Origin of the sequence: Saprospira sp. CCB-QB6, from assembly GCF_028464065.1 — a bacterium.
GTDB lineage: Bacteria > Bacteroidota > Bacteroidia > Chitinophagales > Saprospiraceae > Saprospira.
Genome location: NZ_CP116808.1, coordinates 922,743 through 1,038,085, shown reverse-complemented (window position 1 = coordinate 1,038,085; position 115,343 = coordinate 922,743). Strand labels below are relative to the sequence as shown.

89 protein-coding genes, 2 tRNA genes and 1 other RNA gene (2 of these 92 cut by a window edge) are annotated in these 115,343 nt (G+C 44.8%); 43 read left to right on the top strand and 49 right to left on the bottom strand.

The window, feature by feature from the left end; translation table 11 throughout:
- Positions 1-225, top strand: the end of a protein-coding gene (gene def / locus PPO43_RS03945) for a peptide deformylase (protein WP_272620506.1). 333 nt of this gene lie to the left of the window's left edge; 225 of the gene's 558 nt are visible here — the last part of the coding sequence; the start codon falls outside the window, past its left edge; it ends in the stop codon at positions 223-225.
- Positions 226-242: 17 nt separating this feature from the next.
- Complete coding sequence (locus PPO43_RS03940; RefSeq protein ID WP_272620505.1) at positions 243-959, top strand: DUF4159 domain-containing protein; 717 nt, start codon at positions 243-245, stop codon at positions 957-959.
- Positions 960-1,213: 254 nt separating this feature from the next.
- Here the strand turns inward: PPO43_RS03940 and PPO43_RS03935 are convergent, their stop codons facing one another.
- A complete protein-coding gene (locus PPO43_RS03935) occupies positions 1,214-2,599 on the bottom strand; it encodes a TolC family protein (protein WP_272620503.1) in 1,386 nt (461 codons plus the stop codon).
- A 2-nt stretch (positions 2,600-2,601) separates the two neighbouring features.
- Positions 2,602-3,975 carry an HlyD family secretion protein gene (locus tag PPO43_RS03930; protein ID WP_272620502.1) on the bottom strand — a complete coding sequence of 458 codons (1,374 nt, stop codon included), beginning with the start codon at positions 3,973-3,975 and terminating at the stop codon, positions 2,602-2,604.
- 207 nt (positions 3,976-4,182) lie between these two features.
- Between PPO43_RS03930 and PPO43_RS03925 the strand changes: the two genes are divergently transcribed.
- The 3 genes from PPO43_RS03925 to PPO43_RS03915 all read left to right on the top strand — a co-directional run bounded on the left by PPO43_RS03925 (position 4,183) and on the right by PPO43_RS03915 (position 6,216).
- Positions 4,183-4,812: a uridine kinase family protein gene (locus PPO43_RS03925; RefSeq protein ID WP_442985439.1), complete on the top strand. Its 630-nt coding sequence runs from the start codon at positions 4,183-4,185 to the stop codon at positions 4,810-4,812.
- A gap of 192 nt (positions 4,813-5,004) precedes the next feature.
- A complete protein-coding gene (locus PPO43_RS03920; RefSeq protein ID WP_272620500.1) occupies positions 5,005-5,682 on the top strand; it encodes a radical SAM protein in 678 nt (225 codons plus the stop codon).
- Positions 5,683-5,952: 270 nt separating this feature from the next.
- Complete coding sequence (locus PPO43_RS03915; protein ID WP_272620499.1) at positions 5,953-6,216, top strand: hypothetical protein; 264 nt, start codon at positions 5,953-5,955, stop codon at positions 6,214-6,216.
- Positions 6,217-6,411: 195 nt separating this feature from the next.
- Here PPO43_RS03915 and PPO43_RS03910 read toward each other — a convergent pair whose 3' ends face one another.
- Both PPO43_RS03910 and PPO43_RS03905 read right to left on the bottom strand, forming a co-directional pair.
- Complete coding sequence (locus tag PPO43_RS03910; RefSeq protein ID WP_272620498.1) at positions 6,412-8,073, bottom strand: hypothetical protein; 1,662 nt, start codon at positions 8,071-8,073, stop codon at positions 6,412-6,414.
- Between the two features lie 20 nt (positions 8,074-8,093).
- Positions 8,094-8,675 carry an RNA polymerase sigma factor gene (locus PPO43_RS03905; RefSeq protein WP_272620497.1) on the bottom strand — a complete coding sequence of 194 codons (582 nt, stop codon included), beginning with the start codon at positions 8,673-8,675 and terminating at the stop codon, positions 8,094-8,096.
- Positions 8,676-9,345: 670 nt separating this feature from the next.
- On the opposite strand from PPO43_RS03905, the gene PPO43_RS03900 reads away from it, so the two are divergent.
- The 4 genes from PPO43_RS03900 (at position 9,346) to PPO43_RS03885 (ending at position 14,645) form a co-directional block, all read left to right on the top strand.
- Positions 9,346-10,317, top strand: coding sequence for a DUF4249 domain-containing protein (locus PPO43_RS03900; RefSeq protein WP_272620496.1), 972 nt, complete (start codon positions 9,346-9,348; stop codon positions 10,315-10,317).
- Positions 10,318-10,405: 88 nt separating this feature from the next.
- A complete protein-coding gene (gene porG, locus PPO43_RS03895; protein ID WP_272620495.1) occupies positions 10,406-11,407 on the top strand; it encodes a type IX secretion system protein PorG in 1,002 nt (333 codons plus the stop codon).
- Positions 11,408-11,677: 270 nt separating this feature from the next.
- A complete protein-coding gene (locus PPO43_RS03890) occupies positions 11,678-12,934 on the top strand; it encodes a 3-phosphoshikimate 1-carboxyvinyltransferase (RefSeq protein ID WP_272620494.1) in 1,257 nt (418 codons plus the stop codon).
- Between the two features lie 61 nt (positions 12,935-12,995).
- Positions 12,996-14,645: an McrB family protein gene (locus PPO43_RS03885; protein WP_272620493.1), complete on the top strand. Its 1,650-nt coding sequence runs from the start codon at positions 12,996-12,998 to the stop codon at positions 14,643-14,645.
- Positions 14,646-15,147: 502 nt separating this feature from the next.
- Here PPO43_RS03885 and PPO43_RS03880 read toward each other — a convergent pair.
- Positions 15,148-16,938: an ABC transporter substrate-binding protein gene (locus PPO43_RS03880; RefSeq protein ID WP_272620492.1), complete on the bottom strand. Its 1,791-nt coding sequence runs from the start codon at positions 16,936-16,938 to the stop codon at positions 15,148-15,150.
- Positions 16,939-17,008: 70 nt separating this feature from the next.
- Here PPO43_RS03880 and PPO43_RS03875 point away from each other — a divergent pair, with 70 nt between their 5' ends.
- Entirely contained in the window at positions 17,009-17,932 is a 924-nt protein-coding gene (locus tag PPO43_RS03875) for a TIGR01777 family oxidoreductase (protein WP_272620491.1), read from the top strand.
- A 67-nt stretch (positions 17,933-17,999) separates the two neighbouring features.
- Here the strand turns inward: PPO43_RS03875 and PPO43_RS03870 are convergent, their stop codons facing one another.
- Complete coding sequence (locus PPO43_RS03870; protein WP_272620490.1) at positions 18,000-19,436, bottom strand: hypothetical protein; 1,437 nt, start codon at positions 19,434-19,436, stop codon at positions 18,000-18,002.
- 330 nt (positions 19,437-19,766) lie between these two features.
- Between PPO43_RS03870 and PPO43_RS03865 the strand changes: the two genes are divergently transcribed.
- Together PPO43_RS03865 and PPO43_RS03860 are read left to right on the top strand one after the other, a co-directional pair.
- Positions 19,767-20,534 (top strand): 7-carboxy-7-deazaguanine synthase QueE, encoded by a 768-nt coding sequence (locus PPO43_RS03865; protein WP_272620489.1) that lies wholly within the window; start codon positions 19,767-19,769, stop codon positions 20,532-20,534.
- A 1,265-nt stretch (positions 20,535-21,799) separates the two neighbouring features.
- Positions 21,800-22,933 carry a hypothetical protein gene (locus tag PPO43_RS03860; protein WP_272620488.1) on the top strand — a complete coding sequence of 378 codons (1,134 nt, stop codon included), beginning with the start codon at positions 21,800-21,802 and terminating at the stop codon, positions 22,931-22,933.
- Positions 22,934-22,972: 39 nt separating this feature from the next.
- Here PPO43_RS03860 and PPO43_RS03855 read toward each other — a convergent pair whose 3' ends face one another.
- From PPO43_RS03855 to PPO43_RS03835, 5 genes are all read right to left on the bottom strand, one after another.
- Positions 22,973-23,773, bottom strand: a complete 801-nt coding sequence (locus PPO43_RS03855; protein ID WP_272620487.1) for a TraB/GumN family protein — start codon at positions 23,771-23,773, stop codon at positions 22,973-22,975.
- A gap of 4 nt (positions 23,774-23,777) precedes the next feature.
- A complete protein-coding gene (locus PPO43_RS03850; protein ID WP_272620486.1) occupies positions 23,778-24,335 on the bottom strand; it encodes a thioredoxin family protein in 558 nt (185 codons plus the stop codon).
- A gap of 107 nt (positions 24,336-24,442) precedes the next feature.
- Entirely contained in the window at positions 24,443-24,925 is a 483-nt protein-coding gene (locus PPO43_RS03845; RefSeq protein ID WP_272620485.1) for a hypothetical protein, read from the bottom strand.
- Between the two features lie 5 nt (positions 24,926-24,930).
- Entirely contained in the window at positions 24,931-25,737 is an 807-nt protein-coding gene (locus PPO43_RS03840; protein ID WP_272620484.1) for a (Fe-S)-binding protein, read from the bottom strand.
- 140 nt (positions 25,738-25,877) lie between these two features.
- Positions 25,878-26,882 carry a DUF1572 family protein gene (locus PPO43_RS03835; protein WP_272620483.1) on the bottom strand — a complete coding sequence of 335 codons (1,005 nt, stop codon included), beginning with the start codon at positions 26,880-26,882 and terminating at the stop codon, positions 25,878-25,880.
- A gap of 256 nt (positions 26,883-27,138) precedes the next feature.
- On the opposite strand from PPO43_RS03835, the gene PPO43_RS03830 reads away from it, so the two are divergent.
- Positions 27,139-27,876, top strand: coding sequence for a phenylalanine 4-monooxygenase (locus PPO43_RS03830; protein ID WP_272620482.1), 738 nt, complete (start codon positions 27,139-27,141; stop codon positions 27,874-27,876).
- A 265-nt stretch (positions 27,877-28,141) separates the two neighbouring features.
- Here the strand turns inward: PPO43_RS03830 and PPO43_RS03825 are convergent.
- From PPO43_RS03825 to PPO43_RS03810, 4 genes are all read right to left on the bottom strand, one after another.
- Positions 28,142-28,215, bottom strand: a tRNA-His gene (locus tag PPO43_RS03825).
- Positions 28,216-28,319: 104 nt separating this feature from the next.
- Positions 28,320-28,393 (bottom strand) — tRNA-His (locus PPO43_RS03820).
- 62 nt (positions 28,394-28,455) lie between these two features.
- Positions 28,456-28,812: a 4Fe-4S binding protein gene (locus tag PPO43_RS03815; protein ID WP_272620481.1), complete on the bottom strand. Its 357-nt coding sequence runs from the start codon at positions 28,810-28,812 to the stop codon at positions 28,456-28,458.
- Positions 28,813-29,179: 367 nt separating this feature from the next.
- The gene (locus PPO43_RS03810) at positions 29,180-29,623 is read right to left on the bottom strand and encodes a DUF5606 family protein (RefSeq protein WP_272620480.1); all 444 of its coding nucleotides are present in this window, start codon (positions 29,621-29,623) and stop codon (positions 29,180-29,182) included.
- 263 nt (positions 29,624-29,886) lie between these two features.
- Here PPO43_RS03810 and PPO43_RS03805 point away from each other — a divergent pair, with 263 nt between their 5' ends.
- Positions 29,887-30,675 carry a hypothetical protein gene (locus tag PPO43_RS03805; RefSeq protein WP_272620479.1) on the top strand — a complete coding sequence of 263 codons (789 nt, stop codon included), beginning with the start codon at positions 29,887-29,889 and terminating at the stop codon, positions 30,673-30,675.
- A 55-nt stretch (positions 30,676-30,730) separates the two neighbouring features.
- On the opposite strand, the gene PPO43_RS03800 is transcribed toward PPO43_RS03805, so the two are convergent.
- Positions 30,731-32,236, bottom strand: coding sequence for a GH3 auxin-responsive promoter family protein (locus PPO43_RS03800; RefSeq protein ID WP_272620478.1), 1,506 nt, complete (start codon positions 32,234-32,236; stop codon positions 30,731-30,733).
- A gap of 417 nt (positions 32,237-32,653) precedes the next feature.
- On the opposite strand from PPO43_RS03800, the gene PPO43_RS03795 reads away from it, so the two are divergent.
- From PPO43_RS03795 to PPO43_RS03785, 3 genes are all read left to right on the top strand, one after another.
- Positions 32,654-34,348, top strand: coding sequence for an OmpA family protein (locus PPO43_RS03795; RefSeq protein ID WP_272620477.1), 1,695 nt, complete (start codon positions 32,654-32,656; stop codon positions 34,346-34,348).
- Between the two features lie 81 nt (positions 34,349-34,429).
- Positions 34,430-34,900, top strand: a complete 471-nt coding sequence (locus PPO43_RS03790; RefSeq protein ID WP_272620476.1) for a GNAT family N-acetyltransferase — start codon at positions 34,430-34,432, stop codon at positions 34,898-34,900.
- Positions 34,887-35,678, top strand: coding sequence for a DUF481 domain-containing protein (locus tag PPO43_RS03785; protein ID WP_272620475.1), 792 nt, complete (start codon positions 34,887-34,889; stop codon positions 35,676-35,678). Before PPO43_RS03790 ends, PPO43_RS03785 begins: the two co-directional genes overlap by 14 nt.
- 187 nt (positions 35,679-35,865) lie before the next feature.
- Here the strand turns inward: PPO43_RS03785 and PPO43_RS03780 are convergent, their stop codons facing one another.
- Positions 35,866-36,393 carry a hypothetical protein gene (locus PPO43_RS03780; protein WP_272620474.1) on the bottom strand — a complete coding sequence of 176 codons (528 nt, stop codon included), beginning with the start codon at positions 36,391-36,393 and terminating at the stop codon, positions 35,866-35,868.
- Positions 36,394-36,398: 5 nt separating this feature from the next.
- Positions 36,399-36,833 carry a DUF1801 domain-containing protein gene (locus PPO43_RS03775; RefSeq protein ID WP_272620473.1) on the bottom strand — a complete coding sequence of 145 codons (435 nt, stop codon included), beginning with the start codon at positions 36,831-36,833 and terminating at the stop codon, positions 36,399-36,401.
- 66 nt (positions 36,834-36,899) lie between these two features.
- Between PPO43_RS03775 and PPO43_RS03770 the strand changes: the two genes are divergently transcribed.
- Complete coding sequence (locus PPO43_RS03770; RefSeq protein WP_272620472.1) at positions 36,900-38,351, top strand: pyridoxal phosphate-dependent decarboxylase family protein; 1,452 nt, start codon at positions 36,900-36,902, stop codon at positions 38,349-38,351.
- Between the two features lie 263 nt (positions 38,352-38,614).
- On the opposite strand, the gene PPO43_RS03765 is transcribed toward PPO43_RS03770, so the two are convergent.
- The 7 genes from PPO43_RS03765 to PPO43_RS03735 all read right to left on the bottom strand — a co-directional run bounded on the left by PPO43_RS03765 (position 38,615) and on the right by PPO43_RS03735 (position 45,472).
- Positions 38,615-40,096: a T9SS type A sorting domain-containing protein gene (locus tag PPO43_RS03765; RefSeq protein ID WP_272620471.1), complete on the bottom strand. Its 1,482-nt coding sequence runs from the start codon at positions 40,094-40,096 to the stop codon at positions 38,615-38,617.
- Between the two features lie 173 nt (positions 40,097-40,269).
- Positions 40,270-41,004 carry a T9SS type A sorting domain-containing protein gene (locus PPO43_RS03760; RefSeq protein ID WP_272620470.1) on the bottom strand — a complete coding sequence of 245 codons (735 nt, stop codon included), beginning with the start codon at positions 41,002-41,004 and terminating at the stop codon, positions 40,270-40,272.
- A 229-nt stretch (positions 41,005-41,233) separates the two neighbouring features.
- Positions 41,234-41,620: a peptide-methionine (R)-S-oxide reductase MsrB gene (msrB, locus tag PPO43_RS03755; RefSeq protein ID WP_442985438.1), complete on the bottom strand. Its 387-nt coding sequence runs from the start codon at positions 41,618-41,620 to the stop codon at positions 41,234-41,236.
- 139 nt (positions 41,621-41,759) lie between these two features.
- Positions 41,760-42,224, bottom strand: coding sequence for a sterol desaturase family protein (locus tag PPO43_RS03750; RefSeq protein WP_272620468.1), 465 nt, complete (start codon positions 42,222-42,224; stop codon positions 41,760-41,762).
- A 191-nt stretch (positions 42,225-42,415) separates the two neighbouring features.
- Positions 42,416-43,084 carry a carotenoid biosynthesis protein gene (locus PPO43_RS03745; protein WP_272620467.1) on the bottom strand — a complete coding sequence of 223 codons (669 nt, stop codon included), beginning with the start codon at positions 43,082-43,084 and terminating at the stop codon, positions 42,416-42,418.
- On the bottom strand, positions 43,085-44,569 hold the full coding sequence (crtD, locus tag PPO43_RS03740) for a 1-hydroxycarotenoid 3,4-desaturase CrtD (protein ID WP_272620466.1): 1,485 nt from the start codon (positions 44,567-44,569) through the stop codon (positions 43,085-43,087).
- A complete protein-coding gene (locus PPO43_RS03735; RefSeq protein ID WP_272620465.1) occupies positions 44,570-45,472 on the bottom strand; it encodes a histone deacetylase family protein in 903 nt (300 codons plus the stop codon).
- A 591-nt stretch (positions 45,473-46,063) separates the two neighbouring features.
- Here PPO43_RS03735 and PPO43_RS03730 point away from each other — a divergent pair.
- Entirely contained in the window at positions 46,064-46,252 is a 189-nt protein-coding gene (locus PPO43_RS03730) for a hypothetical protein (RefSeq protein WP_272620464.1), read from the top strand.
- Positions 46,253-46,476: 224 nt separating this feature from the next.
- On the opposite strand, the gene PPO43_RS03725 is transcribed toward PPO43_RS03730, so the two are convergent.
- Positions 46,477-47,217, bottom strand: coding sequence for a S24 family peptidase (locus PPO43_RS03725; protein WP_272620463.1), 741 nt, complete (start codon positions 47,215-47,217; stop codon positions 46,477-46,479).
- Positions 47,218-47,617: 400 nt separating this feature from the next.
- Between PPO43_RS03725 and PPO43_RS03720 the strand changes: the two genes are divergently transcribed.
- Both PPO43_RS03720 and PPO43_RS03715 read left to right on the top strand, forming a co-directional pair.
- Positions 47,618-48,721: a glycosyltransferase family 4 protein gene (locus tag PPO43_RS03720; protein ID WP_272620462.1), complete on the top strand. Its 1,104-nt coding sequence runs from the start codon at positions 47,618-47,620 to the stop codon at positions 48,719-48,721.
- Between the two features lie 135 nt (positions 48,722-48,856).
- Positions 48,857-49,909 carry a peptidoglycan-binding domain-containing protein gene (locus PPO43_RS03715; RefSeq protein ID WP_272620461.1) on the top strand — a complete coding sequence of 351 codons (1,053 nt, stop codon included), beginning with the start codon at positions 48,857-48,859 and terminating at the stop codon, positions 49,907-49,909.
- Between the two features lie 76 nt (positions 49,910-49,985).
- Here PPO43_RS03715 and porW read toward each other — a convergent pair whose 3' ends face one another.
- Complete coding sequence (gene porW / locus PPO43_RS03710; protein WP_272620460.1) at positions 49,986-52,763, bottom strand: type IX secretion system periplasmic lipoprotein PorW/SprE; 2,778 nt, start codon at positions 52,761-52,763, stop codon at positions 49,986-49,988.
- Between the two features lie 588 nt (positions 52,764-53,351).
- Between porW and PPO43_RS03705 the strand changes: the two genes are divergently transcribed.
- The 4 genes from PPO43_RS03705 (at position 53,352) to PPO43_RS03690 (ending at position 56,564) form a co-directional block, all read left to right on the top strand.
- Complete coding sequence (locus tag PPO43_RS03705) at positions 53,352-54,269, top strand: M23 family metallopeptidase (protein WP_272620459.1); 918 nt, start codon at positions 53,352-53,354, stop codon at positions 54,267-54,269.
- An 83-nt stretch (positions 54,270-54,352) separates the two neighbouring features.
- On the top strand, positions 54,353-54,928 hold the full coding sequence (locus PPO43_RS03700) for a UbiX family flavin prenyltransferase (RefSeq protein ID WP_272620458.1): 576 nt from the start codon (positions 54,353-54,355) through the stop codon (positions 54,926-54,928).
- 93 nt (positions 54,929-55,021) lie between these two features.
- Positions 55,022-56,005 carry a class 1 fructose-bisphosphatase gene (fbp, locus tag PPO43_RS03695; RefSeq protein WP_272620457.1) on the top strand — a complete coding sequence of 328 codons (984 nt, stop codon included), beginning with the start codon at positions 55,022-55,024 and terminating at the stop codon, positions 56,003-56,005.
- Between the two features lie 4 nt (positions 56,006-56,009).
- On the top strand, positions 56,010-56,564 hold the full coding sequence (locus PPO43_RS03690; protein ID WP_272620456.1) for a hypothetical protein: 555 nt from the start codon (positions 56,010-56,012) through the stop codon (positions 56,562-56,564).
- A gap of 794 nt (positions 56,565-57,358) precedes the next feature.
- On the opposite strand, the gene PPO43_RS03685 is transcribed toward PPO43_RS03690, so the two are convergent.
- Positions 57,359-58,117: a DUF2490 domain-containing protein gene (locus PPO43_RS03685; RefSeq protein WP_272620455.1), complete on the bottom strand. Its 759-nt coding sequence runs from the start codon at positions 58,115-58,117 to the stop codon at positions 57,359-57,361.
- Between the two features lie 243 nt (positions 58,118-58,360).
- On the opposite strand from PPO43_RS03685, the gene PPO43_RS03680 reads away from it, so the two are divergent.
- Positions 58,361-61,300, top strand: a complete 2,940-nt coding sequence (locus PPO43_RS03680) for a CHAT domain-containing protein (protein WP_272620454.1) — start codon at positions 58,361-58,363, stop codon at positions 61,298-61,300.
- Positions 61,301-61,502: 202 nt separating this feature from the next.
- On the opposite strand, the gene PPO43_RS03675 is transcribed toward PPO43_RS03680, so the two are convergent.
- From PPO43_RS03675 to PPO43_RS03665, 3 genes are all read right to left on the bottom strand, one after another.
- Positions 61,503-63,074: a reverse transcriptase family protein gene (locus tag PPO43_RS03675; protein WP_272620453.1), complete on the bottom strand. Its 1,572-nt coding sequence runs from the start codon at positions 63,072-63,074 to the stop codon at positions 61,503-61,505.
- A gap of 632 nt (positions 63,075-63,706) precedes the next feature.
- On the bottom strand, positions 63,707-65,374 hold the full coding sequence (locus tag PPO43_RS03670) for an SWIM zinc finger family protein (protein ID WP_272620452.1): 1,668 nt from the start codon (positions 65,372-65,374) through the stop codon (positions 63,707-63,709).
- Positions 65,375-65,385: 11 nt separating this feature from the next.
- Positions 65,386-68,556 (bottom strand): WGR domain-containing protein, encoded by a 3,171-nt coding sequence (locus tag PPO43_RS03665; protein ID WP_272620451.1) that lies wholly within the window; start codon positions 68,554-68,556, stop codon positions 65,386-65,388.
- 497 nt (positions 68,557-69,053) lie between these two features.
- On the opposite strand from PPO43_RS03665, the gene PPO43_RS03660 reads away from it, so the two are divergent.
- Together PPO43_RS03660 and PPO43_RS03655 are read left to right on the top strand one after the other, a co-directional pair.
- Positions 69,054-70,286: a DNA/RNA non-specific endonuclease gene (locus PPO43_RS03660; RefSeq protein ID WP_272620450.1), complete on the top strand. Its 1,233-nt coding sequence runs from the start codon at positions 69,054-69,056 to the stop codon at positions 70,284-70,286.
- 170 nt (positions 70,287-70,456) lie between these two features.
- Positions 70,457-71,263: a class I SAM-dependent methyltransferase gene (locus PPO43_RS03655; RefSeq protein WP_272620449.1), complete on the top strand. Its 807-nt coding sequence runs from the start codon at positions 70,457-70,459 to the stop codon at positions 71,261-71,263.
- Positions 71,264-71,328: 65 nt separating this feature from the next.
- Here the strand turns inward: PPO43_RS03655 and PPO43_RS03650 are convergent, their stop codons facing one another.
- The 3 genes from PPO43_RS03650 to PPO43_RS03640 all read right to left on the bottom strand — a co-directional run bounded on the left by PPO43_RS03650 (position 71,329) and on the right by PPO43_RS03640 (position 74,864).
- Positions 71,329-72,630: a LysM peptidoglycan-binding domain-containing protein gene (locus PPO43_RS03650; RefSeq protein ID WP_272620448.1), complete on the bottom strand. Its 1,302-nt coding sequence runs from the start codon at positions 72,628-72,630 to the stop codon at positions 71,329-71,331.
- Positions 72,631-72,659: 29 nt separating this feature from the next.
- A complete protein-coding gene (locus PPO43_RS03645; protein ID WP_272620447.1) occupies positions 72,660-73,304 on the bottom strand; it encodes a LysE family translocator in 645 nt (214 codons plus the stop codon).
- A 309-nt stretch (positions 73,305-73,613) separates the two neighbouring features.
- Positions 73,614-74,864 (bottom strand): hypothetical protein, encoded by a 1,251-nt coding sequence (locus PPO43_RS03640; protein ID WP_272620446.1) that lies wholly within the window; start codon positions 74,862-74,864, stop codon positions 73,614-73,616.
- Positions 74,865-75,316: 452 nt separating this feature from the next.
- On the opposite strand from PPO43_RS03640, the gene PPO43_RS03635 reads away from it, so the two are divergent.
- Together PPO43_RS03635 and PPO43_RS03630 are read left to right on the top strand one after the other, a co-directional pair.
- Positions 75,317-75,877: an RNA polymerase sigma factor gene (locus PPO43_RS03635; RefSeq protein WP_272620445.1), complete on the top strand. Its 561-nt coding sequence runs from the start codon at positions 75,317-75,319 to the stop codon at positions 75,875-75,877.
- A gap of 58 nt (positions 75,878-75,935) precedes the next feature.
- Positions 75,936-77,276 (top strand): hypothetical protein, encoded by a 1,341-nt coding sequence (locus PPO43_RS03630; protein ID WP_272620444.1) that lies wholly within the window; start codon positions 75,936-75,938, stop codon positions 77,274-77,276.
- Positions 77,277-77,525: 249 nt separating this feature from the next.
- Here PPO43_RS03630 and PPO43_RS03625 read toward each other — a convergent pair whose 3' ends face one another.
- Genes PPO43_RS03625 through PPO43_RS03615 form a run of 3 tightly spaced genes read right to left on the bottom strand, consistent with a single transcriptional unit; the run spans position 77,526 to position 80,846 of the window.
- The gene (locus tag PPO43_RS03625) at positions 77,526-78,254 is read right to left on the bottom strand and encodes a phosphatidic acid phosphatase (protein ID WP_272620443.1); all 729 of its coding nucleotides are present in this window, start codon (positions 78,252-78,254) and stop codon (positions 77,526-77,528) included.
- Positions 78,255-78,271: 17 nt separating this feature from the next.
- Positions 78,272-79,552, bottom strand: a complete 1,281-nt coding sequence (locus PPO43_RS03620) for an acyltransferase (RefSeq protein ID WP_272620442.1) — start codon at positions 79,550-79,552, stop codon at positions 78,272-78,274.
- 19 nt (positions 79,553-79,571) lie between these two features.
- On the bottom strand, positions 79,572-80,846 hold the full coding sequence (locus PPO43_RS03615) for a hypothetical protein (RefSeq protein ID WP_272620441.1): 1,275 nt from the start codon (positions 80,844-80,846) through the stop codon (positions 79,572-79,574).
- Positions 80,847-81,410: 564 nt separating this feature from the next.
- Here PPO43_RS03615 and PPO43_RS03610 point away from each other — a divergent pair.
- Positions 81,411-82,859 carry an aminoacyl-histidine dipeptidase gene (locus PPO43_RS03610; protein ID WP_272620440.1) on the top strand — a complete coding sequence of 483 codons (1,449 nt, stop codon included), beginning with the start codon at positions 81,411-81,413 and terminating at the stop codon, positions 82,857-82,859.
- 387 nt (positions 82,860-83,246) lie between these two features.
- On the opposite strand, the gene hemW is transcribed toward PPO43_RS03610, so the two are convergent.
- Entirely contained in the window at positions 83,247-84,389 is a 1,143-nt protein-coding gene (gene hemW, locus PPO43_RS03605) for a radical SAM family heme chaperone HemW (protein ID WP_272620439.1), read from the bottom strand.
- Between the two features lie 487 nt (positions 84,390-84,876).
- On the opposite strand from hemW, the gene PPO43_RS03600 reads away from it, so the two are divergent.
- The 4 genes from PPO43_RS03600 to PPO43_RS03585 all read left to right on the top strand — a co-directional run bounded on the left by PPO43_RS03600 (position 84,877) and on the right by PPO43_RS03585 (position 88,248).
- Entirely contained in the window at positions 84,877-85,479 is a 603-nt protein-coding gene (locus PPO43_RS03600; RefSeq protein ID WP_272620438.1) for a 1-acyl-sn-glycerol-3-phosphate acyltransferase, read from the top strand.
- Positions 85,480-85,490: 11 nt separating this feature from the next.
- Entirely contained in the window at positions 85,491-86,414 is a 924-nt protein-coding gene (locus PPO43_RS03595) for a hypothetical protein (RefSeq protein WP_272620437.1), read from the top strand.
- 12 nt (positions 86,415-86,426) lie between these two features.
- A complete protein-coding gene (locus PPO43_RS03590) occupies positions 86,427-87,584 on the top strand; it encodes a hypothetical protein (protein WP_272620436.1) in 1,158 nt (385 codons plus the stop codon).
- A 205-nt stretch (positions 87,585-87,789) separates the two neighbouring features.
- Entirely contained in the window at positions 87,790-88,248 is a 459-nt protein-coding gene (locus PPO43_RS03585; RefSeq protein WP_272620435.1) for an acyl-CoA thioesterase, read from the top strand.
- A gap of 57 nt (positions 88,249-88,305) precedes the next feature.
- Here PPO43_RS03585 and pth read toward each other — a convergent pair whose 3' ends face one another.
- The 3 genes from pth to PPO43_RS03570 all read right to left on the bottom strand — a co-directional run bounded on the left by pth (position 88,306) and on the right by PPO43_RS03570 (position 90,413).
- Positions 88,306-88,926, bottom strand: coding sequence for an aminoacyl-tRNA hydrolase (gene pth, locus PPO43_RS03580; protein WP_442985437.1), 621 nt, complete (start codon positions 88,924-88,926; stop codon positions 88,306-88,308).
- 131 nt (positions 88,927-89,057) lie between these two features.
- On the bottom strand, positions 89,058-89,648 hold the full coding sequence (locus tag PPO43_RS03575) for a 50S ribosomal protein L25 (protein WP_272620433.1): 591 nt from the start codon (positions 89,646-89,648) through the stop codon (positions 89,058-89,060).
- 342 nt (positions 89,649-89,990) lie between these two features.
- Positions 89,991-90,413: a DUF2892 domain-containing protein gene (locus PPO43_RS03570; protein WP_272620432.1), complete on the bottom strand. Its 423-nt coding sequence runs from the start codon at positions 90,411-90,413 to the stop codon at positions 89,991-89,993.
- A 195-nt stretch (positions 90,414-90,608) separates the two neighbouring features.
- Here PPO43_RS03570 and PPO43_RS03565 point away from each other — a divergent pair, with 195 nt between their 5' ends.
- Complete coding sequence (locus PPO43_RS03565; RefSeq protein WP_272620431.1) at positions 90,609-91,673, top strand: M42 family metallopeptidase; 1,065 nt, start codon at positions 90,609-90,611, stop codon at positions 91,671-91,673.
- Here PPO43_RS03565 and PPO43_RS03560 read toward each other — a convergent pair.
- The 3 genes from PPO43_RS03560 to PPO43_RS03550 form a co-directional block, all read right to left on the bottom strand.
- Entirely contained in the window at positions 91,670-92,560 is an 891-nt protein-coding gene (locus PPO43_RS03560) for an RluA family pseudouridine synthase (RefSeq protein ID WP_272620430.1), read from the bottom strand. The two genes, PPO43_RS03565 and PPO43_RS03560, sit on opposite strands and share 4 nt — an antisense overlap.
- 284 nt (positions 92,561-92,844) lie before the next feature.
- Entirely contained in the window at positions 92,845-96,015 is a 3,171-nt protein-coding gene (locus PPO43_RS03555) for a bifunctional cytochrome P450/NADPH--P450 reductase (RefSeq protein ID WP_272620429.1), read from the bottom strand.
- A 275-nt stretch (positions 96,016-96,290) separates the two neighbouring features.
- Positions 96,291-96,488 carry a hypothetical protein gene (locus PPO43_RS03550; RefSeq protein ID WP_272620428.1) on the bottom strand — a complete coding sequence of 66 codons (198 nt, stop codon included), beginning with the start codon at positions 96,486-96,488 and terminating at the stop codon, positions 96,291-96,293.
- 329 nt (positions 96,489-96,817) lie between these two features.
- Here PPO43_RS03550 and PPO43_RS03545 point away from each other — a divergent pair, with 329 nt between their 5' ends.
- Complete coding sequence (locus PPO43_RS03545) at positions 96,818-99,409, top strand: OmpA family protein (protein ID WP_272620427.1); 2,592 nt, start codon at positions 96,818-96,820, stop codon at positions 99,407-99,409.
- A gap of 821 nt (positions 99,410-100,230) precedes the next feature.
- Here the strand turns inward: PPO43_RS03545 and PPO43_RS03540 are convergent.
- From PPO43_RS03540 to PPO43_RS03525, 4 genes are all read right to left on the bottom strand, one after another.
- A complete protein-coding gene (locus tag PPO43_RS03540; protein WP_272620426.1) occupies positions 100,231-101,628 on the bottom strand; it encodes an arginine decarboxylase in 1,398 nt (465 codons plus the stop codon).
- A 204-nt stretch (positions 101,629-101,832) separates the two neighbouring features.
- Positions 101,833-102,882, bottom strand: a complete 1,050-nt coding sequence (locus tag PPO43_RS03535) for a hypothetical protein (protein ID WP_272620425.1) — start codon at positions 102,880-102,882, stop codon at positions 101,833-101,835.
- Positions 102,883-102,892: 10 nt separating this feature from the next.
- Positions 102,893-104,467, bottom strand: a complete 1,575-nt coding sequence (locus tag PPO43_RS03530; RefSeq protein WP_272620424.1) for a hypothetical protein — start codon at positions 104,465-104,467, stop codon at positions 102,893-102,895.
- A gap of 247 nt (positions 104,468-104,714) precedes the next feature.
- On the bottom strand, positions 104,715-105,611 hold the full coding sequence (locus PPO43_RS03525; protein ID WP_272620423.1) for a hypothetical protein: 897 nt from the start codon (positions 105,609-105,611) through the stop codon (positions 104,715-104,717).
- A 333-nt stretch (positions 105,612-105,944) separates the two neighbouring features.
- On the opposite strand from PPO43_RS03525, the gene PPO43_RS03520 reads away from it, so the two are divergent.
- Genes PPO43_RS03520 through PPO43_RS03510 form a run of 3 tightly spaced genes read left to right on the top strand, consistent with a single transcriptional unit; the run spans position 105,945 to position 111,338 of the window.
- Positions 105,945-108,257 carry an N-6 DNA methylase gene (locus tag PPO43_RS03520; protein WP_272620422.1) on the top strand — a complete coding sequence of 771 codons (2,313 nt, stop codon included), beginning with the start codon at positions 105,945-105,947 and terminating at the stop codon, positions 108,255-108,257.
- A complete protein-coding gene (locus PPO43_RS03515; protein WP_272620421.1) occupies positions 108,247-109,626 on the top strand; it encodes a restriction endonuclease subunit S in 1,380 nt (459 codons plus the stop codon). Before PPO43_RS03520 ends, PPO43_RS03515 begins: the two co-directional genes overlap by 11 nt.
- Entirely contained in the window at positions 109,623-111,338 is a 1,716-nt protein-coding gene (locus tag PPO43_RS03510) for an ATP-dependent nuclease (RefSeq protein WP_272620420.1), read from the top strand. The genes PPO43_RS03515 and PPO43_RS03510 overlap by 4 nt, the downstream gene beginning before the upstream one ends.
- 346 nt (positions 111,339-111,684) lie before the next feature.
- On the opposite strand, the gene ssrA is transcribed toward PPO43_RS03510, so the two are convergent.
- Positions 111,685-112,074: a transfer-messenger RNA gene (gene ssrA, locus PPO43_RS03505) on the bottom strand.
- Between the two features lie 212 nt (positions 112,075-112,286).
- Here ssrA and PPO43_RS03500 point away from each other — a divergent pair.
- From PPO43_RS03500 to PPO43_RS03490, 3 genes are all read left to right on the top strand, one after another.
- The gene (locus tag PPO43_RS03500) at positions 112,287-113,498 is read left to right on the top strand and encodes an NAD(P)-dependent oxidoreductase (protein ID WP_272620419.1); all 1,212 of its coding nucleotides are present in this window, start codon (positions 112,287-112,289) and stop codon (positions 113,496-113,498) included.
- Positions 113,498-114,181, top strand: coding sequence for a methyltransferase domain-containing protein (locus PPO43_RS03495; protein ID WP_272620418.1), 684 nt, complete (start codon positions 113,498-113,500; stop codon positions 114,179-114,181). The genes PPO43_RS03500 and PPO43_RS03495 overlap by 1 nt, the downstream gene beginning before the upstream one ends.
- Positions 114,182-115,117: 936 nt before the next feature.
- Positions 115,118-115,343, top strand: the 5' portion of a protein-coding gene (locus PPO43_RS03490) for a gliding motility-associated C-terminal domain-containing protein (protein ID WP_272620417.1). It continues 10,157 nt past the right edge of the window; only the first 226 of its 10,383 coding nucleotides appear in the window; it begins with the start codon at positions 115,118-115,120; its stop codon lies off the right edge, out of view.

The following is a 115,343-nucleotide window of genomic DNA, read 5'->3' as shown; positions in this document are numbered from 1 at the left end:
GCCCAGGTTCGCATCGAATACTACGATCAGAACTTTGAGCTCAAGGAGAAGGTATTTGATGGGCTCAATGCCCGCGTTATTCAACACGAATATGACCATATTGAGGGCGTTTTGTTTACCGATTACCTCACGCCACTCAAAAAGAGAATGCTCAAAAAGCGGCTCGATAAAATTCAGACGGGCGATATTCCACGCCGCTACAAGATGGTTTTTGCCCGCCGCTAACCAAAAAATGCTCCCCAATGTTTGTACTTAGAATTGCTTGCTTTTTTTTCTTCCTAACGGGCTCACTAATGGCCCAAATGCCTACAATCAATATCTCTAGGCAGGCGCAAACTATGCAAGCCAAACCGCAAAATAGTCAGACAACACTACAAATGGGGCTACTCAAATACAAAGGCGGTGGAGACTGGTATGCCAACCCCACCGCCCTGCCTAATCTAGCTAGCTTCTGCAAGCAGAAACTCTATAGCAATTTTGAGCTAGATTATGCCACCGTAGATGTAGGTAGCGCCGAAATCTTTGATTATGCCTTTTTGCACATGACGGGCCACGGGAATGTCGTTTTCTCCGATGCTGAAGCCGAAAACCTCAGGACCTATCTGATCTCTGGCGGCTTCTTACATATTGACGACAACTATGGGATGGATCCTTTTATCCGCCCGGCTATGAAAAAGGTGTTCCCAGAATTAGATTTTGTGGAGCTGCCCTACGACCACCCCATTTATAACATGAATTATAAATTTAAGGGGGGAATTCCTAAGATCCATAAGCATGACGACAAGCCCGCACAGGGTTTTGCCTTGCTTTGGGAGGGCCGAGTGGTTTGCTTCTACAGTTACGAAACGGATTTGGGAGATGGTTGGGAGGATCAGGAGGTCCACAACGACCCTGAGGATAAACGCATACTCTCTTTGCAAATGGGGGCCAATTTGGTTCAATACGCTTTTGAGTATTAGCAAAATGCAACAGCTACTGGGCGAGTCTCCGTAGCTGTTTTTATTTGGGGCTGCCCCTCCCTGCGGTCGGGTCGCGCCAGTCCGCAGCTCGCAGGTCGCTCGGCCCTGCAGCCCTGCGGGCTTTGGTCTGCCGCCTGCGGCGGCCCTGCTCCCGCCGCTCAGCCGGGCGCTTCGCGCCCCCTAACTGCAAAAAACAAAGAAAGGGCGATCTAGAGTTATCTAGATCGCCCTTTTGTATAATTAATCTTGGCGGCTTACCAGTTGGTGGCCCATTGCCAAGCGATACGGCTTTTGATATAATTATAGCGCAGCTTCAATGCTTTGAGTTGAGCTTCTACATATTGTTGTTGGCGGGTATTGACCATAAAGATATCGGACTCGCCCAGTACAAACTTTTCTCTTTCGGCCACCACCAATTTCCGATAATTATCAACTAATTCATCGGCCAATTGGGCTTGCACTACGGCCTGCTGAAGGGCCATAAAATAGCTTTTGAGTTTGGTCTGTAAATCTCTTTGCTTAAAGCGAAATTTAAAATCCAGCTTCTGTTGCTTGAGCCGATTGAGGGCCAAATCGCCTCGGGCGCTACGCATCAAAATAGGATGCTCTAGTTGTACGCCTAGTTTATAGTATTCTAGGGGACTTCCTTGGCCAAATTGCAAGCTTTCGCCAGCGAGGAAGTTATACTTCAACTTAATTTTGGGCAGTAATTTATTGGCTTTTAGCCGTTCTTCTAGCTCCAAGCCCTGCTGCTGAAAAGCATAGCTTTGTAATTCGGGCTGTTGCTCCAAGCGGTCCAATAATGTCTCTAGATCCGCACTATCCAAGGGCGTCAGCGGAAGGGCCAAAATAGATTGGGCCAAGCTCCCTAGGGGTAAGCTCTTTTCTTCTAATTCTTCGCCCCAAAGATGTCGCTCTACCTTTAGCGCAGCTTGTTCACTCGCTAGGCGGGCCTCCAATTGCTTGAGGCCAGCATCCTGCCATTGGATAAAGCCTTTAAGGGTATCAATAGCAGCAATATCGCCTTGTAAAAAGCGATCTCGCAATTGCGACAACTGTGTCGCTTGAATTTCTCGGTTTTCCTCATAAACGGCTAGACAAGCCTGTTTATAGGACCAGCCCCAATAATCTGCCGAAATATCATAGAGCAATTGGTTAATTTGAGCCAATTGATCAGCCTGATTTTGCGATTGTAGTAACTTCGCCTGCCGAATAGCGTTGCGGCGTTCATTTTGAATCAAACCATTGAGGATCGGGACTTCTACCCCCAAAAAGGCTTGGCCCGCAGCAGGCAATTGGTCGGCAGGGTTGAGGTAATAGCCCTCGGCCAAACGGTAACCTGCCTGAACGTTAATTCCCCAAATGGTAGGCAATTGTAAATAGCTTTCAAAGATATCGTAATATTCTTTGCTCTTAAATTGCTTTTGGTCCCATTGGGCCATGAGTTTAGGATCTAAGCCTCCTCTAGCCTTGCGCAATTCGGCTTCTGCAGTCTGCTCCAAAAGCTGAATTTGTCGGCTCAAAGGATGATAAATCCGTGCATTCTCAATAAGGCTTTGATAGCTCAGGCTATCTTGGGCCGGAAGATTAGGCAGCAGGAGCAAAAAGGCTCCAACAAAAAGAAAGGGATTAAAAGACATGCTTATTTTTTGAGCTGATTGACAGGAGCTTTCATCTTGACTTTTTCATAATTGATATTGTAGTAATCTGGTGGGAAACCATTGAGCTGCCGCCAAATTTCATAACCCAAATATACATCTTTGAGCAAAATGCGAGCTTCTGCTGCAGCCCCTACCCGAAGGCCATTGGGCCAAGGTTTGGCCGCATAAGGATCAGGAACAACTAAGGCTCTAAACATAGAGTTGTCACTCACTGCATTATCTACCGCATAAACTTTCCCCCTAAAGGTTCCTACCGATTGATTGGGCCAACCCGCAAATACAAACGCTGGCCAGCCATCAAAGGTAAAGATGACGGTTTCTCCCTTTTGGAGCAAGGGATAATCCATCGGCCGCACATAGATTTCTACGGCAGGAGGTGGAGAAAGCGGCGCCACCGCAAGTAGCTGTTCCGTTTCTTTGAGCGTCTCGCCAATCCCTTTTTTGTAAATTTTAGAAATAAAACCATCTTGAGGAGCCAAGATATAATAGAACTGCTGGCGATTCTGATAATTGGCTTTGGTATTTTTGAGCTTGGCTACCTTCTCTTGGCTATCAAAACCTGCCGTTAAAGCCGAAAGGCGATCCGATTCGGCCTTAGCCAATTTATCCCCATAATCGGCCCGAATGCTATTCAAGGCAATTTTAGCATTAAGGTATTCATTCTTAGATAACTCTAATTTATTCTCTGCAGCATTGAGCTTGGCCGCCGTTTCTTGCATCTTATTGCGCTTGCCTTCCCATTCTGTCAAAGATTTCAACCCTTTTTGATAGAGGGTATCGGTACGCAAGAATTGCTTTTGTGCAATATTTTGGGCCATTTTAGCCGCCTCTAATTTTGCACTATCTGATGCAATTTTAAGCTGCGTTTGCTTGAGCTTATTCTGTGCTTGCTCCAACTTGAGCGCCTGCGCCTCTTGCAACAATCGAATGCGCTGCTCCAAGGCTTCCGCTTTTTGTTGGTAAGAAACAACGGAAGAAGATTTGGCCTCTAGCTGCTCTTGCGTCCGCTGCACCAGCTCTGGATCCATATAATCCACCTTGATTTCCGATAAACGGACCAGGGTATCTCCCGCCTGAACCGTATCGCCCTCTTGCACATACCATTGCTCAATTCGTCCCGGAATAATCGGATAAACAGATTGCGGACGATCTTCTGGCCGCAAAGAAGTTACTTTCCCCTTAGCACTAATGTTCTGCGTCCAAGGCAAAAAGATCATAGAAAATAATAACAGAAAAAGGACAATAAGGGTGTAGAGCAACCAACGCCTACTCTTGGGCGTCCCCACCTTCTCAAAGGCAGAGTATTTCTTGATCCGCTCAGCAGGTAGCGATCCTCCAGAAGAAATGTTTAGCATATAGGGTTATTCTTTTTTGTAGACGGTAATTGTTTGCAAACTAACTATAAATACAAAATAAGGTTGAATTTGAATCAGGATATTAGTTTTTTTTAACAGCCTATACTCACTATCAAGGCCCTAGCCTAAATTTGTGGCTTCCGCAAAAAGGCCCTATCTTTGGCAGCGATAATTTTGATCAAAAAATCGAGAACTGCGCATTCAGTTATGAAAAAACCTTATGTTATAGGGATTACCGGGGGAAGTGGCTCGGGCAAAACCACTTTTTTATCTGCTTTAGAGCAAGAATTTGGCAAAGATCAAATCTGCATCCTCTCTGCGGACCACTACTACCGCCCCAGAGAAGAACAAGAGGCCGATGATCAGGGTATCCTCAACTTTGATCTGCCCTCTTCTATCAATGCCGAAGAACTAGAGCGAGATGTCCGCCAGCTGATTGCAGGCCAAGATATAGAGCGCCAAGAATATACCTTCAACAATCCTTTGGTCGAGCCCCAAATGCTTAAATTTAAGGCGGCGCCCATCCTGATTCTCGAAGGCATTTTTGTCTTTCACTACCCACAGGTAGCCGATCTGATCGACCTTAAAGTTTTTCTCTACACTAGCGAATCTACGGCCCTTTCTCGCCGCATCAAACGCGATCGCATTGAGCGCAACTACCCGCTAGAAGATGTACTTTATCGCTATGAGCATCACGTTATGCCCACTTATCGACAATATATTGCGCCCATTAAGGAGCAAGCCGATTTGCTGATCAACAACAACCATAAATTTGATGCAGGCCTGAAGGTCTTCAAAGGATTTATCAATAATTATCTGCAAGAAGCAGAAGATTAAGTTTTTTAGGGGCCTGCGGGCCCCTTTTGCCTTGCTGCGCTGCGGCAAGGGCCCGCCGGGCTGCTGCGGGGCTCGCTATTCGCTCGGCCCTTCGCCAGCAAGCTGGCTCGGTCTGGCCTGCGGCCACCCCTCCACATCCCTAGGCCAATAAGCACTTTTTCAGTTTTGGCTTCACTCCCCAATCTTTAGCCCATGATTTCTCGCTTGTTTTCTGCTCCGCCCTCGGCCTTTTCTACGGTCAGTACCCTAATTGTCAAAGTAACTTACCGCTGCAATTTAGATTGTTTGTATTGCTACGAAAAAGTAAGCAAAACGGGCCAAGATATGTCCATTGAGCAGTTTAAGGAACTAGTAGAACTGAGTTTGGGCCAAACGTCTTCCGATCAACTTACTTTTCTCTTTCATGGTGGAGAACCCACTCTTTTGCCCATTGCTTGGTATGAGGAGGCCCTAGATTATGCCTTAGCCCTATCCAAAAGCCTAGGCAAAAGGGTCAGTTTTGCCATGCAAAGCAATTTGGTTCGCCTCAAAGAGGAGTATATTCAGCTATTTCAGCGCTATAAAATTCAGTTGGGCGTGAGTTTGGACCAGCCCGTTTTTCTATTGGATGATAGCCAAAGAGGGGGCGAAACCAAGGTCTTTAAAAACTTTAGGCGTCTACAAGCTGCCAAGGTCAAAGCAGGCGTTTTGGCCACTATTAACAGCAGCAATTACCCCAACTTTTACACCCTTTGCGAATGGCTTTGGAGCGAAGCCCAACAGCGTTCTTTTAAGGCTAATGTGGTCACGCCAGTGGGGCTGCCCATGGGCAGCCCCCACTGCAGGCCGAGCAAATTTTTATGGCCCAAAAAGCCATTATTGATTATATGATAGCTACTCAAGGACAAGCGCTAATAGAAAGCAATATTGCCTTGGAGTTGGGCCGTTATTTTGAGCCAGAGCAAGCCAAGCCCACCCTTTGTCATGAAAAAACCTGTGGGGCGGGCCGTTCGGCTTTGGGGATTACACCAGAGGGGCATTTGTTGCCTTGTGGGCGCTTTGCATGGAATGAGCCTGCTTATTATTTGGGCCATGTTTCTGAACATCAGCAAGCCAGCCGAAAAGAGAAAAAACAACTGGCCCAAAAAATTGCCGACTTTCATGCGCAAACCAGAAAACTGGTACGATTGCGAAAGTTGTCCAGCACAAAAAGTTTGTGGTTATGGTTGTCAAGCCTTCATTCTCCGCTCTGAAGAGCAAGCCAATTTAGATTGCCTGCCCACCAAAATGCGCTTTGCCTATTATCGGGAAAAAGAAAGCGATTTGAAGCTGGTTTATGAGGAAATCCAAAAGCGTCAAGCGGGCCCCAGCCGCCAATTTCGCATCAAAGATAAAAATGGGCAATGGAAAAGTTATAAGCTTTAGCGGCCGCAGAAAATAGTTTGGTCTAAAAAGAAGGGTGAGCGGCCCAGCGCTGCGAAGGGGGGCGGCATAGCCGCAGACCGAGGGCGAAACGCAGTGATGCCCGCAGGGCCGAGCAGCCTTGCGAGCCCCGCAGCATAGCGGCGGCCGCCTCGCCAAGGGCTAGCCGGCCGCGGGCCCCAAAAAATGAGTAAAAAATTAAGGTAAGCGATATTTTAGGCCGACTAACAACTGGACATGATTTTTGGCCATTTGGTCATTTTGGGCTAGTTGGCGGAGGTAATGCGCTTGTAGCGAGAGGCGATAATGGTCGCCCAGTTGGCGATCGAGTCCCAAGCCAAATTGCAAGGCAAACTGTTGATTATTGGCCCAAGCACCATCTTGTAAAATTGCAGCATTTTCGGGTTGATGGGGGAGGTAAGTTCGTTCTAGGATGTGCCCAGCAGCTTGTTGTCCCTCCAGTTCTTCTTGTCCAGCTTGTTGACGATACAAAGACAACTGATAGAGCCCTCCTGCCAAGGCTTGCAACTCCCATTTGTTATCGCTGTATAAGGTATAGCGAAGTTGTAGCGGCAATTGCAGCAGCTGCAGTCCTTCTTCCTTGTTGATTTGGCGATTATAGTTTTGGCCATCGGGTAAAAGTAAGCTAGACTGTTGAAAGAGGGCGTAATTTTGACGCTGCCAAAAAAGGCCAACCGACAAGCCCCAGTTTTTATTGAGCTCTTGTTCTAGTTGGAGGCCAAACTGTATGCCTGCTTGTCCACTACCGAGTTGATTGGTTTCGCCCAGCCCCAAATTAAAGCCCGTGTAAAGGCCCAAATGGCGGTGGCGGTTGTAGATTTTGGGTAAGCTATAGGGGCATTTGAGTTGGAAACTGAGGTCCTCCTTCAATTGCTCCAAATCGTTGCTGTCCTTTTTGGCCAAATAAGTGGCCAAGGGCAAGCCTTGCTCGCTTAGGTCAATATTGGCAAAAGGAGCAGCCTGGTTTTTGGGTTCTTCTTTGGCCGCAGCTTGTTGAGCTGTTTCTTTTTTGGGAAAAGTGCTATTGTTCTCTGTTTGTTCAGAAGTTTGCTCCTCTTTTTGGGCGGCAAGGGCATTGGCGCGAGCGCCAGCTGCAGCCTTAGCAAAATTTTGGCCTTGAACAAAGGGTGGCAATTGAGCGCCAGCCCCAAAACTTTGGGTAAAAGCCCCTGTGGGAGCTTGTCCCCGCAGCGCCTGGCCTGAAGCAATTTGTAATGGCTTTTTGCTAAGGCGCAATGCCTGTATTAGGGCTGTATTTTCTCCAGCAGATAAAGCGGGGGCTTTCTCTTTGGTTCCCAGAGTTTTAGATAGGGGGCTGTTTTGGGCCAATGGTTGTTCAGCATTCAGGCCTTGGGTTTTTGTTTTATGGCCATCGCCCTCCTCTGATTGCATGGGTTGCAGATAGTAGAGATTGATGAGAGTAAAGAGCGAGAGTAATAGCAGGCCAGCTTCCATGGTTTTGAACCAAAAAACAGCGGGACGATCTTCTTCATCCAGAGCGGCTTCTAGGCGGCTCCAATCCTCGGACATATTATATTCTGTTGCGGAATAGGCGGCAAGGGCTTGGCGAGCGAGGGCATCTAGTTCTTCGGCTTCTTCGGTATTGAGGTTCAAATCATGTTGTAATCGGTCCCAATCTTTAGCCATAAATTCCTTGCTGGCTTCAAACTGGCCCAAAGCAGTTAGGGCCAATTGGTCAAATTCTTCTTCTTCCTCAGAAGTTTGTTCCCAGGCGGTTTCAAATTTACTCCAATCCTCAGCCATATTATGGGTGTCTGCCTCAAACTCATCAAAGAGTTTTCGGTTCCACTCATCGAATTTGTCAAAATCTTCTTTCATAAGCGAAGTCTCTCTAGCGCTTAGTGATATAATTGTTTAATGTATTCTCTTAGTTTGGCTCTGGCCTTCACTAAGTTGGATCGGGAAGTACTTTCCGTTATATCAAGTTTTTCGGCCACTTCTCTATGGGAAAAACCTTCTATGGCATAGAGGTTAAAAACGGCCCGATAGGAGGGGGGCAGTTTTTGGATCACGGCCATAATTTCTTTGGCGGAATAGCGGCTTACCGCATCGGCATCCTCAGAGATTTTGTGCTGGGCCGTTTCTATATCTTCGCTACGGTGGCGAATGGCCTTGCGGTAAAAATCAATAGAGGTGTTAATCATAATCCGTCTAATCCAAGCATCTAGGGAGGTCCCTATTTTATAGCGATGCAGGTAGCGGAACACTTTAATATAGCCTTCATTTAGAATGTCGCGGGCATCTTCGCTATTATTGGAATAGCGGAGACAAACCCCCAGCATGCGCCCATAGAACCGTTCGTAAAGTTCTTTTTGGGCCCAACGCTTTTCCTCTAAGCAGGCTTGGATGAGCTGCGCCTCTTGCTCTTTGGCCGTCTGGTCGCGCTCTTTTTTGGAAGATATATTTAAGGCAAAATCCATAGCAGATAATTATCAGTGGAGGGAAATGGGGTGCATTCTCTCGATATGGGGCAAGTTTTCCCATTTGTTCTTAATACGTTGAAGATAGGGCCTTTGCTGCCTAAGCTGCATTTTTATCTGTGGAATTATGTGTTTTTCAGGAAGACAACGATCTAGATAAAAATGATTTTTGGGGGCGTTACTCCCTTTGGTCGTCGAACTGCGAACTAAAGTTCTTGTTGTCGCTTTGGGGCTCGCAAGGCTGCTCGGCCCTGCGGCGCTTGCAGCGCCTTGGTCTGGCCCTTCGGGCCACCCCGCCGCATCGCTAGGCCTGCGGCCCTTCGGGCCTGTAGGTTAAAACCCTCATAAAATTTGAGCTTTTAGCTTGACTTTCAAAAGCAGGATTCAGCCAATTATCGCCTAGGGACAAGCCCTAGACTAATCAAATGGAGTCAGCCCTAAAGGGCCTCAAAGGTGTATATACACGGCCTTTCTAAGTAGTTATTACAGAGAAGGCCCTTATCCAAAGGCCCTCTTTAGAGGGCTGTCTGAAAAGCTAGCCTAGGGGCTTGTCCCTAGGCGCAGGAAAGGGCAGACACAAAATTTTAAATAGTCCCCAAAAAAACAGAATAAAGCAGTGAAGGCATCAACCTTTGGGCCTTGCTCATCGTTAAAGCGGTAAAAGAAAAACATGCGAAATTATCTCCCTTTTTTGGCTTGCTTGCTACTTTTATTGGGCCTGATGGCCTGTGAGGAAGAGTACACTCCAGAGGATGTTTTTGATGGGCCTCAGTTGGTGGTGGAAGGTTATGTAGAGTATGGGCCGGGGGCTTTGCCTCCCTACGTTATTTTGACTCAAAGTTCGGCTTATATGGGCGATTTGAGTCCAGAACGCCTAGCTGAACTCTTTGTACATGATGCAGATGTTCGCGTATCGGATGGCGAGAATGAGGTGCAATTGACCGAGTTTTGTTTGGGCGATTTGGCGGCCTTAGATACAGCCATAGCGCAAAGCGTTGCTGAGTTTTTGGGTTTGGGGGGCATTTCTGTTACCGAATTGGAGTACTGTATTTACATAGATATTTTTGGCTTTCTAAATTTATCTCCTTTAGAGATTGCTCCTGGGCGGAGCTATAGCCTAGTCGTTCGAGCAGGAGATGATAGCGTTTCGGCGGTGACGACCTTAGTGCCTTTGGTGAGTTTTGATAGTCTGTATTATGTCAACCATCCCGATTATCCAGACAATGACTCTTTGGTCGAGTTGCGGGCCTCGGTTACAGACCCTGGGGGGCAGGAAAACTACTATCGCATTTTTACTAAGCGAAATGATGAGCCTTTTTATCCCCTTTTGGGGCAATCAGTTACAGACGATAAGATTTTTGATGGGCGTTCGGGTTTTGAGGTGCCTATACAACGGGGGCAGTCTTTTATTTCTGAGTTTGACTTTGAGACGGCGGGCTATTATTGGCGGGGAGATACCGCTGTAGTTCGGCTAGGGAATATTGATTATCCGCACTTTAGGTTTTGGCAAACCTTTGAGTATAGTTCGGGCAGTCAGGGTCCTTTTGGCAATTATGTCCGTATAGAATCCAATATTCAGGGGGGCTTAGGCGTTTGGGGAGGACTAAATTATGAGGATTATGAGTTGATTATTCCTCAATAAGTTGGAATTTGGCTAAGCCATTTTAAAATTGTATTTTTAAATACCTTCATCGCCGATCCCCCAACCCCGCCAATTCAAAACTGCTTTTATGAAAAAACTATCACTCTTCTTTTTAGCGCTTTCTTTTCCCTTTTTTGTTCAAGCCCAACACAGCTGGGCCCGGCCCTACTTTGAGGTGGGGGCCCAACTAGGGACCTCTAGCTATTCGGGCGAGCTAGTCAATTCTATGCTCGATACCAAGCACCTCCATTTGGCTGGGGGGATTTTTGCCCGCTACAACCTCAACCAATACCTTAATTTTAGGTTGCAAGCTAGCTACGGCAATATTTCGGGCAATGATCAAGACTCTAAAGAGTTGCGCAACCAAATTCGCAACCTACACTTCCGCTCTCATATCTTTGAGGGCGCATTGATGGCCGAAATCAACTTTATGGGCTACCATACTATGGGCCACAAGAAATTGTTTTCTCCCTATGCTTTTATCGGTTTGGGCGTGTTTAACTACAACCCCAAAGCCAAGCATTTTGACCCCAACCGAGATGACGAATGGGTAGAACTTCAACCTTTGGCTACAGAAGGACAAGGCAACCCCAATCTCCCTAACCGAACTGCTTATGAACTTACGCAGCTTTCTATTCCGATGGGCTTGGGCGTAAAGTTCGCCATTCATAGCCACCTCAATATTGGCTTCGAGATTGGCTTCCGCAAAACCTTTACAGATTATCTAGATGATGTCTCTTTGAGCTATCCCTATGATGTTACAACCAATCCAGCTACTTCTCTCTACGATCAAACTCCTTATGATGCAGGGCAATTTGGCAACCTCTCTGAGCAACAACTAATGTCGGATCGCACCTATGAGTATTTGGTCAATCAAAGTGGGGGCACCTTTGGCGCCGATTTCCCCACTCAAGATGCTTATGATGCCGCTGTAGCCGAAAGGGGCGGACAAACTACGCGTGGAGATAAGGCCCAAGATTGGTATCTCATCACTGGCGTAACTATTTCTTACAACTTTATTGATAATGGCTTGGTGGGCTCTCGCAAGCGTCGCCGCAAGCGCCAGGGCTGTAAATCAGCCCGCTTCTAGTCCATTAGACAGCAGAATTATCGCCTCCTTGCTCCACAAGGGGGCTTTTTTTTGCCTAAACTATTCTATTTTTAGCTTGTTCTAATGATCCTTTATTTTTGGGGCCTCCGCCTCGCTACGCTCGTCGGCGCTACCTTTCGCAGCTCGCAGGTCTGCTCGGCCCTGCGGCGCTTGCAGCGCCTGGGTCTGGCCTAACGGCCACTGCTGCAGATCGCTAGGCCAAAGCGTAGGGCCTAGCCCCTCCTAAATCAATTTGCTCAAAATTATATTATGCCCAAAGATCGACTCTTACAGGCGCCCAAAACCTTGGCCGCTGCTCAATATATACAGCTCAATAGCTCCAAAAGCATTAGTAACCGCCTCTTGATTATTCAGGCGATTATGGACCAATTGGCCCCCAACAAAAGCTTGTCTAAGGCTAAGGATAGTCAAACCTTGCTCCGCCTCCTCCAACAAGAAGATCAAGAAATTTTGGATGCTGGAGATGCGGGGACCAGCTTCCGCTTCCTTACGGCTTATCTTTGCTTGAACGATAAAAAGCAGGTTCTGACAGGCTCCGCCCGCATGCTTGAGCGCCCAATTGGTCCCTTGGTAGATGCTCTACGCAGCCTAGGCGCTCAAATTGATTATTTGGGCCAAGAGGGCTATCCGCCCTTACAAATTGGGCGCGCTCAATGGACGGAAAGCAGTGAAATGCCCAGCTTGAGTATAGATGGCGGTATCAGCAGCCAATATATTTCGGCCCTCTTGCTAATTGCGCCAGCTCTCCCCCAAGGGCTAAGGCTACAACTTACAGGCGAAATCATTTCTATGCCCTATATACAAATGACTTTGGGCCTGATGGAGCGCTTTGGCATTGACTACCTACAGGCGGGCAAAAGCTTTTTGATTGAGCCCCAAGACTACCAAGCTCCAGCAGAAGAATTTGTGATAGAAGGCGACTGGTCCGCTGCGGCCTATTATTATGCTTTAGTGGCTTTGGCCCCCCTTGGTTTTGAATTGCGATTGGGCCAACTGCAAAAAAACTCTTTACAAGGAGATGCTATTGTTGCTGAGCTTTTAGAAGAATTGGGCGTAAGTACAGAATTTTTAGCTAAGGGAGAAGTACGACTCAAGAAAATAGAAAACCCCCTACCTTCCTCTTTGAAATATGATTGTCGACATTATCCAGATTTGGCCCAAACCCTAATGGCCATAGCTGCGGGATTAAACATTCCCTGTCAGATTTTTGGACTTCAAAGTTTGCGCATCAAAGAAACGGATCGTTTGGCGGCTATGAAGGCCGAGTTAGAAAAGTTGGGGGCGGAGGTAGAAATTGGTCCAGATTGGATGAATATTAAGTCGGGCCTAAAGCTGCAGCCTAAAAAGCCCCTCATTCGCACTTACAAAGATCATCGGATGGCGATGGCCTTAGCGCCTTTGGCCCTTTTGCTTGGTCCCTTAAAGTTTGAGCAGCCAGAGGTGGTCGCTAAATCTTATCCTGCTTTTTGGACCGATTTGGCCCAGCTAGGCTTTAAACTCGGCTAAAAGCGTTGACTTTTGGCTTTAATCTTCTAGTTTTGGGGCCTTAACCAGAAGTTTGTCGAAGATGCCCATTTTTAGTCCTTATGCGGACTTACTCCGCAATTTACTCCCTCAATTACAGACTGAGCTTGCTGCCATAGCTGCGGCAGAAATGCCTATTTTTGCTAAGTTATTGGCCCATTGGGCCGATTTCAGAGCCTTGCCTTTATTGGAAGAGGAGGAAATGCAGCTTTTGCTTCAGCAATGGAAAAAAAGCAAGGACTGGAGTGATGAATTTGAGGACTTAGCGCCTCATTTGCAGGCAGCACATTTACATTTAGGGCTTTTATTGGCTCAGGTGCAGCCTCAATTTGCGCAAAAGCTTCAATTGCAGGGGAGTGGGCAAGGCTTATCGCTTTGGCCTATGCAGCTTTCTTTTTGGGCCGAGCAGCTTCTTCTCTATAAGCGAGATGGGAATGCTAAGGCCTTATCGGCTTCTGGGCAGTTACTAATTACCTATTTGGAGCAGCCGCTGCAACGCTTGCCCATTTTTCGACAAAAAGCTTTAGCAGATATTTTAGACACCTTTATTGGTTCAGAGGCTAAACAGACTGAACTTCTGCAGTTATTTGGAGAATTAGGGCTTTCTGCTCAGTCGCCTCAGAACTACCCTTTACTTTTGGCCCAATTGCTCTTTTTGCCTACAATCCGAGAACTCTGGGATAAGCAATATTATCAAATTAGAGCGGACAAGACAGAGGATTGGGAAGAAAGCCAATTGATTTACCATCAGGAGAAAGAGCGGCCGCTCAATCAGCTTTATTATGGTCCTTCTGCTTGTGGCAAAACTCGGGCAGCGCGTTTAGAGGCCTTGAGCATTTGTGAGGGCTTGCCTTTGGCCCAAATACAGCAGCTTTCGGCCAAAGATATAGAAGATCGTTTGGAAGAGCAGCGAGAGGCAGGTCATTTGGCTATATTGGCTTTTCATCCGAGTATGAGTTATGAGGACTTTATGGAGGGAATTAAGCCGAAAATGCAGGCTAATCAATTGACTTATGTGTTGGAAGAAGGGCTTTTTAAGCGGATAGCAAAGGCAGCTTTGGCCCAACCGCTCAAGCGTTTTGTTCTCTTTATTGATGAATTGAATCGAGCGGCAGTGGGGCAAGTATTTGGGGAGTTACTCTCTTTGTTGAGTCCAGAAAACCGTTTGGGAGGAACAGAACCTTTACATATTCAATTGCCCTACTCTAAAGAGACTTTTGCTTTGCCCAACAACCTCTACATTATAGCGACGATGAATGAGGGGGATCGCAGTTTGCACAGTTTAGATTGGGCTTTGAGAAGGCGTTTTCATGCGATTTCCTTGCGGCCACAGCCGCAGCTATTGGGCCAATGCCAAGGAATAGATTTAAATCAATTGTTGACTTCGCTTAACCAACGGATACGCTTGCATTTTTCGGCCGCGCAGGAATTGGGGCATGGCTACTTTTTGGGTATTCGACAACTGGAGGAATTGCAGCAATGTTTTGAGCAACAAATACTCCCTTTATTAGAGAGTTATGCCTATGGTCAAATAGAATTATTAGGCCCCGTTTTGGGGCAGGGCTTCATTGAACGCCGTAGATTGAGTTATCATTTACCTTTTTATGGAGAAAATAGAGAAGAAGAACGCTTTAGTTATCATTTTAAACCCTTTCCTCTTTCTATTAAAGCCTATGAAAATTTATATGAGTAGTTATTTATTGTTGTTACAAGAGTGCTAAGTAAAATACCTATAGCTAAACATTAGGTTTTATTCGCTTTGAAAACCAAAGGAGCTATCTTAAATTTGAACTGTGACCAAAGTAAATTTGGTTTTCATAGTGATAGTTTTTAGGGTTTAAGCTCTATAATAAGAGCTAAAGCATCAGGCTTGGGGGAGTTTGATGCTTTTTTTGTGTTTATAGAGCAAGCTTTACTGCTTAGGGGCCAGCCTTTGGCCTAGCGATGTGCAGCAGTGCGGCGCAGCCGCAGACCAAGGCCGTCAGGCCGCAGGGCCGAGCGAGTAGCGAGCTGCGCAACGTAGCGCCGACGAGCGCAGCGAGGCGGAGGCCCCAAAACAGCAGCGAGCTGCGCAACGACAACAAGAACTTTAGTTCGCAGTTCGACGACCGAAGGGAGTAACCGCCCACCGCAGGCCCCAAAAACAAAAAAGCCTCTTACTTAGGAAGCAGAGGCTTTGGTATGGTGTAAAATTGTTATTTCAGTTGGAAGTCGGTCACCCGATAGCCTGGGCGCAAGGGGGAAGTTTCGATATTTGAAAAGCGCTTGTGGATAGCAAAGCAGCTACTTGGCACACAGAGAAAGAGATAAGGTTGTTCTTCGTGGATAATAGCTTGGGCGCGAAAATAGAGTGCTTTACGTTTTTGGGGTTCTAGCGTTACGCGGATACTATCAATAATGCGGTCGCATTCTTCATTGCGGAAGCCTATATAATTACTTCCGTTGGTTTCGTAGGAGCTAGAGTGCCATCCTTGTTTGAGTTCATCGAGTTGGGGGCCTTGAGCCCAAGCAGAGCAGATGAGTTCAAATTCTCCATTTTTTGCTTTCATTTTAGCAACAGAGGATTTGGCGCTTTTAATTTTAATTTCGATTCCGAGGGTACGGGCTTCGCCTTGGAGTAAGAGGCCAATATTTTTACGAATTTCGTTGCCTTGATTATATAGGAACTCCAAGCTCAATTTTTCTAATTTGCCGTTAATGCGTTTATCTAGGAAGCCATCATTATTAGAATCGGTCCAGCCGGCTTCTGTTAATAATTCTTTAGCTCGGTCGAGGTCATAGCTAAAGGGTTTTAGTTGATCATTGTAGTGGTCTTTTTGGGGGTTAATTGGTCCAACGGTTTCCGTTGCTAAACCTTCAAATAGAACATCAATAATCTCTTGGCGGTTGATGATATGTGAGAGTGCTTGGCGCAGTTTTTTATCTTGTAATTTGGGGTTGCGCAAATTCATTGCGATATAATAGTAGCCAAAAACGTGGGGAGAGGAGAGCTCAAAAAGCTCTTGAAACTCCTTATCTTCCTTTAGTGCTTTAAATTTTACGGGTTTGATATTGTGCAAAACGTCAATTTCCTCATTGCGAGCGACGGTAATAGCTGTACTAGGGTCATTGACCACTTTGTGAATAATTTTGTCGGGATAAGCGACTAGCATGGGGTTTTTGGTTTGATTTCCCCACCAATCTTTTTTGCGTTCTAGGATAATATGTTGGCCGTTGCTCCATTCTACAAAGCGATAGGGGCCAGAGCCAACCACTGTTTCATTATTATACTTGGGGCTATTAAAGAGTTCTGCAAATCGTTTGAGCTCTGCATCTTTTTCCGCCGCATCAGCGTCCATTTTATTGAGTTCAGCAAGGCTCAGTTTTTTCATTAGGCCTTCGGGGTTGTAGATATACTCGGGCATAATGAGCATATCTCCAGCCGATTCTTCTGCAATAAAGTAGCGTTGTTTAGAAAAAATAGTAAACTCTTGCTCATTTTCAGGAGAGATATAAATAGAGTCTATAAATTCATAGTAAGGACGTCTGTTGCCAGATTCTACTAAGGGGTTTTTAATTGCCTTAACGGTAAATAGATAATCATAGGCTGTAACTGCTTGTCCGTTATCCCATTTGGCTTCAGGGCGAATGGTAAACTGCAGAGACATCCCTCCTGCATACGGACCTTCTTCTAGCTCTCGTACATCAGGCATTGTTAAGGCTAATTGAGGGACTAACTTGAGATCTTCTGGATGAAACTCCAACAAGCGAGAAAATATGTTGTTCTGAATATAAGTAGCCGCTGCCCCCTGAGAAGTAATCGGATTTAATCCATCGGGATCGTCTAGTTCCCAAACAGTGACCGAAGGGTCCTTCATCTTTTTACTGGCTTGGGTAGGCTCAACTTCTTGAACCGGCTCGCCTTCTTTAGGAGTAGAAGGTTGGCAACTGCCAAAACATAAACTTAGGCCAAGTAGTCCCAAGATTGTTTTTTTTCTGATATTCATAATTGGTGGTTATAGTAGTGTAGTTTGATCAAAATTGTTTACCTGAAGAGCGCTTAAAGATATAAAAATAATGAGTAGAATTTTAATAACAGGAGGTAGTGGTCTAATTGGCCAAGAACTTTGTAAGCTCCTACATCGCCAAGGTTTTGACCCCATCTTACTTAGCCGAAACCCTAGCAAAATTAAGGATTGGACGGCTTTTGAATGGGACCTCAAAAGAGGCTGGGTAGATCCTCAGCTCTTTAATCAACCCATTGATTATCTCATCCACTTAGCTGGAGCTGGTATTGCTGATGCTAGATGGACCGATAAGCGAAAGCGATTGATCGTAAAGAGCCGTAGCCAAAGCCTAGACGTATTGGCCCAAGCTTTTAGAGAAGCAGGACAAGAACTCAAAGCTTTTATTTCAGCTTCTGCGGTGGGGATTTATGGAGATCGTGGAAATGAAGTTCTAGACGAATCGTCGGCTATTCATGAAGAACGCAAAAATGATTTTTTAATCCAAAGTTGTATTGCTTGGGAAGAGGCCGCTAAGGCTTTTCATGGGCTTAGTGCAAGAATTACTCATCTCCGCATTGGTATTGTCCTCTCTACTCAAGGTGGTGCTCTTGCCAAAATGCTGCCTTCTTACCAATTTCATCTAGGGGCCTATTTTGGTTCTGGCGAGCAATATTACCCTTGGGTTCATATAGAAGACCTTTGTCGAATGTTTTTGTTTCTCCTAGAAAAAGGAAAAATGGGCGTCTATAATGGGGTTGGACCAGATCCAGTACAAAATAAAACAATGGCCCGTATTTTAGCTAAAGCCACTAATAAAAAATCACTGATTCTTCCCGCCCCAGAATTTGCCCTCCGCCTGGCTATGGGCGAAATGGCTAATGTGGTCCTCTACTCCGCTCGCGCCCTGCCCAAACGCCTAGAAGAAGAAGGCTTCCAACACCGATATAGAGACCTCCAAGCCGCCTTGGAAGATCTCCTCGAACGCAAACTATAAGCAACAAAAAAAAGGGGGATGTCGATACCGACATCCCCCTTTGCTTTTAAGCTAAATGTAGCTCCTATTATTTGCGCACCTGACTCGCATCAATGGGCAAATCAGGAGAATAAACCATGATGTCATTACAGATTCCAGAAGATAAACGCTGCGCAAACCCATTGTACTTATTGCCCTTGAAGAGCTTGTGAATCCGCACATAAGTCGCCCCAGGATTCGCACTCTTGCCCTTAGGGTCCAATTTGAAGGTAAAGGTCTTATCCCAAAGCTTACGCTCTTTCTTAGATAAATCAGAATAGTTGTCGGGCTTAAATCTAAGGGTAACTACATACTCCTTATAGCCAAACAAACTCTCCACTTCCGTGGGACCTTCCTCCACGGAAACCACCTTGATGGTTCCCGATACTTTTTCCTCATATACACAGCTCTCTCTGCGGATTTCATTGGTGACCTGCTCGCGAATAGCTTCCTTACGCGCCTCAATCGCCTCTTTTTCCTCCGCCAATTTAGCCGCCATCTCATCCCGAAGGGCTTCTTCTTTGGCCTTGATTTCCTTGCGACGCTGCTCTTCTAGTTTCTTGCGCTCTTTGGCCGCCTGCTTCTCGCGCTTAATGGCGTTTTTCTGATCCAATTCCGCCTGCTTGGCCGCCTCAGCCTTAGCCTTGGCGCGCTCTTCTTTCTCAATTGCCGCACGCAAAGAGTCTACATCAATCTCATCCGGACTCTTTTTAATCCCTTCCTTAGCCCGCATTTCAGCCTCTACTTTTTTACGCAATTCTTCATCAGAAGGCAAATTCAAGTCTACCTCAGGCTCTTCCTCCTCCTTGGGATCTTCCTCAGTGGGATCTTCCTCTTCCTTGGGATCCTCTTCTTTGGGCTCCTCTACAGGCGCAACTTCTGGCGGACGGTTACCGCTCGTTTGCGTAGCCGCCTCTTCGGCCATCGCAATTCCCTTGGCCTCATTCACCTCTTTCTCTTTTTTGTAGAGCTTTTCTGCCGCTACCTGAATCTTGTAGGCCTTGATACTATCCTGAGCCTCAAATAAATCGTTGGGAATCCCCAATGATTTATAGGTGTACTGCTCCCGACAAGTTTTGTCGCCCGTCTGCAAAAATTCCATCGCAAACTTTTGCCCCTTATGCACATAATAATGCTTAAGATACTTGGGCCCAACAGGCAAACGATCATACCCACTACGCAAGAAAAAGTCAAAGCTGTTTTCCCCAAAGTCAGCCATCAATTGCTGCCCTTTTTCCATCGGAATGAACTTGAACTTTACGCTATATTCATCATAACCCAAAGCACTTTCCGATTTAGAACGGGTCTTTTCTACTGCCGTAATTTCTGCCAAGCCCTTCAAGACCTGATATTCGCAACCTTGCACGGTCCGAACTTCTTCATTATTTTTATAGCTGGTCTTTTTGGCCGATTGCGCCCAAACCCCAGAGGCCTGAAAAAGCAATAAAAGCAAAATACTCGCTATCCATAAGGGTGATTTTTTCATGCTATTACATTTTATTATCCAAGTGAATCTAAACTAAAGTTGCGCTAAACTCCTTCTGTACGAATAGGATGCACCGCCTTCCTTTTTGGTTGTTATCTCGTCCCAAAATTACTAATTTGTAATCATTTTATCGGCTTCGATTATTTTTTTTGTTTTTTTGGGGCCTCCGCTGCGGCCTGCGCCTTGCGGCGCTACGTTTCGCAGCTCGCAAGCCTGCTCGGCCCTTCGGCCTAACGGCCTCGGTCTGCCGCTTCGCGGCACTGCTGCACATCGCTAGGCCAATTGCCCCAGCTCCGCCCTTCCTTTTCTTAGCTAAAACTTTGTCGCATCATGCCAAAAATGCCTACTCTACTCGCTGTTAGCGAATACTTTTACAGCCTTCAAGGAGAAGGCCAAACTATGGGCGTGCCCGCTATCTTCCTCCGCCTCTCTGGCTGCAACCTGATCTGCGGCGGGAAAGGTGCCGAAAAAGACGGACAACTGCATGATGGCGCCAGCTGGATCTGCGACACTATGGAGGTCTGGATGAAGGGCGAAAGCCTTCCCTTCCCTCAATTACTCCAACGCCTAGACCAAGAATTAGCCTTTAGCCAACGATTGGCCCAAGGCGTGCACTTAGTTATTACTGGGGGAGAACCTCTCCTACAAGATAAACGCATTGCCGCCTTTCTAAGCTTCTTAGAACAAGAACGACAGGGCCTCCGCCCTATCATTGAGGTAGAAACCAATGGCTGTTTTGTCCCCTCTTCTTCCTTATTAGAAAGGGTCAGCTACTGGAATTGTTCCCCAAAACTCCAAAACTCTGGCATGCCCAAGCAAAAACGCCTTGTTCCCCAAGCCCTCCAAGTCTTGGCCCAAGAAAAAGGAACCATCTTTAAGTTTGTGATTGCCCAAGCTAGCGATTTTGAAGAAATTCAACGGGATTTCTTAACGCCCGGCCTCATCAAAAAAGAACAATTGGTCCTTATGCCCGCTGCCGATAGCCTAGAAGCCCTGCTCCAACGCAATAAAATGGTGGCCGAAATCTGTATCCGAGAACAAATTAGAATGTGTAGCCGCCTACATGTCGAAATTTGGGACCAACTCACTGGGGTCTAAAATGCAATGCCCTCCCTACAAACGTTTTCCGCCCAATACAAGGCCGATCTATCCATTTGTGGATAGATCGGCCACTTTTTGGAGTTGCAACAAACTCCTTTATTTGCCCCCTAAATAACTCTAGCTAAACCCTAGTAGGGTCGGTCCAGAAAAAAAAGATAGGGCCTTAGACAACTATCCCAAGCTAATCGGAAAAATCCAAATGCCTTGGGGATTTTCCCCACGCTAATCGGAAAAATCCAAATGCCATGGGGATTTTCCCCACGCTAATCGGAAAAATCCAAACACCATGGGGATTTTCCCCAAGCTAATCGGAAAAATCCAAATGCCTTGGGGATTTTCCCCACGCTAATCGGAAAAATCCAAATGCCTTGGGGATTTTCCCCAAGCTAATCGGAAAAATCCAAATGCCTTGGGGATTTTCCCCACGCTAATCGGAAAAATCCAAATGCCTTGGGGATTTTCCCCAAGCTAATCGGAAAAATCCAAACACCATGGGGATTTTCCCCACGCTAATTGGAAAAATCCAAACACCTTGGGGATTTTCCCCACGCTAATTGGAAAAATCCAAATGCCTTGGGGATTTTCCCCAAGCTAATCGGAAAAATCCAAACACCATGGGGATTTTCCCCACGCTAATCGGAAAAATCCAAACACCATGGGGATTTTCCCCAAGCTAATCGGAAAAATCCAAACACCATGGGGATTTTCCCCAAGCTAATCGGAAAAATCCAAATGCCTTGGGGATTTTCCCCACGCTAATCGGAAAAATCCAAACGCCTTGGGGATTTTCCCCAAGCTAATCGGAAAAATCCAAACACCTTGGGGATTTTCCCCAGGCTAATTTGCCGCCTCCGATTGAGCTGGGGAAATTCCCAGAGGGGATTACTGCTTGGCCCTTGGTCCAAAACGTTTAGAGGGTCTGCCTATTCTTTTGTATTTTGGTCCTTTTCTATTTATTTTCCATTAGAGTGGGGCGGCAAGCCTCACTAAATCGCTGTTTAATAGCATTTTGCTTTTGATATTTGGTTTTAGGCAGCAGCTATTTATATCAGGCGGCTTTGCCTGCTCATGGATAGCCCTTCGCGCAGCGATGCTTCTATTTTCGCTGGGCTTTAGCCCAGTCTTTTTGGCTGAGCGATGTGCAGCAGTGGCCCGTAGGGCCAGACCGAGGCGGCATTGCCGCCGAAGGGCCGAGCAGGCTTGCGAGCCCCGAAACGTAGCGACCCGACCAACGGGAGGGGCTGCCCCAAAAATAAAACAAGATGAACAAGCAGTTATATCTATATTTTTTTGCCCTGTTGTTGTTGGGGGCTTGCAGTGAGGAAAAGGCTAAAGAATTGCCTATTTCTGCGGAGGAGCCCTTGGCAGAAACGGCCGATAGTAGCCTATATTTATCGACAGATGGGCGGGGAGCATCTTTGAGTTTGAGTAGTCGGGAGGGGGAGTTAAAAGCGGCGCCAGATTGGGCAGCAGAAAGTTTGCGGACCTACCACAAAGGCAGTAGTTTTCGGTATTTGGGGCGGATGAGCAAGGCGGAGAGTTTAATTCGGTTGGAGGGGGTAGATTATCGGGAGCCTTGGTTAGAAGTAGAGGCGGCGGATGGGCATAAGGGCTGGTTATTTGGGGGTTGTTTGAGTTTTGACAGCCTGCCGTCGGAGGATTTGCAGCGGCTTTGGTTAGATCGGCGTTTGCACTTCTTTTTTGGGGATGAGTTGGCGGGAGAGCTCAAGCAGTATCAGCGGGAGGCGGCGGCGATAGAGAGCTTGCCTGCTTTTCGGTTGGTTTATCGGAGGGGCGAAAAATTGGAGTTGGCCTTAGAGGAGCGGGTAAATGAGGCCTTGGCCTTGAGTTCGGCGGATAGTTTGGCTAATTTCTTTTGGCTCAACCATGTATTTCCGGGTTTTTTGGTCTATTTGCCTTCGCCAAAGACCGAGTACAAATTGTATCGGGATTATAAATATTGGGGGGCGCGGGCGCAGCAAAGTCCGGATAGTTTAGACGACCAATTGGTAGAACTTTTTTATGCGGCCTATCCCTTGGATAGTTTGGGCTATTCATTGGGGAGTTGGAGCATTGCCTTATTGGAAGAGGGGCGGCAATATAGTTTATTGGGTCGGGGGCAGCATTTGGCTCTTTTTGAGCGCTTAGAAGCGCTTTATCGCAGTGATTTGAATTTAGATGAGGCCTTAGCTCCTTTAAAGCAGGCCTTATTGGATGACATCTTTTTGAGTGAGCAGTATTGGTTGAGTCGGGAAGAAGTTTTGGCGGAATTGGCAGAGATCTTAGCGGCGGACTTTAGTTGTTTGCAAAAATCGGAGCGGGTAGAATTATCGGCTAGGAAAGCCATGTTGGTTAAGGGGCAGGCGGAATTTGGGGGTTTAGAAAAGTTGGAGTAGGGGCGTAAAAAAAGCGGCGCTAGGCCGCTTGGGGGGGAGTTAAAACAGAGGGCGCACTAAATAGCCTTTTTGTTTGAGGCTGCGCAATAATCCTTGGGCGCCGATCAGGTGATAAAGGCCAAGGACCATTAGGCTAGGGCCTTTATCCATTAGTTTTTGCATACGGGGCAAAATGGCTTGGTTGCGATGGAGAAGAATGACCCTTCTGCTTTTGCCAGAGACCTTTTGCTGTTGTTTTAGGAGGTAGGGTAGATTACCTTCGGCATAAGCGTTTAGGCTTTGTTGGAACTTCTTCCATTGTTTGCCTCCTTGGCAGGCGAACTTCTTGAGGGCCCAGATTTGTGGGGCTAGGGGTAAGTGTTCAAAGACCGAGAGCATCTCTTCAAAAGTCTCTAGGTTTTCGATTTGCAGTTCTTTTTCTTGGGCCAGTTGTAAAAGGTAGTGGTCTAGAGCCATGGGATAATCCTTAGCGGCCTTCCATTGGTTATAGAATTGAGGGATAAGCATAGGGCGGCTATGCGTCAATTGGTCCAGTAAAAAGGGCATACCCAATTCTTGAGCAAACAGTTTTTGGAGTTTGCGCCAGATGCTAGGCGAAACCAAATCGGAGAGTTGTTGTCCTTGGGGAAGTTGTTGGGCTAGATGCAGTTGAAGTTGTTGTTCTTCATTTAGCGTTTGGCTATCAAACTCTAGGGCAAAATAGTCTACTTCATTGAGTAGGGCGGTCAATTGGTCGAGTCCGCCAAATACTCGTTGGTCGGTACTGTGCATACTGCCCAACACAAAAGAGGGAGGCGCTTGGCCTCCCTGCTTTATTTCCCATAAAAATGCTTGATGCATAGGGTTATTTTTTCCATTTAATACCACAGCCGGCGCTAGGATATTGTGTTTCGCTAACGCTTTGTTTAGCGAGTACAGCATCTAGGGCGGCTCTTAAATCTGCGCCAGTTAAGGGCGTTCCGCTATTGGGGCGAGAGTCATCTAGACGGCCACGGTAGGCTAATTTTCCAGCGGCGTCAAAAAGATAGAAATCGGGCGTGCAAGCGGCATCATAGGCTTTGGCTACGCTTTGGTCCTCATCATAGAGGTAGGGAAAGTCCCAGCCTTCTTCTTGGGCCAGTTCCTTCATCTTTTCGGGAGAGTCATCTGGATAATTCTCTACATCATTGGAGCTAATTGCGATAAAGCTAATTCCTTTGGCTTGATAGTCTTGGGCTAGGCGTTTGAGCTCAGGCAAGACATGGATCACATAAGGGCAATGATTACAGATAAAGAAAACTAGGGTTCCTTGATCAGATTGGAGTTCGGCAAGGCTTTTCGTTTGGCCTGAAACGGTATCGGGCAGGTTGAAAGCTGGGGCCGAAGTGCCTAGGGGCAGCATATTGGAGGGCGTAAGTGCCATAATTCTTTTTTTGTGAAGGGAGCGGGCTCCGCTTCGGTTTTCAATGTTCTTCTCTCTTAAAAGAGGAGGAGGCTGCATTTGTTTAGGGGATAAGGATTAAACAAATCCTAAACAAAGTTTTTGTGCCAGCTCTCTTCTAGGGGGAGTTCCCATTTGCTTTCCAATTCGGCTTTGGTTTGGACCAAGTTATTAAAAACGGGGCTATCCGATTTGATTTTGCCTTCAGCAAAAGCCTGGGCAAAATCGGTAGAGGGAAGCCCTTCAATTTGGCCCGCTTCATTGCGGTAGAGAAAGAACATCCGTTCAAAAAGGTCTTGGCCAGTAGCTTGGCCCATCTCCTTCATAAAGGCAACGGACTTATCGATAGAGCAACCGCTGGCATCTGCTTGATCTTCGTCGACCATTAGGACCACAAAGTAATTGTGTAGGATACCGCCCCAAGCTTTGAGTTGTCTTTGGTGGCTCAACCAAGAGTTGGCAAAGGCTTGTAATTTGGGGTTCCATTCGCTTTGTTCTTCTTGGGTAAAGGGGCGTTGGCCTTGGTAAATCCAAACTCGGCTATGGGGAGGGAAGGCATCAAAATTGGCCATGATAGTTACAGTTTATTGGCTTCTACAATCATTTCAGAAAGGTCGAGGACCATAATAGGCGTTTGGCGCTTATCATTTTCTGCTTTGAGACCATCTTGAAGCATCGTAATACAGAAGGGGCAGTTAGCGGTGACATAGTCGGCTCCTGTGGCAATGACTTCTTCTGCTCGTTCCATATTGATCCGCTTGTCGCCAGGTTCATTTTCTTTAAACATCTGGGCGCCGCCTGCTCCGCAGCAAAGGCCTTTAGAGCGAGAGCGCTGCATTTCGGTCAACTGGCCATCAATTTTCTCTAGGATAGCTCTAGGTGCTTCATAGATATCATTGGCGCGGCCTAGGTAGCAAGAGTCGTGGTAAGTTAGGGTTTTGCCTGCAAAGCTACCGCCTTCTACGGTTAATTTACCTTCGGCCAATAGGTTTTGGATCAGTTGGGTATGGTGCAAAACCTCTACGCCTTCTAGGCCCAAAACGGGGTACTCATTTTTAAGAATATTGAAGCAGTGTGGACAGGTAGTCACGATCTTCTTCACATTATACATCTTGAGTGTTTCGATATTCTGCATAGCTTGCATCTGAAAGATGAACTCGTTTCCAGCTCGGCGAGCGGGATCTCCGGTACAACTTTCTTCTTTGCCTAGGATGGCAAACTCCACGCCTGCAGCCGAAAGCAATTTGCTAAAGGCCACGGTTACTTTTTTGGCTCTATCGTCAAAGCTGCCTGCGCAACCTACCCAAAAAAGGACTTCAGGCTCTTGGCCCGCAGCGGCCATATCGGCCAAGATGGGAATATGTAGTTTCTTTTTAGTAGACATTTATCATTGATATTTGGTGGTTCTGATTTTTGCTTTGCCTATTTGTTTAGAACTGCTCAATATCCAGTTTTTTCAAAAAAAATCATAGCAAAGCGCCCCTTTTCTTGCTGCTGGCGGCTAGCGAAGCCTCGAAGAAATAGTTAGTCTTCTCCTTCGTTTTCCTCCTGCATCATCTGGTTGTATTCAGCCGATTTTCCTCTGGGAATAGAAAGGCTTTCCCAGGGATCTTGTTTAAAGATGCGAGCAAAAAGTACAATTTGGCCAATATGGTAACTATAATGCGCCAATTGCCGATCAATAGCCTGCCAAACATAATGCTCTTCGCCCCGAATGTAAATGTTGCGGTCCCAATCTTTAGCCTCCAATTGGTCTAGCGCATTGAAAAGGAAAAGCCAGCCCTCTTCCCAATAATCCATTACCGCTTTTCGATCTTTGAGGTAAAGCTCAAACTCATTGTCTCGGTTGCGCCATTCTTTTTCGCCATCGCTATTCAGAAAATCGGTCCAGCGAGAACGCATATTGCCCCAAAGGTGCTGCACAATAATGGCAATGCTATTTTGATCTTGCGAAAATTGTCGGAATAGCTCTGCTTCGGGCAGTTGCTGCATGGCCTTTTCTCCCAAAGCTTTATATTGGCGAAACTGAATCTTTTTAAACTCTAGTTGGGTCTGAAAAAGAGCTAATTCTTGAGCTGTATAGTTTTGTTCTTCCTCTTCCTCCTCTAAAGGTAAAGGCGCCATTTCTAACATATTCGTTAGTTCCTCAAGCAAAGAAGCAGGCTCTTGCCAAACCTCTTGCAAAGGGGAGCCTAGCTCCAAAAGCTGAGGTTCAGCAGGTCCTTCAATAGCCCGGTCTAGTAAGTAAAGCTTCCAAATTTGGCCATTCAAAACAAAGAAGGCTTCTTCCAAATCTGCCCAAAGCTCGGCTAAACTCAGCTCCAAAATAGATTGTTCTTCTTCTGTTTGTGCAGGCCCTACCGTAATCTTTTGTTCATTGAACAAAAAGTAAATATCTTCCTCTTGATAAAGGTCCAAAATAGTCTCTAAAGCATTGAGCATTAGGCTAGCTTCCGCCTCTTGAGGCAAAGAAAATTCTGCCCAAAGTTGCCCATCCTGAGAGAGTCGAATGTGATAATGTGTGTGCATAGGAATAATTTGAGTTCAACAACAAAAAACTAAGAAAAAACTTGGATTTTCGCAAAAGGCCCGCTTTCTTTGTCTTTATCTCCTTAAAAACGCTTGATTTAGAGCGGTTAAGAAAACTAATCATGCAATTGACGACCCTACAGCGCTATTATTATGCTGCTCTGCCCTGGCTAGAGTAAGCGTTTTATTGCCTGTCTAAAGATACATTTATCCTTTAATTTGGCCCGCTTTCTCTCTGCAGAAAGCGGGTTTTTTTATGTACAAAACTATGATGCAGCAAAATTATGCGGCCTATCAAGCCGAAGATCAAGCCGTTTGGCAACTTTTATTTCAACGACAGTGGGATAACCTAAAAGATAAAGCAGTAGGCGAACTTTGGCCCGCCTTAGAAGCCGCCAAAACAGCCCTAAATGGCCAAGAAATTCCCAACTTTAACCAACTATCCCCCCTGCTCCAAAAGGAACAAAATTTTAGCATTGAGGTGGTCCCCGGCCTGATTCCCGTAGAGGAGTTTTTTGCCCTTTTGGCCCAGCGCCGCTTCCCCTCTTCTACCTGGCTCCGAAAAATGGAGGAGCTAGACTATCTAGAAGAACCCGATATGTTTCACGATACTTTTGGCCATATTCCCCTGCTTTTCAATGCCCAATATGCCGATTTTATGCAGGAGTTTGGCCGTATCGGCCTGCAACTGGCCCATTTGCCAGAGGCAGTGGCCGCTCTCGAACGCCTCTATTGGTTTACCATTGAGTTTGGCGTTTGCCAAAATGCCCAAGGCCAAGAAATTTATGGCGCAGGCATTTTGTCCTCTTTTGGCGAAAGTATTCAAGTCCATCAGGGAAACAATTGTGAATTTCGCCCCTTCCAACTAGAAACCGTTTTGCAACACCATTTTTATAAGCACGAAATGCAATCGGTTTACTATTGCTTAGATAATTTTCAATCCCTTTTTGGACTCCTCAAAGAGGTGGAACAACGCCTGCTCAGCTTAGCTTAATGACGGTTGAATTTTCTTAGGGTTTGGGGCCCGCGGCCGCCCTTTAATTTGGGGCGGCCGCCGCTATGCTGCGGGGCTCGCAAGGCTGCTCGGCCCTGTGGGCATCACTTCGTTCTGCCCTTGGTCGGCGGCTGCGCCGCCCCCCTCCGCAGCGCTGGGCCTTTGGCCTGACGGCCATGGCGGCTCCGCCGCCAGCCAAACTAAGCCCTTTGGGCCAAAAAAAAAGCGAGATCGTTTTAACGATCTCGCTTTTGCTTTTATGTAGGGAGGATGATGGGTTTCGAACCCACGACCTCCAGAACCACAATCTGGCGCTCTAACCAACTGAGCTACACCCTCCATGTTGAAGCGGTACAAATATAAGTCAGCTTTTTGGATAATCCAAGTTTTAGGTATAAAAAAAGCGAGATCGTTTTAACGATCTCGCTTTTGCTTTTATGTAGGGAGGATGATGGGTTTCGAACCCACGACCTCCAGAACCACAATCTGGCGCTCTAACCAACTGAGCTACACCCTCCATGTTGAAGCGGCACAAATATAAGCTGCTAAAATGAAAAGACCAAATTTTTTCTAGGAATTTTATTCTTCACTAGGGTGCATAATGGCTTTTTTCTGTAGTAGGGTGCTTTCTTCTTCTACATGATCGGGATCGGGTACACAGCAATCTACAGGGCAGACGGCAGCGCATTGGGGTTCTTCATGAAAGCCGACACATTCTGTGCATTTATCGCTTACGATGAAATAAAAATCATCGGAAACGGGTTCATTCATGATGCTGGCGTTTACGGTTTGTCCGTTATGGAGTTGAAAGTCGCCTTCTACTTCGGTGCCTTCTTCATAGGACCATTCTACGCCGCCTTCATAGATGGCGGTATTGGGGCATTCGGGTTCGCAGGCTCCGCAGTTAATACATTCGTCAGTGATAATAATGGCCATAAATTGGAAGATTTATAGGGCGGTAAAAAATCAGTTCAGTTGCGAGAAAGTCTTAGTCAGGGACTTTCTAAATTTAAGAAACGCCAAAGATAGTAAGCAGTTTAAAGAAAGGGGAGAATTTGGTCCCAAAACTTTTGCCCTGCTTGCAGGGCTTTTGGGGCAGCTACAGGCTGCCTTTTGTTTGGCCTAGCGCTGCGGAGCGGGTGGCCCGAAGGGCCAGACCAAAGGCAGGCAAAGCCTGCCTGCAGGGCCGAGCAGACCTGCGAGCCCCGAAGCATAGCGCCGCAGCTTTGCTGCGGAGGCCCCAAAACACAAAAAAGCCAACCCTAAAAAAGAGTTGGCTAAAGATTTAGAGAAGAAAGAGGGCTTAAGCCTCTGTATTTTCTTCTTCGGTAGGTTCTTCTACAACGGGATCGGGTTCGAGGTCGATAATGCCACGATCGTTGAGGAAGCTGAACCACTTGATAATTTTCTTGATATCAGAGATGAGCACGCGTTCGGTGTCATGATTAGGCAGGATTTCGAGGAAATAGCTGCGTAGATCTTGAGGCGTCGCTTTGCTAGTGGGAAGAGCTAGTGTTTCTAGCTGGCTAAACATATTGCGGAAAACCTGCTTGAGGTCTACAGTATCTTGCTCATCATCGGTATAGATAGAGATAGATTCTAGGGGAGTAAACTGGTGTACTCGTCCTGAGGCGAACATTCTCTTTTTGCTATCTAGCTCTTCTAGAATAAGGCCATTGGGGCGGTTGGCAGCCATGCGAAAGATGCCTGGGCGTCCGCTTACCGCCACGAGTCGTTCTAGGTTCATTATATATTACATTTATTTAAATAAAATCAAAGCGTGTTAGCTACAATAAAGGCTGTCACAAAAGCATTATTAATACAGTGAAATAGAAGCCTATATTGGAGCGAAATCCAAAAATACAAATACATTTACTAATGTAAAGGGACAAGCAATTTTTTTTTATCTTGTCCTTGTCCCCCAGTGCACTACTTAACTCCCCAAGATTGAAGAATTATATTTCATTTTGCGGCTATTGGTTCAGCCAGGCCGATACAAAAAAAAACACTATGAGAACGTTGACTTGTTTCGTATTGCTGCTTTTGGCAGGCGGCGGATTATTTGCACAAAAAGAGAAGGCAAATGGGACCAACTCTTTGCAGTACAGTGAATTTATTCCGGTAGAGCCCATTGAGTTTTATGATAATGTAGAGGTAGCCGATAATGAGGGCAATGTGGATGTGAAGTACATCAAGAGCATGAACAAGCGTGAATTATTGGAATATTTAACCAATGAGACGGTTTTGGTATCGGTTGCTGAGGTAGATCCAGCAGGGAAAATGAGTTTTATTCCTGGTCGGGTGTCGAATAAAGGTATGCAATATATCGTGACCATGGATTACCTTAAATTTGCCACCTTAGAGGTGAAAAAAGAGGGAGACGTAGCTGGAGAAGCGGCGGCTGGTGTTGGTTTTCGAGTCATTTTAAATATATCTTCTCGAGCCAAGGACATCAACTTGAGTGATATCTTTAGTATTGGTATGGCGGCCACAGACAAAAAGGTGTATGGTTCTGTTCGGGTAGAAGCAATTGGTTTGCACGATCCAGAAATTACTTCGGTAATTCCCTTGCCTAGTGAGATCAGTGGAGCTTCTATTCAGTCGGTTATGCAGGCCATTACCATCATCAAGTATAAAATTTATGATGAAAAAACGCGACTTAACCCACAGATTGTGGGAGTGCGAGGTACTAAAGAAGGGGTAACGCTTCAGGAGCTTCGTGAGGCTGTGATGAAATACCATAAGTTGGGAAAGAAAAATGTATCGACCAACAAAAGTGCGCCTCAGCCTAAGAAATAGGGGAGAGGAGCCCAACGAAAAAGGCCAGCGAATTTCGCTGGCCTTTTTTATTGTCTTAAGCTGAAGGGAAAAGCTCTCGGAGCTTATCGGCAATTTTGCGGTCATCGGATAGGCGAGGGACCTTATTTTGTCCACCCAATTTACCAATTGACTTCATATATTGTCTAAAGGCATCGGCTGGAACAGGGCGAATTTTGAGTGGCTGCAAGATTTTATCTCGAACCAAATCCTCATAATAGATATTTTGCTTGCGCATGGCTAAATCGAGCCGCTCGGCCAGTAGCTCTAAGTTTTGTGGCAACTGATCAAAAGCAATCCACCATTCGTGATAAGGCTTGCCGCCTTCTGGAGGAGTTACCTGTGGGGCTACCGAAAACTCCACTACCTTGGCGGGCTCTACTTCTAGGGCCTCTAAAAGCGCTTGTTCCACTTCTTTGCCAATTACATGCTCTCCAAAGGCCGAAATATAATGCTTGATGCGACCCGTGACTAAGATTCGATAAGGATCTTTAGAGATAAATTGGACGGTATCGCCAATGCTGTAGCCCCAAAGTCCAGCATTTGTATTGAGGACCAAGGCATAGTTAACGCCTAGCTCCACCTCGGCTAAAGAAAGACGGGGCGGATGTTCAGAAAAGTATTGATCGGCAGGAATAAACTCGAAGAAAATGCCCGAATTGACATTGAGCAAAAGCCCCGGCGCATCTTGTTGGTCCTGATAAGCAATGAAGCCCTCCGAAGCGGGATAGGTCTCTACAGAGGGAATCCGCCCCCCCACCAAAGATTCTAGCTTTTCTCGATAGGGCTCAAAGTTGACTCCCCCATAAACAAAGATAGAAAGATTGGGAAAGACCTCTAAAACAGTCTTTTTGCCTGTGCGCTCCAACAAACGCTCATAATACATCTGTACCCAAGGCGGAATGCCCGAAATTAAACGCATATCCGCATGCATCGTCTCTTCTACAATGCGGTCCAGTTTCTCCTCCCAATCTTCTATACAGTTGGTCTCATAAGAAGGCAGTTGATTGCCCTTAACCCAATTGGGTACCAAATGATTGGAAATTCCCGAAAGACGGCCCAGCAAAATATCTCCCTTTTTTTCTAGCTCTGGAGAGCCCGACAAAAAGATCATCTTACCATCCATAAAATCCACCTTGCCCGTCTGAGCAATATAATTAAAGACGGCATTTCTAGCCGTGCCAAAATGATTGGGAATGCTCTCTTTGGTCAAGGGAATGTATTTGGCTCCCGAAGTGGTGCCCGAAGTCTTTGCATAATATTTGGGCCGCCCCTTCCAAAGCACATTTTCCTCTCCCGCATTGATGCGCTCCACATAAGGCCGCAAAGCTTCATAATCGACCAAAGGAACCTGTTGCTTAAAGCTAGCATAATCCACAATCTTATTAAATTGATGGTCCTTACCATAAGCCGTTGTTTGACCCACCGCCACCAATTCCTGCCGGATTTTCTCTTGATATTGCAGGCCCTTGAGCGCTTGCCCATTTTTCTGCTTGCTAATGTAACGAGCCGCCTGCTTAATAAGGAAAGATTTTATAGACATGAATATATTTTTAGATTGATTTTTTTGTGTTGAAGACGAAGATCCAAAATCAAGGGCAAAGGCAAAAGTTTTTTTCTATTTTTTTGGGGCTGCCCCTCGCTTCGCTCGGGTCGGGCTGTCTCGCAGCTCGCAGGTCTGCTCGGCCCTGCAAGCTTTTTCGCTGCGCTTCAAAAGCTTTGGGGCTGCCGCCTGTGGCGGCCCTGCTGCCCATCCCTCAGCCTGCGGCGGCTCCGCCGCCTGTAGAACCAAAAATCGCTCTGTCCTTAGATTGTGCTAACAAAGCGATAAAATTTATAGATTAAATATAGAAATCTGACTAAAGCCCTGCTTTTCGGCAAGTTTTCTTATATTTGCCCACTGTTAAAGTAACATACAAAACTGTTGTCCATCATTTTATTTCATACAAAAATTGTCAAAATGAAGAAGTTATATTTAAGCTGCTTATTGATGCTCTTGAGCTTTGGCATGGCCTCTGCCCAAGACTTGCAAGATAGCTTTGAACTTTACTTCGAGTTTAATCGTGCTATCCTAAAACAGGAAAGTAAAACGCAGATCGACTCTTTCTTGGAGGCTACTAAAGGCCGCCGTCTTGGTGTACGTATCGCAGGTTATACTTGTGATATCGGAACCGAAAACTACAACATGGGCCTCTCTGAGCGCCGTGCAGAATCTGCCTTCGAATACCTCAAAGAAGTAGGGGAGCCAGAAGACAAAATGGAGCTTTTCTTCTACGGAGAAAAAGATCTTAAGTACGGTAAAGGCGGTGTTGCCGAAAACCGTCGTGTATATTTCCTTTTCTCTTTGGAAGATGACGACCGCGACACGCTTTTGCAAAAAGACTGCTTGGAGTTTTTCGTAGAAAAAGGAACATTCAAGCCTAAAAAGAATAAAGACATTACTTTCACTTACAAAAGCTTGTCTAATGCTCGTGAAGTAGCCCAGGCAGGTATCAAAATGGAAGACGAAAACGGCAAGCGTCTATACGCTAACGCTATCGCTTACCTTGATGCTAAAGTAGATGGCAACGCACTAACAGCAGGCAAAACGATTAAAGTGAAAATGCCCGCAGTTGGCGAAGATGCTGACGGCTTTATGCTTTACACTGGTGTAGATAATGGTGGAAAAATCACTTGGAAAAGCACAGGTAAGCCTTGTGGTAGCCTAGTGAAAGAAGGTGATTGCTCTACGTATAACTTTGAATTGGAAGTAAACGGCTACTGTGGTTGTCTAAAGCCCCGCGCTTGTGAAGAAGACTGTAGCGAAGATCCCTTTGGTGGTGAGCGTTCTCCTAACCTAGAAGCAGCTGACATTCGTTATAGCAGCGAAGGAACTGTTGCTCAAATCAAAGATGGTACTTACAGCGATGACATCGCCAACATGGATGTTCAAGTTGTAGATGAGCCAAACAAAGAGTCTGATTGTGACATCTGTGAGCAATTCCAATATGGTATCGCTACTGAAGATTGGTTCCCTGCTTATGCTAATATGAATGATAGCAAAAACGTTATCGTTAAAGCTAAAAACTCTGCTGGCGAAGCTCAAGAGGGTGATGCTAACCGTGGTATGCGTATCATGCTTCCCCGCGATAAAGTAACAGAAGATAATCCTGTTTTGCTTACAGGTAGCTTGACCAAGCAAGGTTATATCAAGTGGCAAACTTCTAAATATGAGCAAGCGACTTGTCTAGGTCCTATCAACTGTGACTACATCGTATTTGATGTTCCTGCTACAGGTAACTACAAATTGGGAGAGTGGAACGAAGAGCCTAAAGCTGCTGGCGAAGATACTTACGTACTTAAAACACGTGTACTACGTAACTCTACTATCCTTGTAGCAAACAAGAAAACAGGTTATGTATACCGTGCGAAGAATGTGACTCGCAAAGGTAAAACTCGTACTAAAGAGTACCACATTCGCCAAGATGATAACATGGACGATATCATCGTTCTTCAGCGCTACCAGCACAAGAAGAAAGCGGAGAAAAAGCGTTACGCTGAGGTGAAATTGACAGACCTTAAGTATAAGAAGAAAAAGAAAATGTACGTACTACGTAAGCGTACAAGCAAGAAAATCAAAGAGTGGGACGAAATGGACCTCAACCTTTGTAAATAATTGCTTCTTTAAGCTTTAATTTCAAGGGCCCGCTGCAATTGCAGCGGGCCCTTTTTTATGGACCTTAACAAACTCTAAATTATGTCTATTCAAATTCGTCTAGGTACCGCCCAAGATATTCCCGCTGTTCATGCTTTGGTCCGAGAACTTGCTATTTATGAGCAAGCGGAAGCTGAACATACTATTAGTATTGAAGAAATGCAAGAAGATGCTTTTGGTCCCCAAGCCTACTTTTCTTTTTTAGTCGCCGAAAATGAAGCGGGGCAAATTTTGGGAATGGCGCTTTATTTCTTTAGTTATTCTACCTGGAAGGGGCCCTGTCTTTATCTAGAAGATTTGGTGGTCAAGGAAGCTTGCCGCCGTCAAGGCATTGGCCAACTCCTATTTGATGAACTCCTGCAAATTGCTAAAACCAAAAAAGTGGGCCGAATGAGCTGGCAGGTGCTCGATTGGAATGCGCCCGCTATTGCTTTTTATAAAAAACTAGGTGCTCAACTTGATGAAAGCTGGATTAACTGTCAATTTAGAAAAGAATTTATTGAAAACTATTAAGCTCTTTGCGCTGCTGCTTTTGGCCCTGCCGCTAGAGGCTCAAATCTTAAATGCCGATGCTTTGGCGCCAAAACTAGACTCTAGCCGAGCCTTTCATCTGTTTGGACAAGGAAGTTTAAGTATTACTAAGCGAAACTATACACCCGTTTATAGCTTTACGGGCCAAGCAGAATGGGCCTATCGCTCAGGCCAACACCGCTTGATGCATAGCAACTATTATCGTTTGCTCCGATCAGGTGGAGAAAATACACTGAATAGCGGTTATACGCATTTTCGCTACCGCTTAGAGCCAGAAGAGGGGCTACAATATGAGCTTTTTGCCCAATTCCAAGGCGATCAAATTCGGGGAATGCAAGAGCGCTATTTATTGGGCGGAAATCTGCGCCTGAAGCTTTGGCAAAAAGAAAAAAGTAACCTCTTTTTGGGCTTAGGAGGAATGTATGAATCAGAAAAATGGACCTATTCTGCAGTAGGGGATAGCTTACTCCCCGCTGACATTAGTGATTTTTATACTCAATATGGCAAGCTCAATTTTTACTTGAGTTATTGGGAGGATTTTAGTCCCAAACTACGTACGCAACTGGTCCTGTACTTACAAACAAGACCTGATAGCGAATGGCAAAAGGCCCGAATTTTTATTTCTAATGAATGGAGCTGGAAGATTGCTAAACATTGGGCGCTGGCTTTTGGAGCCCAACTGAATTATGAACTAGCACCTCCTGTACCATTAGCTCAGTTTTATTATAGTACCTCTTGGGCCTTAAAGTATAGCTGGTAGCTGCTGTCCTACAGGCGGCAAAGCCGCCGCAGGCTGAGGGGCTGGAGCAGGGCCGCCGAAGGCGGCAGACCAAAGCGGCTTTGCCGCTGCAGGGCCGAGCAAGCCTGCGAGCTGCGCAATGGCCCGACCCAGCCGTAGGCTGGGGCAGCCCCAAAAAAAAGACGACCTAAATAGATCGTCTAAAAGATTAGTAGAGTTTTTCAAGCCCTTCTAAGGGGCCCAATTGCTCTTCTATTTCATTTTCCCAGCTTTGTTTTAAGCGTCGCCCCAGATGTAAAAAAAGTTTTCGATCTTTGGGCGTCCACTCGCAGCGGGCGCCCTTATTGCTGTGGATTACCCGCTCTTCGGCTAAAGCGGTGTATAAAATATGTTGATTTTCATCTACTTGGAAATGCAGAGCTTCTAATAGGCGCTCTTTATTTTCGAAATGGCCCTGAATGCGCAGCAAGGCTTGTCCCCGAATTTTCTTGAGCTTAATTTTTTCAATCTTTAGGCCCAATTCCTCATGATGAAAAGGCGCTTTGCTTTCTAGGCGAGCCACAAATTCTTGGGCTTCTGCCTCTGCATTTTCGGGATATTGAAGATGAACAAACTCCATTTTGAAGCTTTGCTTTTTAAAATCGAGTTCTAAAAGTGCCTCTTCTGCCAAAACAGGGCTTTGCATTTGGAACAAAAGAGCCGTGAAAAAAAGGAGTTCGTTGAGTAAAATAGCCATGCTGCTTACTTTTTTGATTCATAAATAGAGATCCAGCTGCAAGGCGTCATTTTTTGGGCCAATTCTTCGACTAAGGACCAAGGAATATGCTCCGCTTTTTTCCAACGAATACAGCTTTTGCCCATATTTAGCTTGTATTTACTGGCTGTAGTATAGGCTGTTGTCCACCAATTGAGTAGTTCCTCATCGGCATAAAGCCCAAAGTGATATAGAGCCAAATGGCTTTTTTGAGCCGCCAAACTGATGAAGGGCAAGGGCTGTCCGGCTTGTGCATGATAGCCCTGAGGGTAACTGCTTAAGGGAACCTCAAAATGTAACATCCGCCCATCAAAGCGCTCTGCAAAGCCAGTAGGTAGTTGCTGCCTTAATAATTCGGCTAGTTTTTCAAGCGCTTGGGCTTTTTCAGAAGGCAATTGCGCTAAATAGTTACTGAAATTCATAGAAAACTTTTTTTGAACAGACATTTAGTTTATTTTAAAGGAGTTTTTCACTACATCCTATAAGTTATGAACAAGATACCGAATAAGGGCCAAGATCAACAGCAAATTTTAGCCGAATTGAAGGCCTTTAAAGGGCAGGATTTACCCTGGCAAGCAGGAAAAATCTTTGCCTATATTTACCAAACTTCTGCAGCGGCCAAGGCAGTAGCCGAAGCGGCTTATCTGTCTTTTTTGCCCGAAAATGGCTTGGACCCCACGGCTTTTCCTTCGCTTTTGCATTTGGAACAGCAAATTATTGGACAGCTAGCTTCTTTGTTGGGCGGTAATGAGGAGGTGAAGGGAAACTGCACTTCTGGCGGGACCGAAAGTGTTATGTTGGCTGTGAAAACGGCCCGAGATTATGCTCGCGCTAAATATCCCGATCAAAAAGAGTTTGAAATTTTGGTCCCTTCTACTGCCCATCCCTGTTTTTATAAGGCGGCCCATTACTTAAATATTGGAATTAAATCTATAGCCGTAGACCCGCAAACGCAGCGCCTAAAGGTAGCCGATATGCGGGCGGCCATTAGCGAAAAGACAATTCTGTTGGTGGGCTCTGCACCTTCTTATGCACATGGTGTGATGGACCCGATTGCCGAACTGTCTGCCCTGGCCCTAGAAAAAGATTTGCTTTTGCATGTAGATGCTTGCGTGGGTGGTATGTATTTGCCTTTCTTGCGGGAGTTGGGCCACGAGGTTCCTCCTTTTGGCTTTGAGTTGCCTGGTGTGACCTCTATTTCTTGCGATTTACATAAGTTTGGCTATGTGCCCAAGGGCTGCTCAACGATTTTGTACCGCAATAAAGAACTTCGTCAACATCAGATTTTTAGTTGCTCGCAATGGCCAGGTTATACAGTGGTGAATCCCACCGTTTTATCGAGTAAGACAGGGGCGCCTATGGCCGCAGCTTGGGCCATGTTTCAATATATGGGCCTAGAGGGCTACCAAAAGGCCGTGGCCGATTGCCAAGCGGCTAGAGATGCTGTCATTGCGGCTTTAGAGCAGTTGCCTAGCCTAGAATTGATTGGACAACCTGAGATGAGTTTGTTGGCTTTTGCGAGCAAAGATGAGGATCTCAGCATTTTTGATTTGGCCGATCAGCTCAACGAAAAGGGCTGGTATGTGCAGGTACAATTGGCGAGTCCGCATTCTCCTGCAGCCATTCATTTGAGCATTAGCCATTTTAATTGCCCACATATTTCAAGCTTTATTACCGATTTAGAGGAAACTGTAGCCGAGCTAATGAGCAGCCCCGTGGAAGAAAATGAGCTTTTGGCTGCCCTCGATCATTCGATGTTGGCTCTCTTGATGGAAGATTTTGATCCCGCTATGTTGGGCCAATTCCAAGAATTGATGGGCTTAGAGTCTGCCGAAGGAGGCCTACCTGCCGATATGGGCGCCGTCAATCAATTGCTCAATGTCCTTTCGGCCAAACAACGAGAAGATGTTTTACTGGCCTTTATGAATGAATTGATTTAATTTTTGGGGCTGCCCCAGCCTTCGGCTGGGTCGGGCCATTGCGCAGCTCGCAGGTCTGCTCGGCCCTGCGCGGGCTTTGCCCGCTGGGTCTGCGGCTTTGCCGCCCTGCTGCATATCCCTAGGCCGCTCATCCGATGGGCTTTTTTTAGCGCTCTTCTTTGGCCGTTTGTCAAAAAGGGGCTGCTAGTCTAAGACTAGCAGCCCCTTTAGTTTAAAGGACCAAATATGCTGTAAAGCATCTAAGGCTCAATAGTAAAATCATTCTATCTCAAAATGACCTTTTGGCTATATTTACCCTCTTTGCTTAGGATTGTAATATAATAAACAGCAGCAGGATAATTTTGAAGCTCTAACTGATACACATTAGTAGCCGACTGTAAAGTTTGCATTTTCAATAGTTGGCCCAAATGGTTGTAAAGGTAGATGGCTTCAAGACCTTCTGCTTCAATATTGATGAAAGAAGTAGCCGGTTGGGGATAGATCTTAACCTGAGTATTCTTTTGTATAGAAGTGATTGCTACAGCATTGCTCGTCTGAAAAACTTGGGTTTGTCCAGCTTCATTGCCATTATTATCATTTCCTGTTGCAGAAATGGCTAGTGTTTGTCCTGCAGAGTCTAAAGCAACAGAATGTCCCACAAAGTCACCTGCAAATTCTCCTAAAATAGCAGGGCCAAATTGTTGCCAGCTTGTCCCATTCCATTCAAAAACACGGACATCTCCAGCATCAGTACCATTTGCGTCATTTCCAGTACTTCCTACAGCTACACGACTACCATCATAATTAAGGCTAACCGAGCGGCCAGAAAAATCTGAGGCTGCTTCGCCGTCAATATCGGCTCCCATTTGTTGCCAGCTTGTCCCGTTCCATTCAAAAATGCGTGCATGTCCAGCATCAGTTCCATTGCCATCATTATATGTTCCACCAGCAGCTAGTCGATTACCATTGCCACTAAGACTTACCCACCAACCTAATTCATCGCCTGCGGCTTCACCATCAATATCGCTTCCCATTTGTTGCCAGTCTGTTCCGTTCCACTCGAAAATACGGACATGTCCGGCATCAATTCCATTGCCATCATTTCCAGTTGCTCCAACGGCAAAGCGTAGTCCATCAGCACTAATGCTTACTGAATTTCCAGTATAAGCGTTGCTCCCCTCACCATCTACATCAGAACCTTTTTGTTGCCAGCTTGTCCCGTTCCATTCAAAAATGCGAACGTGTCCAGCATCTGTACCTGCATCATCATTACCTGTTGCCGAGGCTGCTAGAATGCTTCCATCATGACTCAAGGAAACTGATTTGCCAAAAAAGTCTGCACCATTTTCTCCGTCAATATCAAGGCCCATTTGTTGCCAACTTGTTCCGTTCCATTCAAAGATACGTACTTGTCCTCTATTAGAACTATGATTAGAGGCACCAATAGCAAGACGAAGTCCGTCTTGACTAAGACTAACGGCACGACCAGATAAATCTCCAGCTGCGGCACCATTGATGTCGGCGCCTAATTGCTGCCAGTTGCCGTTGACTTGTTCATAGACACGAACATGTCCAGCATCTACTCCCGAAGCATCATTGTAAGGCGCTCCAATAGCCATTTTTTGGCCATCTCCACTTAGACTGAGTGACCAACTAGCTTTATCATTTGCAGCAGCTCCATCAATAGGGCTGCCTACTGTAGCCCATTGTGCGTAGCTGAAATGAACAAATAACATGAAAACGAGTAAAAAAATAGATTTTTTCATCTTGTGGTTTTTTAAAGTGATATTTGACGCAAATATAAGCACATTTATATGCTATTGCCTGCATTTATAGTTAATTGAATAAAAAAAATAAAGAGCCAACCCCAAAAGGAGATGACTCTTTGCCTATAATTGGTGTACAAAGGGGGAACTTACTTTGAGTAAATATTTGAAAACTATCTCAAAATGACCTTTTGGCTATATTTACCCTCTTTGCTTAGGATCGTAATATAATAAACAGCAGCAGGGTAATTTTGAAGCTCTAACTGATACACATTAGTAGCCGACTGTAAAGTTTGCATTTTCAACAGTTGGCCCAAATGGTTGTAAAGGTAAATGGCTTCAAGACCTTCTGCTTCAATATTGATAAAAGAAGTAGCCGGTTGGGGATAGATTTTAATGTTGTTGTTTCCTACCAAGGGAGTTGTCGCACTAGGACGTTCTGGAACGTATTGGAAAACACGAGTACGTCCCGCATCTGTGCCGTTAGCGTCATTTCCTGTAGATGAAATGGCTACTGTTGTGCCCAAAGAGTCTAAGGCAACAGAGTTTCCTGAAAAATCTTTAGTAGTATCACCTACAATGCTACCACTAATTTGACTCCAGCTAGAACCACTCCATTCAAAAACGCGAACATGTCCGGCATCACTACCATTATCATCGTTTTCAGTACTGCCGATAGCGACATGGCTTCCATCATAATTAAGGCTAACCGAGCGTCCAGAAAAATCTGAAGCAGCTTCACCATCAATATCGCTACCAACTTGTTGCCAGTTAGCGCTAGCGTCATTCCATTTGTAAACACGAACATGTCCTGCATCAGTGCCATTGCCATTGTCTCCTGCAGCATCTCCATTGATAGGGGATCCTAAAAGTGTCCATTGTGCATAGCTATAATGAACGAACAACATAAATGTTAATAGAAAAAAAGGATCTCATAATTTAAAATTTAAGGATTTGATGATTTTTGCGAAGGTAGCTTTGTATTTAATATTAGTTGTATTCTTTTGTATGAAAGTGTTGTTGATAAAGTATGTTTGAGGAGTTTTTGTTTGATTAGGAAATTGTCTTTTTAGAGTATATTAGGATAGAGGTATAAAAAAATGCCGCTCCTGAAAGGAGCGGCATTTTTTGTTGTACTTATTTCTTTTCACTAAACTGCAGGCAGGCCGAGTTAATACAATAGCGCAGGCCAGTTGGTTCTGGCCCATCGTCAAAGACATGGCCCAAATGGCTTTGGCAGCGGGGACAATGAATTTCGATTTGCTTGCCCGTCCAGCCATATTCTTCTTGGGCCTCAATATTTTTAGGGTGGAAAATATCCCAGAAGCTGGGCCAGCCCGAGCCCGAATCAAACTTATGGGCTGATTTAAAGAGCGGAAGGGCACAAGCCTTACAGCAATAGGTTCCTTCCTTTTTATTATCGAGTAGGGCGCCAGTAAAGGCGCGCTCGGTCCCTTTTTGGCGAAGGATTTTATACTCTAAGTCGGTCAGTTGGTTTTGCCATTCTTCCTCCGACTTTTCGATAGGGGAGCCATCAAAAATAAGTTTGGGGTTAATCAGGCTGTCTTTGGCTGTGGTACTAGATTCTTGGCCTTTGACAGCCGTGCCACAGCTTGTTAAGCTAAGGCCAAAAGCGATAAGAAAACAGATTATCCAAGGCATATTACTTCTTTTTTTTGCGAAAATATTTGGGGTGGACCAGCAAGAGGCCAAAAGAAACGCCATCCTCTTTTTCTTGTTTGGCATGATGAGCACCATGAGCGCGCAAAATCCCTCTAGAATACCAGCCATCCAATTGTTTAAACCATTTGAAGCGTTGGTGTATATATACGTCATGGATCAGGAAATAGATCAGCCCATAAATGGAAATGCCTACGCCCACAAAAAAGAGGGGGAAATAGCCTGGTACTGCCGAGCCAATAATATAAGAGGAGGCACTAGGGACCGCAAAGACCAAAAAAAAGAGATCGTTTTTCTCAAAAAAGCCCTCTACCTCATGAGGTTTATGGTGATCTTCGTGCCAAATCCATAAGAGGCCGTGCATAATATATTTATGGGCCAGCCAGGCCACAAATTCCATGGCTATGACGCTAGCAAGCGTAATTAAGGTATAGAGTAAAATCTGCATACTAAAGGTATTATGAGAAAGTGGAAATTATCTGGTTCAAAAGCGGGCGAAGCCCGCTATGGCTGAGGGATGGAAAGTGGGGCGGCGAAGCCGCAGACCCAGGCGCTTTGCGCCGCAGGGCCGAGCAGACCTGCGAGCCACGACACAGCCCGACCCGAGCCAATAGGCGAGGGGCAGCCCCAAAAAAAGAACTACATCAATAAAAAGAGGTAGATCCAGAGAAAGAAAACGAACTGCCAAAGAAACAAAAATTCAAGGGCGGGGTTGCGTCTAGGCCCCAAAAAATGGCCGAAAAAGAGTTGTAGTCCAAAGGCGGCCAGCCACCAAACGGCGTAATTTTGCCAAGGAGCCACCAGTAGGCTGTTGTAGGGGGGATTGCCCCAACTCCACATATCGTAACGGACCGCGGCGGGCTCAATAAAGAGGTCGAGAATGACCATGAGGCTGGCGCCCAGCAGGCTGCGCAGCCAAAGCGGGCTGCTGGAAAAAAAGCGCAGAATGATTGAACTAGAGGCGTAGACTAGCATGGCCCAATTGAGGCCGATCATGAAAGGCGTGCCGCCCAACTGAGGGCCTAAAGTGGCGCCATAGCTATATTCTCCGAAGATGAGGCCCGTTTGTACGCCCGCCAATTCTAAAAACCAGCCGCCCCAATAGACCGCAAAAAGGGCCAAATACAATCGTTTGTCATGTTGTTTTTCGGCCCAAAGGCAGAGGCCAAAAGTTGTTAATAAGTTGAGGGGCGTGAGCCGCATAAATTCGGGATGCAAGGGCCAACTGACGCCCACCAAGCCCACGGCATAGAGGCAGCAGAGTAGAATGAGTACCCAGTTTTGCTTTTGCGAATAGCTTAAGGACATCTATTTTAGGTTTTTGATGAGATCTTCTGTGGCCACTTTGGCCGATAAAAGGGCCAGGGGAATGCCGCCCCCAGGATGCACGCTGCCGCCCACAAAATAGAGGCCCGATAGCTGTCGAGAAAAGTTGGGATGGCGGAAAAAAGCCGCCATGCTATTATTGGAGGAAGTGCCATATAGAGAGCCCAAATGTGATTGGGTTTTTTCTTGAATTAGGACTGGGGAAAGCAGCTCTTCTTCGACAATATGGGGTTGAATGGGGCGGCCCAGGACACGCTCTAGCTTTTGAATAATCCGCTTTTTGCTTTGGGCAATTAAGTCCTCCCAATCTTGGCCATCGAGTTGAGGGGCATTGATCATCACAAACCAATTTTCATGGCCCAAGGGGGCATCGGTTTGTTCAATTTTGGAGCTGATGTGAATGTAGACCGTAGGATCTTCATAAAGGTTTTTTTCCTCAAATAGTTGGCGGAACTCTTCAGGATAATTGTCGCTAAAAAAGATGTTGTGCACATCTAGTTCGGGAAAACTTTGGTCCATTCCCCAATAAAAAATAAGGGCAGAAGAGGACTTGGGTTGTTCCAAAATGCGCTTAGGTCTGGGCTGTTTGGGCAGCAGGCGATCGTAGGCAAAAAAGACATCCATATTGCAAACGACTTGATTGAAGGCTAGTTCTTTTTGGCCAATTCGGATGCCTTTTACGGCTTTGTTTTGGACCAAAATCTCCTCTACTTTCTGCTCATAATGAAATTTTACGCCTAAATGTTCGGCCAAGCGAACCAGCGAATGGCTGATTTCTTTCATGCCGCCTTTGGGCATAAAGGCACCAAAGCCCTGTTCCAAGTGGGGGATCAGGCTCATGATACCTGGTGTTTTATAGGGACTAGAGCCATTATAAGTCGCATAGCGATTAAAGAGTTGGACCATTTTGGGATGTTGTTTTAGGTGCTTTCTATTCTCTTGGTCCAAAGAGCGATGCAGCCCCAGCCAAGGCATGGCTAGCACCCCTTTAAAGGTTTTCCAGCGCAAATAAGTGCTGAGTCGGTGCAGCGAATGCTCAAGGAAAATAGGGGCGGTAGTTTCGTATCGAAAACGGGCCCAGGCTAAATAATCTTTAAGTGCTTGGGCGGGAAAGCCCAATTTTTCTTCTACTTCTTGGCCATATTTATGGAGATCGGCATAGGCGGATATAGACTGCCCATCTTCCCAAAAATATTTACAGACGGTATCTAGACGATGGTAATCAAAGCCGAAATCTTTGGGATTTTCGCCGGCTAAGGCAAAGAGTTCTTCTACATATTGGGGCATGGTAAAAAGGCTGGGACCAGCATCAAAGCGGTACTTTCCTACTTCTAAGTTAGAGAGTTTTCCGCCGGGGTAACTATTGGCCTCAAAGACTTCTACGGTATGGCCAGCGGCGGCTAGGCGTACTGCGGCCCCAATGCCGCCAATGCCGGCGCCAATGATTGCAATTTTTTGTTTGTTCATTTAGCTGTAAATTTTTTGGGCCATTCGGTAGGTATTGGCGTGGGCTTCAATAATATAGCGTAATTGGGGTGAATAGCCACCGCCCATACTGACTGCTACGGGAATTCCCGCCTTTTGGCAGCAGTTAAAAACAAATTGGTCTCGCTGAGCACAGGCGTTTAAGCTTAGGCCTAGGCGGCCCAATTTATCAGAGGCCAAGACATCCACGCCAGAGAGATAAAGGACAATATCTGGCCGTAGACTTTCGAGTAAGGTGGGTAAATAATCGGCTAAAACCTGCAAATAAGGGCCATCATCCATGAGGTCGGGCAAGGCAATATCTAGGTCCGATCGCTCTTTTTGAAAAGGATAGTTGGCCGCCGCATGCATAGAAAAGGTAAAGACCCTAGGCTCATTTTCGAAGATTTTAGCGCTGCCATTGCCTTGATGCACATCCAAATCGACAATGAGAATTTGCTGCGCCAGGCCTTGGTCTAAGAGGTAATTGGCGGCAATAGCAAAGTCGTTGAGTAGACAAAAGCCTTCTCCATGTCCGGCATAGGCATGATGCGTGCCGCCTGCAATATTGAGAGAAACTCCGTGTTCTTGGGCTGCTAGGCAGCAATCAATGGTCCCTTGGGCAATTACTTTAGAGCGTTGGACCAATTTGTCGGACATGGGAAAGCCAATTTTACGGGCGGCTTTGGCTGAGATCGTTTGCTCTTTTAGGGAGTCCCAATAATCTTTGCTATGTGTGCGCAAAATCCATTCTTCGGCAATGGGGGCGGGCTGAAAAAAATTCTCTTCTTCTAAACAACCCTCATAAATGAGCTGCTGAGCCAACAAATCATATTTGATCATGGGAAAGCGGTGGCTTTGGGGCAGCTCATAGCGGTAAATGGGCGAAAAAGCAACTTTTAACATTTCATTGATTCTTTGATCTTAGAAAAACAATTTAGGAAAAAAGTTTTGAGCTGTCTTCATTTTAATTGAATAGGGGAGTTGTTTTGGGGCCCGCGGCCAGCAAGCTGGCCGCCGCTATGCTGCGCCGCTAAATTTAATGAGGGTTTCAACCCTCATTCATATATAATCGCAAAGCGATACCATTTTTGCGGTGGGTTTTAACCTACCGAAACGGTTCTCCGCAGCGCTGGGCCTATACTTTGGGCTAAGCTAATTCTCTGGGCTATTTTTTTGGCTAGAGCGTAGTATTCAGCGGCCTTGCAGGCCTTCGCAAAAGTGGTATTCGTCGCTTCGCTCCTCATTCGTCAATATATCCCCGCCCACCCGCCCCTCTACGGGATTCCTTAGGGAATGGGGGCATTTGGGCAGAATTATAAGTTTTTAGTACAGAATGGCCCTTACTCAAGTCCTATTCAGTCGTTCGAGAATAGATCATATAGGTCGTAGAAGTCTTTCATATAGGCCCTTTTACTGCTTCTCTATCGTTCTGAAGTCCATTGGATAGGTTATGGAAGTCTACGATAGACGTTGTAAAAGTCCACAAGGTAGGTTATGCAAGTTCATGATAGACGTTCTGGATCTTATAATAGACGTCCAAGGACGTCTATTTTGGGGTTGGGAAACCTCTTTGATGGGGGTCAGAACGTCTATTATGGAGTAGGAGGACCTATTCAGTGCAGTTCGGAACGTATAATAGGGGGGGGCATTAAGGTCTATTATGGGGGTATAGAACCTATCTAATGAGGTTCAGAACGTCTATTATGGAGTTATAGAACCTATTCAGTGGAGTTCAGAACGTATAATAAGGGGGCTACGAAGGTCGATTATGGGGTTGAGGGACCTATATTCTTTATTTAGAGGAGCTAAAAAAGGGGGAGGGGCATAAAAAAGCCCCTTAGCTTAGGCTAAGGGGCGGCTGGTATAAATTGTTTGTAAGCAGTATTTTTGGAAGAGCGGGTAGCTGTTTAGAGGGCGGTAACCTTTCGGTCTACCTTCATGATTTTGCGCACCTCGGCTAGTTCGACCATAAAAGGGTCATGTTCTAGGTAGTTATCAGAAATTAGTTTGAGATGGGTGAGGCGACCTTTATTAAAGACCTTTTGTATGCGTTTGACTTGTACGCCATGGCTACTCACAATGGCATAAACCTCATTTTCTTGGACTCTTTCGATTTCTTCTAGGGGGCGGCAGATTACTAGGTCGCCAGTGCTGAGCGTGGGTTGCATAGAATCTCCACTAATCGTAAAGGCCACATAATCGCCTTGAGAGAGGCCGGGTAGGCTAAAATATTGGCCTTCTTCATAAGATTCGATACCTAGGGCTGAGCTAGCAAAGGCGGCTTGGCTAGAGTAAAGAATCTGTGAGCCATGTCCATAGTCAGAGGCTAGTTCGCCATTGGCAAAGGCGGGTACTTCCTCTTCGCCAAACATGGGGCCTTTGCCTTGTAGCAAATAATCTTTATTGACGCCAAACTCCTCGCAAAACCGGCTGGCTTTATCAAAATCGATAGAGCGGCTGCTTTGAGGGTTGAGAAAAGCTCTGACTAAGTGTCCATTTCCTTTTTTATCCCAAAAGAGCAAAGACAGTTTGGTCATTCCTTTATCGTGGCTATTGGGTACAATATCTCCTTTTTCCTCTAAAGCTTGAAAAGCTTTGATGAAACGACGATTCATAGCTAAACGCTTCTCCTTTTTTTGGTTTTTCATAGCGGATAATTTGGCTAGCAGAGGAGGAACAAGTCCCCTTGCCCTACAAATCTAAAACAAATCTGTTTAAAAACAAATAGTTGCATATATTTTTGCAAATAAAAACAGGAAGTTGTATTTTGGGGTGAGACAGAAAACTAATCCTAATCAGCTATTTTTAAATGAATTGATTAAGTCTTACTTTTGGTCGATTTTTAACAAGAGCATTGATTTTCTGCGGCAGAGGCGAGCGAAGCGAGCCGGCTGAGGGATGGATAGCAGTGGCGCGAAGCGCCAGACCCAGGGCTTTTGAAGCGAAGCGAAAAAGCCCGCAGGGCCGAGCGAATAGCGAGCTGCGAAACAGCCCGACCCCGAAGGCACTGAGGGGGCAGCCCCAAAAAACAATAGGCTAAAATATAGTATGAAACGGATTCTTTTTGTGGCCTTGCATCGGCCAAATCGCTCTCCTTCTCAGCGTTTTCGCTACGAGCAATATTTAGATTTTTTGCAGGAGAATGGCTATGAGTATGAGCTCTGTTATTTGATAGAGGCGGAGGATGATCCTGTCTTTTATGGGGCGGGGCAGTATTTGGGCAAAATGAAGGTTTTGTTGAAGAGTGTTTGGCGGCTTTGGCGGGCTTCTTCAGCTTGGGCCAAGCGATTTGATTTGATATATGTGCAGCGGGAGGCCTTTATGTTAGGGACTTCTTTTTTTGAGCGGCGTTTTGCTAAGCGGGCGCCTTTGGTGTTTGACTTTGATGATTCTATTTGGCTGCAAAATGTGTCGGCGAACAATAAGGCTTTGGGCTTTTTGAAAAATGCGAACAAAACAGCGGAATTGATTGCTTTGGCGGATATGGTTTTTGCGGGAAATCGCTATTTGGCTGATTATGCCAAGCAATATAATGAGTGTGTAAAGGTGTTGCCGACAACTGTGGATGAGGAGCGGCATCATCCTAAATTTAAGCCTGCCAAAGCAGCAGATGCGCCAGTTTGTATTGGTTGGACGGGCAGTTTTTCTACGGTGCAGTATTTTGAGCAGTTGTTGCCTGTTTTGCGCCGTTTGAAAGAAAAATATGGGGATAAGATTTACTTTAAGTTGATTGGAGATGCCAATTATCGCTTGCCTGAGTTGGATATTCAGGGAGTGGCTTGGACCGAGGCCGATGAGATTGAGCAATTGGTGGAGCTAGACATTGGGTTAATGCCTTTGCCCACCGATGAGTGGACCAAGGGCAAATGTGGCCTGAAAGGCTTGCAATATATGGCTTTGGGCTTGCCTGCGGTGATGTCGGCTGTGGGGGTAAATACCGAGATTATTAAGTCTGGGGTTAATGGCTTTTTGGCCGCTAATGAAGAGGAGTGGTTTGAGCAGCTTTCGGCTTTGATCGAATCGTCTGGGTTGCGGGAAAAGTTGGGCAAGGCAGGGCGTCAAAGCGTGTTAGAAGAGTATGCTGTAGTGGCCCAAAAGGAGCGCTATCTGGCCTTTTTTGATGAGTTGGTGGCGAAAAAAAAGCAAAAATAGGTAGCAGAAAGAAGAGCTGGAAAGAATAATTATCTAAAATAATATAGCTGAAAAGTTAAGCGTCTAACTGGTTTTTTCGCAGGGCTTTTGTATCTTTCAGGAGAAAGTATAATAAAAACATTAAAGAGCAGCTATATGGCAGATTTAGGTAAGATACAAGGCCTTATTGGGCAATATAATGGTCAGTTGACCAAATTGAAGGAGTTATTTTTAGCTGATGGCAAAATTGACCAAGAAGAACAGGCGCAATTGGATAAAATTGAGGGCTTGATTCATAGCTTGGGCGATCTTTTAGAAGATAAAATTGATTCGGCTCAGGCCGAAGCCGGAGAAGATGAGGAAGCGGGTGCTCCTCCTGCAGAGCTAGAAAGCAGCCAAAAAACAATTAAGGCTTCTGTGGGCCGTGGTGGAACCAATGATAAGGCCGATGTGCAGCTGGTTCAGGAATTACTCAAGGCAAAGGGCCATAATTTGACTGTTGATGGTTTGATTGGACCTGGTACTATTGGCGAAATTAAGGCTTTTCAGCAAGCGGCCTTTGGTTGGGCTGACGGGCGTATTGATCCAGGTGGACAAAGTTGGCAAGCGCTAAATGGAGCAGCTTCCGCTAGTTCAGATGATAGTAGCAGCTCGGAAGCTAGTGATAGTGCTAGCGATACTAGCGAAGAAGGTGGCGTTTCGGGTAAAGATTTTAGCCATCCCAATGCAGGAAATGTGAGCTTGAGCTATGGGGCTAAGGCCGTGAAAATGAACAGCAGAGCAGAAAAACTACTCAAAAGTATTTTGGCCGCTTGTGGAATGACTGGAGCTACAGTGACTTCAACGATTAGAACCTATCATGATCAGGCTCGGATTACTATGACGCAAACGCTACCTGGTCGTGGTGCAGAGACTGTGCGCAAGTGGTATGGCCAAGATGTATTGGATGCTTGTCGTAAGTATAGCGGAAATATTCAGGCCTTTGCTGATTGGTGGCAGAAAAGAGATCAAAATAGAGGTCGAGTATCAAGTAAACACCTTAGTAATCAAGCGCTAGATGTGGTTCCCAATGGTAATCGCTCTGTTTTTGCCAATAAAGTGGCAGAGTTGGTTCCTGTAGCGGGTTCTGGTGTTCGCCGAATCATTAAAAAGGGCCAGATGAACGAACCCGTAGATCATGTAGAATTTACCTTTAAAGTAACGGGATAAGAAATCAAAGCTTAGCCGAAAAAGAAAAGCCCCAGCCAATTTTGGCTGGGGCTTTCGTTTTTATTGACTCATCAGCTTAGTTGTTCTGATAGGTCTGTGCAAAAAAGCGCTTATAATCTTCAAAGTTGCGCTTTTGCAAAATGGTCCGATAGTTATTTTGACCAATGAAATAGACCTGATGGCTAGGGGCATCTTCCCCCAAAAACTCCTTATTGCCTTCAACCAGCTTATAGTATTCTTGAGCTTCTTTACCCGTTTTGAACTTACGGACGATTAAGGTAGGAAACTTACCATCGAGCATTAAGCTCGATACATTCAAGCGAAGCAGGCTATAATATTTCTTATTATAGTTGCTAATTGCGCCCTTAAAGCTATTCACTTTAGCAGAGGGATCGGGAAAACTAACAAGAATGTAGTGCCCCTGGCCCAAATCATTCTCAAAGATGTTGTTGAGTTCTTCATCCGTTTCTCCCGCAGCAATTGGGGTTTTGCCGCTTCCGCCTTTAACTTCTTCTCCCGTGAGAATGGCAATCATTTCTTTGGCCTTCTTCTCTTCATCGGTATTGGGGAAGCTAGTGACCACTGCTCGTAATGCTTGTACATAGGCTTTTTTGCCCTGCATCCCTCCCTGACAAATAGCGCCTAAGAGGGCAAAGCGAGCTTTAAGAGGATTATTCGCCCCATACTTTTTTGCCACCTTTTCCAAATCGCCATAAGCTTCTTCCGATTTGCCCGCTTGAATCATCGCATAAATGCGTTCATAATCCGCATTGATCGCCTTGAGTTCTTTTTCTTTGGCATTGAGGAAGTTGGGATCTTGCAAAGATTTGGCAATATCCGAATCGGCATATTGGTCCAAAATACGGCGTTTGCATTCCGCAGCTAAAGCATTTTGTCCTGTAGTCTGTGCAATATTATACATACTAAATAAGGCTTCGAGCTCTCTGGGATGGCCTGGAAAACGCTCTTGCAGTTCTTTAAACTTCTGCAAGGAACGCTCATTTTCTCCCAAACGCTCATAATAGAGTGTGGCCACCATAAAGAGTGCATCCCGCAATTCTTTTTCTGTAGCCTTTTTGCTGGCCTCATCTGCGGGGACGCCTGATTTTTTAAGAAAGTCGCTCACATCTTGCTCGGTTACAGGAGGGAGTTCTGTACTGGCCAAATCAGGCCCTTCTGTATCAAATCCATCGCCATTGCTACGGCGCCAGTTGTCGGCCCAAGGACGATCGCCCCAACGCTTTTTAAAGTCGCGCTCGCCTCGCTTGAGTTGACTTGCATTATAGAGGGCAAAATTTGACTTAACCAATTTGTTGGTGTTAATCACAGCAGCCGCTGCAGCAGGCTTACGATCATTGCTAGCATTGGCGGCCTCTAGCTCTTCTTTACGCTCTTGCTGTACCCATTCGCGCTGTTTTTCATAAGGCCAATTACTCACCATAATTAGGCTATCTTTTAGCTCATAGATCTGCATATTGGCCGCCAAATCTTTAAGCTGTTGAGTTCTTGCTTGTACTCCAGCCAAACGCTCATCCTCTTTTTGCATGCTGCGGCTAGTGGTATCATAGTAATTATAGGCGGGAATATAATCCTTGCGCTTATAGTATAATTCTGCCAACATATAGGCCGCCTCCGCTCTTTGAAAGCTCCCTTCTGGACTATTGGCCATGGCTTGTTGGAGGGCCAAAATACCATTTTCCTCACTACCCGCTCTAAACTGAACCTGAGCCAAAGCAAAGTAAATTTGGTCCTTATATTCCGCATTTTTGCCCTCTCTCAGCATGCGCTTGAGGGCATATTCTGGATTAAACTTGCGATCTTCTACTGAGGCCGCATTTGTGGCTCTTTTAAGGCGAGCATTAAATTCCATTTCATATTTGGGACGCAACCGAAGCACTCGTTTATAGGTATCCATGGCCAGTTTGTTTTGCCCCTGTTGCTCATAAAGCTGCGCCAAAACATAGACATAGCGATTTTTTTTGCGCTTGCCTCTGGTCAATTCAATGGCTTGTTCTAGTTCTGGAATTGCCTTTTCATACTCTTTCCGAATGAGCCAACTATGCGCCAAAACGGCATAAGCTTCCGCCTTGATTTTGCGACGCACACGACCATCTTCCAATAACAAGCGAAGGTAGGTCCCGGCCTCGTCATGACGACCCAATTCTACATAACTTTTGGCCAACCAAAGCATAGCCTCATAGCGCACAGGCGGGTGCTTAAGAAAATAGGAGGGAGGGTCTAGCTCACTAATATCTTCCTCTTCTACCTTTTTTTCTTCGGTCTTTTTTGTGCTCTTTTTCTTCTTAGAGCGCTTCTTTCTACGCTTCTTGCGGCGTTTTTTCTTCCGCTTTTTCTTTTTCTTCTTTTGGGCCCTTTCCTTTTTCTGGAAGGCCTTGCGCTCATCGGGGGTCATGGCCGAAATGGCCTTATCTGGATTATATTTATCGACAATATACTTAAAGGTCTCTGCCGATTTTTCATATTCCTGCTTGAGAAATTCCGATTGCCCGATCAAAAAATAACTATCATCTACCCAATGGCTGGGACGATGCAGCTCAATATTCACCGCACATTTCTTAATGGCATTATCTAAGGCGGGGGCAACCGCCTGGCCCGATTCTGCAGCGGCATAAGGATAAAGCGCCAACAACTGATTGTAGTTGTCTCGATGCGCTTGATTTAAGCTCTTAAAACTTTCATCAACCAATAGGCCCGCATTATAATAGCCATTGTAGCGGCCCGTCACATTGTGGTAGGCCTTGCCCAAGCCCGTAGTTGCTCCATCTTTGGTTTTGCAAGCGGCAAAAAGAAACAGTAGGCTGATGCTCAGCCAAATAAATTTTAATGATCGCATAAGGTATTTGCTAGTGAATTGCTGTCAGTACAATGATTTATTTTTGGGGCCTCAGCTGCGCTGCGCTTGCTGCGCTACGTCCGGCAGCTCGCTATTCGCTCGGCCCTGCGGCCAAACCGCCTAGGTCTGCGGCTGCGCCGCACTGCTACACATCGCTAGGCCAAGGACCGCTTGGCCTTATTTTTTGGCCTAAGCAAAAGGCGCTAATTTAGAAACGTAAAAAAAGGCTTTTTCTGTTGGTTCTAGGGCAAAAAAGCAGGCCGCAGGGCGAGCAAAGCGAGCTTTTGGGCGCCCGCAGGGCGCCTTTCAAGGACCAAAGGGAGTTTTTGAGCGGCCTAGCGATGCGGCGGGGTGGCGCAAAGCGCCAGACCCAGGCGGCAAAGCCGCCGCAGGGCCGAGCAGACCTGCGAGCCCCAAAGCGTAGCGCCTGCCGTAGGCAGGAGGCCCCAAAAACAGAAGAATTTGATCGCTTGGCCGAAAAAAGACCTAAGGCCTACAAAAATAAGGGCTTTGTTCGTATTTTCGCCATTTCTGGGCCCTTTCCTTGAAGCAGAGCCCAAGCATCCCAAAATCTAGATCAAGAGCTTTATGAGCGCTAAGCCTAATCATAAAAAGAAGAAAAAGCCTTTAATTCCTTGGATTTCTGCGCACCACAAACTGGTGGTCGTCAATGAACAGACTTATGTTGAGGAGAAAAGTTGGCGGTTGTCGCCCCTCAATGTGGCTCTGTTTTCAAGCAGTATTACGCTGGGAATTATTCTCCTGACCGTTTTAGTGATTCGTTTTTCTCCACTCAATTACTTGATGTCTTCGGGCAATAATAGCATAGCCGACTCTGGAGTTCGGAAGGAGCTCAAGCAGTTGTTGTTGCAAATGGACAGCCTAAAAATGGACATGGAAAACAATCAGGCGCAGACCGAAAGCATTAAGCAGCTGGCCAATGCGGAATTTGAGTACGAAAAAGATGTCGAAAAGCCTAAATCGGGCGGAAGCACCGAAACGGGCCAGAAAGCAGCGGCCCAGGGCGTGCCCGATCAATCTGAGGCCACCAAATCGGTGGTAGAAAGTGCGCAAATGGAGCGAGAATTGGGCTCTTTGATCCAAAGCATCTTTTTGGAAGATGAGGATCGACTCGATCGGCAGAGCTTTGTGCCTCCCGTCAAGGGCGTCGTTTCAGATAGTTTTGCCCCATCTCGCGCCCATTATGGGACCGATTTGGTGGCGCCCAAAGGCTCGGTGGTTCAAGCCGTAAGAGATGGGACCGTCATCATGTCGAGCTGGTCCGCCGATACGGGCCATATGATTGGGGTGCAACATAGCAACAACCTGATTTCTTGGTACAAACACAATTCGGCCCGCCTCAAAAAGACGGGAGATCGGGTAAAGGCGGGAGAAGCCGTGGCCATTATTGGCAACTCTGGAGAGATGAGCTCTGGGCCGCATCTGCACTTTGAGCTCTGGTATAATGGGCAACCGATCGATGCACAGAATTATATTGAGTTTTAGACTCCCCAAGCCGCCAATTGGCGGCTTTTTTTATTCCCTTACTCAACCCCCGCCCCAAAAACTTGTTTTCCTCAAAAAAAGCTATGCAAAAACATAAACTCGTCATTGCCATTGCGGGGGCCAGTGGCTCTATCTACGCCAAAGTATTATTTGATCGCCTGCTGCTTTTGCAAGCCCAATGGGAAAAAGTGGGGGTCGTCATGAGCGATAATGCCAAATTCAATTGGGAATTGGAGCTAGAGCACCAAGACTATAAAAATTACCCCTTTGATTTTTACGACAAAAGGGATTTTATGGCGCCTTTTGCTTCGGGCTCGGCCCAATATAACAGCATGATTGTTTGTCCCTGCTCCATGGGCTTTTTGGGCCGAGTTGCCGCGGGCATTTCCGACGATCTGAGCAGCCGAGCTGCCGATGTCATCCTCAAAGAGCGCCGCAAACTGATTTTGGTCAGTCGAGAAACCCCACTTAGCCTCATTCATCTGCAAAATATGCAGCGATTAACGGAGGCGGGAGCCATCATTTGCCCTGCGGTCCCTTCTTTTTACTCTAAGCCCAAAACCTTCGAAGAACTAGCTGCCACGGTAGTTGATCGCGCCCTAGATTTGGCCGGTTTCCAGTTAAATGATAGCTATCGCTGGGGAGAATCTGCAGACTAGTCGATAAAATTCCTTAGGGCCTCAAGCATTCCTAAAAATCATCTTATATTTGCGGGCGTATCCCTAATTTTTTAGTCTATCCAATTTCACTTTATGAAACAGCTCATCACTGTAGACGAGTTTATTATCCGCAAGCAACAAGATCTACCTTATGCCACTGGCGAACTGTCGGGACTTTTACGCGACCTCTGCCTAGCCTGCAAAATTATTAGCCGAGAGGTCAATAAAGCAGGCCTAGCCGATATTATTGGCTTGGCGGGAGTGGAAAACGCCTCTGGGGAAACGGTCCAAAAACTAGATGTTTTGGCCGATGAAATTCTTCAAGCATGTCTACAAAATAGTGGCGAATGCTGTGGCATCGCCTCTGAAGAGCAAGAGAGCTTTGTCGCTTTCGATAATTGTAAATCGGCTAAATATGTGGTGGCTTTTGATCCCCTCGATGGCTCTTCTAATATTGATGTAAATGTTTCTATTGGGACCATTTTCGCCATCTATCGCCGCAATTCTATTGATGGCCCCTGTACCCTAGAAGATTTCTTGCAAGATGGAGCCGAACAAGTGGCCGCAGGTTATGTCCTTTATGGCTCTTCTACCATGCTCGTTTATACTACGGGCCAAGGCGTCAACGGCTTTACCCTCGATCCTTCTATCGGAGAGTTTTGCCTCTCTCATCCCGATATCAAGATTCCCGAAAGCAAAAATTATTCGGTCAATCAAAGCCGCTACAAAACCTTCCCCGAAGGCGTGCGCCGCTTTATTGATACTTGCGTAGAGGAAGATATGCGCTTCCGCTATACGGGCTCTATGGTGGCCGATGTCCACCGCACCCTTATCAAAGGCGGGATTTTCATGTATCCCAGCAGCCCAAGCTCTACCTCTGGCAAATTGCGCCTGCTTTATGAATGCAATCCCATGGCTTTTGTCATTGAACAAGCTGGCGGAGCCGCAACCAATGGCCAAGAACGCATCTTGGAATTGGAAACCAAAGAACTACACCAACGCACGCCCATCTATATCGGCTCTAAAGGCTTGGTGGGCCGTTTGACTAAAAAAATGGAGCTGCTGCCCAATTTCTAATGCTATGAGTCAGTCTTTTCCCACCCTTGCCCTAGATCCACAAAAAGGCCGCAACCTAAATCGCATCAAAAAACAGTTGCCGCTTAGCCATGGACTCAAAGGCTATTATCTACTGGGGACCATTTTTTTGGTTTTTCCGCTCTTGCTTTTTGTGCTGCTTTTTGCCTTCGAAGCCCTGCCTTCTTTTGCCCTGATGACGGCTTTACTCTTGCTTTTTGAGCTGGCCGCCTTCTATTTTCTCTTCAAGGGCAACCAGATTCTACATCGCCGCAGCAGCTGCTTGGTCGATGGCGAACTGATGGAGGGCCAATTGATTGCCCAAAACGAAAAATGGAATTGGGGAAGCCTGTCCAAACAATACGAAATAGAATTACAACTATCTAATGGGAAAACAGCCCGCTTTTTCTGGCCCCAAAAAACGAATCAAGCCCCGCTAGATGGCCAACAACCAATCTGGGGACTTTACAACAGCCAAAGAGAAATTGCCTGCTTTGTAGAAGAAATCGGACTACAACTAGCCGAAGAAATGTTTCCTAAAGGTCCTAGCCGACGTAGATAAATAGTTTGTTGTTCTGGGGCCTCCGCCTCGCTTCGCTCGTCGGCGCTACGCTTTGGGGCTCGCTGTTACTTGCTTCGCTGCGTCGGCTCCCGTTGGTCGGGTCTGCTCGGCCCTGCGGCGGCTTTGCCGCCTTGGTCTGGCCTTACGGCCACCCCGCCGCATCGCTAGGCCGCTCATCTTTAGTTGTTGCTTTTGGTCTCCTTCTTCGGCCTTATTTAGAGTTTCCTGCAAAGGAGCTAAGCTCGCTTAGCAGCGAAATATTGGATACAGTTGTATTTTTTGTCTAAACTACTGCAGCCTAAAGGCCGCAGGGCCAAGCTGTAGGTTGAAACCTACAGCCAATTAACGAATACATTTTAATAAAAAAAATATGGAGGGTTAAAACCCTCCATAAATAAACATCTTTTAGGCGGCCTAAATCATAAATGCGGTTGCTATGAGGGCTGTTAAAAGCTGTGGAGGGTTTTAACCCTCCACGTTATGTATCTAGGATGTTTTTTGTTGTATGGCTGTAGGTTTTAACCTACAGCCCCATGTAGCAGGCCCGAAGGGCCGCAGGCCTAGCGATGTGCAGCAGTGCGGCGCAGCCGCAGACCAAGGCCGTCAGGCCGCAGGGCCGAGCGAGTAGCGAGCTGCGGAACGTAGCGCCCGCCGAAGGCGGGAGGCCCCAAAAAAGCAGGAGCCCTAACAACAAGGACTTTAGTCCGTCTTCGACGACCGAAGGGAGTAACGCCCCAAAACAAAAACGGCCCTCTTAGCATTTAAGAGAGCCGTTTAGCTATTTGGGAAAGACATTAAGACTTCTTTATGGGCAGTTTATAGCCGATAGAAAGCTGCATAATGGGGGTATTCAGGTAATCGCTAATCGTTTTGTTATCGTGTTGGTGCATATAGGCCAGTTCAACAGCGAGTTCTGGATTGAATTTGTAGCCTAGTCCAAGGTACAGCCAATTGCGGGCGAGGCCTTGAAAGCGGAAATTATCGGCTTGGTTGACCCAGATTTCGTCAAAGACATGTAGGAAAAGCGCTTGGTTTTCGCCTGTTTTGGCCAAGTTAGACTTAATTGTCATGCGGTAGCGGAAGCGGTTGCGGAAGGTATTATCGGTTTTATTCCACTCATCGGTCAGCAAGTTATGTTCCCATTGATCGACAAAACGATGTTCGAAGCGGTAGCGGTGAGCTACCTTAATCGCCTTGTTGAGCTTGTGATGAAAACTAACTTGTTCCCAGATGTTGTGTTCATTGCTATGTGGGGCCTTTTCGCTGCCAGGAAGGGCCCAAGAACCGATATAGGAATAGCCGATTGTGGCGGAAAAATGTGGATTGACAGAATAAGTCACATAAGGGCGGACCAGCAAATTGCGCCAGTTTTGGACCCAATCGTCGCGGCGAATGTGCAACTCATTGCCTACTTTCCAGTGGTCGTTAAATTTAGCGGTAGTGTGAAGGAAAAACCAGTTGTTAACTTCGTCTGTTTCTTGTGCTTGCACTTTTGAGGAAAAGGAAAAACAAAAGAGGAAAAGAATGCTAAGATAGAAGGCATAATTCTTCATGGCTTTAAAGTTTTAAATGTGCGTAATGTTTTTGGCGTATATTATCTGTTTGATAACTTATACTTTGCAAGTGTAGCGCAAATAGTTGGGAACTTATGTAGCAAGACTCACTTTATAGTTTATTTAGACTAGCCTAATGTTCTGTTAAATAATAGTTGTTATAATTATTCAACTTAGGAGAACTGCTTTGCGGGCTATTCTCTACCTTTGTATTGACCTTAGCCACTTAACTACTTATAAATCATGCGAAACTATATCTATAGCCTTTGCGGGTTATTCTTTTGCCTGCCCCTCTTTGCCCAATCAGCTCTTAATTGGGCCATTTATCAAGACAGTTTGGCTCAAACTACCAAGATAGGAGTGCAAAAGCAGCTCATGATGCGCTACTATGAAGCTAGTTTTACTTATAATCAAGCTGTAGATTCATCTTGGCGATTGAGTAAGTACCAAGAGGCGGGTGATTTGGCGCTAGTGGGCTTAGCTTATGCTTATTTGGGCGCTTATAAAAGGCCTTATGTAGAAGAATTAACAGCCTTGGTTCAGGATCAACTTAGTTGGGCCGAAGAACAAGCAGCAGAGCGCTTGCCTTATTATTATTTAGCCTATCATTACTTAGGGTATTTAGAAAACCTTGAACTGCCAGCACAAAAGGAGCGCTTAGACAAAGCTTTACTTTGGTTAGAAAAGAATGAGGAGAACTATCATGAGTTGTTGAAGCTAGATTTATATAGAGAGGGGGCTAGTTTTCATTTTGGCTTAGCCAATGAACCAGAAACAGCTTTAAAGTGGGCCAAAAAATTGGCTTTACTCCAACAGCCTCATGCGAAAACAATGGCCTATTTGCTCATGGCACAAATCTATCGCCAGAAGGGAAATTATGAGCGTACTTTAGAGGCTTTGGCCGCCTTGGAAGGGGAGAAAGTTTTTCCTCATGTTCGAGCAAAAAACTTGGCGAGTAGAGGTATTTGTTATTATAAATTGGGGCAAGAAAAACAGGCCTTACCTTACTTGCTAGAGGCTGCAAAGCAATTTGAGGACTTAGGGATGACCAAAAGTTTTTATGCTTTAGAGACCAATGCCTATTTATCCTTGTTGGATCAAAATGCTTTTAAATTACCTTTAACAGAGGAAATAAATCGAGGCGGACACGCTCAATTTCCTTTGTTTAAAGCCTATATCCACAAGCTAAAAAAGAATAAGGATCTTGAGGGTATTCAAGACTTAGCGGCTTCTTTAGCAGATGCTCGAAGACGAAAATCTGCCTTTCGAGAGCTCGCCAAAAATCAAGAAATTTATATTGCTTTGGGAGAGGCCGCCTTGGCATTAGATACGGCAGCCTTGGCGCTTCGTTATTTTGATGAGGCTCTTCGCTACCAAACGGCGGGCTTGGGGCAACAAGAAGGACTTAGCCAGCTGAAAGGCCAAGAAGGTTTGGCTATTTTATGGGGAATTTATCGAGCGCAAAAACAAATCAATGCCCCTTTGCTAGAGCAATATAAAAGTTGCCAAACGGCAATTAGCTTGGCCAAGGAATTAGAAAAGCAATTGGGCTCTAAAGGGGGGAAAGCAGCTTTAAGAGAACAAACTGAAAAAATTTATGAGTCTTTTCTAGAAACCGCAATTGCTCTGGAAAAAGCGGAGGCCGACCCCATTTATATTCAGCAAGCTTTTATCGAAATTGAGCTGGCTAAGGGCAGTTGGTTGCTCAGTTCTTTGCGCAATAAAGAGGCCCAGCAATTAGGCAATATCTCGGCGGAGCTTTTGGCCGAAGAGCGTAGCCTGCGCCAAGATATTAGCTATTATCAAGCGCAATTTAGCCGTGCAGAACGCAAATCAGATAGCTTGCGAGCACAAAAAATGCAAGCAATTCTTTTCCAAAAACGCCAAGCCTTGGAAGATTTGCTCGCTCAATTGGCTCAGAAATATCCCAGTTATAGTAGCTGGCAAGAAGAATTAGAGGAATTGGATTTAGCCGCTTTGCAGGAGAAATTAGCTCAAAATCAACAAAGTCTATTGGCTTATTTTATGGGCCCAAAAAATAGCTATTGCTTTCTTTTAGAAGCAGGCGAAATTCAATTATTTAGCCTAGGAACCACTCAACCACTACGTAAAAAACTGCAAAAATTTCAGCGACTCCTGCAACGGCCAAAAGAAGAAAGTAAACAGTTCAAAATGGACTTTATCCAAGCTGCTCATGCTCTTTATCAGCAACTTATGCCCCAAGCGCCTAAGCATGATTTACTCATTTCTCCTCATGCAGAATTGGCCCAGCTGGCTTTTAGTAGCCTGCTTATAAGTCCTGAAGAAGAAGCTTTTAGCCGCCTAAATTACCTCATCAAGCAGTACGCAATAAGTTACCTCTATGCCGCCAATTTCTATCTGCAAAATAGCCCAAAACGACAAGCTCAAGGTTTTTTAGCTATGGCGCCAACTTATGAAGGCCATGGAACTGCAGTGGATCGTCAAGCCTTAGATTGGACCCAAGCTCGCAAACAACTTCAGCCCTTGGCTGGAGCTGAGGCCGAACTCAATTATCTGGAAAAATACTTTAAGGGACAGTTTCTGCGCAGTGGGGCTGCCAACGAACAGCAGTTTAGAGAATTAGCTCCCCATGCCCGCTTTATTCACTTGGCCATGCACGCCATCACAGACCCTATGGCCCCTAGCTATTCGGCTCTCTTCTTTAGCGAAACCCAAGATAGTCTACTCGATGATTTATTATTGGCTTATGAACTCCCTGGTCTAAATTTATCTGCTGATTTAGTGGTGCTTTCTGCCTGCCAAACCGCTGCTGGCCGTTACCAAGCTGGAGAAGGGGCGCAAAGTCTTGGCCTTGGTTTCCGTTATGCTGGTGCCGCCAGCACGCTCAGCACGCTTTGGGAGGTCAATGATGAAAGTAGTCGCTTATTGATGGAGCTCTTTTATTCTAATTTAGAGGCGGGCCAAACTAAAGATAAGGCCCTACAAAATGCTCAAGTCCGCTACTTAGAATTAGTTGATCAAAAGGAAGTAGCTGCCCAACCCTTTTTCTGGGCCGCCTGGGTCCTCAGCGGAGACAGCCAAGCTGTTGATTTACCCCAAAAAACAAACTGGTCTATCTATATCTGGGGTATAGGAACCCTTCTTCTCTTGCTGTTGGCTTTGGGTTTTTATTGGCGCAAAAAACAAAATCACTTTAGCTAGATTTTGGGGCCTGCGGCCAGTTCGGCCTTTGGCCTCAGTTGGCCGCCGCTACGTTGCGGGGCTCGCTGCTCGCTCGGCCCTGCGGCGGCCTTTGCCGCCTTGGTCTGGCCTTCGGCCACCCCTCCACATCGCTAGGCCAGGCTGCTTTTGGTCCAATAAAAAGCCCCCGCAATGACTGCGGGGGCTTTTCTGATTAGATAGTCTACCAAAGGCTCCACCATTGCTCCTCATCCTTTTGTTGTGGGTCGATGGGATGAAGAGATTCTGCTAAGCCAGAACTACCCAAAGTAGCTGTATCTTCTGCTGTAACTTGTTGCTTTTGCTCTTTATAAGCATATTTCTTAGTGCTAGACTGAGCAAAATAGGCCTTCCAAGCTTGCTTATTTTCTTCTTTGGCCAAAATGCGATTTACTTGTTCGCAAAGGGCTTGGCCTTTATCGGCTTGGACCATACGAACATAATTCGCAAAGCCCTTAATGCTGGCCAAAATAAAGCCTTGGCCCCATTCCGCTGCTTGATAGCCTTTAGTGTCTATGGTATGCAAACAGGCTCTAAACTTCTTCAAGCTTTTGCGATCTACGGCTACTTGCTCATTTACGGTAAGGCCAGTTACCTCTTGGCGGCGGCCTTTGCGCATAATTTTGAGCTTTTTGGGGTGAATCACAAAGCCTTCATCTTGGATAATCTGCTGTGCCTGCCAAATAATGCGGCTAATATTGCTCGTATCCTGAGCAGAGAAGCTTAGGTCATCGGCATAGCGGCTATAGGTCCAACCTAGTTTTTTCGCTACACCTTCAAAACGGCGGTCCATGCGGCGGCAAAGCCAGTTCGTGATTGCGGGACTAGTGGGGGCGCCCTGTGGTAAATAGCGTTCTCCTTTTTGGGCATAATACAATTGCCCATCTATTTCTACTTGGTCCACCTCAGGTTCTGTGGTCAATAGCGCAAAAATAATTGCCTGTTGCTCAGAATAGCCCAAGCCCTTAAACATCCCCTTCACTCGAGGGTAGGTTACGGTAGGAAAAAAGTCTTTGAGGTCCATATTGATGACGACCTCTTTTTTCTCATGCAATTTAGCATTACTCACAATAGAGCGCTGCGGCACAAAACCATGGGCGGCTTCATGCATCTCCAAGCGAGAAAGTACATTTTCTAGTAGCCAATATTGTGCAGTTTTAAGCATTGGACGAGGGGCTGAAATCAGACGTTTGCCCCCTGTTTTCTTGGCTAAATAAAAGCGTTCATAATGCGATACTGTAGACAGCTTTCGTTGAAAGCAAAGGTAGCGCAAACGCCCTACAGAAATCTCCATAGCATCTGCCAGCTCCTTAATATCCTTAAATGCAGGGAGATTTAAAGCGGCTAATTTTTCTAGGTCAGCTTCTTCTTCACTCAAGCCAGCAGAATAATCCTTACCTAAAAAGACAATGCTTCGTTCTTTCTTTTCTTGCCAAGCTTTAGCACGGGCTTCTTTTTCCGCCTTACGGCGTTCCTTGGTCTCTTCTCTACGGGCGAGAGCATCGGCCATGCGTTTTTTGCGCATTTCGGCTAGCATGCGTTCTTTATCTCGAAACATGCGTTGCTTCTCCATCAGCTCGCGGAGCTCTCTGCGGAGGGCTCCTTTCTTTTGGATCAGCTCCTCAGATATTTTTGGAGCTTCTTCGGAAGTATCCCAAAAGCCAAGGCGTTTCATTTCTTCTAAAATGTATTCCTCTTTAGACGTTTGACGGATACGGTCATAAATCTGTTGACGGGTCATTCGATGATCAGACATAGGGAGCAGATTGAGACAAAAAAAAACTACTTTCAATTTGGGAGAACTAAGGCAGAAGCCCAGTTGGTCCAAAATTGAAAGTAGCTGCAAAAGAAAAAAGAAGGAGAGAAGATTTACTTCGTACAATCATAGAACTAAGAGAATCAACTCCAGCGAACCGTCGTAGGTGCCCCTACTATGCGCCCTATAGAGTCTACGACTCGAAACCGAATAGGGCGCATAGTAGGGGCACCTACGACGGTTCGCATCATAAAGATTCTTCCTTAGTGAGCAGTGAAGAGTAATATCGCTTGAACGCCGAAACAGCGCTCTTTTTGCAAGACTTTGTCTTCTCTTGATCCTTCTTTTCAATATCTATATAGAGATGCTTGCCATCCCCATTTGTCTGTTACAATTATAGATATTCTTTAGCAGCTTGTCAAGTTTTTATTTAAATTTTTTCAAAAAATTATCAAAATAGTGAAGCTTTGGCCCTTTTTGCGGTAGACAGGCGGCGAAGCCGCCGCAGGCCTAGCGATGTGGAGGGGTGGCCGCAGGCCAGACCGAGGCGGCAAAGCCGCCGAAGGGCCGAGCGAGCAGCGAGCCCCGAAACGTAGCGCCGCAGCTTTGCTGCGGAGGCCCCAAAAAAATCGCTAGATCAGTTTTCCTGTTTTGCGATTATGGGCCATACGAGTGGCTAAGATGTGTTCGCAGGGGCCTTTGCGCAATTTATTCATTTGAAAATGATTGCAATTGCATTCGGCTTGGACCATGCGGTCATCGGCATCGATAAGGAGTTGGCATTGGTAGTTGCGTTGCTCTCCTTTAATTTGTGCGGACAGTCGAGTTTGGCCATTTTGCTGTGCCTCTGCGGATAAATTGCTGAGGCGGTTTTTGTCCAAAATTTTGTTGGCTTTTTCCTCTTGCGGTGAAGCAAAGCGGAGCAGTTTCATATCGAGAGGTTCGCGATGCAATTCTCTGAGGCGGTAAACGCCCAGGGTAGGATCAAAGATCACTCGGCCTGCTTGCGTATAGGCTTGCAAGGCTGCGCTGACGATATCTGTGCCTAATTCCAGGCGTTCTGCGAGGCTATCTACCGACTCGAAATAAGTGGTTTTGAGTGCCTCGAAAACGGTTTGTTTGGTCCAATCGTCTACCTCTAAGCGAGGGGCGAGCAGATCAAAGTTACCAGCTCTGGACCAATCGTTATCGGTCCAGCCAGAAAGGCCCAAAGTAAAGACCATATCTCCCTCTAGTTGGGCCTCATAGAAAGAAGGCAAACCAGAACCGAGGAAGCTGACTGTAAATTTTTTGGCTTGTGGAATCAGGCGCTCTAAAATGAGTAAGCGGCGGCGGCCCCAAATGCGGACCTCCTCTGCTTTTGGCCCATGATAAATAGAGCGGCGGCAGATAATTTCTTTATTCCAAGGTTCTACCACCACCTTAACGGGCTGCCCAGGGCGAAGTTGAAAGCGCAAAGAGCGGGGGCCATGTGTTTCTTTGAAGCGGCGCAAAAGCTGGCAGATGCTATGAATATCCATGGGATGCAGGTCAAAGCGAATGAGGGGCATCGTCATGGCGGAGCTCACTTGAAGGAAGCCGCGGACCCAGCTTTCGGGCAGGTCAATTTTGACCTCTTTATATAAATCTTGGTCTTCTGTTTGGATTTCGAAGCCAGAAGGATCTACTCGAAAATCGGTTTCCTTATAGTTTCGAATCTTTTGAAACTCATTATAGAGGGCTGCGGAGTAGTCAATATTGGTTGTTCCGCAAGAAAACTCGTCAATATTCTTAAAGACATTGTAGCCACAGCTGAGCTTACCATAAGTAGATTCATCTTGGCTAAAGCACTCAAAGAAAATGCTATCGGGATGGGTAGTGATAACGGGATCCAGGACGATCCAAGCATCAAAATCCTTTTTATAGAGGTAATTAAAATACTCTCTTTGTTTTTTGTAGAAATGCTGCATTACGCCTCGTTCCTGCTCTTCTACCCCTGCTAATTCCACAGAAATATCTTCGATTCGTTTTTTGATATTGGCTTCATCTCCAGCAATTTCGCCGAGGTATTGGGCTAGCCAAACCTCTTCTTGTTCTTTGGCCCAGGCCAAATAGGCGGATTTATCGCGAGGTTTGAAGCGAAGATCAGAAACTACTACAGCATTCAAGGCAGAGATAGCTTCTCTAAAGGCAATTTTCTTGTGCAATTGGCCCACAAAAAAAGTAGGCTCGCGCAAACTATCAGGGGCAAAAGACATCGCCGTTTGCCCAGCTTTATTTTTCACGGAGGAAGTTCCTCCATACTTATAATTAAATAACATATTGAGCTAGACTAAGATTGAGTGGGATAATCGTGAATCGCAATAGGCTGTTCGAGCAAGGGGTATTGGTCCTGCAAATCGCGTAGCACAATAACGGCCTGTTCTTTATCGCCAATAGCTGCTGTGGCCGAGACAAAAGTAGCTAAATCAGAGAGGAATTGTGCTACTTCAAAAGAGGCTTTAGCTTCTTTTGCTAAAAAGCTCCAGATGCGATCTTTGGCAATTCGGCCTTTATTTACTTGGGCCAAAACCGTATAGAAATAATCGCGTAGCGATAGAATCCGCTCAGGATGTCCCGCAGCGAAACGCTCCAGATAGTTGGTTGCATAAAGTTGTAGTTCTGGGCGGGGGTGCTGACTCAATTGCTCCAAATACATGGGACCATCTTCTTCCTCAAAGAAGCGAGTGATGAGTTGGCGACCAAACTGCTGTACATCTTCGCGCACTGAATCGCAAATGCCCACCATCAAGCTGGGGCTCCAATCTTCTGCGGTATAAGCTTCGCCAAAGAAAGTAAAGGCAAACTGTCGAGAGTCGGCCCAATCTACATCTAGTAGACGTAAAGCCTCTTCTCTTTCGTAGCGCATACGATCTTTTTGCTCCTTAAACATTTTCCAGGCAAGTTCGCGCACAGCTACAATTTCGTGATTGGCTAAGCGAACGGTATTGGCCACAGACAAAGAGTCATAAGGGATATAACGATCAATTAAAAGGGCGGCTAATTCTTGTGCAGGGGCATATTTTGCATTAAGTAGGCGGAAAATAAACTTCCGGTCCACTTCAACTAAACATCCTTCTAGCTCGGTAGTTAGCATATCGGCAAAAAGTGCATGCAAGCCCTCAATTTTTTCTTTGCGGATCAATCTGCGCAAGAGTTGTTGCATTTGATCTACAGCAAAAGCTTGATTTTGGGCATAGAGTGGGACTAAAATCTCTCGAGTGCCTAAGCGAACATCTTCTTCCTTATGTTCTAGCAGAGACAAGAGAAATTCTCCTTCTTGCAAGAGCTTTTGTTCTGAAGAATTTTGGAGTAATTCTAGGCCATATTGCCAATAATCGGCTGTTTTACCAAAAAGGTATTGAATATCTTCAAAGGGAATTTGCATTGCTTCTGCGGCATGGCCTTTAAGCAACTGCAAACCGAAAGCTTGTTGCTGAGGTAAAGGCAAGCGTAAAAACTTCCCGATTAAATCTAAGCTGAGTTGTTCTAATTCGGCCTTGAAGTGAGTTGTTAGTAGCGTTTCCACCTCTGTCATCAAGATCTGGCGATCTTGGCCCGAGCGCAACAAGAAACCTAATAAGCGACCTAAAAGCGCTTGACGTTTAGCGGGTTCATATACCTCTACAATACGTCCTAGGGCCTCTTGCGCCCAAGCTCTTAAATCTTGGCGTTCATGCAACAAGAGGTTATAGACCAAGTCTAGATCGGCAAAATAATCGAAGAAATCGGCTTGGAGCCAAGCCAAAGCCTGTTCTCTAGCTTTTGCATAATCATGGTCCAAAAGGTAAAGCAGAATGGAAGTGGGTTTACCCGATTGCTCATAAGTGGCTACAATTTTCTGTAGGGCCCAGGTCTGTATAGGCAAATATGTACGGCTCAATAACTGTTTCCAGTAAGCTAATCCCAAGCGATTTTGCAAGCTCTTGGCCTCGGGATGCGCCATAAATGCCGTATGGGCAAACTCCAATACCTTTTGACTTTTGGCCTCTGCCATTAGGTGCAAAAAGGCTTTGGGTTCTTGTTGCCAAAGATCAGCATATTTAGTTTCTGAAAGTGCTGCGGGTAAGGGCTGATCAGGATCATAATTATCTCCATAAACCCATTCTTGTTTCATTGGAGCGTACAGATATCGCTGACTGTTTGCATAGAGAATTTCGTTGAAGATCAATTCTCTAGAATAGCTGGGGTAATGGTATACCGTTGCAATCCAACGTTGTTTATTATTGTCAAAGCGCCAACTTTTTTCTCTACGGTCTGTGCGCCCATCACGATGATCATCATATTGAAGAAGGATGCTAGTGGCCATAGCTACATAGGCAATGTTTCCTTTTTGGCCCAATTGATCTAGCTCTCTACGCATGTAGTCACTAAAATACTTTTTGGTCAAATTGGAGAAGGCCAAACGACTATCCTCTTTTTTCAACTCATCTTTTGGTCGCATGCGGTTATAGCTTACCCAAACATATTGATTGCTGCGGCGGGGCATTTTATATTGGGGACTCGCCTTTTCAAAGCGATAAGCCAAGGCGCCCCAGAACTGTGCATCTTTGCGGAAAGTAGCCATTTTAAAGAGGCGACGCAGGAGGCGGAAGCTATTGGGACGAAACTCCATTTCGCAAATGACTTCCAAAAGCGCCTTGCGACAATAAGGCATGGCTGGAGACAATAAATAGAGCATGGCAAAAGCCTCCTCCATACTTTTATCTCCCTTAGCTTTACGCAACTGATAGGCTAAGGCATCCATATCTTTACGGTCCAAAGCCTTTTGCCAAAGTTCAGGTAGTTTGGGCAGTTCTTCTTCGAGCAAAGCCTGCTGTCCTGCCGCGTTTGCTAATTCCCAATAAACAAAAGGAGCTAGCTTTTTAGCTGTAGGCGCTTTTTTCTTGCTTCTCCAAAAAGTTAATAGGTTGCTGAGATCCTCTATTTCTGTATCAAGTTGAGCTGTAGCCCAAAGCAAACTATAGAGTTCTAAATCATTTACCGATTTACCTCGATGATTTTGCTCAAAAAGGGCCCAGCAATATGGTCCAGCGGCTTTTATGTTAAGGCTGGCCGCTCGCCAAGCAACTCTAGAGAGTTTCCAGTTGCGGGCCTTTTGGGCCTCTGGATCTAGTTGAGCGAGCTGCAAATGGTATAGTATCCAAGCCGCTTGTGCTTTTTCTCCTTCTAGAGATTTATCTGGAGGCTCAATAGCTGCAACTTGCTTAGCCTGACTCTTTTCAGAGACATCTAAATAGCCCTTTTTCATTTTATCCTGTAGCAATTTATTGTACAGATTACGGGCCTTGGTTTCATCTACAGGCGTAGGCGTTTTGCTTCCCTCTCGTAGGGGACCGCCTGTTTTTCCATAACGGAAATTTACTAGAAAGGCCCCTGCTTCTAATTCGCAAAGGTCTACTTCATATACTTTATCAGAATTCCCCTGCTTAAAATGCAGGCGCTTTTGTTCTATTAGCTTCATCGGCAAAAGGATAAAATGGGCTTTTTAAGGCCTAGGTCTTAATTTGTAGCTCATATTATCGCTTTTTGATGACATTAGCGAGTTTTTTAAGCAAAAAAAGGGAATTTTATTTCTATCTCATGGCTAAAGTCTAAAAAGTTCCGCCCGCTTCCCTGAGGGATTCCTTAAGGAATCCCGTAGAGGGGCGGGTGGGCGGGGATATATCAAAGCATGAGGAGCGCAGCGACGAATACCGCTTTTCTGCGAAGGCCTGAAGGGCCGCTGAGGGCCCAGCGCTGCGGAGGGGTGGCCAAAGGCCAGACCGAGCCAGCTTGCTGGCGAAGGGCCGAGCGAATAGCGAGCCCCGCAGCATAGCGGCGGCCGCCCCAGGAAGGGCGGCCGCGGGCCCCAAAAAATCTAAATCAAAATAAACTTTCCCTTAAATCTGAACAGAAAGCGGGCATCCCTTTGCTGATTCAGTATCTTAGGAGCTTATTCAGCAAAACAAATCATCGCTTATGCGCCAATTTATTTTATGGGCCTTCGTTTTGGCCCTACCTGCTTGCCTTTGGAGCCAAGACCTTGGTCAAGAATTACAAAAACTAGAAGCTCAAAAGCAAAGCCTAGACGAACAGAAAACAGCCCTCATTCAGCAAATTGAAGCGTTGCGCCTGCAGAAGATTCGAGCCGATTTGAAGAAAGTGGGGCTGCCAAAAGATGGCGTAGAAGGGGAATTGGTTGAGCATGCCGCCATGATTTTGAATTACTCAGAAGCCCATGAACAGGCCGCTTGGGTGGCCCATATTATCCCGCCTGCGGTGATGGAAGGCAATCTTAGCCGAACCAATGATTTTAGAGAAGATGAGTTGGTCAGTACAGGAACGGCGGTAAAATCCGATTATTGGTATAGTGGTTATGATCGCGGGCATTTGGCCCCCTCTGCCGATTTTCGCTGGTCTAAAACGGCCATTAGTGAGTCCTATTATTACTCTAATATGAGTCCCCAATTGCCCGAATTTAACCGAGAGGGCTGGGCCGACTTGGAGCGTTGGGTTCGAGGCACCGTCTTTTCTCACAAACGCTCGATGTTGGTCATTACGGGCCCTATTTTGAAGGAGGGCTTGCCACAAATTACGCAAGGCCCCAATAAAGTGAGCATTCCCGAAGCCTTTTTTAAGGTCGTTTTGGACCTAGAGGCTGAGCAGCCTAAAGCCATCGCCTTTATCATGAAAAATGGCAGCTGCAACAACCCAACTATCAGTTACGCGGTTTCGGTGGATGAGGTGGAGGCCCAAACGGGCTTGGATTTCTTTAGCAATTTGCCCGAAGAGGAAGAAAAACGCCTAGAAGCCATGGAGGACCCTTCTAGCTGGGAAAAAACGACGGAAGGCCGCTTGGCCGATGTTCCACCTCTTAGCAATGAAGAATTGCCCAAAGATTGCATCAGCACAGCCGATGCACAGGTTTTTATGAATCAAAAGGCCTGCGTCTGCGGCACGGTCGTATCGACCAAAAAGACGAAATCTGGCTCTGTCTTTATCAATCTGGACACAAAATTCCCCAACCAGATTTTTTCTGTAACGATCTGGGGCAAAGACATCAAACATTTTTCTTATTCGCCAGAGACGGAACTCTATGGCAAGCAAATTTGTGTAAAGGGGAAAATTACAGATTACAAAGGGACCCCGACCATGAATATCACTCATGAAAAGAAGGTGGAATTTATGGAAGAAATGCCAGAGAAGAAATAGAATTTGGGGCTGCCCCTCGCTTCGCTCGGGTCGGGCCATTTCGCAGCTCGCAGGTCTGCTCGGCCCTGCGGCGCTTGCAGCGCCTTGGTCTGCCGCCTTCGGCGGCCCTGCTCCAGCCCCTCAGCCTGCGGCCCTTCGGGCCTGTCCCATCCAAAAAATCAATCCATCGCATGAATTACCAAGAACAAATTGCGGCCAATAAGGCCGTTTGGGAACAAAGAGCCGCTTTGCATCCCGAAACCGAATTTTATCAGCAAGCCGCTTTTATGCAAGGGCAAACGAGCTTGCAGTCTATAGAGCTCTCCTTATTGGAGGCAGATTTATCGGGCAAAAGAGTCTTGCATCTGCAATGTCATTTTGGGCAAGATAGTCTGTCTTTGGCCCGCATGGGCGCAGAAGTCGTGGGCCTAGACATCTCAGAAACCGCCATTGCCAAAGCGCAAAGCTTAGCAGAAGAATTAGCGCTCAATGCCCGATTCTATGCCGGTAATGTTTTAGATGCTCAAAAGATTTTGGCCCAAGAAGCTCCTTTTGATCTCATTTTTTGTTCTTATGGAGTGGTCTATTGGCTGCCCGACTTACTGCAATGGGGCCAAGAAATAGGACCATTGCTTAAAACTGGCGGGCAATTCCTTTTGGTTGAGTTTCACCCTATGGTCTGGATGTTTGACGATAACTTTAGTTATATTCAATACAGTTATTTTGACCAGGGCGTTATTGAGACCGAAGAAGAGGGAAGCTATGCCAACCGAAGCGCCGATATTCAAGGAAAATCCTATGGCTGGAATCACAGCCTTTCAGAGATGACTGCCGCACTGACAGAAGGGGCAGGTTGGCAACTCAGTTATCTCAAAGAGTATAAGTTTTCGCCTTATAACTGCTTTAATAATACGGTCCCACATCCCAAAGGCTACCAAATTAAAGGTTTAGAAGATAAACTCCCTATGGTCTTTGCTTTAGCGGCCCAAAAGCCCTAAACAGTAAGCAAAAGGGGGCACTCGCCATTGGCGAGCGCCCCCTTTTTATTTGGGCCAAGATCGATTTAGTTGGCTAAGCCCACAATCAATTCTTGATCAATGCTAGCTTTCTCTGTAGGCAGCTTGTTAATTTGGACCAATTGCGTCATGCTTAGGCCGTATTTTTTGGCAATATCGTAAAGGTTTTCTCCTTGACGGACCACATGCACCTTATACTTCTTACCCGATTTCTCATCGGTACGGACATAGGGGTTAGGGTCTACATAACTCCCATCATTTACCACCTTAATCCGACGCCCACGATCAATTGTAGTAGAAGTTAAATTATTGAGCCCCATAAGTACGTCTACACGCGTATTATATTTGGCCGCAATTTTATAAAGATTATCGTTCTCCTGTACAATGTAATAATTAGGATCATCACTAACTACAGGCGTTGTTTTCTTTTCTGTAGCTGTTGTTTGTTTTTTAGTCTCAGCTGGAATGGGTTCTACATCAAAAGGAGAACCTAGCTCGCCATGAATGACTCCCTTTCGGGCTTTTTGATCTTCAGCAGATAAAACGCCTGTTCTTTTTTTCTGTTCTTCAGCAGTTTTTTGGACCGAGCTACCGCCACGGCTAGCGATGCCATTCTCTACATTCATCTTTTCGTAACAGATATCTCGAATATGCTCAGGAATGGTCTTTTTATTGATTCGCTTTAGTTGAAGACTTCCGTTAGCTTGTTGGATCAGATAAAGCCCAATTCCTTCCAAGAAATAGAGATTTTCAGAGACCCGAGGCTGCAAGCGATCAAACGAGCGGAACTGTCGTTGTTTGAGGCAGCTCAATTCATCATTTTCGACAAAGAGAACTTTCCCTTCAGGCGTAGCATCTAGGTCTTCTCCACTGTTAATTTGATTGGCCGCATAGACAAAACTATGGCGACGGTCTTTGTAGCTCAATTGCTTATCATTTTCTGTGAAGCTAGCAATTTGACTCACCTGATGAATATGATAGCGCTTTGTTTGCGCATTATAAACGGCAATATTTACTGATTTTTTCAAGCTATTGACCTCTTGAATAAACTGGCCATTGATAGTTGTTAAATCAGTGCAACCTAAAGCTTTTTGCGGAAGTGTTTCTAAAAGCTCTGCATTGAGATTTGTCGTTTTCACTCTAAACGCAAGCTTCTGTTTTGGGGAAACTTGCAACATAAAGTCATGAAAAGCCGATTCTGTATATTTATCAATTGCTTGATATTCATATTCTTGCATGCAATTGGCATCAAAGAGTAGGGTGCTTTCGTTGGCGGTTTGGGCCTGAGTAAAGCCAGCGCCAAGAGTAGCTGCGGCCACTAAAAAGGATTTCCAAAGACGTTTTTTCATAGTGCTAATTTTTATGTGAAGGGGGAACTTTAGCTTAGCCATATTAGCCGAAGCCAAAACAACAAACCTGAAAGAATTAGGCCAAAGCTAGCGACCCAACGTATTCGTTTCAACCAAAGTTCATTAAGTAATTGGCGAAGTCGGCTAGCTAGAAAAACTTTTAAAAAATCGGTCAAAATAACCATGAGCATAATGGCGACGCCAAAAAAGATTAAATCTGTTTGGCTATAGCCTCTGCTGTAGGCTGTTCCGATACTTGTGAACCAAAAAAAGAGGGGGAAAGGGGTTAGGCTGTTAATTAAAAAGCCTTGTAAGAAATATTGTCCTGCTTGTTTATTGCTCAGTGGTTCTTCTTTGGGTTTAGCTTTGGGCATCGGGCTCAAGAGCAGAAGAACGCCTAAAAGAATTAGAAAAGCGCCACCACCTATGCTCAAATAAAACTCAAGGTCTTGCCCTAAATCACTTTCTTTGGTCCAAGAAATTAAGAACTTAGCTAAATAGCTACTAATACCAATATAAATAAAATCGCTGATCCATTGGCCTGCCACTAGGGCAATTCCTGATCGACTTCCTTTTTCTATACTCACTTGTAAGATGGTAAAGAAAATAGGTCCAGTCATGATACTAAGTAATAGGCCGAGGCCCAACCCTTCTAGAATCGCTTGCGTGAGCATTTTTACTACTTTAATAGAGATGAAAAAAAGGGGGAAAGGGGTGTATCTGCCCGCAAAGTTAGACTTGTTTTCAGCTTTTGCTTGTGGTCTTTTGCAAAAAGCCATCAAAAAACTTTGTTAAAGCGCTAGTTAGTGGTCCAGTTGCGTGTAGCAGGCGGCCTAGCCGCCGCAGGCTGAGCTGCCTGTAGGGGGGCCGAAGGCCAGACCTAGTTTTTTGAGCAGAGCGAAAAAAACGCAGGGCCGAGCAGACCTGCGAGCCGCGAAATGGCCCGACCCGAGCGAAGCGAGGGGCAGCCCCAAAAAAATAACTTAATCTGAGCCTAAAGGAAAAAGCTGCCAATCATCATTTTTGCTGCGACGATAGAGAAAGTTTTTGCGGGGCCCCAATTTGAAATGATAATCTTTGAGGGGGGCGCATTCGCCAGAGAGATCGCATTCGTAGTGAATGGGCAGGTCAAAAACCTGGATACTCCAGGGGCCTTCTTTTTGCTCTTCGCAAAAATAAAGGGCTGTTTTTTGGCTGTATTCTTCAAAATTAACGGCCACAAAAAGGCAACTCAGGCGGCCATTTTTTTTGCGCCAAATGACCGTGGACAAGCCCTCTAAAGTAGAGAGTTGGGGGATGATTACCTGCTGTTTGTCGGCATTAAAGTCATAGAGTCTAAATTGGTTGTGGGGATGGTCCATATACAACAAATAATGGCCATCATTGGAGAGGGACGTGATGGGCGAACAAAGCAGGGCATCGTGTATGTTTTTGGGCAATTTGATAACATGCCCTCCCACATCTTCTATAATATAGGCCTTGCAATCGTCTTCATGCGCCACCACCTCAAACAAGCGTTTGGCTCCCTTGAGTTTGCCGACGACCCCGCCTTTATGAGTCTCTTCTTCCTCCTCGTGGACATCCTCATCCAGTACTTTTTTAAACTCCTCAATACCCTTATCCCAGCTAAATTCGAGCAAGTGATTGTGCCGGCCCTCAATGGTTCCGCGTAGTAAAATATTGCCCTCAAAAAACTCTGGGGTCACCAAATAATCAATGCGCCTTTCATGCAAAGGCAAACCGTATTTTTGGTCAAAAGAATCGACATGTTCCCATTGTTGTTGCAAGGGAAAACTAAAAATTTCTTCTTGTCGAAGCGTATCGAAAGGATAACGAAAAATAACCAACTCTTTGCCCTGATAAGATAGGTCAAAATCGTAGTGCAAATAAACCAATAGCTCCAAATTGCCGTCATAGGTCACATCCTCAAAATGCAAATCTGTAATCTTGGCTTTTTGCTTATGCTTGAGAGAAATATGGTGGCTATGTTCTCGGGCATTTTCGGCTCGAAACAAATAAATAGCGGGCAAGCGATGTACCTTATTATAGGCCACCAACCAATGGTGCTCGCTATCCTGCATCACCTGTTTAATCCCCACGCCCAAAGTATCTTTTAAGCGAAACTCTTTTTGAGCTCGTTGCTTGGCTTCGGCAATACTCAGCGAAAGGGGGGCATCACAGGCCCAAAAACTGCAAAAAAAGAGGCCAAAAACAAGATAATATAGAAGGCGCATAGACTAATTTATATAGATAGGCGTTGGATAAAGAGCTTCAAAAGGAGGTTAATTCTATTTTTTTGGGGCCTCCTGCCTGCGGCAGGCGCTACGTTTCGCAGCTCGCTCTTCGCTCGGCCCTGCACAGCGGCTTTGCCGCCTTGGTCTGGCCCTGCGGGCCACTGCTGCACATCGCTAGGCCAAAGACGCCTAGCCCAAAGTAAGTTCTAAAAAAATAAAGCATTCATCACCAACCATTAAAGAATAGCTTTCGTTCTTAAACAAAATGGCCACCAAGGGGCTGTCTATTGTAAATTTTATAAAAAAGAACGTTATAGCGCAAATTCTACTACTTAATGAGAAGGGCTCTAAAATAGGGCAAAAATTCATTCTCACTCCCCCCTAAGAAGACCAAAACTTGCAATTCTTGCATCTTTGGTCAAAAAATCACCTTGCCAAAAGCAATTCATTGCATGAGATATTCTAACAAAAGTACAGATAATGAGCTCATCCAAGGCTGCCGCAAAGGCGACCGATTGGCCCAAAAGCATTTGTATGAAAAGTACTACGGACGAATGTATGGCATTGCTATGCGTTATACCAAGAACCAGGAGGAGGCGCTAGACATTCTTAACACCTCTTTTCTCAAGGTGTTTACCTCTTTAGATAAGTACCAAGATAGCAACAACCTTGCAGGTTGGATTGCCAAGATTGTCTTTAATAGTGCTATCGACCACGTTCGCCGAAACACCAAATACAAACAGGTTATCAACTATAATATAGAAAGAGATGGGGCCGTACATAACGGTAGCTTGCAACAATTGCAGGCCGAGGATCTCTACCGCTTAATTCAGCGCCTTCCCAATGCTAGCCGTAGCGTCTTTAACCTCTATGTAGTAGATGGCTATAAGCACAAAGAAATTGCCGATATGCTAGGCATTTCGGTAGGGACTTCCAAATGGCACCTAGCCAATGCACGCAAAGAACTGCGCGCCTTGCTCGAGCAACAAAAACGCTACGAGGCTGCCCCCTAATTTGGCCCTTTTTTTTGTACAAACATTATGAACCACCCAAAATAAATCGCTTTAGCAAATGAAGCAGTTTTACGAACAAGATGATGATTTTATTCGCTCTCAGTTAGAAGGCCATCAGTTTGAGATGCCTTCTGCTGCTTGGGAGGATATGGACAAACGGCTCGACCAAATCCAGCTGACTGGGGCCAAAGGTGGCTCTGCCTGGAGCAATTGGTTGGTTATGGGCGCTTTTGTCTTGGCTAGTGGAGCAGGCGTTTTGGCCTATCAGTATTGCCTTCCCTTTTTAGGCTTTGAGAAAAGCATGGCTCAAGAGGAAGAGCTGCTACAAACAGCCCCTAAACGCCAAATGATTCAACTCGAAGAGTTAGAGGAGAAAGATTTGCCAGAAAGTCAGCAAGTCCTTCCCCTAGCTAAAGCGGCCATAACAACTCCACCCCCTAGCAAAACAATTGAATCGGACATGCTTGCGATGCCAGCACCAAAATCCGAGGCTATTGTTTCTATGAAGCAAAAAGAAGCTCCTTCAGTGGAAGAAAAGGTCCAAAATAAACATCCAGAAGTGAAGCAAACTATTTTGCCCACTCGCTATGTTTATTCGGCAAGTAGCCGAGCAAAGGCTGAGCAATTACGCGAGATTCAGCGCTTAGAGAACTTATCTTTTCTTAAGAAAGGTAGTTTTCAACAACAACTCCGCCATAGCCAACAGCCAGTAGTGGATACGCCCATGATTGTTTTGGATCGCTACCGTAAAAGTGGTGAAAAACTCCAGCTATCGGCTAATTTGGGGCTTAATGTACAAGGAGAAGCCTTAGGCGTACAAGCGGGGCTGCAACTCCACAAAGAACTAGATGCACAGTTTGCTCTTGAAGCAGGCCTACAGTATAAAAACATGCAAAATCTTGGTAGCCAAAGGGAAATGTTGATGCTGGAGTGGAATGGAGAGCTGCAGGAGGAACAAGTTCAGGCCATCAAGCGCCTTGAATTTTTGGAACTTCCCGTTTTGCTCAACTATAAGATGTTGCCCAAGCATCAATTGCAAATGGGAGCTAAAGTTAGCTATCTCTTGCCTATCCAAATGAGCAATGGTAAACGAAATCCTGCAGATTTAGGCTTTAATAGCTGGTCTTCAGCGGCTGTTTTGGGTTATCATTATCAACTCAATGAACAACTCAAGCTGGGGCTACAATGTAATTTGGCTTTTGCTAATTTGGCCAAAAATAGCCGCCAAAAAGCACATCAGGCCAATCAAGAGCTTTCTGCTGAATTGCTAGAAGAGAACAAAATTCCTCAAGATGAATGTTTGTTGCTAGAGCAAGAAGCTGGAGAAATCCAATTGAGCAGATTACCTCATAAGTTTTATAATAACGACCTGTCTATTCAGTTGCAATATCAGTTTTAGGTGACAAAATGGGCAAAAAAAAGACCTCCAAGAATTGGAGGTCTTTTTTTGCCTAAAACTAGAGGATGACCAGCCTAGCGATGTGAAGCAGTAGCTAGACCCAGCCGCTGAAAGCGACGCAGGGCCGAGCGACCCGACCAACGGGAGCCGACGCAGCGAAGCAAGTAATAGCGAGCTGTGACAACAAGGACTTTAGCAGTTCGATGTAAACGTAGCGCCGCAGCGAAGCTGCGGAGGCCCCAAAAAACCTTAGATCTGCTCGGCGGCAACGGCAAATAAATAATTGAAAGCAATCATTTGGCCCATAAAGCCTGATACATAACCTCCATAAATTTCTTTTGTTTTGTGAGCGCCAAGAAGCAAACGAGCGCTACCAACCAAACCTGCAATTAGAATCACTACCGCCAATAAATAGCCTTGGCCATCATAGCTTCTGCTTACAGCAAGTAGCGTCATGGCAATTAGCCCTCCCATGCCTGTAGTATGCACGCTAATTTTGGTAAATAGGTTGAAGAAAAAGGAAATGAAAAGAGCAATCGTACTGCCCAAAGCAAAGGCGGTTAGCTCTAAAGGGACGCCAGGGTTGTTCTTGAAATTGACAAAGATGACCATGTATAATAGGCCCACCACGATATAGGGGCCAATGCGCTCCATGCGACCAGGCATTTGTAGAGAAGAAACAAAATTGAGGGCTCGCATCATGAGGACAGTAAGTAGGGGGACCGCAAAAGAGAAAATAGCCAGCCAAATGAAAAGCATGCTATTAACCTTATTTTCAAAGACAGCAGTAAAACTACTCACTCGGAACAAAAAGGGATTGCAATAAGCCAAAAGGACAAAGGCGTAGAGCAAAATGAGAAAAGGGTGGAATACAACAGAAATGCCTTGGGCCAAAAGGACCAAAAGCGCAGGTTGCTGAGCCTGCATATATTCTGCCTGTAGGATCTCCTGCTCAAGTTCTAAATCTTCGTTTTTCATACTCATCAGCTATATTGTTATTTCTTACGGAAGGGTTTGACAATGCTGGCTAAGGCCAACCAGGCCGCCAAAAAGATAGACAATCGCCCGGGCAAATCGCCATATTGGGCAAAAAATGTAGGGCTCCATATTTTAGGAGAACAGCTTTGGCCCTCTTCTAGTTTTTGGTATGCTCCATTGGCGCCAAAGTAATGAGCTGCCGTTTTTTGGACCAAAATAATATCGCTGCCACTCTCTTGGGCTCGAGCACGAGCCGAGCGGTACAACATAGGAGAGAGGCTGCTGTCTTGACTAAAAGCTAGGCTAGTTTGTGCTCCTTTTTGTAAGCCCTCTCGGATGGGAGCAGTGCGTTTTAGACTTTGGGCATTGAGGAGGAGCAGGCGAGAGCCCTGCCAATCGAGAAACTGGAAAAAGCGCTGCTCTTGGCCTAATATGGTCCGAACTAGAAAGCCTTGACCATTTACGGCCTGTCGTTCTCCTTTTTGCCAGAAGCGGATGCTGTTAAGGCTATCTTGATTGGCTTGATAGGCCCAACTGTTCAAGACTTTTTCTTGTGCATAAAGAGCGTTTTCTGGAATCTCCTCTGTGGGCAATTGGCCCAAAAGTAAGCGGCCAGTTTGGCTTTTATAAGTAGATTGATAAGTAAAACTGCCCGACTCTCCCTTTTGGCTAGGGCCAATAAACAAACTCAATAAAAAGGGGAGAAGAACTAGCGGAATGCCCGCCCAAATAGCGCCTTTTCGGCTTTGGGGCTGAGCGGGAAAGATAAGGCGGAAAAGTTGAATATTAAGGCTGAGTATCCACAAACTAGCTCCACCTGTACCCACAAAGGCCAAAGCCTGCCAAATATTGCCAAAGAGTAAGGGCAAACTACCAAGTTGCCAACCCGCCCAATGTCCACTAAATTGCCCTTGCATCCACTCAAGCGCCAAGTAACTACTCACAAAAGCCCAATAGCCCAATTTAGCATTATGCCGATGATGAATTAACCAAAGCATAGCCCAAGGAATACTAAATAACAGGCTAATAAATCCTAAAGAAAAGAGGGCTGTACTGCTTTCGACAGTCTCGAATAGGGGGCTGGCCAAAAGGCCATAAGTAAGGAGATTGCTCAAAATACTAAAGCCGACAAAGGGCCAAAAAGACAGCTTTCTACTTAGCCACAATAAAGGGATAAAGGCAAAGAAGGCCGTAAATAACAAACTATAGTTAGAAAGGCTAAAGGCCAGTAATAATCCACTGCCCAAACTAGCGGCTAGGGCCCAAAGTAGGGGCGCTTTTTCTTGCTGCGTATCCAATAATCTAGATTTTGTTTCGCTAAAAACCATAAAACAACTGAAACTGCTGACAGTCCTCGGTACTCTCTACCGACAACTCATAGTAACCCGTTGCTTGGCCGGGCAAAGTTAACTGATATGTAGGGAAATCTAGATAGATTTCTTGGCTTTGAATGACTTTCCCCCCGCTTTTCCAGGATATCTTGAGCCATTGCCCCTGCCAAGCAGGCAAATAGAGCCGTAAATCTTCTCCTGCCCGGAGGATATTAGGACCAAGTTGAACTTTAGGACAGCCTGCCCCCAAGCAGATTTCCTGTAGGTAGCGCTTATGACCCCATGTATTAACGGCAACTAAGCGGTAACTAGTGGCATTGCTCCTTTTTTGGCTATCGTCTAGGGCATGAAAGCCCGCCTGATGCGGGGCATTATAAGCATTGAGACTGCCCATAATTATCCAAGAAGAAGCTGCTGTTGCTTTGCGCTCCAATTCAAAGTGGTCAATTTCTGGACTAGGATGCTGCCACCAATTGATGCGGCCCCCTCTCAACCCCTTGTTCCAATATAAGCGACTAGCTGTAGCTGGTAGAAAGCTGCTTAATTTTGGCCCATCAATAGAAAGGGCTTGGCCTTTGGGCTGAATGCCGTCTACTGGACCTAGTTTATAGGCTTCAAAATCAGGAAAGTTGAGCAGGTAAAGTTCTTGCCCGCCAATACTAAAGTATAAGAAATGTTTCGCATCTAGAGGCCAAAGCTGTCCTTCTGCCTGACTTTGTCCTCTAGCAAAGTTTCTAAACCAAGTTTTTCTAGGTCGTTCGATTAACCCACTTTCAGGCTCAAAAAAGATGGGGGCACCACTAGATTGCATGGCCCAAAAACGGCCCTGATTGGGCAGATAGACCCAGTTAGACAGCAATAAGGGAAGCCCTCTTGTGCTCAGCTCTAAGTTATAACTGCCTGTTAGGGATAAGCGATATAGTAGGGCCGCAGACTGAAAGTAAAGTTGCCCCTTATAAATGAAACTAGTTTGAATGAGGGCCGGAATCTCTTTGCGTACACCCAAGTTTTCCCAATAGCCCCTCTCTAGATGGTAATGTAAGAGCTCATTGGCCAGACTAATGGCCCAAATATCTTTTCCCTGAGCCGCTACCGTTTTAAAGCTGCTTGAAGGCAAATCCAAAAAAGGTTTCCACGCCCAACTCCCATCGGCTAAGGGAACGAGCTGCTCTAGCTGATCGTCAGCTAGTCGCAAGGGCTGCTGTGCATACATTAAAAGGGGAAAACAAAGGATGAAAATTAAGCGGATAAGCTGTGGCATAAGACTGATTTTTGCCCAAGTTCTGCTTTTTATCTTAGAAATAAAAGAAGCTGGCTTTTAGCTAGGGCCTACTGAATAGGCTGATAATTCACTATTTGGACTGCTCTACCCCCTCAGTTGCACTTTAGTAGGTCCTCAGTTGATGTTGCCTAAGTCCTCCGCAGGACCTAGGCAAGTCCTCGCTTTCATTTTACTAAGTTCTCCAATGGACTTAGGCTAGTCCTCGATTGCTATAGACTAAATGACCTTTAGGCTTGCCAAAGCCCTCTTTTGATTATCCCCTAGTCCTCGCTAGGACTCGTTTAGGTCCTTTTTAGGGCTTCTTTAAGTAAAGTTGTGGGGGGCATGAATCCCCCTGAGGACTAAAGTAACCCCTCGAGAGGGGTAGAGTACCCCTCAGGATAGCTAAGGCAACCCCTTGGTAGGGGTAGAGCAACCCCTCAGGATGGCTAGCTAAAGCCCTTCCTTGAAATAAAAGGCAAAAGCTGGATAGAAATAGGACTTATCCCTTGGCTTTATCTAAATTTTCATTAGCTTTTCGGCCTAACAAATTACGATAAAATCATGAGTCAGAAAGTAGCAGAATTGGCCCCTAAAGCATTATGGGAGGCCTTTAGTCAGCTTAATGCAGTGCCTCGTCCCTCTAAAAAAGAGGAGGCGGTTTGTGCATTTATGCGGAGCTATATCTCCAACTTGGGATTAGTTGCCGAGGAGGATGAGGTAGGAAATATTTTGGTCCGAAAGCCAGCCACTGCAGGCCTAGAAAACCGCCCCACGGTCCTTTTGCAGAGCCATTTGGATATGGTGCATCAGAAGAATGCCGATACCGAGTTCGATTTTGCTAGTCAAGGTATTGAGATGTATGTAGAAGGCGATTGGGTAAAGGCTAAGGGAACGACCTTGGGCGCAGATAATGGGATTGGCGTAGCGGCTATTATGGCCCTTTTGGCCAGTACCGATATTCCCCATCCTCCTTTGGAGGCCCTTTTTACCGTAGATGAAGAGACGGGAATGACTGGTGCCTTGGGCTTGGGACCCAATTGGTTGAAATCGGATTATTTGCTCAATCTAGATACTGAGGATGATAAGGAGTTGACGATTGGTTGTGCAGGTGGTGTAGATATTTCGGTAGCGGGAAATTATGTGCCTAGCGCCCTGGCCAAAGAGGAAGATCTGGCCCTGAAAATTAGCTTAAAAGGCTTGAGTGGTGGACATTCGGGTATGGATATTATTAAGGGCTTGGCCAATGCCAACCTACTTTTGGCCCGTGTGTTAAGATCGCTTTATCCCTTGGCCTTAGCCCAATTTGATGGGGGCGGATTGCGCAATGCGATTCCCAGAGAGGCTTGGGCGATTGTCGTTTTGCCCAAGGCAGAAGAGGCGCAATGCAGAGAACAACTAGCTGCTTTGGAGGCCGAACTCAAGGCAGAATATAGCAGCACAGATCCCGGCCTAAGTTTGACCGCTGAGGTGGTAGCTTTGCCCCAAATTAAGTTGGGCGAAGCGGAACAAGCGGCCCTTTTGGCGGCGGTTTTGGCTACTCCCAACGGCATCTTCAGAATGAGCCCAGAGATTGAGGGGCTGGTGCAAACTTCAAATAATTTGGCTCGCTTGCTCATCAAAGATGGGGAGTATAGTGTACTTTGCCTTTGCCGCAGCTCGGTAGATTCTGAGAAATGGGCTTTGGCCGAAAACATTCAGGGGTTGTATGGCCTATTGGGGGCCGACACGCAGTTGTCGGGCAGTTATCCGGGCTGGGAGCCTTTGCCCGCTTCTAGTTTGGTGGACCAAATGCGTCAACTTTTTATTGATCGCTTTGAGGAGGAGCCCGACGTAAATGCTTGTCATGCGGGCTTGGAGTGTGGTATTTTGGGCCGTCATTACCCCAAAATGCAGATGATCTCTTTTGGTCCCAACATCCGCGGGGCGCATTCTCCCGATGAGCGAGTACAGATCAGCTCAGTACAGAAGTTTTGGGCTTATTTGCTGGATGCTTTAGCGCAGTTGAAGTAATATTTTTTGGGGCCTGCCGCCTTTGGCGGCCGGGCCCTTTCAGGGCTCGCAGTTCTGCTCGGCCCTTCAGCCCTACGGGCTTCGGTCTGGCCTTCGGCCCCCCTTACAGGTCCCTAGGCCTTCGGCCCCTTTGGGGCCTGTAGGGCGCCAATTGGACCAAATAAAAACGGACCGCCAAGTATTTGGCGGTCCGTTCTGCGTTTGAGCAGCGGCAAAGCCGCTGCAAAGGAGCGCAGCGACGCGGCTGAGGGGCTGTAGCAGGGCCGCCGAAGGCGGCAGACCAAGGCCGTCAGGCCGCAGGGCCGAGCGAACAGCGAGCTGCGCAATGGCCCGACCCAAGGCCGAAGGCCGCAGGGGCAGCCCCAAAAAACGAGAGAAAAGAAAGTATTAGGCGGGAATATCTTCGAGAAAGAGCTCGGCTAGAATATGATCACTGAGGAGCTTTCCTGCATCGGTGAGGTAGATATAATTGGTTTGGATATGGGCCAAATGATCTTGAATAAAAGGTTGAATTTGGCGGAGGAGTTGTTGTTTACAGTTATTGCCCCAGCGTTTTTCCACCTCTTGTAGGGAGAGTCCCCATTTTGTGCGCAGGCGGGTCATGAGTAGTTCATTAAATTGCTCAGTGGGGGAGAGCTCTTCTATTTCGAAGAGGAGTTGGTTATCTTCTAGGGCATTGATATACTTCATGTTGTTGGCGACATTCCATTGTCGGCTATGGCCATTGAAGCTATGGGCAGAGGGGCCGATGCCGAGGTAGGGGCGGCCTTTCCAGTAAGAAGAATTGTGTTTAGCGTACTGTTGGTTGCGGCAAAAGTTGGAGATTTCGTATTGCTCATAATCGTGCAAGATGCATTCTTCTAAGAGAATCTCGAAATGTTGGGCGGCTCGTTCTTCATCGAGGGCGGGCAATTTATTGCGGCGGACTAGATGTTCGAGTGGCGTATTGGGTTCGAGTGTGAGGGCATAGGCGGAGAGATGGGGAACTTGGAAGGCGAAAAGTTTGCGAATTGCTTTGCGCCAGTCTTCATTGGAGAGGAAGGGGCCGCCATAGATCAGGTCGACAGAAAGTTGTTCGAAGCCTACGGCTAGGGCATTGGCGAGGCAGTTTTCGGCTTCTTCTGCGGAATGGGCGCGATTCATATAGCTTAGTTCATCGGGCAAAAAGGATTGCAGGCCGATGCTCAGTCGGTTGATGGGGGTATGTAATTTATAGCTACGAAGTTTATCGAGCTTCATATCGTCGGGATTGGCCTCTAGGGTTACTTCCATATTGGGGCCCAAGTTATAGTGTGTTTCTATAATGGACCAGAGTTGCATAATTTCGGAGGCAGAGAGCAGGGAGGGAGTTCCTCCGCCAAAATAGACCGATTGTAGTTCGGCGCCTTGGAGGTAATCCTTTTGCAGGACTAATTCTTTACCGATAGCTTCTAGCATACGCCCCTTATATTTGAGGGAGGTAGAGAAGTGAAAATTGCAATAGTGGCAGGCTTGTTTGCAAAAGGGGATATGGATATATAGTGCCGACATAGCTGTGTGAGATCTAAAGATTAGGGCACAAAATTAAAATAAAATATTGGAAAATAGGGGGCTACTTATAGATCTTATTTGTAGTTAAGTAAAATCAAAATTGTTGATTACTAGCTTTTTATTTGCAATTGGCTGAGCTATTTGGGCTGGGATTTTCTTTTTTAGGGGTTAAAAAATGCTAAAAGTGTTTAAAAATTCTGTTTAGTGGATAGAAGGGGGGAGATTAGAATGAAGTTTTGATAATAAATCCTTATCTTAGCTAAGCAGCAAAGGGTAAGAAATAAAGCAGCTTGCCCTTACAATTAGTAGATTTTTCATGAGAATAGGTGTATGCCTATTGGGCATCTTGGTGTAGCAGCGCCAAGATGCTTTTTTTGTATAAACTACTACTTTAAGTAGAGAGAAGAGGAGTATTAAATGATTACTAAATATCGTCATTGGAGAAGATGCCCCTTTTTTTAGTTGTATTTTGGAGAAAATAAAAACAATGATTAAGAAAATAGTTAGCCAGCTCTACCTAAAACTAGCGGGTTGGAAAATACACCCTAGTATTCCAGAAGAGGCCCAAGGTAACTGTGTCCTTATTGCGGCACCGCATACCACCAACTGGGATTATCCCCTCACCATGGCCGCTATGGCCCAGCTAGGCGTTCCCATTAAGTACACCATCAAAGATGATTATATGCGGCCACCTTTTGGCTGGTTTTTTAAGATGATGGGAGGGATCGGAATTAACCGCAAACCCAAGAAAGAAGGCGAAGAGCGCCCTTCTATGGTAGATGTTATTGCCAATTTGTTTGAGGGCCAAGAGCGGCTTTGCATTATCATGGAGCCAGAAGGTACCCGCTCCAAGGTGGTTAAATGGAAAACAGGCTTTTATTATGTGGCCCTAAAGGCAAAGGTGCCTATTTTACTCGGTTGGCTAGATTATGCCAAAAAAGAAGGAGGAATCGGCAAGGTTATTCACCCCTCTGGAGATATTGCCAAGGATATGGCCGAAATTATGTGCTTTTATAAGGACATACTGGGAAAAAATCCCGAACTTTTTGCCCTTGACGAAACATATTACCAGCCAGATCGCTGCTCATAAAATAAATTAGCATGAAACTTAAAGCGCTAAAAGAGGAGATTGCCCAATTTCAAATCCTATTGGAACGAATCGAAGAATCTCAACCCATTAGCCAACTAGAACGAGACCTTGTTCTACAAAAAATTAGAGGTTTTTATGAATTGGCCTTGGCCCAAGAAGAGACCCCTATCCAAGAAGTCGCTCCTCAAAAAATAGAGGAAGAAAAAGCCCCGGAACCTCTAAAAGAACCCATCCAAGAAGAACCTAAAGAGGAAGCCCCAAAAACAGGCCCTAAATTTTTCTTTAATGCACCAATAAAAACAACTACAAAAGAAGAGGAAATTCCCGCTCCAGTAGCCCCCCCTCTAGTAGAAGAAAAAGCGCCAGAAGTTCCCCAAAAAGAGGAGGTACTTATAGAAGAGGAAAAAGAAATTCCTCAAAGCCGAGCAATCGAAACCCCCAAAGAAGAAACTCCCAAAACAGCAGAAGAAATTTTGCCTCCTGTAGAGGAGATTCCTGAGGTCCAGGAAGAAGAGCTGGTAGAAGCCCCCCCCGCAGTTCCCAAAAAAGAAGAACCCAAAGCAGAAGTTGAGCTTCCTGCTGTCGATCCGCCTAAAGAAGAGCCCGAAGCAAAGGGAAATAAAGAAGAATACGAAGCCTTATTTGTCTTCAAACAGGCAACCGACCTAATGAGCCGCTTACAGCAAAAGCCCATTAGCGATCTCAAAGGAAGTATTGGGGTAGGCCAAAGATTCCGCTATATCGGTGAGCTCTTTGCAGGCGATGCCAGCCGCTTTGATGAGGCTGTGGATTATTTTAATCGCAAGGCCGATGATTTTAATCAGGCCAGAGAATACCTAGAAAACAAATTGATTCCAGAAGGCAACTGGATGAAAAAAGACAAGCAGGAGCTCGCTAAGGATTTTATTAAATGGATCCGTCGCCGTTTCCTCTAAGCCGCCTAGTTTATGAAGCCTCTATTACAAAAATTACTATGGAAAAGCCGCTCTCCTTGGCAAATTTGGGGAGCGGCTATTGGCCTTTTTTTAGGCCTCTTTCTCCTCTTGTTTAGCCTCCAAATTTTTTGGGATGTGCAAACGCTAGCCAATGGCGCTAGCGATGAAAACCTTTTGGTCCTCCAAAAGAAGGTAGAAGGCTTAAGCGGAGAAAAAAGCTTTAGCGAGGAGGAAATTGCCGATATTCGAGCCCAAGGTTTTTGCCAAGATCTAGCCCCCGTTCGCTCCAATCGCTATGAATTGATGGCCAGAGTGCCGCAGTTGGGCTTTTCTACCCTGCTTTTTTGCCAGTCAGTTCCCCTAAATTATGTGGATATAGATAGCAGCGATTTTCAATGGACCGAGGGCGACCCTTTTGTGCCTGTAGTGCTCTCCAACGATTACCTCAGCCTCTATAATTATGGTTTTGGCCCCAGCCAAGGCCTACCCAAAATTAGCGCAGATATGTTGGGCTCTTTTGCCTTCGATTTCGATATCCGAGGAAAAAAGAATCGCAAAACCTATAAGGCCAAAATTGTCGGCCTTAGCCGCAAATTTAATTCGATTTTGGTGCCCGCTAGCTTTCTGCAAGCCAGCAACCAAACATTTGGTTATGAGGAGGCTAAGGTTAGCCAACTCATCCTAAAAACGGATAATCCCTTTCAAAAATCTTTGGCCGATTATCTCAGCGAAAAGGAGTACGAACTCAGCCGAAATAGCCTAATTGGGGGCGAACTCAAACAGGGAATTTTTCTCTTGCTCGCCTTCCTGCTGTTCTTGGCCACGGCCATTATCAGCCTCTCCGTTTTGGTCCTTTTACTCAATTATCGCCTCTTGGTCAGCCAAGCGCAAAGCGATATTTTACTGCTGCTCCAACTCGGTTATCGCCAAGAGCAAATTGCCCAAGTATTGGGACAAAAACTCAATTTGCTGCTCATTTATATCCTCCTTGCGGTCTTTGCCATTTTGCTGCCGCTCAAGTTTGGCCTCGGCTATCTCCTTAGCCAAGAGGGCTATGCCATCGGCAATTGGCCACATTTTACGGTTCTCCTAACGGCCGCATTTTTGGCCCTCGGCATCCTTTGGCTCAATCGCTACATGATTAGAAAGGCGGTGAAAGCCTTGCCTTAATCTTGTTATTTTGGGGCCTCCGCCTCGCTTCGCTCGTCGGCGCTACGTTCCGCAGCTCGCAGTTCTGCTCGGCCCTGCAGGCAGGCTGCGCCTGCCTTTGGTCTGCGGCTTTGCCGCACTGCTCCACATCGCTAGGCCTGCGGCCCTTCGGGCCTGTAGAACGCAGCCACTCACTGAAATCATCAATCAAATTCAATATTCTATTATGAAATCTTATGAAAAAGAAGTAGAGATCATTTGGGCCGATATGGACCCCAATCAGCATATGCGTCATACTTCTTACAGCCAGTACGCGGCCCACACTCGGATCAGTTTTTTTGCTCAACAGGGTTTCCCTTTACAAGATTTGGCCAAAAAGGGCCTAGGTGCTATTTTGCTCAGAGAGCAAAGCACTTATATCCGAGAAACTCAAATGCACGAAAAGCTTAGTTTTAATATGCTGCTCAAAGCAGCCTCAGAAGACTATACGTTTTATACTATTGAGCAGGAGGTCCGCAAAGAAAATGGCAAATTAGCCGCTAGAGTAGTCATTGACGGGAGCTGGATTGATATGCAGGCCCGCAAAATTACGGCCCCTTGGCCCGAACTCGTTGCCGCAGTTATTGATGAGTTGCCTCGCCACAAAGATTTTGAGTGGAAAGAGCCTACTTATTACCGCTTTTAGGGCTTGTCTCTAGCCTAAAAAAGGGCGGCCAGCATTTGCTGGCCGCCCTTTTTGCTTTTATACTTCAGGCAAATCATCTTTGTCTACCTCTGCTTGGCTAGTTGGTGGGGCAAAGAGCTTTTTATTACTGAGATTCATGCTATTGGCCAGGCCCAAAAAGCTATAGCTTTTGCAGGCGCCTTGGCAATGTCGGATAACTTTGGGGAGTAGTTCGATTTCTTCGGGGCTCCATTTGCCCAAAACAAATTCTACTTGTCGGCCTTTGGGATAATTATTTCCAATACCAATGCGTAGGCGAGCATAATCATTATGGCCCAACTCTTCCTCTATGCTTTTGAGGCCATTGTGGCCCCCAGCACCTCCTTTTCCTCTAAGGCGAATTGTTCCAAAATTGATATTGAGATCATCGACAAGGACCAAGACATTTTCTAGGCTGAGCTTTTCCTTTTTCATCCAGTACATCAATGCTTTTCCACTTAAATTCATATAAGTAGAAGGCTTGAGGATGAGCAAACTGCGGCCTTTATATTTTCCTTGGGCCAGATCGCCATAGCGTTTAGTTTCAAATTTGGCGTCTAGGCTTTCGGCTAGGGCATCGGCTACTTTGAAGCCAATATTGTGGCGGGTCTCGCTATATTCTGCGCCAATATTGCCCAGGCCTACAATAAGATACTTCATAGGGTCTATACTTTTGGGGGTAGTGGAGCTACCAAAAAGTTGTTTAATCCAAGCAATCATAGATCTTCAAATAAAAAACGCAGTTCAATAGCATTGAACTGCGTTTTATGAAAGGAAAGTTAATCTCCTTCTTATTTTTTAGCTTCAGCAGCAGCTTTAGACTGAGCAGAACGCAAGGCACGAGGAATCTCGATAGATGCTACAGGAATGCTACCGTTAGTCATGATTTCGATACCTTCAGCGATTTGGATGTCGCGTACACGCATTGATTTACCCAAGTCCAAAGGAGTTACATCAGCAGCGATGTAAGCGCAAAGGCTTTCGGGTTGGATCAATACTTTTAGCTTGCGCATTTTTTGCACCAATGTACCCCCTACTTTTTGACCTTTAGAGTTACCTACAAGACGGATAGGAATCTCAGTTTTCAAAGTTTGACCAGCTACTACAGCTTGGAAGTCAATGTGGAGGATTTTGTCTGTTACGGGGTGGAACTGCACCTCTTTGATGATCGCTTCAACGGTCTTTTCTCCCAATTTGATGCTAGCCTTGCGAAGCTCGTTGGTGTAGATAAGATCGCGGATCTCAAGAGCAGTAGTAGTAAAGTGGAGGTTTTCGCCATTTCCGTAAACTACACAAGGAATGCGCCCTTCTTTGCGAAGTTCTCTGCTGCTGCTTTTTCCTAGGTTGCTTCTCAGTTGGCCCTCAAATTCAATCGTTTTCATCAGAAATGCGTATTTGTATTATTATAACTAAGCGTTGTCTATAAAAATTAAAAGAAGCTAGTGTGCCATTTGGCCCTCACTGGCTTTCTTCCTGCTTTACAAAAGTGTTGCAAAGATAGACAAAATATTCTTTTAATCAAGTTTTTGGAGAAATCTTGCCAGCTTTTTTGCCCTTTTTGCCTTTATAATGGGCTTAGAGAGGAGCGAAGCGACTGGCCTAGCGATGTGTAGCAGTGGCCCGTAGGGCCAGACCGAGCCGCTTAGCGGCGATGGGCCGAGCAGAACTGCGAGCTGCGGAACGTAGCGCCGCAGCTTTGCTGCGGAGGCCCCAAAAAATTATTATTAATGTTCTTCTAGGAATTGTCCTCTTTCTTTGAGTTCTTCGTCTATGGCTTTTAGGATTGCTTGTTGGTAGCCGCTGCTTTTATATTTGGCGGATAGCCAGATGCTACCGAGCAGAAAAAACATAAAGGCGGTGGCGGCGATGGGGAAAAAAATGAGGCCTAAAATGGCCCAAGACCAAAATCCGAGCATACCAAGGCCAAAAAAGAGGGGAGCGGCGACGCCTGCGGCAAAGATAATTCTAGACAATCGTTGATATTCTCGGTTGCGTTGTTGCCAACGTCCCCGCAGCTGAAAGAGGTGTTCGGTGGTATAATGGGCTGGATGAATGCTAAGTAGGGTGTCGGGTTCTTCCTGACACTCTTGCTCGATGCGGTTTAGCAATTCATCGATAGATTGGTCTATTTGATTTCTCGTTTTCATAAGGTGTTGGATAACTGCCTGTTTGAGCCTTTAATTTACTATTATTATATGAGTTTATTGTAGCTTGCTGCTAGCTTATTCAATAATAGCATATATTTTTTGTGGATCTCCCTACATTTGGGGCTGCACTTTCCTCTTAAAACTAGGTCAAAGCCAAAAGTGTAGAGTCAAAATCATTAAAAAAATAATAAAAATATGGAGAAACTAAATATCCCTTTACTCAGTACAATTTGTAAAACGGCGGCGCCTCCTGGTTTTGAGCAGCGTTTGCGTCAGTTTGTAGAATCAGAAGTGCGTCCTTTGGTAGATGATTGTTTTACGGATGCTTTGGGCAATTTGTATGCAGTTCGCAAGGGAAGCGGCCAGGGCTCCAAGAAAAAAATCATGGTGGCGGCTCATTTAGATGAGATTGGATTTATCGTGACGCATATTGAAGATGGGGGCTTTTTGCGCTTTCATACTTTGGGCGGATTTGATCCCAAAACATTGAGCTCACAACGGGTGATTGTGCATGGCAAAAAGGATATTGTTGGCGTGATGGGCAGCAAGCCCATTCATTTGATGTCGGCCGCAGAAAGAGGCAAAAGTCTAGGCATTAAGGACTATTTTATTGATACGGGCATGAGCAAAGAAGAGCTCGAAAAGTACGTATCGGTAGGTGATCCCATTAGTCGAGAGCGAGAGCTGATTGAAATGGGCGATTGCGTGAACTCTAAGTCTTTGGACAATCGCTTGGCCGTTTTTATTCTGCTCGAATGCTTGCGAGAGCTCAAAGATGAGCAACTCGATTATGATGTCTATGGCGTTTTTACGGTACAAGAAGAGGTGGGCTTGCGTGGCGCTCGAGTTGCCGCTCATAATATTAACCCCGATTTCGGTTTGGGCCTAGATATTACCATTGCTTTTGATGTGCCTGGGGCCCAGGCACATGAGAAAATTACGGCTTTGGGCGCGGGGACTGCTATTAAAATTATGGATGGCTCTAGTATTTGCGATTATCGCATGGTGCAATTTATGAAAGAAGCAGCCGATGCAGCCGAAATCCCTTGGCAGCCCGAAATCTTGACCGGTGGCGGAAGCGATACTGGCGGTTTGCAACTATATGGAAAATCAGGTGCCATCACAGGGGCGATCTCTATTCCTTGTCGACATGTGCACCAAACCGTAGAAATGGCCCATAAAGAGGATATTTACCAAAGTATTCAGCTGCTCAAGCAGTGCTTGTTGAATATTCCAAAATACGATTGGTCTTTCCGTTAGACCAAGGGCTGGTATTTTTCCCATTGCCTGCGCTCCCGTTCCAATAAGCGCAAAAACTTAGTTGGAGCGGGCATGCTGAGCTCAAGTTGGTCTCCTGCAGGATGCGGAAAGGCCAATCCAATAGAAACCAAGAAAAGACCCTTATGCAAAAGGGTCTTTCCTTTTGGCCCATATTGCTTATCGCCAACAATGGGACAATCAATCTGGGCCAATTGCTGCCGTAGCTGGTGTTTCCGTCCCGTTTTTGGCCGCAGTTCGAGCAAGCTCAACTGCCCAGAACGCAAAGAAGGAACGCTCCAAAGCAAGCGATAATCAGTCTCAGCGGCCTTGCCATCTACGGGGCTATCGAGCCGCCCTTTGGCCTGCGTTGGCCGCCCCATAACAACCGCCAAATAGGTTTTTTGTACCTTTCTTTGGGCAAAAGCAGCCTGCAAAAAACGCAGCGAAGAGGCTCGTTTTCCCACCAATAATAAACCTTGTGTAGGCAAATCTAAACGATGCACCGGCAGGGGAGAGGGCAGGGCATCCTCCGCCGAAGAAGGCTGCAAACCCGCCTGAAAACGCTGCTGAAAATTGTGTTTGTGATAGCCCGAAACGGCAATGCCCGCTGGCTTGTAAACTAGCGCCAAATCATCATCCTCATAATGCACCTCCAAAGGCAACTCCCGCTCTTTTTGATTGACAGGCCGCTGCCAAAGGGCCAAAACATCGCCTGTCTGCAAGTAATAGCCCGTGCCAACCGCCTGCCCATTAACCTTCAAAAGGCCTTTATCTAGGGCTTTTTTTACACTTTTTCGGCTGGGAAGCAAAGGAAATAACCCCTGCGCATAATCATACACTCTTCCCGCCTGCTCTTCCTGAACCAGATGTTCCGCAACTAAATACATAAGCAAAAATTAGCCGCCAATATAGGCTTTTTTGTCTAGCTGCATGGCCCAAATCTTTCTCTTTTTTGGGGCTGCCCACTCGCTTCGCTCGGGTCGGGCCATTGCGCAGCTCGCAGGTCTGCTCGGCCCTGCAGGCTTTTCGCTGCGCTTCAAAAGCCTTTGGTCTGCCGCCTTCGGCGGCCCTGCTACAGCCCCTCAGCCTGCGGGCGCTTCGCGCCCTGCAAAACGCAGAGAGGCCCAGCAATTCCTTGCTGAGCCTTTTTTATGGGACAATTAAGTTTTTTTTAGCTAAAAATATCGGTAAAATAGCGCTTGTCCTTACCTGCAATTTGCATCAACCAATCTAGGGCTTGGGCTTCTGTAGCTTGGGTCTTTTCTTGGTAAATATCCATGAGGCATTGACGGACCGCAGGGGCCATGCCTTCGCCATCTCCACAGATATAGATTTTGGCGCCTTCTTGCCAAGCATCCCAAAAAGCATCTCTATCTGCCCAAAGGCGATGCTGTACATAGGTTTGATCTTCTTGTTCGGGTGCTCTAGAGTAAACGGGACGCAAATCTAACCAACCTGCTTTTTCCCATTGCGCAAACTCTTCCGCATAAAGTTGATCGACTTCTTTGGCACGGCAACCATAGAAAAATAGCGCTTTTTCTGGCGTTTTCTCTAGGCTGCGTTCTTGCATAAAGGCTCTAAAGGGGGCGATACCCGTACCTGCAGCAATACAGATGAGTTTATCTTCGCTTTTTGGAGCAGGGAAGTTGGGTAAATTGGGCATAAAGCGCAACCAAAGAAGGTTGCCTTCTTCTACCTGACTGAGATAGCTAGAGGCTAGGCCTTGGTATTCTCCTTGTCCAGACCAAGCTTCTCCTTTAATGCAGGAAATTACTAAGCTAGCCTTTTCAGGAGATTGTTTAACGGAAGAAGAAATAGAGTAGGTTCTAGGACGCATAGCAGGCAAAGCTGTAATAAATTGGCCTAGATCAATCTTTGCTCCAGGAAACTGCTCGATAATACTAAGTAAGCTGCGGTTTTTATGTAAAACCTCTGCCTCATAGTTGTCAATAAATTGTTGAATTCCTTGAGCCGAAAATGGACAACGAGTTTGAGCCAAAATTTCTTCCAGTAGTTTTTTGCTTGCAGGTCGTTGTAGCTCTACATAATACTTAAGTAAATCACTCAGGCGAATATGCTGGTCCAAAGGTAATTTTAGGGCAACGGACTGCTCTTCCGATTCCAATTTGATATAGGGATCATGTTGCATTTGAAAATGGCGCAACACTCGCTGAATATTAGCTTGACTATTCTGAGGCAGAATATCAATGTAACCGCCAGTTTTATAACTTTGGCCTTCAGGCAAGGCAATTTGTAACTCAATTTTAGAACTAGCAAAAGGGCTATTTTGTTGGACCAATTCCTTTTTGCTAAGTAATTGAGCACGGACAAAATCATTTTCGCCTAAAGCCTGTGCATGCCAATCGTGTAGCAATTGAACTTTATAACTGTTCTTTTTGATAGGCACTTGGCCGTTTTCTCCTAAACTTTTGGCTAGAGCAGGCCAAAGCTCGTCATGCCATTGGTCAAAAGAAGCAAAGAAATTCTGTTTGGCATTTCCCTCTCCACGTGTTAAAAAAGGCTGAGCACCTAAGCGCTGCAATTCTGCGTCAATTTTTCGGGGAACCGCTTGATAGCTATGAATCCAATCGGAGTTTCCACAACCAAAAAGACTATATTGTACATGGTTTAGGCTACCTTCAGGCTGTTCCACAATCCAATCTACAAATTCTTCAGCATTATAGGTAGGCTGCCCTTCATAAGAGGCTGTAATAATAACATAATGCCCTTGGTTTTTGGCCATGAGGGCTTTCCCCTCATTTAGGCTGTGTATACTAGGGACATAGCCCAATATTTTGGCGGTTTCGGCTAGTTGCTCTACAAACTTTTTAGAAGAGCCCATATTAGAACCATAAAGCAGGTGAAGGGGCTGCTTATTTTGGACAAAAACATTTTTGGTTTTATCTAGCTTCAAAGGAGTGCTAGTTGTTGTTTTAGGGCTATCCTCTAGCTGTTTAAAGTCTGCTCGTTTCTTGAATTTTAGATAAAATTCATCAGGCTTAAGGGTAAGTGTTTCATCTAGAATGAGCTCGTAATTGGGGTCGGCCAAACTAATTTCAAAACGCTGTATGAGCATTGCTAAAGCCATTTTAGCTTCCTGAAAAGCAAAGGGACGACCAATACAAGAGCGACGGCCATTACCAAAAGGGATATAGGCTGCGGGGGGAATTTTAGCCTCATTCTCTGGAGAGAAATTTTCTGGGTTAAATTTATGACGATCCTCACCCCAAACTTTGGGATCTCGATGTAAAGAGGGCAAAAAGACAAAAATAGAGTCTGTGGTTTTGATCTCGTAACCACCGATGACTTCATCTTTAAGTGCTTTGAGGTTAAAGCCAGGAGCAATAGGCCAAAGACGTAAACACTCTTTGAGGACCATATCTAAGTACTTTAATTGACTTAGATGGTGAAACTGTAATTTTTCATGCCCAAGAACTTCATCCACTTCTTCTTTAACCTTTTGCAGGATTGCAGGGTCCATGAGCATTTGATAGAAGGCGAACCCCAACATACTACTCGTGGTTTCGTGGCCTGCAATGAGGAAGGTGACCATCTGGTAGGTAATATTCTGGTCGCTGAGCTTTTCACCAGTATCAGGATCTACTCCCTCAAGCATACGGCCCAAAAGATCATTAACCTGCCCTTCTGGCCCTGCTTCTTTACGCTGTTGAACAATCTTATTGGCCACCGTATACATATATTCTATTTGATCTTCATAGCGCTGTCTCGTTTTGTAGAGTATACGGTTCATAATAGGCAAACGACGCATATGTTGGTTGGCCTCATGCAAGGTATAGAGCATAGCTTCTACAAAAGGGTGCATTTCGCTTTGGTAAAAACTATTAAAGCGGTAGTCGAAAGCACAAAGCGCAATAGTATCTAGCGTCAAACGCGTCATGTTTTCGGGAATGTTGAAGGGCTCATCAGACCCAAGCCGCTCTAGCTTGAGGCAGAGTTGTTCGGCTACATCATACATTTTATCAAACATATCTTGCATGGCGTGTGGACCAAACGCAGGCGTGAGAATGCGATGGGCTTTGCCCCAGTTGGGCTCTTCGGTATGTGCTGTAAAAAGACCGTCTCCAGTTAGGTCGCGTACCTTGGCTAATGCCCCAAAAACTTTTTTGTCAAAGCGATCCTCATCGCAAAGTTCTTTCACATACTCTTGTCCACTAACCACAATCATGGTGTCGTTAGGAACAGTTAGGCGATAAATTCCACCATATTTTTCAGCTAGTGCTACCATACTTTGCACAGGCTTGGTGATGTCTAGACTGAGTACATTTTTTACAAAAGGATAGGTTGGTGGCTGGGGAATAGGGTTAGCAGTGGAGCTCTTCATAAGGCTAAATGATTGGTTAATAGATAAATGGAGGGTTAGAAAACTTTCTTATTAAGAATCTGTCTTAATATAATCTATTTTAGCTACAAACTTTGGGCTGTTTTTATGTTTTGGTATTCCCTTTTTTATAAAATATTATTTTGTTCTATTTTTTTGCCTTAAAGTTGGTTTTTAGTGACATTGATCTTTGCTTGTCGTAAAGCGTCAAGGCCCACTACTAGAAGTAGTGGGCCTCGATAATGGGCTATTATAGACGCAAAGCGCCAAAAGATAATTTACTTGATTTTGCCTAGTTGATATCGGAAGTTTAGCTCAAAATCATATTGATTTGCATCAGAAAATTGCTGATGATGGTAAAAGGCTTGCCCTACAAACTTTTCTTTTTGGTAGTTAAAATGGCTATAGACATTTATGTCTATCTGGTGGGGGAGTAGCTTTTGTTTAAATTTCTTGTAGAATGCCGTAAGAGCCATATTTGCTTTGATAAATATTGGCGATTTCTGCGGCGGCAAAGTTGCGATTTTACCGAATATAATTTTATTTTTTGGGGCTGCCCCTCCCTTCGGTCGGGTCGGGCTGTTTCGCAGCTCGCTCTTCGCTCGGCCCTGCGCGGGCTTCGCCCGCTGGGTCTGGCCCTTCGGGCCACTGCTGTCCATCCCTCAGCCGTTCGGCCTTCGGCCGATTAAGGACCAAAAACACAAACTTGGCTTTCCCACACAAGAACAGTTGTTTTTAAATGAGTTCCCTAATAAAAGCCTATCTTTGCAGCATTCATTTCAGAAATTGAACTCATCCGAGAACTATGCAGCGAATAGGAAAAAAGCTCTTATTAACCCTTGGTTTTGGGCTTTTGTTAGGAGGCGGAAGCCTTTCGGCCCAAAGTGCAGCTTTGAAAAAGGCCCAAGATTTTTACCATAAAAAACTTTATAAAGAGGCGGTCTTACAGTTTGAAACAGCCCTAGGCGAAGGGGCCAAAGAGGAGGCCGATTTATTGGCCCAATTGGCCGAGTCATACGCCCTTTGCAACGAGCTGGATAAGGCTTTGGCCTATTATAAAAAGAGAATCCTTATTGAGCAGGGCAAAGAGAATTATTATCTGCCCTATGCTCGTTTGCTCAAAAGCAAAAAACAACTAGATGCAGCCCAAACTTACCTCCAAAGAGTACCCGCCAAATGGGCCAAGGAAGTAAAACAAGAGTTGGCCGCTATTGAGTTTATCAAAAAAGAAGATGGAGCTGAACCCTATTTCTCCGTATTCAGCCTAGATGGGGTCAATAGCAAAAGCGCCGATTTTGCCCCCCTAATGCATCATGGCTTGTTGCTGTTTTCTTCTTCTCGATCGGTAGCCGTAAAAGATGAAGGAGTAACCACTTGGACCAATGATGCCTTTAACCAATATTATTATTTGGCTCTTGATGAAAAAGGCGAACCCACTGGCCAAGCTCAGCCCTTGCACAAAATGCCGAGCAAAGACATCAATGATGCGCCTATGGCCTATAGCCCCAAAGAAGATTGGTTGGCGATCAGCTCTAATAATTATATGGATGGCCTGCGGCCCATTCCAGAGGCTGGCCTGATGATGGATATTTATTTCTATCCCATAAAAAAATGGAATAGTTGGGACCACAGTCAAGAGCAGTTTTTTCAGCATAACTCGCCCTTAGATAATAAAACGCCTTATTCTACTGGGCAAGCTTGCTTTAACCAAGATGGTTCGGCCCTTTATTTTACTTCTAATCGCCCTGGGGGGTATGGTGGCTTTGATATCTATGTTTCTTTTCGGACCAAAAACGGTTGGGGCCGTCCCCAAAATCTTGGTCCAGCCGTAAACACAGCAGGCCATGAATTACACCCTTTTATGGATAGCAAAGGGCGTTTGTTTTTTGCTTCAGATGGGCAAGCTGGCTATGGTGGTTTGGACCTCTTTACGGTAGAGCGCTATGAAGATGGGGTGAAATGGGGGAATTTGACCAATTTGGGCCCCAATGTAAATACCGCTTATGATGAACTCTCGCTTTATTATGATGCGGAAAAAGAGTTTGGCTTTTTTAGCTCTAACCGTCCCGCTGGGCAAGGACATGAAGATCTTTATCGCTTAAAGTTAGAGCGGCCTTTGCCAGCTCGGGAACCTCGGCGATTTAAGCCTGGCGACAAACTTATTTTGGTCGATATTTATCAGCCAAAAGAGGTGCGTTTAGATAAAATCAAGAATGATACTTTGGACCAATTGGTCCAAGATCTTTTGCGCCAAAAAGAGACGGTCATTCAAATTTATGCGCATACTGATTCTAAGGGCAGCTATCGAGCTAACCTGCTTTTAGCAGAGCAGCGAGCAAAAGCGGCTTATGAGTATTTAGTGAGTCGGGGAGTGGACAAAAAGCGCATTCGCTACCAAGGATTTGGAGAAAAATATTTATCCAATAACTGCAAGGATGGCGTGCGCTGTTCAGATGAAGAACATCGGGCCAACAGACGTTTAGAATTTATTGTAATTGGGCGAATTTCGGAAGCTGGCCAATATTTGCAAGAGTATATGCCTGCAATTGCGGTGGCCGAAATGGATAATCCACAGGATCGGCCCAGAATTACAAGCACAAGCAATAGTTCGGGAGGCAGAACCGTAAGCAGTAGAAGAACGCCAGAGCGCAAATCGCATTATGCGATTGGAGATTATATTAAGGTGGCCAATATTTATTATGAGCATGATAAAACCGCAGTAGACAAAAACTCTCCAGGTTTGAAGGAATTACTTAAAGTATTGCAAGATCATCCGCACGTAAAGCTAGAAATTGGTTCGCATACAGATGCTACGGGCTCCAAAAGCTATAACCAACGATTGTCGCAGGAGCGGGCCACTGCTGTGAAAAACTATTTGGTAGGCAAGGGGATTCCGGCTAGTCGCTTAGTCGCCAAAGGTTATGGCGAATCAGAAATTTTGAACCATTGTAAAGATGGGGTTCGCTGTAGTAAGGCAGAGCATGCAGTAAATCGCCGTACAGAATTTAAGGTAATAGGGCAGTCTGGTTTTAAGTATGGAGATATTATTAAGGTAGATAATATTAACTATGCGACCAACAGTGCTGTTTTGGACAAAAGAGATATGCGTGGCCTCAATGAGATTGTGCGCATTCTCAAGGCGAACAGCATTTCTGTAGAGATTCGCTCACATACAGATTCTAGAGGTTCAGCGGCTAAGAACTTGGACCTTTCTGAGCGTAGAGCGAAGGCGGTCTATGACTACTTAATTGAGCAGGGCGTGAGCAAATTCCGCTTAAAATATAAGGGCTATGGAGAGACTCTACCGCTCAATAAATGTAAGGACGGGGTGCCTTGTAGCTCAAAAGAGCATGCGGTCAACCGTAGAACTGACTTTAAAGTCATTGGATTGAAATAGTGATTTCTATGATAGAATAGAGAAAAAGCGCTTAGCCAATTGGGCTAAGCGCTTTTTTTTAACGGCCAACAAAGCGGCAGCTGAGCTTGCAGCTGCCAGAGTTGTTGACGTTCACCTAAAAAACACTATTAAAACAAACAAATAAACAAAAAACATCATGCAGTTGGTCTCGCTGCTTTATATGGGGAACGTGGGGCTGTTTTATGTAGCACCCAGCTTTTAGCTTAAATTCTCATTTTTAGCCAAAGCTGGGGTAAGCCAAGAGGCTTACCCACAGTCAATGACCAGTTTACCTATAAACTTACAGTTATGGTTTATGATAGTAACTGTTGTTGATACAATTATAAGGATAACTTTCCGTAAACGCAAAATAAAGCTAACATTTTTGTAAACTTTTTTTGTTTTTGGTTCTTTTTTGCGGTTTTGCAGGCTGCTTCTATTCTGAAACTTTATCCAAGTATGGCCGATAAGTTAATTTCATGAGGGGTAAACCACTCATTTAAAGATCATTGCGAAGCAATACCGTTTTGCTGTAGGTTTCAACCTACAGCATCGGCCTAGCGATGTGCAGCAGTGGCCCGCAGGGCCAGACCGAGCCGCTGAAAGCGGCGAAGGGCCGAGCGAAGAGCGAGCTGCGCAACGTAGCGCCCGCCGCAGGCGGGAGGCCCCAAAACAGCAGCGAGCTGCGGAACGACAACAAGGCCTTTAGGCCGCAGTTCGACGACCAAAGGGAGTAACCGCCCGCCGCAGGCGGGAGGCCCCAAAAACAGATTCTTATGGGCATAAAAAAAGCCCACAGAGAGTTGCGGGCTTTAGTTATTTTAGTAACCGAGAATTTTCATCACTTCTTCGGATCGTTGTTCGGGAGCGAAGAGGCGGTATTGGAGTTGGCCTTGTTCATCGACATCTACGAGTAAGTGTTTTGGGGAGGGGATCAGGCAGTGGTGGACGCCGCCATAGCCGCTGAGGGAATCTTGGTAGGCGCCGGTGTGGAAAAAGCCGACATAGAGGGGTTCGACATCATCGGGTTCTATGCTAGGGAGGAAGAGTTCTTCATCTTCGGAGATAATCTTATAATAATCGTCATTATCGCAGGTGAGGCCGCCGAGGATCACGCGATGATATTCTACATCCCATTTATTGAGGGGGAGCATAATAAAGCGTTGTTTTTCGGCCCACATATCGGGTAGGGTAGAGATCAGGGAGTTATCGATAATGTACCAGATTTCTCGATCATTTTGGCGTTTGGTGCCTAGGACTTTGAAGATCGTTGCGCCGCTTTCGCCTACGGTAAAGCTACCAAATTCGGAGACCAGGGTGGGTTCGGGCACATTTTTCTCTTCGCAATAGCTTTTGAGTTGGCCCACCAATTCGTCGATCATATATTGGTAATCGTATTCGAATTCTAGAGAGTTTTGGATAGGGAGTCCGCCGCCGATATTGAACATTTCGAGACCTGGGCAAAGCTGTTTCATCTGCACATAGAGTTTGATATACTTGTGCAATTCGGACCAATAATAAGTGGTATCGCTAATGCCAGTATAGATGAAAAAGTGGAGCATTTTGAGCTTCACTTTGGGGTGTTTATGTAGGCGGTAGCGGTAGAAATCGAGTAATTCGGTGCGGCGGATACCGAATCGAGAGGTATAGAGGTCGAAAGAGGGTTCTTCTTCGGTGGCAATACGAAGGCCAATTTGGACCTCTTTGGCGTCGAAGGTTTCGTAGACTCGGAGCTCGCTTTTGCAGTCGAGAATAGGGATAACATTTTTGAGGCCGGCGTGGATCATGCGTTGGATCCCGGCGAAATAATCGGGAGTTTTATAGCCATTGCAGAGGACATAAGTATCCTCATTGATTTTGCCTTGTTTGAGGAGGCGGAGGACAATTTCGGTATCAAAAGCAGAGGAGAGTTCGATATGTGCGCCATGCTTGAGGGTTTCGTCGAGTACATGGGCAAAATGCGAGCTTTTGGTGCAATAGGTATAGAGATAAGGCTGTTGGTAGTTGTGTTTTTCCATGGCATTGTGGAAGTAGCCTCGGGCTCTTTCCACCTGTTCTCCGATGCGGGGGATATAGGTCAATTTTAGAGGGGTGCCGAATTGCTGGGCCAATTCTTTAAGGGGGATATTATTGAACCAGAGGTGGCTATCTTCTACCTTAAAGCTTCCTTGCGGGAAGTCATAAGTTTGTTGAATTAGATCTATATATTTGTTATTCAATGCCTTAGTTGTTTTTTCTTTGATAAATTGAATAAAAAACGGGCAGCTAGCTGCGGGGCAAAATTACTGTTTTTTTTTAGCATTGAGTTTTTGCGGGGGATAGTTTTTGGCGGCTATTGCTGAAGGAGTTGTTTCAGAGTCCCTAAGAAAACAAAATAGCAAGATCACCACTTTTAAGGCGATCTTGCTATTTCTTTAGTCCTTTTACAAGGCTTTAAAATGGGTTAATGCTAAAATCTGTTTTTTACATTCGGCGGCTTGTTCGTATTGTTGGAAAACAATTGGTGCTTTAATAATTTTGCCATCCATTGCAATAAACTCTAATTCAAATGAATTGCGCTCTTTTTGAACAATCTCTATTTGGCCGAGCTGCTCTATTGAAGAAGCGGCCAAGGGGAAAGGCCAATCTGGCCGCTTTAAGGCTACTCGATGAGGAGAGATCACCATTTTTAAGTTGCTCATGTATCTATATTGCTCATAAATTAACCAAAGAATAAAAGGGCAGGCTATTCCTAGAACTAAATAGAGAGAACCTTCAGATGAAGTTATTTTATTCTCCAAAAGGGTTGCAGAAAGTACTGCGCCTAAGATGAAGGCTAGAAAAGCAATGGTTGCTACAATTCTTCTACGGCTGATGAAGCTATCAGCATCCTGATGGGCGAATATGATCAACTCCTCTTTTTTTTGAATATAAAGAGTAGCGGATAGAGGTTGATCGATAAGGGCTAGCTTTAGGCTTTCCTCCCGATTCAATAGGTTCAAAAAAATAGTTAGATGATCTTTATTCTGAATGTAATAAGGAACAAGCTTTTGTTGACCATCAGTCAGTTGAACAACTAATTGATAAACTTCTTTCTTGAAGACCTTTTTTTGAATAACACTAGCCAATTGAATACGCTGCATATCTTCTTTAAACAAAGAAAGTCCTAAGCCCCCAGAAAGAATTTTGAGCTGCTGATCCGAAATACAAAATTTAGGATACCATAAATAGTCCTCATCTTTGTATGCCAAAATAAGCGCTGTTGGAAAAAGAAGGACAAAGCAGCTTAGAAAAATAGAGTAGCTTATATGCAGAATCAATTCTAATTCGAACAAACTAGCGAGGATCATTCCCACTACAGCCAAAATAAATATAGCGAAGAATATGACTTGTAGTGGGACAAACCAATAAGGTGGAATTGGCTCAACAATATAGCTCCATATTCCCCGATCTTTGCGGAATAATTGGGCCTGCCAATGCTGAAATTGTTCCATTGCTTAGCATTTAAAGGTCATCCATTGTATCTATAGGATTCGTATCGTAGTTTTTAGGCTCAATGAAGTACTCTTTAGGGCTGCTAAAGTAATTGTATAACATAGCGCCAATTTCTATAACATCGACTATTGTACTAATGACATTTAGGCCCGGAATAAATTTCAGAATGACTTTGCCCGCCAAACGAGTCCCCAATTTCTTGACAATATGATTGCCCGCTCCATTGACTACATTATTGGCAATCTTTTGGGCCCCCTTAGACTTTAATTTTTGAGCAGACTTCTGCATTGCTTTGAGCTTCTCATGTATTTCCTTGCTTAATTTTGCATTATCCTTATCCAAGGCTTTTCGAGTACTATTCCTAGTGGTAATATCATTTTTAAGATCAATATTATCCGCAATTTCATCGACATTAGAGATTATTTTTTTAGAATCTTCCCCCATTTCCTTCAAAATCTTCTTCTCCTCTTTACTGATGTCGATTTTCCCTTTATCAGGATCAACCTTTGGGGTTTTAGTTTTTACGCTCTTCTGATTCAAACGCTCTAAAAATTCGGGAGTCCATTTCAAAGAGACCGAAATATTGAAATCGAAATTCCCCATTTTTTTTATCGGAAATGCAGGATCACCAATTAAGGCCTTAAATGTTTTGGTACTATCAATAACCAATTTTGCCTGAACCTTCAATAAGGTCACCCCAATAGCTATTTTTGGAACAACTAACTTATTGCCTTCTCTAAATGGATTTCCCCCAGAAATTACACCTCCTTTAATGGCCCAGCTAACCTTCACGCCAGGAAATTTCTCCCCAAAATAGCCATCTAGCATATCCGTGAAATCTCCCAAAGGAATCGGACCCGATGCATTAAAAATGGTTGTGGTAAATCTAGCCGCAAAATCTCTATTTACAATATCCTGTAGCTTCAAAGAAACACTGTTCTTAAACAAAGCTGCTGTAAAATCTGGCCAATTATCACCCTTATCACTTTGGTATTGAACTACATCATTCTGATCCGCCAAAAATTCCATACTTAGGCTAGCATCAACATCCCAAGTTTTTCCACTGATAATGGGCCATTTTTTTATGTTTAAAGAATATTGCTGAGGACTTTCTTCTAGGGTCAATTTACTAGCCAGCAACTCCCGCAACCTCTTTTCAAAAGCAATATCTAAGTCCTGATAACTCATGTTGTTAAGGTGCATGGACGCAAGGCAATCCAAAATCGCCTGATACTTTAATTTTACATTATAAGTGGCCAAACTTTCTTTGTTTAAGAACTGCTTGGCGCCATTCAAAATCGCATAAAGCTGAGCCTCCATAGCCTCCGAATGATCCACTTCATCAAAAAGCTTATACAAAGCATCTTTTATCTTTTGGGGAAGCGTCGAGGCATCAATTATTTTGCGCAATTCAGGCGCTGGATCAAAATCATTCGCTGCCCAAAAACTACTCAATATCATATTGACGGCTTCCAATTCTGCCAATAAGTCTTCTGCCGCTTCTGCCGTATTCAATTCTTCTTTGATAGCCAACAATTCGGCCTGTATCGCTTCTAATTCCTGACGTTTCTGATCTTTATTCATCTTGCATTTGTTTTGAAAAAAATGAGGATAGCTGTTATTTGGGGCCTCCGCAGCAAAGCTGCGGCGCTACGTTTCAGGGCTCGCTATTCGCTCGGCCCTTCGGCGGCTTTGCCGCCTCGGTCTGGCCTTCGGCCACCCCTGCACATCGCTAGGCCAAATGGGAGTTCTGCGCTTTGGCCATTTTAGGCTAGTCAAGGCATTTTCCCCTGTACACTTCCCAATAGCTATCTAAGGATAGAAAAAATGATTAGGCGCTAAGTGCCTTTAAGCGCTCTTTTAAGGCCTCAAGTCGTCCTTTTATCTGCATACGACGCTCCTCAGATAAAGGCCTTTTTGCGGTCTGCTCACTCATTTCTTCATGCAGCTCCTTAAAATTGCCCACCAAAGTGCTATTGGCCAACATTTTCTTCAGATTGGCCACAATTTTAATCACTTTAGGTTCTCTAGATTTAACCTCAGCGACCAGATCTACATATTTGGCTTGTTGCTTTTCCGAAATTTCTTCCTGTTTATCCTGTATAGATTTAGAGAGCCTCAGTAGCTTTAAAGCCAACTGATAATGCTGCTCTTCAACTCCCGCTTTTGCTTTTAGCAAGGGGACCACATCCGCCACAACCGAAGCAAACGCCTTTTTATAGGCCTTAATAATTAAGGCCATTTTCTGATCGTCATTCTCTTTATCTACTTCTGCCTCAATAGTATCCAGTTCCTCTTGGGCCAAGGTTTCATTGGCCAAATTTATTTCCCCCTTAAAGATCTCTACGGCTAGGCCCAATTTCTTCAAAAGCTTTTTTCCATTTTTCTTGATTCTGGCTGGTTTGCCCTTGCCATCATCCAAAGCGATCCGCATAGTAGGCTGATCGCCATCAATATTTTCAAAGTAGCAAGTTCCCTTGGCAAAGTCTTTCTCTTTACTTCGCTCCGTTTTCATCTGCTTATAAAACTTCATCAATGGGCCCGACATTTTACCCAAGATGAGGAGCGTACTCACCGCCCCACAAGCAAACTGATAATCAGAAAGGACCACAACTCCCGTTTCTCCAAATTTTGCGGCACGCTTCACTTCCTGCTGCGCCAATTTAATATAGTTCACCTCCGTCAAATCCTTGAGCTGATCAACCGTAATTTTCGACTTAAAAGCCATAGTTCAATTAAATTTTAATAATAATTCATGGATAGTTACTGCATATAGGATAGACCTTACAGTTAGGGCCGCTACAGCACCATAATTCGTGCCGATCTTGTATTGAATAGAAAAGGGGCATAGCCTAGAAAAGGCCAGCCCCATGAATTTGGAGAGAGGGAGATTTTTAATGATTGATATTTCTATATGAATAGGTTGTGGTTGTTAGCTAGGAGAGGTATATCATTGTTTCTAAATCCGCCCTATATTTTTTTATAAACCTGCATTTTATGTAACTTTGAGAACTCGAATTTAGCCCTAGTGATAGAACCTTATTGTTGTAATAATATGAATATGATAGAGTTAAAATATAAAGATAATAATTCCAAAATATTGGCACCATTAAATGGAGCTGATGCATGGTTGAGTGCTACGCCAGAAGAAGTTGTACGTCAAAAATTTATAGTCTACTTAGTTAATGAACTAGGGTACAGCTTAGAACAGATGGCACAAGAGTTAAAAGTAACTAACTCACAACGAGGAACTGGAAGAGCAAGTGCAGATATTGTGATTTGGAAAACTATTGAGGATAAAAATGAAGATAAACACGCAGCAATAGTAATAGAGTGTAAATCTGATAATGTTACTATACAACCTGCGGATTATTATCAAGGACTAAACTATGCTACTTGGGTTAGTGCAGATTTTTTTGTTACCCATAACACTAAGGAAACAAGATGTTTTCAAGTATTTAAGGAGAAAATACCAAAGAATTTAGGTAAGGAATTGTCTCGTATTCCAACAGCTTCTGAATTATTAGATGATAAAAAGAAAGAGAAATTATTTCAAGATGAAAAAGTTTTTGAAAAAGACGAGTTTGCAAAACTATTACATCAATGCCATAACATTATTAGAAATAATGACAAACTTTCTCCTGAAGCTGCATTTGATGAGATTAGTAAAATTTTATTTACTAAAATTGTATTTGAACGAGACAATAGAAATTCAATTGACAAACAAAGTATTTTCTCTAAAAAAGAATTTCAACGCCAAGAGGAAGAGTATGATAAAAATGTTAGACCTTATCTAAAGGGAGATGATAAAAAAACAGATTATGTCCAAATAATTTTTCGTAAAACAAAAGAAAAATATGCTAAAGATGCCCTATTTAACGACAATGATAACATTCGTATTCGTAAAGAAAGTTTCTTATCTATTGTAGAAAAACTAGAAGTTTATAATTTATCTAAAACCTCTGATGATGTAAAGGGTATTGCTTTTGAAAAATTCTTAGGTACTACGTTTAGAGGTGAATTAGGGCAGTTTTTTACTCCTCGTACCATTGTAGAGTTTATGACCAACGTTTTAGACCCACAAGAAGGAGAACGCATTTGCGACCCTTGCAGCGGTTCTGGTGGTTTTTTAATAAACGCTTTTGAATACATAAGAGAGCATATAAAAGAAGATATTGAACGTCAAAAGGAAAAAATAAAAGAACAATATTTTGATGATTCGTATTTGAAGGCCAGCGAAAAAGAAAAAGAAAAAACAGATGCTTTAGTAGCTAAATTATTTAAGCAACTCAATGAGGAATTAAACCTCGATAACGATAAAAGTCGTTTATACCACTTATCGCATAAATGTATATTCGGTACAGATGCCAACCCAAGAATGGCAAGGGTTTCTAAAATGAATATGATTATGCACGGTGACGGTCATGGCGGTGTACATCATAATGACGGTTTATTAGATGTTAATGGAATCTTTGAAGAGCGTTTTGATGTAATTCTTACCAATCCACCATTTGGAGCAAGGGTAGATAAAGAGCTTAAAATTACAGCAGAAGATAGCTTAAAAAGTAAACCTCATTATCAAGATTGGTTGAATATGTATGATGATTATGAGAAAATAATCAACCAACGAGAAAAGGATATTAAAGAAAAAAGAAAAATTGTAGATAAATATGATGTAGGTAAAATCAGTACCCTAACTGAAATTATGTTTATGGAGCGTTGCATCCGTTTACTACGTAAAGGAGGTAGAATGGCGATTGTATTACCAGAAGGTGTATTAAACACCTCTAATCTTAACAAAGCAAGAGAATATTTTGAAAGTAGGGCAAAGTTAATTCTAATTACCTCTATACCGCAAGACGTATTTATTGCATCTGGTGCTACAGTAAAACCAAGTTTGGTTTTCTTAAAACGATTTACAGAAGAAGAAGAAAACAATTGGGCTAGCATTACCAAAGAAGCTACCGAAGAAGTTAATGCCAAGTATAAAAAGCAGATAATAGAAATAAAAGATAAGCTAAAATTAAGAGGTAGTGATGCTCCGAGTAGAGAAGATAAAAAAGTTCTTAGAACAGAGTTAAAGACTATTGAGTCTCAAGTGGAAATTGAAATTAGGGCAATTATTAAAGAACGTTTTAATTATAGCATACCATTAGCTGAAATAGCAAGTGCAGGTATCGATAGTAAAGGAGCACGTATAAAGAATGACTTACCTAAATTAAAGGATGAATACACACAATACCGAAAAGAAAAAGAAATATGGGAAACGGATTTAGCTACTAATGCTGATTATAAAGTAAAAAATAATGCAATAGTTCGTATCGAAAAGGATAGCATTGGAAACCTTAAAGAAATAGTGTTTTATGCAGAATAATACAGCATTAGAATATAATTTACTCAGCTTTATAGATTATAAAGAACTCTCGTTTTGGGATGTGAAAAGCTATTTAGGTATCCTTACACAATCTAATTTTAATGTAGTGAAGTTAGGTAAATACATTAAACATCAAAACAATAAAATTAAACCTAATGATTTTCCTGAGCAAGATTTCGAGATTTTGGGTGTAAATAATAAAACAGGCCTTTTTGATGCTCACATTCAGAAAGGACAAGAAATTAATCAACCCTATAAAATTGTTGAAGATGGTTTTTTAGCATATAACCCTTATCGTATAAATGTTGGTTCAATTGGTTTAAAACTTCCTGAGCAAAAATTTAAATATATAAGTCCTGCCTATGTGGTATTCAGTTGTAAATCAGATTTACTTCCAGAGTATTTATTTGCAATGTTTAAAACAGAACGTTTTAATGCCATCATAAATGAAAATACAACTGGGTCTGTACGCCAAAATTTAAGCTACAATAGGTTAAGTCAAATTGATATTCCTCTACCTTCAATAAAAGAACAAAAAGCCTTAATAGAAGCTTACCAAAACAAACTCAATCAAGCAAAAAAATTAGAGCAAGAACATTCTGATTTAGGCGAGCAGATTGAAGAATACCTATTAAAAAAATTAGGTATTGAATTAAATATTATAGATTTTTTTCCTGTAGGTAAATTAGGTTTTGTGGATTCCGCAAAGATAAACAGATGGGATGCTTTTTATTGCTTAAATAGTGTTAAAATATTCGAGCAGCTTTCTAAAAGTAATGCAAACATAGTCTCTTTAGACAAGGTTATTTCAAGCTATCAATACGGTTTATCTTCAAAATCAACAAAAGAAAATAATAAAGGAGTACCATTTTTAAGAATGAACAACATACAAAGTGGTGAATTAGATACAACAAAATTAAAATATGTGCCAGATGATAAATCTATATTAAATCACATTCTCGATAAAGGAGATTTACTTTTTAATAGGACTAATAGTAAGGAACTTGTTGGTAAAACTGCTGTTTTTCAGGAAAATGAAAGATTTACTTTCGCTTCATATTTGATTAGAGTAAAAATAGATCCCAAAACAGCTAATGTTAACTATATAAATTGTTTGTTTAATTCAAAAATCATTCGCTCTCAAATTGATTTGATAAGCAGGCAGGTTCTTGGTCAAGCTAATATAAATTCAACTGAATTAAGGGAATTAAAAATCCCTTTACCGTCAATAGATATTCAAAATAACATTGCTGATAGTATTCAGCAAATGAAGGACAGTCAAAAAAATAAATTTCAACAGGCACAACAACTAAAAAAACAAGCTTTATTAGATTTTGAAAATGCTATTTTTAAAAAACCTACTAGATGAAACTCAAAAGGCTAGAGATTAACGGGTATAAAAACCTACAAAATAAAACAATTTTCAATTTTGAGAATTGTACCAATTATGTAGCTCTAATTGGTTTAAACGGATCGGGAAAAAGTAATGTATTAGAAGCTATTAGTAAAATTATACACAGCTACTTTTACAAGCAACCCATATCTGACTTTACATTTATTTTTGAATACGAAAAAGAGGGGAAACTCATCCGTTTAGAAAACAACAAGGTTTATGTAAATAACAAAGAGCGTAAAAGGAGTCTTAAGGATTTTTTACCAGTTCAAGTAGTTGCATCTTATAGTGGAGAGGAAACCCGCTTGTGGGAAGATATATTCCAAGAACCCTACTTAAAGTATTTCAATAAAATAAAGTTGAACTACATTAACCAAAAGCTCCATTTTTTATACATCAATAAATTTTCTTGGAGTAATGGACTACTTGCCTTACTATGCCATAATGAGGGTAAAGAATTTATAAAGGAATTATTAGGTATTAATGATTTACAAGAAGAGATTAAAATACAATTTCAATTTTCAGAAAAATATGAGGAGAGAAAAAGTAAATTTTCTATTGCTGATACAAGTGTGTTAACTATTCCGCAATTAACAGATCGTATTAAAAGAGAGCAAGAAGACCAGGAAGATAAATATTTGCAAATATCTCAAATAGCATCTATAGACCTTGGTAATATTCAAAACGAGTATCAAAATAGGGAGTGGTGCAAACGCTTTTTTGAATATCTTTTTTTAGCAACTATGCCAAAGAATAAAAAACTAATAACGGGGGTAAAAATTGAGTTTGGTAATAAAGATATTCGCAAACTAAGTGAGGGAGAGAAGAAGATATTACTCATAAAATGTATCTCTACAATATTAGCTTCCGAAAACAGCATTGTGCTTTTAGATGAGCCAGATTCGCACGTTCATTTAGACCGAAAAAAGCAAATCGTTGATACATTTACTAATACAGAACATATATCATTTTTCACAACACATTCCCCAACACTCACAAAATATTGTGCTAAAGAAAACATCTTTAAAATTGAGGATGGAGAAGTAACAGTTGCCAATGATATTTATGAAGGAGTAGAATATCTTATTGATGAAGATGATGTGTTAAAAACTATGTTTTCTTCTAATGATATAATTATTTGTGAAGGCAAAACAGATGATCTCTATATCTCTAAAGCTCTAGAACATTTCAGGGCTGATTATCCAACATTACAATTTGATTTTCTTAGAGTTGGTGGAACAGATGGAGAAAATATAAAGCACCTATTAGAAAATTTTAGAGTTGATAATGACAAGAAAATAATAATAGTAGTAGATAGAGATGATGCTGGATACAAGGTTTTTAAGTCTTTGTTTCCATATTCAAATAAAGAAAAACAAGATGTAGAAATTGAAGTTTTTAACGAAACAGAAAATATTGTTTTTCTAATGATACCGCCAACTAATAGCGAAAATGTATCAGGTGAATTTTTAATAGAAAACTATTTTAACAACGACAAGATTAAAGAGTTAGCAAAAGAGGAAATAGAGTCTAAGTTTTTAGATAACACCTCGTTTGCAAAATTTCCTAACATAAAATATAATTTAAAAAAGGAAATTTTAAGAAAGCATTGTAATCAGTCTACTCCAGACGATATGATTGCCTTTAAAACATTACTAAACAAACTTGCAGAAATAATGACAGAGTAAATGGATAACCTAACTACAAGAGAATAATTTATGAAAGCATCCGCTAAAAATCTACTATCAATCATAAAAGAACCTAAACAGTTCATCATTCCTATTTACCAACGTATTTACAGGTTGGCAGTTCAAACAATGTGCTTTTTTGCTTAAAGATATTCAAGCAGCATCTAATTCTGAACAAGGACATTCCATTACCTCAAAAGTCAAGGTCTTCCTTTCAACCATAAAAAGGTCTACCGCATTTGGCGAAGAGAGGAGTGAAATCTAAGACTAGATTCACCCCAAACCTTACCCCCCCCACACACAAAAAAAGCCAAACCCCTCAAGGGTTTGGCTTTCTCTTTTCATCTTGTGGAGCTGGAGGGATTCGAACCCTCGTCCAGTCAAAGCGCTAATAAGCTTTCTACATGCTTAGCAATAAATCTAAATCTTAAAGTGCGAGAAGTTTTATCGCAGACGAACGCACTTCCAGTTTTCAAAAGTTTAACCACGCCGGTGAAAACAAGCCTTTGCAGCGATCCTAAGGGGTTGTGTTTGTGCGACTAGCTGTGTATTAGGCCTCAAGCTAGTGGCGAATTGACTGTTATTAAGTTCCTTTAAAAGGGCCTAATTAGGCAGCCAAAGCATAGTTAGTGTTGCCACTTAAAATTGTTATGCACCAGTTTTAACGAGTGTGAGTACACCTGACTCGGCATGCTTACTTACCAACCGTCCAATGCTGTCGATTCCAGTCAGCCCCAGTGGTAATTGTTTCCCCCTCCATTTGAGCGGGCGACAAATATAGAACTTTTACAAGAAAGAAAAAGTTTCCAAGCTCCCATTTTTATTTTCTTCGGCTTTCTCTACCGACTATTCATAAGAAGACGAACTCTCTTTTTCTTTTATGCATCCACTTAATTATCTTAAGGACCGAAAAGTTCTCTAAACCACCAAAAAATTTAAAATATAGCTATGAAAATCGGAATTATACGTGAAGGTAAGGTCCCACCAGATTCTAGAGTCCCCCTTAGCCCCAACCAATGCAAGGAGCTACTCGCTAAGTTTCCCCAACTCGATATTCTGGTCCAACCTTCTCCCAATCGCTGCTTTAAGGATGAAGAATATGAAGCCGCCGGCCTCCAACTCCAAGAAGATCTTAGCGATAGAGAATTGCTCTTGGGCGTGAAGGAGGTGCCCATCAATCAATTGATTCCCAATAAAAAGTATTGCTTTTTCTCGCATACCATCAAGGAGCAACCCTATAACCGCAAACTCCTCCAAGCAATTATCGCAAAGAATATTCAATTACTTGATTATGAGGTGCTAACTGACGAATCAGGCAAGCGCGTGATCGCTTTTGGCCGCTTCGCAGGAATCGCCGGCGCTCATAATGGCCTGATGACTTATGGCAATCGAACCAAAGCTTATGATTTGCCCCAAATGATTAAGTTTAAGGATATGGCCGAGGCTACGGCCTATTATAAAACAGTGAATTGGCCCAGTATGAAGGTGGTCCTTACAGGCGCAGGCCGTGTGGCTAATGGCGCCGCGGAGGTGCTCGAAAATGCAGGCTTCCAACGCCTGAGCCCCCAAGAGTTTCTAAATAATGCAAGCGAAGGCCCCGTTTTTACCCAACTAGCCTGCGAGGATTATGTCGCTCCTAAAGCCGAAGGCGCAAACTACGACCAAAGCGAGTTTTTTGCCCATCCCGAACGCTATACTTCCATTTTTGACCCCTATACAAAGGTCGCCGATCTGATGATTAACGGCATTTATTGGGATAATCGAGCCCCTCAGTTTTTTACCGCCGAGGAGATGAAAGCCAAGGACTTTAAGATCCAAGTGATCGCCGATGTGACCTGCGATATCGCACCCGCAGCCTCGATTCCCTCTACCTTGTACGCCTCTACGATTGCCGAACCCGTTTTTGGCTATGATCCCAAACAGGCTAAGGCGGTGGCTCCTTACGCCCCCGAAACCATCGATATGATGACCATCGATAACCTGCCCAATGAACTGCCCCGAGATGCTTCTATGTCTTTTGGTGAGCAGTTTATCGCTTCGGTTTTGCCCGAGTTCCTCGGCCTGAAAGATACGAAGATGATCGAGCGGGCTAGCGTGACCCTCAACGGCCAATTAGGTCCTCATTTCCAGTATTTGACCAACTACCTAAACGCTGAATAATGGTTGCTGAAGTATTAAAAATTGAAACGCCCAAGGAGGACTCGCACATCAGTAGCCTGCTGCTCAAAACCTATATGGTGCACCCCCTTTGCGAACGCCTAAAACGGCCCGAAGCAAAGTCGGCGCTAGAGCTGGGCTGCCGATTCCCACTGAGTTTCTTCCCTCTTTTTCACCGCTTCGATTTTACGGAGTTTCATGGGGTAGACCAAGACACAAAAGAGCAGGCAATGAGCAAGTTCTTGGCCCAAAATAAACGCCTGCAAGCGGCCAACCCCCAAAATTTCTACGAAATTTACCGCTCGGTTTTCAAAAAGTTTGGCGCAGATAGCCAGCCCGTTTTGCAAGACCAACAAGCCTTTGAAGCGCTTTTTGAACCCAACCTAAATTGGGAAACCGATGTCTTCGATTATATGAAGGCCTTGCCCGCCGATAAAAAGTTTGACTTTATCTCGATGATTAACCTGCTGCATCTCTTGCCCAATGTGGACAAAATGTGGGAGCTAATTAACCTTGCCTTAGACCATCTCGCCCCCGATGGCGTCCTCTATTTTCGGGTCTTTAAGAGCAAAAATTACAACATCCGAGAGTTTTTGGACCAGGTCCAAGAACGCCTCGATAAGGGCAGCCTGCTCTTTTACCAACCCAAAGAAGGCCTGCAATATTTTAAATTACTCTATTATTAGGGCCCTAATTTAAGCCCCATTTAGCCAGTAGAATGATGTTCTGCTGGCTTTTTTTATGTCTTGAAGGGCTGTTTTTGGGGCCTCCTGCAGCAAAGCTGCAGGCGCTACGTTTCGGGGCTCGCAGGTCTGCTCGGCCCTGCGGCGCTTGCAGCGCCTTGGTCTGCCGCTTCGCGGCCCCCCTGCACATCGCTAGGCCAAGGACGAAAGCTGCCCAAAGGGCAGCCAAAAAGGGCCTTCGGCCCTCCTCTTACTCTATGAGTGAGTCTTGCTTCGGAGCTCGCTACAATAGGGGAGGAGTGATCTACTCCTCTTTTGGGGCCCTTTAGCCCAAAAGAGACGTCCCCTAACCCCAAAATAGGGGTAGCTATACCCCTCGGGATGGGTAGTTGTAGTCCTCGGGATGGGTAGTTGTAGTCCTTGGGATGGGAAATAGACATAGGTCTTCAGCCAGCTAAAAAACAGCTGGCAGCTTGATAAAAGGCTCAAGAGCTACGTTTTATATAAAGCCTTAAGCGGCCAATGGATAAGGATTAGCTTTAGTAGGGAAGATGAGCGGCCCAGCGCTGCGCAGCAGTGGCCGTCAGGCCAGACCGAGCCAGCGAAGCTGGCGAAGGGCCGAGCGAATAGCGAGCTGCGGAGCATAGCGGCGGCCAGCTTGCTGGACGCGGGCCCCAGATCATAGAAATAAAAGATGAGAAAAGGGGGAATAATGGACAAATCCAATGAAAAAAGGGATAAACCGTAAAAAATTGGGCAAAAAATGCAGGGGACTTAACAATATATTCATAGTTTTTACCTTAAAATAATTAACAGATGCTAAAAAAAGCTAAATAAGCCTTCGCTTAGCATATAGAAGTCCCTAACTTTGAAGGCCTCTAATTGCTTAGAGAAGTTGAACGAAAAAGACAAGCATTACACACTGTAAATGATCGCAAAATGAAGCAGTTTTTTACTAGAATTGGGGGGGTATTGCTCCTCTTATTATTGATAAGCTTTAGTGGCTTATCCCCATTAAAGGCCACGCACTTTATGGGTTTTGACCTCACCTATAGTTGTGTGGGGCCAAATCAGTACTTGGTGACCTTAAAAGCCTATCGGGATTGTGATGGGGCTTCTTTGGGGTCGAGTTTCAATATTAACTATCAGTCTACTAGTTGTGGGG

Bases quoted from the DNA above. Each gene is read 5' to 3' on its own strand.
- PPO43_RS03630 (WP_272620444.1), top strand. From the start codon at position 75,936: ATGAAGCAGTTTTACGAACAAGATGATGATTTTATTCGCTCTCAGTTA.
- PPO43_RS03640 (WP_272620446.1), bottom strand. From the start codon at position 74,864: ATGCGCCTTCTATATTATCTTGTTTTTGGCCTCTTTTTTTGCAGTTTT.
- PPO43_RS03675 (WP_272620453.1), bottom strand. From the start codon at position 63,074: ATGTCTGATCATCGAATGACCCGTCAACAGATTTATGACCGTATCCGT.
- PPO43_RS03750 (WP_272620468.1), bottom strand. From the start codon at position 42,224: ATGCAGATTTTACTCTATACCTTAATTACGCTTGCTAGCGTCATAGCC.
- PPO43_RS03790 (WP_272620476.1), top strand. From the start codon at position 34,430: ATGTCTATTCAAATTCGTCTAGGTACCGCCCAAGATATTCCCGCTGTT.
- PPO43_RS03870 (WP_272620490.1), bottom strand. From the start codon at position 19,436: ATGAAAAAATCACCCTTATGGATAGCGAGTATTTTGCTTTTATTGCTT.
- PPO43_RS03810 (WP_272620480.1), bottom strand. From the start codon at position 29,623: ATGAACCTAGAACGACTCGTGGCGGTAAGCGGACGCCCAGGCATCTTT.
- PPO43_RS03610 (WP_272620440.1), top strand. From the start codon at position 81,411: ATGAGTCAGAAAGTAGCAGAATTGGCCCCTAAAGCATTATGGGAGGCC.
- PPO43_RS03775 (WP_272620473.1), bottom strand. From the start codon at position 36,833: ATGAATTTCAGTAACTATTTAGCGCAATTGCCTTCTGAAAAAGCCCAA.
- PPO43_RS03725 (WP_272620463.1), bottom strand. From the start codon at position 47,217: ATGAAAAACCAAAAAAAGGAGAAGCGTTTAGCTATGAATCGTCGTTTC.
- PPO43_RS03495 (WP_272620418.1), top strand. From the start codon at position 113,498: ATGGTTGCTGAAGTATTAAAAATTGAAACGCCCAAGGAGGACTCGCAC.
- PPO43_RS03615 (WP_272620441.1), bottom strand. From the start codon at position 80,846: ATGCCACAGCTTATCCGCTTAATTTTCATCCTTTGTTTTCCCCTTTTA.
- PPO43_RS03685 (WP_272620455.1), bottom strand. From the start codon at position 58,117: ATGAAGAATTATGCCTTCTATCTTAGCATTCTTTTCCTCTTTTGTTTT.
- PPO43_RS03925 (WP_442985439.1), top strand. From the start codon at position 4,183: ATGAAAAAACCTTATGTTATAGGGATTACCGGGGGAAGTGGCTCGGGC.
- PPO43_RS03735 (WP_272620465.1), bottom strand. From the start codon at position 45,472: ATGTTAAAAGTTGCTTTTTCGCCCATTTACCGCTATGAGCTGCCCCAA.
- PPO43_RS03720 (WP_272620462.1), top strand. From the start codon at position 47,618: ATGAAACGGATTCTTTTTGTGGCCTTGCATCGGCCAAATCGCTCTCCT.
- PPO43_RS03690 (WP_272620456.1), top strand. From the start codon at position 56,010: ATGAGTCAGTCTTTTCCCACCCTTGCCCTAGATCCACAAAAAGGCCGC.
- PPO43_RS03680 (WP_272620454.1), top strand. From the start codon at position 58,361: ATGCGAAACTATATCTATAGCCTTTGCGGGTTATTCTTTTGCCTGCCC.
- PPO43_RS03635 (WP_272620445.1), top strand. From the start codon at position 75,317: ATGAGATATTCTAACAAAAGTACAGATAATGAGCTCATCCAAGGCTGC.
- porG (WP_272620495.1), top strand. From the start codon at position 10,406: ATGAAAAAACTATCACTCTTCTTTTTAGCGCTTTCTTTTCCCTTTTTT.
- PPO43_RS03835 (WP_272620483.1), bottom strand. From the start codon at position 26,882: ATGCACACACATTATCACATTCGACTCTCTCAGGATGGGCAACTTTGG.
- porW (WP_272620460.1), bottom strand. From the start codon at position 52,763: ATGCGATCATTAAAATTTATTTGGCTGAGCATCAGCCTACTGTTTCTT.
- PPO43_RS03830 (WP_272620482.1), top strand. From the start codon at position 27,139: ATGTACAAAACTATGATGCAGCAAAATTATGCGGCCTATCAAGCCGAA.
- PPO43_RS03865 (WP_272620489.1), top strand. From the start codon at position 19,767: ATGCCAAAAATGCCTACTCTACTCGCTGTTAGCGAATACTTTTACAGC.
- PPO43_RS03770 (WP_272620472.1), top strand. From the start codon at position 36,900: ATGAACAAGATACCGAATAAGGGCCAAGATCAACAGCAAATTTTAGCC.
- PPO43_RS03510 (WP_272620420.1), top strand. From the start codon at position 109,623: ATGAAACTCAAAAGGCTAGAGATTAACGGGTATAAAAACCTACAAAAT.
- PPO43_RS03910 (WP_272620498.1), bottom strand. From the start codon at position 8,073: ATGAAAGAAGATTTTGACAAATTCGATGAGTGGAACCGAAAACTCTTT.
- PPO43_RS03705 (WP_272620459.1), top strand. From the start codon at position 53,352: ATGAGCGCTAAGCCTAATCATAAAAAGAAGAAAAAGCCTTTAATTCCT.
- PPO43_RS03730 (WP_272620464.1), top strand. From the start codon at position 46,064: ATGCAAGTTCATGATAGACGTTCTGGATCTTATAATAGACGTCCAAGG.
- PPO43_RS03700 (WP_272620458.1), top strand. From the start codon at position 54,353: ATGCAAAAACATAAACTCGTCATTGCCATTGCGGGGGCCAGTGGCTCT.
- crtD (WP_272620466.1), bottom strand. From the start codon at position 44,569: ATGAACAAACAAAAAATTGCAATCATTGGCGCCGGCATTGGCGGCATT.
- PPO43_RS03930 (WP_272620502.1), bottom strand. From the start codon at position 3,975: ATGCTAAACATTTCTTCTGGAGGATCGCTACCTGCTGAGCGGATCAAG.
- PPO43_RS03595 (WP_272620437.1), top strand. From the start codon at position 85,491: ATGAAACTTAAAGCGCTAAAAGAGGAGATTGCCCAATTTCAAATCCTA.
- PPO43_RS03935 (WP_272620503.1), bottom strand. From the start codon at position 2,599: ATGTCTTTTAATCCCTTTCTTTTTGTTGGAGCCTTTTTGCTCCTGCTG.
- PPO43_RS03570 (WP_272620432.1), bottom strand. From the start codon at position 90,413: ATGAAAACGAGAAATCAAATAGACCAATCTATCGATGAATTGCTAAAC.
- PPO43_RS03900 (WP_272620496.1), top strand. From the start codon at position 9,346: ATGCGAAATTATCTCCCTTTTTTGGCTTGCTTGCTACTTTTATTGGGC.
- PPO43_RS03650 (WP_272620448.1), bottom strand. From the start codon at position 72,630: ATGAAAAAACGTCTTTGGAAATCCTTTTTAGTGGCCGCAGCTACTCTT.
- PPO43_RS03715 (WP_272620461.1), top strand. From the start codon at position 48,857: ATGGCAGATTTAGGTAAGATACAAGGCCTTATTGGGCAATATAATGGT.
- PPO43_RS03745 (WP_272620467.1), bottom strand. From the start codon at position 43,084: ATGTCCTTAAGCTATTCGCAAAAGCAAAACTGGGTACTCATTCTACTC.
- PPO43_RS03805 (WP_272620479.1), top strand. From the start codon at position 29,887: ATGAGAACGTTGACTTGTTTCGTATTGCTGCTTTTGGCAGGCGGCGGA.
- PPO43_RS03815 (WP_272620481.1), bottom strand. From the start codon at position 28,812: ATGGCCATTATTATCACTGACGAATGTATTAACTGCGGAGCCTGCGAA.
- PPO43_RS03880 (WP_272620492.1), bottom strand. From the start codon at position 16,938: ATGAATATCAGAAAAAAAACAATCTTGGGACTACTTGGCCTAAGTTTA.
- PPO43_RS03550 (WP_272620428.1), bottom strand. From the start codon at position 96,488: ATGGCTCTTACGGCATTCTACAAGAAATTTAAACAAAAGCTACTCCCC.
- PPO43_RS03920 (WP_272620500.1), top strand. From the start codon at position 5,005: ATGATTTCTCGCTTGTTTTCTGCTCCGCCCTCGGCCTTTTCTACGGTC.
- PPO43_RS03600 (WP_272620438.1), top strand. From the start codon at position 84,877: ATGATTAAGAAAATAGTTAGCCAGCTCTACCTAAAACTAGCGGGTTGG.
- PPO43_RS03800 (WP_272620478.1), bottom strand. From the start codon at position 32,236: ATGTCTATAAAATCTTTCCTTATTAAGCAGGCGGCTCGTTACATTAGC.
- pth (WP_442985437.1), bottom strand. From the start codon at position 88,926: ATGAAGTATCTTATTGTAGGCCTGGGCAATATTGGCGCAGAATATAGC.
- PPO43_RS03555 (WP_272620429.1), bottom strand. From the start codon at position 96,015: ATGAAGAGCTCCACTGCTAACCCTATTCCCCAGCCACCAACCTATCCT.
- PPO43_RS03565 (WP_272620431.1), top strand. From the start codon at position 90,609: ATGGAGAAACTAAATATCCCTTTACTCAGTACAATTTGTAAAACGGCG.
- PPO43_RS03655 (WP_272620449.1), top strand. From the start codon at position 70,457: ATGAATTACCAAGAACAAATTGCGGCCAATAAGGCCGTTTGGGAACAA.
- PPO43_RS03525 (WP_272620423.1), bottom strand. From the start codon at position 105,611: ATGGCTTTTAAGTCGAAAATTACGGTTGATCAGCTCAAGGATTTGACG.
- PPO43_RS03520 (WP_272620422.1), top strand. From the start codon at position 105,945: ATGATAGAGTTAAAATATAAAGATAATAATTCCAAAATATTGGCACCA.
- PPO43_RS03780 (WP_272620474.1), bottom strand. From the start codon at position 36,393: ATGGCTATTTTACTCAACGAACTCCTTTTTTTCACGGCTCTTTTGTTC.
- PPO43_RS03760 (WP_272620470.1), bottom strand. From the start codon at position 41,004: ATGTTGTTCGTTCATTATAGCTATGCACAATGGACACTTTTAGGATCC.
- PPO43_RS03875 (WP_272620491.1), top strand. From the start codon at position 17,009: ATGAGTAGAATTTTAATAACAGGAGGTAGTGGTCTAATTGGCCAAGAA.
- PPO43_RS03795 (WP_272620477.1), top strand. From the start codon at position 32,654: ATGAAGAAGTTATATTTAAGCTGCTTATTGATGCTCTTGAGCTTTGGC.
- PPO43_RS03915 (WP_272620499.1), top strand. From the start codon at position 5,953: ATGCGCAAACCAGAAAACTGGTACGATTGCGAAAGTTGTCCAGCACAA.
- fbp (WP_272620457.1), top strand. From the start codon at position 55,022: ATGAAACAGCTCATCACTGTAGACGAGTTTATTATCCGCAAGCAACAA.
- PPO43_RS03670 (WP_272620452.1), bottom strand. From the start codon at position 65,374: ATGTTATTTAATTATAAGTATGGAGGAACTTCCTCCGTGAAAAATAAA.
- PPO43_RS03545 (WP_272620427.1), top strand. From the start codon at position 96,818: ATGCAGCGAATAGGAAAAAAGCTCTTATTAACCCTTGGTTTTGGGCTT.
- PPO43_RS03590 (WP_272620436.1), top strand. From the start codon at position 86,427: ATGAAGCCTCTATTACAAAAATTACTATGGAAAAGCCGCTCTCCTTGG.
- PPO43_RS03765 (WP_272620471.1), bottom strand. From the start codon at position 40,096: ATGAAAAAATCTATTTTTTTACTCGTTTTCATGTTATTTGTTCATTTC.
- PPO43_RS03500 (WP_272620419.1), top strand. From the start codon at position 112,287: ATGAAAATCGGAATTATACGTGAAGGTAAGGTCCCACCAGATTCTAGA.
- PPO43_RS03560 (WP_272620430.1), bottom strand. From the start codon at position 92,560: ATGTATTTAGTTGCGGAACATCTGGTTCAGGAAGAGCAGGCGGGAAGA.
- PPO43_RS03665 (WP_272620451.1), bottom strand. From the start codon at position 68,556: ATGAAGCTAATAGAACAAAAGCGCCTGCATTTTAAGCAGGGGAATTCT.
- PPO43_RS03905 (WP_272620497.1), bottom strand. From the start codon at position 8,675: ATGGATTTTGCCTTAAATATATCTTCCAAAAAAGAGCGCGACCAGACG.
- PPO43_RS03850 (WP_272620486.1), bottom strand. From the start codon at position 24,335: ATGGCACTTACGCCCTCCAATATGCTGCCCCTAGGCACTTCGGCCCCA.
- PPO43_RS03840 (WP_272620484.1), bottom strand. From the start codon at position 25,737: ATGTCTACTAAAAAGAAACTACATATTCCCATCTTGGCCGATATGGCC.
- PPO43_RS03940 (WP_272620505.1), top strand. From the start codon at position 243: ATGTTTGTACTTAGAATTGCTTGCTTTTTTTTCTTCCTAACGGGCTCA.
- PPO43_RS03860 (WP_272620488.1), top strand. From the start codon at position 21,800: ATGAACAAGCAGTTATATCTATATTTTTTTGCCCTGTTGTTGTTGGGG.
- PPO43_RS03515 (WP_272620421.1), top strand. From the start codon at position 108,247: ATGCAGAATAATACAGCATTAGAATATAATTTACTCAGCTTTATAGAT.
- hemW (WP_272620439.1), bottom strand. From the start codon at position 84,389: ATGTCGGCACTATATATCCATATCCCCTTTTGCAAACAAGCCTGCCAC.
- PPO43_RS03535 (WP_272620425.1), bottom strand. From the start codon at position 102,882: ATGGAACAATTTCAGCATTGGCAGGCCCAATTATTCCGCAAAGATCGG.
- PPO43_RS03660 (WP_272620450.1), top strand. From the start codon at position 69,054: ATGCGCCAATTTATTTTATGGGCCTTCGTTTTGGCCCTACCTGCTTGC.
- PPO43_RS03885 (WP_272620493.1), top strand. From the start codon at position 12,996: ATGCCCATTTTTAGTCCTTATGCGGACTTACTCCGCAATTTACTCCCT.
- PPO43_RS03855 (WP_272620487.1), bottom strand. From the start codon at position 23,773: ATGCATCAAGCATTTTTATGGGAAATAAAGCAGGGAGGCCAAGCGCCT.
- PPO43_RS03530 (WP_272620424.1), bottom strand. From the start codon at position 104,467: ATGAATAAAGATCAGAAACGTCAGGAATTAGAAGCGATACAGGCCGAA.
- PPO43_RS03890 (WP_272620494.1), top strand. From the start codon at position 11,678: ATGCCCAAAGATCGACTCTTACAGGCGCCCAAAACCTTGGCCGCTGCT.
- PPO43_RS03625 (WP_272620443.1), bottom strand. From the start codon at position 78,254: ATGAAAAACGAAGATTTAGAACTTGAGCAGGAGATCCTACAGGCAGAA.
- PPO43_RS03585 (WP_272620435.1), top strand. From the start codon at position 87,790: ATGAAATCTTATGAAAAAGAAGTAGAGATCATTTGGGCCGATATGGAC.
- PPO43_RS03645 (WP_272620447.1), bottom strand. From the start codon at position 73,304: ATGCTCACGCAAGCGATTCTAGAAGGGTTGGGCCTCGGCCTATTACTT.
- PPO43_RS03575 (WP_272620433.1), bottom strand. From the start codon at position 89,648: ATGAAAACGATTGAATTTGAGGGCCAACTGAGAAGCAACCTAGGAAAA.
- PPO43_RS03845 (WP_272620485.1), bottom strand. From the start codon at position 24,925: ATGGCCAATTTTGATGCCTTCCCTCCCCATAGCCGAGTTTGGATTTAC.